The 82,685-nt window shown below is 71.8% G+C and carries 79 protein-coding genes (1 of these 79 cut by a window edge); 48 read left to right on the top strand and 31 right to left on the bottom strand.

The annotated features are described in order from the left end of the window. A partial coding sequence (locus ACFZCY_RS26660; RefSeq protein WP_391178275.1) for a glycoside hydrolase family 2 TIM barrel-domain containing protein occupies window positions 1–2,401 on the top strand: 2,401 nt, incomplete at its 5' end. Between the two features lie 54 nt (window positions 2,402–2,455). On the opposite strand, the gene ACFZCY_RS26655 is transcribed toward ACFZCY_RS26660, so the two are convergent. Both ACFZCY_RS26655 and ACFZCY_RS26650 read right to left on the bottom strand, forming a co-directional pair. Next, window positions 2,456–3,730, bottom strand: a complete 1,275-nt coding sequence (locus ACFZCY_RS26655; protein WP_391178333.1) for a trypsin-like serine protease — start codon at window positions 3,728–3,730, stop codon at window positions 2,456–2,458. Between the two features lie 213 nt (window positions 3,731–3,943). Next, window positions 3,944–4,513, bottom strand: coding sequence for a histidine phosphatase family protein (locus tag ACFZCY_RS26650; protein ID WP_391178272.1), 570 nt, complete (start codon window positions 4,511–4,513; stop codon window positions 3,944–3,946). Window positions 4,514–4,925: 412 nt separating this feature from the next. Here ACFZCY_RS26650 and ACFZCY_RS26645 point away from each other — a divergent pair, with 412 nt between their 5' ends. The 5 genes from ACFZCY_RS26645 (at window position 4,926) to ACFZCY_RS26625 (ending at window position 10,174) form a co-directional block, all read left to right on the top strand. Then, a complete protein-coding gene (locus ACFZCY_RS26645) occupies window positions 4,926–5,960 on the top strand; it encodes an ABC transporter substrate-binding protein (protein ID WP_391178270.1) in 1,035 nt (344 codons plus the stop codon). After that, window positions 5,957–7,021 (top strand): iron chelate uptake ABC transporter family permease subunit, encoded by a 1,065-nt coding sequence (locus ACFZCY_RS26640; RefSeq protein WP_391178267.1) that lies wholly within the window; start codon window positions 5,957–5,959, stop codon window positions 7,019–7,021. The genes ACFZCY_RS26645 and ACFZCY_RS26640 overlap by 4 nt, the downstream gene beginning before the upstream one ends. 11 nt (window positions 7,022–7,032) lie before the next feature. Continuing rightward, the gene (locus tag ACFZCY_RS26635; protein WP_391178265.1) at window positions 7,033–7,821 is read left to right on the top strand and encodes an ATP-binding cassette domain-containing protein; all 789 of its coding nucleotides are present in this window, start codon (window positions 7,033–7,035) and stop codon (window positions 7,819–7,821) included. Between the two features lie 109 nt (window positions 7,822–7,930). Next, window positions 7,931–9,475: a Rieske 2Fe-2S domain-containing protein gene (locus tag ACFZCY_RS26630; RefSeq protein WP_391178263.1), complete on the top strand. Its 1,545-nt coding sequence runs from the start codon at window positions 7,931–7,933 to the stop codon at window positions 9,473–9,475. 54 nt (window positions 9,476–9,529) lie between these two features. Continuing rightward, entirely contained in the window at window positions 9,530–10,174 is a 645-nt protein-coding gene (locus ACFZCY_RS26625; protein ID WP_391178260.1) for a hypothetical protein, read from the top strand. A gap of 66 nt (window positions 10,175–10,240) precedes the next feature. Here ACFZCY_RS26625 and ACFZCY_RS26620 read toward each other — a convergent pair whose 3' ends face one another. Then, window positions 10,241–11,086: an LLM class flavin-dependent oxidoreductase gene (locus ACFZCY_RS26620; RefSeq protein WP_391178258.1), complete on the bottom strand. Its 846-nt coding sequence runs from the start codon at window positions 11,084–11,086 to the stop codon at window positions 10,241–10,243. 87 nt (window positions 11,087–11,173) lie between these two features. Here ACFZCY_RS26620 and ACFZCY_RS26615 point away from each other — a divergent pair, with 87 nt between their 5' ends. From ACFZCY_RS26615 to ACFZCY_RS26580, 8 genes are all read left to right on the top strand, one after another. Next, window positions 11,174–11,620 carry a protein-tyrosine phosphatase family protein gene (locus ACFZCY_RS26615; RefSeq protein WP_391178255.1) on the top strand — a complete coding sequence of 149 codons (447 nt, stop codon included), beginning with the start codon at window positions 11,174–11,176 and terminating at the stop codon, window positions 11,618–11,620. A 68-nt stretch (window positions 11,621–11,688) separates the two neighbouring features. Beyond that, window positions 11,689–12,642 (top strand): EamA family transporter, encoded by a 954-nt coding sequence (locus tag ACFZCY_RS26610; RefSeq protein WP_391178252.1) that lies wholly within the window; start codon window positions 11,689–11,691, stop codon window positions 12,640–12,642. Between the two features lie 210 nt (window positions 12,643–12,852). Further along, window positions 12,853–13,032 carry a hypothetical protein gene (locus ACFZCY_RS26605; RefSeq protein ID WP_391178248.1) on the top strand — a complete coding sequence of 60 codons (180 nt, stop codon included), beginning with the start codon at window positions 12,853–12,855 and terminating at the stop codon, window positions 13,030–13,032. A gap of 28 nt (window positions 13,033–13,060) precedes the next feature. Further along, window positions 13,061–14,062, top strand: coding sequence for a Ppx/GppA phosphatase family protein (locus ACFZCY_RS26600; RefSeq protein ID WP_391178245.1), 1,002 nt, complete (start codon window positions 13,061–13,063; stop codon window positions 14,060–14,062). 100 nt (window positions 14,063–14,162) lie between these two features. Next, the gene (locus tag ACFZCY_RS26595) at window positions 14,163–14,609 is read left to right on the top strand and encodes a nitroreductase/quinone reductase family protein (protein WP_391178242.1); all 447 of its coding nucleotides are present in this window, start codon (window positions 14,163–14,165) and stop codon (window positions 14,607–14,609) included. A 200-nt stretch (window positions 14,610–14,809) separates the two neighbouring features. Beyond that, the gene (locus ACFZCY_RS26590) at window positions 14,810–14,992 is read left to right on the top strand and encodes a hypothetical protein (RefSeq protein WP_391178240.1); all 183 of its coding nucleotides are present in this window, start codon (window positions 14,810–14,812) and stop codon (window positions 14,990–14,992) included. Between the two features lie 201 nt (window positions 14,993–15,193). Then, complete coding sequence (gene htpG / locus ACFZCY_RS26585; protein ID WP_391178237.1) at window positions 15,194–17,131, top strand: molecular chaperone HtpG; 1,938 nt, start codon at window positions 15,194–15,196, stop codon at window positions 17,129–17,131. A gap of 145 nt (window positions 17,132–17,276) precedes the next feature. Next, window positions 17,277–18,233, top strand: coding sequence for an alpha/beta fold hydrolase (locus ACFZCY_RS26580; protein ID WP_391178233.1), 957 nt, complete (start codon window positions 17,277–17,279; stop codon window positions 18,231–18,233). Window positions 18,234–18,240: 7 nt separating this feature from the next. On the opposite strand, the gene ACFZCY_RS26575 is transcribed toward ACFZCY_RS26580, so the two are convergent. Beyond that, window positions 18,241–18,897 (bottom strand): TetR/AcrR family transcriptional regulator C-terminal domain-containing protein, encoded by a 657-nt coding sequence (locus ACFZCY_RS26575; protein WP_391178229.1) that lies wholly within the window; start codon window positions 18,895–18,897, stop codon window positions 18,241–18,243. Between the two features lie 100 nt (window positions 18,898–18,997). Between ACFZCY_RS26575 and ACFZCY_RS26570 the strand changes: the two genes are divergently transcribed. Then, window positions 18,998–19,942 carry a serine/threonine dehydratase gene (locus ACFZCY_RS26570; RefSeq protein WP_391178226.1) on the top strand — a complete coding sequence of 315 codons (945 nt, stop codon included), beginning with the start codon at window positions 18,998–19,000 and terminating at the stop codon, window positions 19,940–19,942. Between the two features lie 66 nt (window positions 19,943–20,008). Here the strand turns inward: ACFZCY_RS26570 and ACFZCY_RS26565 are convergent, their stop codons facing one another. Both ACFZCY_RS26565 and ACFZCY_RS26560 read right to left on the bottom strand, forming a co-directional pair. After that, window positions 20,009–20,491: a VOC family protein gene (locus ACFZCY_RS26565; protein ID WP_391178224.1), complete on the bottom strand. Its 483-nt coding sequence runs from the start codon at window positions 20,489–20,491 to the stop codon at window positions 20,009–20,011. A gap of 57 nt (window positions 20,492–20,548) precedes the next feature. Then, window positions 20,549–21,280, bottom strand: coding sequence for a MerR family transcriptional regulator (locus ACFZCY_RS26560; RefSeq protein ID WP_391178221.1), 732 nt, complete (start codon window positions 21,278–21,280; stop codon window positions 20,549–20,551). 122 nt (window positions 21,281–21,402) lie between these two features. Between ACFZCY_RS26560 and ACFZCY_RS26555 the strand changes: the two genes are divergently transcribed. Further along, window positions 21,403–23,694 (top strand): ATP-binding cassette domain-containing protein, encoded by a 2,292-nt coding sequence (locus tag ACFZCY_RS26555; RefSeq protein WP_391178219.1) that lies wholly within the window; start codon window positions 21,403–21,405, stop codon window positions 23,692–23,694. Between the two features lie 10 nt (window positions 23,695–23,704). Here ACFZCY_RS26555 and ACFZCY_RS26550 read toward each other — a convergent pair whose 3' ends face one another. The 5 genes from ACFZCY_RS26550 to ACFZCY_RS26530 all read right to left on the bottom strand — a co-directional run bounded on the left by ACFZCY_RS26550 (window position 23,705) and on the right by ACFZCY_RS26530 (window position 29,623). After that, the gene (locus ACFZCY_RS26550; protein WP_391178216.1) at window positions 23,705–25,273 is read right to left on the bottom strand and encodes a PTS ascorbate transporter subunit IIC; all 1,569 of its coding nucleotides are present in this window, start codon (window positions 25,271–25,273) and stop codon (window positions 23,705–23,707) included. A gap of 28 nt (window positions 25,274–25,301) precedes the next feature. Beyond that, window positions 25,302–26,084 (bottom strand): PTS sugar transporter subunit IIA, encoded by a 783-nt coding sequence (locus tag ACFZCY_RS26545; protein WP_391178212.1) that lies wholly within the window; start codon window positions 26,082–26,084, stop codon window positions 25,302–25,304. Then, on the bottom strand, window positions 26,014–27,675 hold the full coding sequence (locus tag ACFZCY_RS26540) for a cation acetate symporter (RefSeq protein ID WP_391178208.1): 1,662 nt from the start codon (window positions 27,673–27,675) through the stop codon (window positions 26,014–26,016). Before ACFZCY_RS26540 ends, ACFZCY_RS26545 begins: the two co-directional genes overlap by 71 nt. After that, window positions 27,672–28,106: a hypothetical protein gene (locus ACFZCY_RS26535; protein WP_391178206.1), complete on the bottom strand. Its 435-nt coding sequence runs from the start codon at window positions 28,104–28,106 to the stop codon at window positions 27,672–27,674. The genes ACFZCY_RS26540 and ACFZCY_RS26535 overlap by 4 nt, the downstream gene beginning before the upstream one ends. A 215-nt stretch (window positions 28,107–28,321) precedes the next feature. Continuing rightward, a complete protein-coding gene (locus ACFZCY_RS26530) occupies window positions 28,322–29,623 on the bottom strand; it encodes a helix-turn-helix domain-containing protein (protein ID WP_391178202.1) in 1,302 nt (433 codons plus the stop codon). Window positions 29,624–29,883: 260 nt separating this feature from the next. Here ACFZCY_RS26530 and ACFZCY_RS26525 point away from each other — a divergent pair, with 260 nt between their 5' ends. Next, the gene (locus ACFZCY_RS26525; protein WP_391178199.1) at window positions 29,884–30,645 is read left to right on the top strand and encodes a dienelactone hydrolase family protein; all 762 of its coding nucleotides are present in this window, start codon (window positions 29,884–29,886) and stop codon (window positions 30,643–30,645) included. Window positions 30,646–30,722: 77 nt separating this feature from the next. After that, entirely contained in the window at window positions 30,723–31,526 is an 804-nt protein-coding gene (locus tag ACFZCY_RS26520) for a lytic polysaccharide monooxygenase (protein WP_391178330.1), read from the top strand. A gap of 63 nt (window positions 31,527–31,589) precedes the next feature. Here the strand turns inward: ACFZCY_RS26520 and ACFZCY_RS26515 are convergent, their stop codons facing one another. Then, window positions 31,590–32,036, bottom strand: coding sequence for a spore-associated protein A (locus ACFZCY_RS26515; RefSeq protein ID WP_391178196.1), 447 nt, complete (start codon window positions 32,034–32,036; stop codon window positions 31,590–31,592). A 111-nt stretch (window positions 32,037–32,147) separates the two neighbouring features. Then, window positions 32,148–33,338 carry a substrate-binding domain-containing protein gene (locus ACFZCY_RS26510; protein WP_391178192.1) on the bottom strand — a complete coding sequence of 397 codons (1,191 nt, stop codon included), beginning with the start codon at window positions 33,336–33,338 and terminating at the stop codon, window positions 32,148–32,150. Between the two features lie 114 nt (window positions 33,339–33,452). Between ACFZCY_RS26510 and ACFZCY_RS26505 the strand changes: the two genes are divergently transcribed. Both ACFZCY_RS26505 and ACFZCY_RS26500 read left to right on the top strand, forming a co-directional pair. Next, on the top strand, window positions 33,453–33,620 hold the full coding sequence (locus ACFZCY_RS26505) for a hypothetical protein (RefSeq protein ID WP_391178189.1): 168 nt from the start codon (window positions 33,453–33,455) through the stop codon (window positions 33,618–33,620). Between the two features lie 167 nt (window positions 33,621–33,787). After that, on the top strand, window positions 33,788–35,530 hold the full coding sequence (locus tag ACFZCY_RS26500) for an alpha-amylase family glycosyl hydrolase (RefSeq protein ID WP_391178186.1): 1,743 nt from the start codon (window positions 33,788–33,790) through the stop codon (window positions 35,528–35,530). Window positions 35,531–35,694: 164 nt separating this feature from the next. Here ACFZCY_RS26500 and ACFZCY_RS26495 read toward each other — a convergent pair whose 3' ends face one another. Continuing rightward, window positions 35,695–36,876 (bottom strand): aminotransferase class I/II-fold pyridoxal phosphate-dependent enzyme, encoded by a 1,182-nt coding sequence (locus ACFZCY_RS26495; RefSeq protein ID WP_391178327.1) that lies wholly within the window; start codon window positions 36,874–36,876, stop codon window positions 35,695–35,697. Window positions 36,877–37,160: 284 nt separating this feature from the next. On the opposite strand from ACFZCY_RS26495, the gene ACFZCY_RS26490 reads away from it, so the two are divergent. Then, window positions 37,161–38,276 carry a mechanosensitive ion channel domain-containing protein gene (locus ACFZCY_RS26490; RefSeq protein WP_391178183.1) on the top strand — a complete coding sequence of 372 codons (1,116 nt, stop codon included), beginning with the start codon at window positions 37,161–37,163 and terminating at the stop codon, window positions 38,274–38,276. Here the strand turns inward: ACFZCY_RS26490 and ACFZCY_RS26485 are convergent. Together ACFZCY_RS26485 and ACFZCY_RS26480 are read right to left on the bottom strand one after the other, a co-directional pair. Continuing rightward, entirely contained in the window at window positions 38,273–38,896 is a 624-nt protein-coding gene (locus ACFZCY_RS26485; protein WP_391178180.1) for a hypothetical protein, read from the bottom strand. The genes ACFZCY_RS26490 and ACFZCY_RS26485 overlap by 4 nt on opposite strands. 61 nt (window positions 38,897–38,957) lie before the next feature. Beyond that, a complete protein-coding gene (locus ACFZCY_RS26480) occupies window positions 38,958–39,542 on the bottom strand; it encodes a hypothetical protein (RefSeq protein WP_391178177.1) in 585 nt (194 codons plus the stop codon). A 137-nt stretch (window positions 39,543–39,679) separates the two neighbouring features. On the opposite strand from ACFZCY_RS26480, the gene ACFZCY_RS26475 reads away from it, so the two are divergent. Continuing rightward, window positions 39,680–40,444: a DUF2071 domain-containing protein gene (locus ACFZCY_RS26475; RefSeq protein WP_391178174.1), complete on the top strand. Its 765-nt coding sequence runs from the start codon at window positions 39,680–39,682 to the stop codon at window positions 40,442–40,444. Window positions 40,445–40,454: 10 nt separating this feature from the next. Here ACFZCY_RS26475 and ACFZCY_RS26470 read toward each other — a convergent pair whose 3' ends face one another. After that, window positions 40,455–41,462, bottom strand: a complete 1,008-nt coding sequence (locus ACFZCY_RS26470; protein ID WP_391178170.1) for a substrate-binding domain-containing protein — start codon at window positions 41,460–41,462, stop codon at window positions 40,455–40,457. 152 nt (window positions 41,463–41,614) lie between these two features. Between ACFZCY_RS26470 and ACFZCY_RS26465 the strand changes: the two genes are divergently transcribed. Together ACFZCY_RS26465 and ACFZCY_RS26460 are read left to right on the top strand one after the other, a co-directional pair. Then, entirely contained in the window at window positions 41,615–43,261 is a 1,647-nt protein-coding gene (locus ACFZCY_RS26465) for a fucose isomerase (RefSeq protein WP_391178166.1), read from the top strand. Then, a complete protein-coding gene (locus ACFZCY_RS26460; protein WP_391178162.1) occupies window positions 43,258–44,745 on the top strand; it encodes an FGGY family carbohydrate kinase in 1,488 nt (495 codons plus the stop codon). The genes ACFZCY_RS26465 and ACFZCY_RS26460 overlap by 4 nt, the downstream gene beginning before the upstream one ends. 1 nt (window position 44,746) lies before the next feature. On the opposite strand, the gene ACFZCY_RS26455 is transcribed toward ACFZCY_RS26460, so the two are convergent. The 8 genes from ACFZCY_RS26455 to ACFZCY_RS26420 are packed head-to-tail and all read right to left on the bottom strand — an operon-like array spanning window position 44,747 to window position 52,084. Then, on the bottom strand, window positions 44,747–45,487 hold the full coding sequence (locus tag ACFZCY_RS26455) for an oxygenase MpaB family protein (protein ID WP_391178159.1): 741 nt from the start codon (window positions 45,485–45,487) through the stop codon (window positions 44,747–44,749). Beyond that, a complete protein-coding gene (locus ACFZCY_RS26450) occupies window positions 45,484–46,245 on the bottom strand; it encodes an FCD domain-containing protein (RefSeq protein ID WP_391178156.1) in 762 nt (253 codons plus the stop codon). Before ACFZCY_RS26450 ends, ACFZCY_RS26455 begins: the two co-directional genes overlap by 4 nt. 13 nt (window positions 46,246–46,258) lie before the next feature. Beyond that, on the bottom strand, window positions 46,259–47,218 hold the full coding sequence (locus ACFZCY_RS26445) for an ornithine cyclodeaminase family protein (RefSeq protein WP_391178153.1): 960 nt from the start codon (window positions 47,216–47,218) through the stop codon (window positions 46,259–46,261). Window positions 47,219–47,228: 10 nt separating this feature from the next. Continuing rightward, window positions 47,229–48,230, bottom strand: a complete 1,002-nt coding sequence (locus tag ACFZCY_RS26440) for a proline racemase family protein (protein ID WP_391178150.1) — start codon at window positions 48,228–48,230, stop codon at window positions 47,229–47,231. 3 nt (window positions 48,231–48,233) lie between these two features. Continuing rightward, window positions 48,234–49,142 carry a dihydrodipicolinate synthase family protein gene (locus ACFZCY_RS26435; RefSeq protein ID WP_391178147.1) on the bottom strand — a complete coding sequence of 303 codons (909 nt, stop codon included), beginning with the start codon at window positions 49,140–49,142 and terminating at the stop codon, window positions 48,234–48,236. Then, window positions 49,139–50,632, bottom strand: coding sequence for an FAD-dependent oxidoreductase (locus ACFZCY_RS26430; RefSeq protein WP_391178144.1), 1,494 nt, complete (start codon window positions 50,630–50,632; stop codon window positions 49,139–49,141). Before ACFZCY_RS26430 ends, ACFZCY_RS26435 begins: the two co-directional genes overlap by 4 nt. Beyond that, complete coding sequence (locus ACFZCY_RS26425) at window positions 50,613–50,894, bottom strand: 2Fe-2S iron-sulfur cluster-binding protein (protein ID WP_391178141.1); 282 nt, start codon at window positions 50,892–50,894, stop codon at window positions 50,613–50,615. The genes ACFZCY_RS26430 and ACFZCY_RS26425 overlap by 20 nt, the downstream gene beginning before the upstream one ends. Beyond that, the gene (locus ACFZCY_RS26420; RefSeq protein ID WP_391178138.1) at window positions 50,891–52,084 is read right to left on the bottom strand and encodes an FAD-dependent oxidoreductase; all 1,194 of its coding nucleotides are present in this window, start codon (window positions 52,082–52,084) and stop codon (window positions 50,891–50,893) included. Before ACFZCY_RS26420 ends, ACFZCY_RS26425 begins: the two co-directional genes overlap by 4 nt. A gap of 99 nt (window positions 52,085–52,183) precedes the next feature. On the opposite strand from ACFZCY_RS26420, the gene ACFZCY_RS26415 reads away from it, so the two are divergent. Continuing rightward, a complete protein-coding gene (locus ACFZCY_RS26415) occupies window positions 52,184–53,122 on the top strand; it encodes a hypothetical protein (RefSeq protein WP_391178135.1) in 939 nt (312 codons plus the stop codon). A 28-nt stretch (window positions 53,123–53,150) separates the two neighbouring features. Here ACFZCY_RS26415 and ACFZCY_RS26410 read toward each other — a convergent pair whose 3' ends face one another. Continuing rightward, window positions 53,151–53,834, bottom strand: coding sequence for a PAS domain-containing protein (locus ACFZCY_RS26410; RefSeq protein WP_391178132.1), 684 nt, complete (start codon window positions 53,832–53,834; stop codon window positions 53,151–53,153). A 166-nt stretch (window positions 53,835–54,000) separates the two neighbouring features. Here ACFZCY_RS26410 and ACFZCY_RS26405 point away from each other — a divergent pair, with 166 nt between their 5' ends. Then, complete coding sequence (locus ACFZCY_RS26405; RefSeq protein WP_391178129.1) at window positions 54,001–57,183, top strand: cytochrome P450; 3,183 nt, start codon at window positions 54,001–54,003, stop codon at window positions 57,181–57,183. Between the two features lie 12 nt (window positions 57,184–57,195). On the opposite strand, the gene ACFZCY_RS26400 is transcribed toward ACFZCY_RS26405, so the two are convergent. Both ACFZCY_RS26400 and ACFZCY_RS26395 read right to left on the bottom strand, forming a co-directional pair. Beyond that, the gene (locus ACFZCY_RS26400; RefSeq protein WP_391178124.1) at window positions 57,196–57,789 is read right to left on the bottom strand and encodes a cupin domain-containing protein; all 594 of its coding nucleotides are present in this window, start codon (window positions 57,787–57,789) and stop codon (window positions 57,196–57,198) included. 57 nt (window positions 57,790–57,846) lie between these two features. Beyond that, window positions 57,847–59,049: a cytochrome P450 gene (locus tag ACFZCY_RS26395; RefSeq protein WP_391178121.1), complete on the bottom strand. Its 1,203-nt coding sequence runs from the start codon at window positions 59,047–59,049 to the stop codon at window positions 57,847–57,849. 182 nt (window positions 59,050–59,231) lie between these two features. Between ACFZCY_RS26395 and ACFZCY_RS26390 the strand changes: the two genes are divergently transcribed. From ACFZCY_RS26390 to ACFZCY_RS26345, 10 genes are all read left to right on the top strand, one after another. Beyond that, the gene (locus tag ACFZCY_RS26390) at window positions 59,232–62,609 is read left to right on the top strand and encodes a pyruvate carboxylase (protein WP_391178117.1); all 3,378 of its coding nucleotides are present in this window, start codon (window positions 59,232–59,234) and stop codon (window positions 62,607–62,609) included. A gap of 155 nt (window positions 62,610–62,764) precedes the next feature. Continuing rightward, on the top strand, window positions 62,765–63,796 hold the full coding sequence (locus tag ACFZCY_RS26385; protein WP_391178114.1) for a substrate-binding domain-containing protein: 1,032 nt from the start codon (window positions 62,765–62,767) through the stop codon (window positions 63,794–63,796). Next, window positions 63,793–64,791, top strand: coding sequence for an NAD(P)-dependent oxidoreductase (locus tag ACFZCY_RS26380; RefSeq protein WP_391178110.1), 999 nt, complete (start codon window positions 63,793–63,795; stop codon window positions 64,789–64,791). The genes ACFZCY_RS26385 and ACFZCY_RS26380 overlap by 4 nt, the downstream gene beginning before the upstream one ends. Further along, complete coding sequence (gene manD / locus ACFZCY_RS26375; protein WP_391178106.1) at window positions 64,788–66,020, top strand: D-mannonate dehydratase ManD; 1,233 nt, start codon at window positions 64,788–64,790, stop codon at window positions 66,018–66,020. Before ACFZCY_RS26380 ends, manD begins: the two co-directional genes overlap by 4 nt. Window positions 66,021–66,031: 11 nt before the next feature. Next, window positions 66,032–67,564, top strand: coding sequence for a mannitol dehydrogenase family protein (locus ACFZCY_RS26370; RefSeq protein WP_391178103.1), 1,533 nt, complete (start codon window positions 66,032–66,034; stop codon window positions 67,562–67,564). A 109-nt stretch (window positions 67,565–67,673) separates the two neighbouring features. Then, window positions 67,674–69,059, top strand: a complete 1,386-nt coding sequence (locus ACFZCY_RS26365; RefSeq protein ID WP_391178100.1) for an MFS transporter — start codon at window positions 67,674–67,676, stop codon at window positions 69,057–69,059. Window positions 69,060–69,263: 204 nt separating this feature from the next. Beyond that, complete coding sequence (locus ACFZCY_RS26360; RefSeq protein ID WP_391178096.1) at window positions 69,264–70,304, top strand: alcohol dehydrogenase catalytic domain-containing protein; 1,041 nt, start codon at window positions 69,264–69,266, stop codon at window positions 70,302–70,304. Between the two features lie 277 nt (window positions 70,305–70,581). Continuing rightward, window positions 70,582–71,370, top strand: coding sequence for a hypothetical protein (locus ACFZCY_RS26355; protein ID WP_391178093.1), 789 nt, complete (start codon window positions 70,582–70,584; stop codon window positions 71,368–71,370). Window positions 71,371–71,530: 160 nt separating this feature from the next. Further along, window positions 71,531–71,929 carry an SseB family protein gene (locus ACFZCY_RS26350; RefSeq protein ID WP_391178090.1) on the top strand — a complete coding sequence of 133 codons (399 nt, stop codon included), beginning with the start codon at window positions 71,531–71,533 and terminating at the stop codon, window positions 71,927–71,929. A gap of 92 nt (window positions 71,930–72,021) precedes the next feature. Beyond that, window positions 72,022–72,423, top strand: a complete 402-nt coding sequence (locus ACFZCY_RS26345; RefSeq protein ID WP_391178087.1) for an FhaA domain-containing protein — start codon at window positions 72,022–72,024, stop codon at window positions 72,421–72,423. 18 nt (window positions 72,424–72,441) lie between these two features. On the opposite strand, the gene ACFZCY_RS26340 is transcribed toward ACFZCY_RS26345, so the two are convergent. Further along, on the bottom strand, window positions 72,442–72,876 hold the full coding sequence (locus ACFZCY_RS26340; RefSeq protein WP_391178084.1) for an SRPBCC family protein: 435 nt from the start codon (window positions 72,874–72,876) through the stop codon (window positions 72,442–72,444). 181 nt (window positions 72,877–73,057) lie between these two features. Here ACFZCY_RS26340 and ACFZCY_RS26335 point away from each other — a divergent pair, with 181 nt between their 5' ends. Next, on the top strand, window positions 73,058–73,912 hold the full coding sequence (locus ACFZCY_RS26335; RefSeq protein ID WP_391178079.1) for a DUF4142 domain-containing protein: 855 nt from the start codon (window positions 73,058–73,060) through the stop codon (window positions 73,910–73,912). 37 nt (window positions 73,913–73,949) lie between these two features. Here ACFZCY_RS26335 and ACFZCY_RS26330 read toward each other — a convergent pair whose 3' ends face one another. Together ACFZCY_RS26330 and ACFZCY_RS26325 are read right to left on the bottom strand one after the other, a co-directional pair. Next, the gene (locus tag ACFZCY_RS26330; RefSeq protein WP_039939993.1) at window positions 73,950–74,168 is read right to left on the bottom strand and encodes a ferredoxin; all 219 of its coding nucleotides are present in this window, start codon (window positions 74,166–74,168) and stop codon (window positions 73,950–73,952) included. 5 nt (window positions 74,169–74,173) lie between these two features. After that, on the bottom strand, window positions 74,174–75,364 hold the full coding sequence (locus tag ACFZCY_RS26325; RefSeq protein WP_391178076.1) for a cytochrome P450: 1,191 nt from the start codon (window positions 75,362–75,364) through the stop codon (window positions 74,174–74,176). Between the two features lie 150 nt (window positions 75,365–75,514). Between ACFZCY_RS26325 and ACFZCY_RS26320 the strand changes: the two genes are divergently transcribed. From ACFZCY_RS26320 to ACFZCY_RS26270, 11 genes are all read left to right on the top strand, one after another. Next, window positions 75,515–76,141 carry a TetR family transcriptional regulator gene (locus ACFZCY_RS26320; RefSeq protein ID WP_391178058.1) on the top strand — a complete coding sequence of 209 codons (627 nt, stop codon included), beginning with the start codon at window positions 75,515–75,517 and terminating at the stop codon, window positions 76,139–76,141. A gap of 4 nt (window positions 76,142–76,145) precedes the next feature. After that, window positions 76,146–76,454, top strand: coding sequence for a gas vesicle protein GvpO (locus ACFZCY_RS26315; protein WP_391178054.1), 309 nt, complete (start codon window positions 76,146–76,148; stop codon window positions 76,452–76,454). Between the two features lie 210 nt (window positions 76,455–76,664). Then, entirely contained in the window at window positions 76,665–77,045 is a 381-nt protein-coding gene (locus ACFZCY_RS26310) for a gas vesicle structural protein GvpA (RefSeq protein WP_361484216.1), read from the top strand. Between the two features lie 2 nt (window positions 77,046–77,047). After that, window positions 77,048–77,764: a GvpL/GvpF family gas vesicle protein gene (locus tag ACFZCY_RS26305; protein WP_391178049.1), complete on the top strand. Its 717-nt coding sequence runs from the start codon at window positions 77,048–77,050 to the stop codon at window positions 77,762–77,764. 13 nt (window positions 77,765–77,777) lie between these two features. Continuing rightward, window positions 77,778–78,032: a gas vesicle protein GvpG gene (locus tag ACFZCY_RS26300; protein WP_391178047.1), complete on the top strand. Its 255-nt coding sequence runs from the start codon at window positions 77,778–77,780 to the stop codon at window positions 78,030–78,032. 2 nt (window positions 78,033–78,034) lie between these two features. Beyond that, on the top strand, window positions 78,035–78,430 hold the full coding sequence (locus tag ACFZCY_RS26295) for a gas vesicle protein GvpJ (protein WP_391178044.1): 396 nt from the start codon (window positions 78,035–78,037) through the stop codon (window positions 78,428–78,430). Beyond that, the gene (locus tag ACFZCY_RS26290; protein WP_391178041.1) at window positions 78,427–79,284 is read left to right on the top strand and encodes a GvpL/GvpF family gas vesicle protein; all 858 of its coding nucleotides are present in this window, start codon (window positions 78,427–78,429) and stop codon (window positions 79,282–79,284) included. The genes ACFZCY_RS26295 and ACFZCY_RS26290 overlap by 4 nt, the downstream gene beginning before the upstream one ends. Further along, window positions 79,281–79,490: a gas vesicle protein GvpJ gene (locus tag ACFZCY_RS26285; RefSeq protein ID WP_391178039.1), complete on the top strand. Its 210-nt coding sequence runs from the start codon at window positions 79,281–79,283 to the stop codon at window positions 79,488–79,490. The genes ACFZCY_RS26290 and ACFZCY_RS26285 overlap by 4 nt, the downstream gene beginning before the upstream one ends. Next, the gene (locus ACFZCY_RS26280) at window positions 79,468–79,854 is read left to right on the top strand and encodes a gas vesicle protein GvpK (protein ID WP_391178324.1); all 387 of its coding nucleotides are present in this window, start codon (window positions 79,468–79,470) and stop codon (window positions 79,852–79,854) included. Before ACFZCY_RS26285 ends, ACFZCY_RS26280 begins: the two co-directional genes overlap by 23 nt. Window positions 79,855–79,992: 138 nt before the next feature. After that, window positions 79,993–81,753 carry an oxaloacetate-decarboxylating malate dehydrogenase gene (locus ACFZCY_RS26275; protein ID WP_391178037.1) on the top strand — a complete coding sequence of 587 codons (1,761 nt, stop codon included), beginning with the start codon at window positions 79,993–79,995 and terminating at the stop codon, window positions 81,751–81,753. 37 nt (window positions 81,754–81,790) lie between these two features. Then, window positions 81,791–82,685 carry the 5' portion of an AEC family transporter gene (locus ACFZCY_RS26270; protein ID WP_391178033.1) on the top strand. 161 nt of this gene lie beyond the right edge of the window, so only the first 895 of its 1,056 coding nucleotides appear in the window; its start codon is at window positions 81,791–81,793; its stop codon lies off the right edge, out of view.

The following is an 82,685-nucleotide window of genomic DNA, read 5'->3' as shown; positions in this document are numbered from 1 at the left end:
CGCGTCGGGCGACGAGAAGTCCATCACCGTCCTCTCCACGGTCAAGGACCCCGACGGCCGAACGGTCGCCCACACCCGCTCCACCCTCACCGTCGTCGCGGACACCACCCGCGACGCCACCCAGGAACTGACCGTCGAGAAGCCACGGCTGTGGTCCTTCGACACACCCCATCGGTACACCCTGGAGACCGAGCTACGGGTCGGGGACCAGACCACCGACCGCTACCGCACCCCCTTCGGCATCCGCCACGTCACCATCGACCCCGACCACGGCCTCACCCTCAACGGCGAATACGCCAAGCTCCAGGGCGTCGACCTCCACCATGACCTGGGAGCGCTCGGCGCCGCGTTCCACGCCGACGCCGCGCTGCGCCAGCTGACCATCATGAAGAGCATGGGCGTCAACGCCCTGCGCACCTCGCACAATCCGCCCGCCCCGGAGATGATCGAGATCTGCGAGCGGCTGGGCATCGTCATGCTGGTGGAGGCGTTCGACTGCTGGCGCACCGGCAAGAACCCGTACGACTACGGGCGCTTCTTCGACGAGCACTGTGAGGCGGACATCACCGAGATGGTGCGCGCCGCCCGCAACTCCCCCGCCGTCATCATGTGGTCCATCGGCAACGAGATCCCCGACTCCACCAGCACCGCCGGACTGGGCATGGCGGAGCGGCTGATCGACGCGGTCAGGAAGGCCGATGACACCCGGCCGGTCGTGATCGGCTCCGACAAGTACCGCTCCCTGCCCTCCCCCGGCTCCGCCGCCGACCGCATGCTCGCCAAGCTGGACGGGCTGGGCCTCAACTACAACACCGCGGCCTCGGTGGACGCCCTGCACGCCCGCTATCCGCACCTGTTCCTCTTCGAGTCCGAGTCCTCCTCCGAAACCTCTTCCCGCGGGGCCTATCAGGAGCCCGAACACCTCAACACCGGGGAGAACCACACCCCCGGCAAGCGCGAGCCGTCCAGCTACGACAACAACCTCGCCTCCTGGACCATGAGCGGCGAGTACGGGCTGAAGAAGGACCGCGACCGGAAGTTCTTCACCGGGCAGTTCCTGTGGTCGGGCATCGACTACATCGGTGAGCCCACCCCGTACGACGTGTTCCCGGTGAAGGCGTCCTTCTTCGGCGCGGTTGACACGGCCGGGTTCCCCAAGGACATGTACCACCTGTTCAGGAGCCAGTGGACGAGTGAGCCGATGGTGCATCTGGTGCCGATGAACTGGACCGATCACCGGCCGGGCGAGACCGTCGAGGTCTGGGCCTACGCCAACGTGGACACCGTGGAACTGTTCCTCAACGGCCACTCCCTCGGCGTACGCCACTTCGACACCAAGAAGACCACCGACGGCCGCACCTACCTGGAAACCACCGAAGCCACCGGCGACGACAAAACCGTCACCTCCGGCCCCTACCCCGGCAGCTACACCAGCCCCAACGGCAGCGCGGGCAAACTCCACCTCACCTGGAAAGTCCCCTTCGCACCCGGTGAGCTCAAAGCGGTGGCCCGCCGCGACGGCCGCGTCGTGGCCACCGATGTGCTGCGTACGGCAGGACGACCCGACGCACTCCGCCTCACCTCGGACCGCAAGACCATCAGCGCGGATGGCCGGTCACTGTGCTTCGTCACCGCCGAAGTGGTCGACGCACACGGCGTGGTCGTCCCCGACGCCGACCACCTCATCTCCTTCCAGGTGTCCGGCGGCGCGCTGGCAGGCGTCGACAACGGCCGCCAGGAGAGCGCCGAGCGCTACCAGGCCGGCACCCGCACCGCCTACCACGGCAAAGCCCTGGCCATCATCCGCACCGGCACCAAACCCGGACCCCTCACCCTCACCGCCCGCTCCACGGGACTGCGCAAAGCCACCACCACCATCCGCGCCACCGGTGGAACGTCCGCCCGGGTCACCCCTCCCCCGCCCTTCACCCCCGACCCGGGACCAGCCGCACCGACGTACCCGCTGGCCGACGCCGGCTACTCGGGCTCACCCGACACCCTGCCCGCCGCCATGCTGGACGGCGACCCGGCCACCGGCTGGTCCAACGCCTTCCACAAGCCCGCCACCGCGCTGCTGCCCGCCTTCGAAGGGGCCAGGAAGGCCGACTGGGTCTCGGTGACCTGGGCCAGGAAACGCCGAGTGCGCCGCGTCGAGGCGTCCTTCACCCTCGACGCGACGCACACCCTGCCCGCCTCGATCACCGTGTCGGCCTGGGACGGCCGCCGCTTCACCCCGGTCCGCGGGGCGGAGGTCACCTGGGCCGACGCCTCCGGCGAGCCGACCGTCGTCACCTTCGACCCGGTGCGCACCTCCCGTCTGCGCCTGGATCTGGTCAGTCGGTACCCCGGGGAGGCCAGGGGCGCCCAGCGGATCGTGCTGCTCGACGTCCCGGAAGGCTGAGGCGTGGGTCTCCAGGAAGCACCGGCCGAACGGCCCGTGCCGGCCGGTGCCCGGTCACCCCCAGCCGGCACGGTATCCGTTGTACCGCCGCCGGCGCGGGCGCAGGCTGATGGCGAAGCCGACGACGCCACCGGCGATGATCCACAGGCCGGGGCCGAACGCCCGCACCCGCTCCATGATGCCGTCGAACGACGTCGCGTCGTCCTGAGCGGTCTGCGCGCCCGAGGCGATGGCGGAATTGTCGGCCGAGCCGCCCGCCTCACCGATCCTGGTGCCCGGGATGGTCACGCCGAGCGCCGTCATCGCCTTGGTCACGGGCTGGAAGAAGGTCACCCCGCCCTTGGTGCAGTCGCCGCTGCCGCCCGAGGTCACGCCGAGCGCCGTGTTCCCGACGAAGAGCGGACCGCCGCTGTCCCCGGGCTCGGCGCACACGGTGGTCTGGATCAGCCCGCTGACGCTGCCCTCGGGGTAGTTCACCGTCGCGTTCAGCCCCGTCACCTTGCCGGAGCGCAGTCCGGAGGTGGCGCCGCTGCGGAAGACCTCCTGACCCACGGTCGGGTCGGCGGCGTTGGTGATCTTCACCTGCTGGCTGTTGCCCACGTCCAGGATGCTGTTCTGGACGAGCTTGGTGTTGTCGTAGCGCACCAGGGAGAAGTCGTTGCCGGGGAAGTTGGTCTGCACGGTGGTGCCGATGCTGGTCTTGCCCGAGCTGTCCTGGAACCAGGGCGTTCCGGGCGGGCCGCAGTGCCCGGCCGTCAGGATGAAGCCGGTCTGGCCGTTGGTGACGTTGAAACCGGCCGAGCAGCGGCTGCCGTTGGTGAAGATCGGGGCCGCGCCGTTGGTCTTGGTGGTGAACGTCCCCGTGGTGCGCCGCATGCTCACCTCGTCGCCCATCGGCGCGGCCATGTCCTTCATCCGTGACCAGTCGGAGGTGGAGACGGTGCTGTCGCCCAGCACCATCACCTTGTTGGACTTCGGGTCGACCATCCAGGCGGTGCCGGCCACCCGGGGCGCCGAGCGCAGCGTCTCTGTGGCGGATTTCAGCCGGTCCATGCTGTACCGCACCCGCTTGGGCCGTGCCCCGGCCCGGCTGACCTCGTCGGCCGCGTCCGCGTCGGTCACCGCGACCACCGGCTTCCCGTCCGCGGCCACCCAGTTCCCGGCCGTACGGGACGCGCCCAGCTCGGAAACCAGCCGGCTCCCGAGATCGGTTCTTCCGCCGCCCTGGGCGTTCTCCCCGTCCAGGACCTGCGAGGAGCCGCCGCTCTCCGCCCCGTGCGCCGATCCGCCCGGTGAGGTCTGGGCGACCAGCAGTCCGCCACAGACCATGGCACCGACGGCCGCGTACCGTACTGCATGGCGCACGCCTCGCCGCGTGTGCTTCACCACCACGTCTCCTTACGTCGATCCAGCGCGTCGCCGACAACCAGAGCCAGGGCTCGGCCGGCAAGGGCCCTCCCTCTTCATACGGGCGGGATCGGCGTCGCGCTCACCGCGGAGCGCGGCTGTTGTGACGCGGCCGGGAATCGCGGTGCGGCCCGCTCACTCCGGGGCGGTCAGCGGCTCGCCGCAGCGCAGGTTCCACCGGCAGGAGCGGCCGCTCAGCGCGGTCGCCGTGAGCGGGGCGACGTCCAGCCGCCAGAAGGTCAGCGGGGGCAGGTCCAGAGCGTGGACCAGGGCGGCGCGGATCACGGCGGGTTCGGCGACGGCGAGCACCCGTCCGTCCTGCCCGGCCCTCGACTCCAGCCAGGCACCGGTCCGTTCGATCAGCTCCAGCAGCGATTCACCGCCGTGCGGCGCCGCCGCCGGGTCGGCCAGCCAGGCGGCGACGTCCTCGGGCGCCTCCCGCCCCACCTCGTCCAGGGACCGGCCGCGCCAGCGGCCCACGTCGAGGTCGCGCAGTCCGGGCGCCACCGCCGGGTCCAGGGAGAGGGCTTCCGCGGTGCCACGGCAGCGCGCCGAGGGTGCGGTGAACGTCACGTCGTGATGCGGCAGGGCGCCCGCGGCGGACCGGGCCCGCCGCGCGGCGGCCGCGTCCGGCGGGGCATCGTCGAATCGCACCTGCCGCAGGGCCGCGTTGACCGCGGGCGCCAGCAGGGTGACATGCACCACCTTGTTCCCCTTTTCCATACCATTCGCCCACGTAGGGGCGCCGCTTCCGGCGACCGCGCCGTAGCGGCGGCCGGGTGTCGCGCGTTACGGTCTCATGGAAAACGACGGCGTGACGGAAGCCCGGTGAGAACCCGGCACGGTCGCGCCACTGTGTGTCCGGTGGAAAGCCTCCTGATGCGGGGCGTCCGGCGGGCGAGTCAGACCCGGCGCCGTCGTGCGAGTACCAACAACCGGGACGCGTGTTCCCAGGAGGTCGCCATGGCTCAGCCCGCCGTTCCGGCACCCAGCGCCCATGAGGGGCGGCATCCGCTCGGACTCCCCCGCCACTGACCCACCCGCCGCGCCGGCTTCGGCTCCGCCCCGGGGGAGCCGACCCAGCCATGAACGCCCTTCGCCAGAGGAACCACCACCAGTGCCGATAGCACGTCCCGCCCGACGCGCCACCCTGTTGCTGACCGGCGCCCTGCTGCTGACCGCGTGCGGCGGCGGCCCCAAGGCGTCCGCCGGACCTTCCGGGGACGCCCCCGGATACCCGCGCACCGTGAGCGACTGCGGACAGAAGGTGCGCATCGACGCACCGCCCCGGCGGGCGGTGTCGCTCAACCAGGGCTCGACGGAGATCCTGCTCTCCCTGGGGCTCGCCGACCGGATGTCGGCCACCGCCACCTGGACCGATCCCGTCCTGCCCGGGCTGCGCACGGCGAACGCCACCGTGCCCCGGCTCGCCGACAACGCGCCCTCCTTCGAGAAGGTGCTCGCCAAGGAGCCGGACTTCGTGTCCGCGTCCTTCGAGTCCACGCTGGGCAAGGGCGGGGTGGCCACCCGTGAGCAGTTCGAGAAGCTCGGTGTGCCGACGTACGTCTCCCCCGCCGACTGCGCCAAGGACAACAGCGGGGACGGCGACGGCAGCCGCACCACCCCGCTGACCATGGGCCACGTCTACGGTGAGATCCGCGACCTGGCCAAGGTCTTCGGCGTGGAGAAGCGCGGCGACGCGCTCGTCGGCAAGCTGAAGTCCCGGGTCGCCAAGGCCACCCGGGGCATCGACGCGTCCGGCGCCTCCCTGCTCTACTGGTTCGCCAACTCCGACTCCCCCTATATGGCGGGCTGTTGCGGCGCCCCCGGCATCATCACCGACGCGGTCGGCGCGAAGAACGCCTTCGACGACGCCCATGAGGAATGGCCGCAGATCAACTGGGAGACGGTGGCCGAGCGGAACCCCGACGTCCTGGTGCTCGGCGACCTCTCCCGGAAGCAGGAGTCGGCCGAGACCGCCGCGAAGAAGATCGCGTTCCTGGAGTCCAATCCGGTCACCCGCTCGATGGACGCCGTCCGCCACAAGCGGTACGTCCTGCTCAGCGGGCAGGCCATGAATCCGTCGATCCGTACGGTCGACGGCATCGAGAAGGTGGCCGCCGCGCTGCGCCGCTTCGGTCTCGACCGGTGACCGGTACGGCTGGTACGTCCGGTACGGCCGCTGTGCGCGTACGACGGCTGCGGTACCCGGCGCTGTGGGCGGCCGGGTCCGTGGCGCTGCCGCTGTCGATCGCCTTCGCCATCACGATCGGCCCGGCCGATATCCGGGTCGGCGATGTGTGGGCCACGGTCGCGTCCCATCTGGGCTGGGGCACCACCGGGCTGACGCCGATCCGGGACGGCATCGTGTGGGATCTGCGGCTGCCGCGGACGCTGCTCGCCGCGGTGTGCGGGGCCGGGCTCGCGGTGTGCGGGGCGGTGATGCAGTCGCTGCTGCGCAACCCGCTCGCGGACCCCTTCGTCCTGGGTGTCTCCTCGGGCGCGTCCACCGGCGCGGTCGCGGTGGTGGTGCTGGGGGCCGGGGGCGGGGCGGTGTCCGTCTCGGCCGGTGCCTTCGCGGGGGCGGTGGTGTCGTTCGCGCTGGTGCTGGTGCTCAGCCAGGTGCTGGGCGGCACGACGGACCGGGTGGTGCTGTCCGGGGTGGCCGCGATGCAGTTGTTCTCGGCGCTGACGTCGTTCGTCGTGATGACGACGGCGGACGCGGAGCAGACCCGCGGAGTGTTGTTCTGGCTGCTCGGCTCGCTGGCGAACGTGGGCTGGGCCGAGGTGTGGGTGGGGCTGGCGGTGCTGGCCGTGGCGCTGCTGGTGTGCGGTGTGCACGCCCACGCGCTGGACGCGTTCGCGTTCGGGCAGGACGCGGCGGCCACCCTGGGCGTACGGGTGGCCCGCACCCGGATCGTCCTGCTGACCGTCACCGCGCTGCTGACCGCGGCGCTGGTCAGCTCGGCGGGGGCGATCGGCTTCGTCGGGCTGGTGCTTCCGCACGCCGCCCGCGCCCTGGTGGGTTCCGGACACGCCCGGCTGCTGCCGGTGACGGCGCTGACCGGAGCGGTGTTCCTGGTGTGGGTCGACACCCTGGCCCGTACCGTGCTCGACCCGCAGGAGGTGCCGGTGGGCGTGGTCACCTCGCTGATCGGCGTACCGGCCTTCGTCCTGGTCCTGTACCGCACCCGGAAGGCCGGGACGGCATGAGCGGGGACGGCATGAGTGCGGACGCGGGCGCCGGAGTGGGCCTGCGCGCGGAGCGCGTGGCGCGCGCCGCGGGCGGACGGCTGATCGTGGACGGGGTGAGCCTCGCCCCGGCGCCGGGGTCGTGCGTCGGGCTGCTGGGGCCGAACGGCTCGGGCAAGTCGACGCTGCTGCGGCTGCTGGCCGGGGTGCTGGCCCCCGCCTCGGGCGTGGTCACGCTCGACGGCCGCCCGATGGCGGATCTGCGCCGCAGGGCGGTCGCTCGCCGGATCGCGGTGGTCGAGCAGAACGCCGTCACCCAGTCCGAGCTGACCGTGCGCGAGGTGGTGGGCCTCGGCCGCATCCCGCACCGCCGCCCCTGGTCGGGGACGTCGGCGGCGGACGAGGAAGCGGTACGCCACGCCCTGGAGCGCACCGGTCTCGCGGACCGGGCCGAGCAGTCGTGGCACACCCTCTCCGGCGGTGAGCGCCAGCGGGCCCAGATCGCCCGCGCCCTCGCGCAAGCGCCCCGGGAGCTGCTGCTGGACGAGCCGACCAACCACCTCGACATCCAGCACCAGCTCGATCTGCTGGCCCTCGTGGCGGACCTGCCGGTCACCACGGTGATCGCGCTGCACGATCTGAACCTGGCGGCGATGTACTGCGACGCGCTGCTGGTGTTGCGGGAGGGGCGGGTGGCGGCCGCGGGCGCCCCGGGGGACGTCCTCACCGAGGAGCTGATCGCCGAGGTCTACGGGGTGCGCACGGCCGTCACCCCGGACGGCCCGGACGGGCGCCCGCACATCCGCTTCCTCACCAGGTGATCGGGTACCGGGTCACCCGCCGAGCGCACCTGCGGATGCACACCACCCGAATCACCGGGAGAGTCGGACTTGTCCGACATACCTGACGAGCTGGTTGGGGTGCTGCGGTATGCGTATCACCGGACTTGGACATGCAGGACTCTTCATCGAAACCGCGGCGGGATCGGTTCTGTGCGATCCCTGGGTCAACCCCGCCTTCTTCGGCTCGTGGTTTCCGTTCCCGGACAACACGGACCTGGACTGGGCGCACTACGGGCGGGCCGCGGACTATCTGTACGTCTCCCATCTGCACCGGGACCACTTCGACGCACAGAACCTGCGCCGCAATGTGCGCAAGGACATCACCGTGCTGCTGCCCGCCTTCGCCACCGATGAGCTGGAACGCGAGCTGCGCGCGCTCGGATTCACCCGGTTCCTGCGCACCGAGAGCGGAAAGCCGGTCGAGCGCGACGGCCTGCGCATCATGATCACCGCCCTCACCGGCCCCGGCGACGGCCCGATCGGCGACTCCGCGCTCTCGCTGGACGACGGCAGGACCGTGCTCCTCAACCAGAACGACGCGCATCCGCTGGACATCCCGGCGATCCGTGCGTTCGGCGAGGTCGACGCGTACTTCGTGCAGTTCTCCGGGGCGATCTGGTACCCGATGGTCTACCAGCTGCCGGACTCCGCGAAGCGGGAGTTCGCCGCCCGCAAGCGGCAGGGCCAGTTCGACCGCGCGCTGCGTTACATCGACGCGGTCGAAGCGGCACACGTCTTCCCCAACGCCGGTCCGCCGTGCTTCCTCGACGACGCGCTCTTCGAGTTCAACGGCACCGGCCGCGACGGCGAGTCCATCTTCACCGACCAGCGGGAGTTCCTGACCCAGCTCGCGCAGGCGCGGCCGGATGTCCCGGCGCATCTGCTGCTGCCGGGCACGGTCGCGGAGCCGGAGGGCACCGCCTGCAAACTCACCCATCGCCACACCGACAAGGAGATCGACCGCATCTTCGGCGACAAGCGCGCCTATCTGCGCGACTTCGCCCGCCGCCAGCGCCCGGCCCTCGCCGCCGAACGCGCCTCGCGCACCCCCGCGCTGTCGCGGAAGCGGCTGCTGGCCGAGCTGAAGCAGTGGTGGGAGCCGCTGCTGGCGCGCGCGGACCACATCTGCGCGGGAGTCGGCGGTCCCGTCCGGCTGGACGTGGGCGAGATCCCGATCGTGGTCGACTTCCCGGCGCGGGAGGTACGGGAGTGGAACGGCGAGCGCTGCCGCTACACGCTGTCCACCACGGGCGACCTGGTGGCCACCAACGTCGTCAAGCGCGAGGTCGACTGGTCCAACAGCCTGCTGCTGTCGCTGCGGTTCACCGCAAGCCGCATCGGGCCGTACAACGAGTTCCTGTACGTGTTCTTCAAGTGCCTGTCCATGGAGCGCATCGAGTACGTCGAGAACTACTACGCCTCCGGCGAGGACGACGGCCAGGACATCGAACTCGACGGCTGGCGGATCCAGCGCCGCTGCCCCCATCTGCGCGCCGACCTCGGCCGGTTCGGGCAGATCGAGGGCGATGTGCTCACCTGCACCCTGCACGGCTGGCGCTACGACCTGACCACCGGGCGCTGTCTGACGGCCGACGGCCACGACCTGCGCGCCACGCGGTGTGAGAATCCGTGAGACGACCGGGGCTCCGGCGCGTATGGGTTCGTGAACCCAGCGAAGGAGTCACACATGGCGCGCAGAAGAGCCCTCGGTCGCCCGAAGAAGCTGATGCTGCTGGTCGGCGCGGTCGCGCTGGCCGGTACGGGAGCCGGAGTGATGGCGACCAGCGGTAACGCCGACACCGGACCGAGTTCGGTCAAGTCGGCGTCGACCGCATGCGACGGTTTGACTCAGGCCCTGGCCAACAACGAGAAGTTCATCGCCGGCCAGCGGGCGAATCCGGACGCCCAGTCGGACGCCCGGATCGCCAACCGGCAGGCGGTCATCGAGGAGATCAAGCGGAAGCAGCAGGCGTCCGGTTGCGCCGTGGACGCCCCCGCCGCCGTGTCCTCGCCGGGCGGCGGGGACGCGGCCGAGGACACGGCGACCTCCGACGGCACGGCGGCTTCCGGGGACGCCGACGGCGGCGACGTGGTCTGCGCGGGCTCGACGGTCACCCTGTCCGGCGAGGGCGGAACACCGGCCGCGTCCAGCAACCAGTTCCCGGCCGGCACCAAGCTCAAGGTGACCAATCTGGACAACGACAAGTCCACGACGGTCTCCGTCACCTCGACGTCGGGCAGCTGCGCGCTGCTCAACAACGCAGCCTTCGAGCAGGTCCGTGAGCCCGGAAAGAACCTGATCCGCAACGCACGCATCGAGCGCGTGGGTTAGCCGCGCCCGCCACGAGGGCCGGCGCGAGGCCATCGGCCATCGCTCCCCCGGCCCTCCAGCGGCTGATCAACTCACCTCGCCCCGGCGGGCGGCCACCGCGGCGAGCGCCTGCCAGGCCGCCTCCGGGTGGCAGGTCTCCTCCGGGTCGCCGTTGAACGGGTCGAGCAGGACCGACTCGGCGCCCAGCCGGCGCAGTTCCTCGATGTCGTCCATGACCTGGTCGATCGTGCCCTGCCCGGCCGGGCGTTCGGGGCCGGTGACCGGCTCGTCGGTGAGCTTCAGCACCACGCGCGGGGCGAGCCCCGGCACCGGCCGGCCCAGCTCGTCCGCGATGCCCTTCATCCGGTCCAGCGCCTCGCGCAGCCAGTCGATCGTGAACCAGATGGGGTGCCACGCCTGGCCGTGCCGTACCGCCCGGCGCAGCGCGGCGTCGCTGTTGCCGCCGACCCAGACCGGTATCTCCCCGCTGCGGTAGTCCGCGTCGTTCTCCCAGGCCGTGCGGATGGTCCGGAGGGCCTCGTCGGTCAGTTTTCCGCGCTGCCCGAACTCCACGCCCAGCGCCTCGTACTCCTGCTTCGCCCATCCCACGCCGACGCCGAGGACCAGGCGTCCCCCGCTGAGCTGGTTGAGGTTGGCGGCCATACGGGCGATGAGGAGCGGATGCCGGTACGGGACGACCAGCACGGTGGTGCCCAGCCGCACCCGGTCGGTGATCCCGGCCAGCCAGGAAAGGGTGGTGAAGGGCTCGTAGAACGGGGCGGGGTACTGCTCTGCCACATCGGGGGTGACCGCGACGTGGTCCGAGACCATCAGCAGGTCGAACCCCAGCCCCTCCACGGTTTTCGCCCACTGACGCAGCACATCCGGCCGGGTGCCCGGGCCGAAGTTCGGAACGTTGACTCCTATGTCCATGCGGTCACCCTAAGCAGTGATCATGATGTCGGGGACAGCGCCCCGTGCCCCCTGCCGCGCCGCCGTCCGCGCCGCTACTCTCCCTCCGTGAATGCCACTTGGAACCCTTCCGCGCCAGGCGTGCTGCGACTGCCCTCGGGGCGGCTCATCCGCGGCCGGGGGCTGCGCCATCCCCTTCCCGAGGGGCCCGCGCCCGCCTTCGCGCTGTATCTGCTGGGCCATCAGCCGCCGCCGGTCGACTGGGAGGCCCGCTGGCTGCGCTGGCCCGACTTCCGGTGCCCGTCGGACCGCGAGGAGGCCGCCGCCGCGCTGCGCGAGGTGTGGGAGCGGGCCGCGAGCGAGCGCGTCGAGGTGGCCTGCGGCGGCGGCCGGGGCCGCACCGGCACGGCGCTGGCGTGTGTCGCGGTGCTGGACGGTGTACCGCCCGGGGACGCGGTGCGGTACGTACGGGAGCACTACGCGGCGCGCGCCGTCGAAACGCCCTGGCAGCGCCGGTATGTCACCCGGTTCGGGCAGCCCGCGGCCAGCAGGTGACCTCCGCTCTCCGCCCGGCGCCGAAACTTCGTTGAGCGCCGAAATGAGCGCGGCATAGTGTCGGCGTCATGACCAAAGCGCCGGACACCGGTTACCCAAGGGAATGGCCCGCCGTGGCGGCGGCAGCCGTCACCGTCGTCTTGTGGGCCTCGGCCTTCGTTTCCATCCGCAGCGCGGGCTCGGCCTATTCGCCCGGCGCCCTGGCGCTGGGGAGACTGCTCGCCGGGTCGGTGGCGCTGAGCGCGATCAGCCTGATACGGCGGGTCGGGTGGCCGCCCCGCGCCGCCTGGCCGGGGATCGCCTGCTCGGGTTTCCTGTGGTTCGGCGTCTACATGATGGCGCTCAACTGGGGTGAGCGGCTGGTCGACGCGGGCACGGCGGCGATGGTGGTCAACATCGGCCCGATCCTCATCGCGCTGCTGAGCGCCAAGCTGCTGGGCGAGGGGCTGCCGCGGCCGCTGCTGTGGGGGATGGCGGTGTCCTTCTGCGGCGCGGTCGTCGTGGGGGTCTCGATGTCCGGTTCGGGCGGCGCGTCCGTCCTCGGTGTGCTGCTGTGCGTGGTGGCCGCGGTGTCGTACGCGAGCGGTGTCGTCTCCCAGAAGCCGGCGCTGCGGCACGGCGGGGCGCTCCAGGTGACCACGTTCGGCTGTCTGATCGGGACGGTGACCTGTCTGCCCTTCGCCGGGACGCTGGTGTCGGAGGCTGCGCGCGCCCCGCTGTCCGCGACGCTCAACATGGTCTATCTGGGGCTGTTCCCGACCGCGCTCGCCTTCACCACCTGGGCCTTCGCCCTGGCCCGCACGACCGCGGGCCGGATGGGCGCCACCACCTATGTGGTACCGGCCCTGGTGGTGCTGATGTCCTGGCTGGCGCTGGACGAGGTGCCGGGCGCGCTGACGCTCGCGGGCGGCGCCCTGTGCCTGGCCGGGGTCGGGGTCGCCCGCCGCCGTCCGCGCCCGGCGGGCTCGACGGTCGTTGCCACCGGCGGCCACACGGCCAGGGAGACGTCTCCGGCCGATTAGCCGGTGAGCCGCATACCGGCATCAGGCACCCGCTAGCAGCTTCGGGCTCAGCACCGGCGCGATCCGGCCGTTGTGCCCGGGCTGCTTGGCACACTTTTCTGCATGAAATCGATCACTTCCCGCTCGCTATAGTCCGAATGTGACCGGTATCGCAGAGAAGAATCCACTCCGCCGCGGATGAGCGCGATGCGCGGGGGTACCCATCGCTTCATGGACACAAACGAGCAAACCTTGCTCACGCCCGATCTGCCGCCCGTGGTCGACGTACCGGATCTGACGTTCTCCAGTGGACGTCGCAACACCACGTCCCCGGGTACGGCGGAGCGGAACGGCGAAAAGGAATCCCCCGCACCCTCCTCCACCCCCCAGCAGCGCCCCCTCGCGGCGTAAAGTCCCGCAACTCGGGCACTGAGCAGGCATGCGCCTTGCAGTGCTCGACATAGGTTCACGTGCCGTTCATCTGAAAATCGCCGACCTCGTTCCGGGCGGACCGCCCGAGCCGGTGACCACGCTCAAGCAGTCGGTCCATCTGGCCGAGGCGACCGACCACCAAGGCGTGATCAGCCAGGACGCCATCGGGCGTCTGGTCGGCGCCGTGACCGAGAGCGAAGCGGTCGCTGCGGCGTACCACGTCGACGACCTGGTTCCCTTGGCGACCTCCGCGGTGCGTGACGCGGCCAACCGGACGGCCGTTCTCGCCGCGATCGAGAACGCGACCGGAATCCGGGTGCGCTTCTTCAGCGGTGAGGAAGAGGCCCGCCTGACCTTCCTGGCCGCGCGCGGCTGGCACGGCTGGTCGGCCGGGCAGATGCTGCTGCTCGACATCGGCGGCGGCTCGATGGAGCTGGCCTGCGGCAGCCGTACGGAACCCGCCGTGGCGCTCTCGCTGCCGCTCGGGGCCGGCCGGCTCACCCGCCACCACCTGCCCGACGAGGCGCCGGTGCACAAGCGGGACGTGGCGCGGTTGCGCCAGTATGTGCGTGCCGTTCTCACGGAGGCCACGGTCGACCTGCGCGACCAGCCGGTCCCCACCTCCGCGATCGCCACGTCGAAGACCTTCGCCCAGCTCGCGCGGCTCGCCGGAGCCCCCAGGCCGACGGCCGGGGCACCCGGCCGCGCCACCCTGACCCGCTCCGATCTGCGGCAATGGATTCCCCGGCTGGCGGCCAGATCCGATGCCGAGCGCGCCCGGCTGCCGGGCATCTCCGCGTCCCGGGCCCATCAGTCGCTCGCCGGGGCGATCGTGGCCGAGGCCGCCATGGAGGTGCTGGACGTGCAACGGGTCACCATCTGTCCCTGGGCCCTGCGCGAGGGGATCCTGCTGGACCGGCTGGCCGCGCTCGGCGCGCAGCCGCTCCCCGCGGCGGCCGTGCCGAGGGCCCGTAACCACGCCCTCCACCGGCTGCACACCGTCTCGTGATCGCCCGCCCTGTTTCCGCCCGATCCCCCGGGATGATCGCGTGGGCCCGGGGCGTTATGCGGTGCGGACATCTTTGTCGACGACGATGGGGACGGATGACATGCCGATTCAAGGCGAGTACGAGCCGAGCCCGACCCAGTGGGTGCGCGATCAGGTCGAGCTGATCGAGAGTTCCGGTGGCACCCGGGGCACGACGATGCGGGACATGCCCGTCATCGTGCTGACCACGCGCGGAGCGAAGAGCGGGAAGATCCGCAAGACTCCGCTGATGCGGGTGGAGCACGAGGGCAGGTACGCGGCGGTGGCCTCGCTCGGCGGCGCCCCCAAGCACCCCGTCTGGTACCACAACGTGCTGGCCGACCCCCGCGTCGAGCTGCGCGACGGGCCGGCGGTGTGGGACATGATCGCCCGCGAGGTCACCGGCGAGGAGAAGGCGCTGTGGTGGCGGCGCGCGGTCGAGGCGTTCCCGGACTACGCCGACTACCAGGAGAAGACCACGCGCGAGATCCCCGTCTTCGTCCTGGAGCCCGCGGACACTCCGCACTGAGCCCTTGACGCTGGTGGGCGGGGGCACGGCCGCCGAGCCGTGCCCCCGCCCACCGCGTGACGGCCTCCGCCCGGCCATCACACAATATTCACGCAACCGGACCCGCGGGACGACGGTGATATGCGTCCTCGCGACAAGGGAAACCGGAGGTTAGGCTCGGGTGGCACACCTGCACCACGGCACGAAGGAAGTACCTCAGCATGACCACCGCGAACAAGGGCGACCTGTCCCCGATCTACGACAGTCTCATAGCGGAACAGGGCGACGTTCCCGCCGAGGCGCGGGAAGCGGCCGAGGAGATTCAGCGGGAGGCCGCCGAGGCCCTCGACTGGAGTCGGCTGCGTCCCGGCCAGGACTCCCACCCGCACCAGCAGAGCGAGTGACGAGGAGTCCGTACCGCCTCACCCCCAGCGGGTCTTCGGATACGACAACGACAACCGCGCGGCCCGGGGCTCCGGCCGTCGGGCCACGCAAACAGCGCGAAGGCACCGGACCACCACGCGCAGTGACCTCCCTCTTCGATAAGATCCGGGCGACGCACCGGACTTGAAGGCGTCGCACACTTATCGCATGAGGGGAATCTGGTGACTACAGGGGTAGAGACATTCGAGTTTCAGGTCGAGGCGCGCCAGCTCTTGCAGCTGATGATCCATTCGATCTACTCGAACAAGGATGTCTTTCTGCGGGAGCTCATCTCCAACGCCTCCGACGCCCTGGACAAGCTGCGGCTGGAATCCCTCCGGGACGGGGACCTGGAGGCGGACACCTCCGATCTGCATATCGCGCTGGAGGTCGACAAGGAGCAGCGCACGCTGACCGTGCGCGACAACGGCATCGGCATGTCGCACGATGACGTGGTGCAGCTCATCGGCACGATCGCGAACTCCGGCACCGCGAAATTCCTCAAGGAGCTGAAGGAGTCGCAGGACGCGGCGGCATCGCAGGACCTCATCGGGCAGTTCGGGGTGGGCTTCTACTCCAGCTTCATGGTCGCCGACGAGGTGACGCTGCTGTCCCGGCGCGCGGGCGAGAGCCAGGGCACCCGCTGGGTGTCCAGCGGCGAGGGCACGTACACCATCGAGCCGGTCGAGGACGCGCCCCAGGGCACCGCGGTCACGCTGCGGCTCAAGCCCGAGGACACCGAGGACCACCTCTACGACTACGCCTCCCCGTGGAAGATCCGGGAAATCGTCAAGCGGTACTCGGACTTCATCACCTGGCCGATCCGCATGGCCGGGGAAAGCGCCACCAGCACGTCCGAGGACGACAGCACCTCCGAAGACGACGGCACACCCGAACTCGAGACGATCAACTCGATGAAGGCGTTGTGGGCCCGCCCCCGGGGCGAGGTCACCGACGACGAATACAACGAGTTCTACAAGCACATCAGCCACGACTGGAACAACCCGCTCGAAACCATCCGCATGCAGGCGGAGGGCACCTTCGAATACCAGTCGCTGCTGTTCATTCCCTCCCGCGCACCGCAGGACCTGTATATGCAGGACCGTAAGCGGGGTGTGCAGCTCTACGTCAAGCGCGTCTTCATCATGGACGACTGCGAAGCGCTGATGCCGGAATATCTGCGCTTCGTCAAGGGTGTCGTCGACGCCGCGGACCTTTCACTGAATGTCTCGCGCGAGGCCCTCCAGCAGGACCGCCAGATTCAGCTGATGCGCCGCCGGCTGGTCAAGAAGGTGCTGTCGACGGTGAAGGACATGATGTCCGACAACGCCGAGCGGTACGCGACCTTCTGGAAGGAGTTCGGCCGCGTCCTCAAGGAAGGTCTGCTGGGCGATTTCGAGAACCGGGACGCGATCCTGGAGGTCTCCTCGTTCGGCTCGACGCATGACGCGGAGCAGCCGACCACGCTCCGGCAGTACGTGGAGCGCATGAAGGACGGGCAGGAGCACATCTACTACATGACGGGCGAGTCCCGCTCGATCGTGGAGAATTCGCCCCATATGGAGGCGTTCCAGGCCAAGGGGTACGAGGTACTGGTCCTCACCGACCCCATCGACGAGCTGTGGGTCGACGCCGTCCCCGAGTTCGAGGGCAAGCAGCTGCGGTCGGTCGCCAAGGGGCAGGTCGACCTCGACGACGAGGACGAGTCGAGCGAGGGCGGGCCCGAGCGCGAGCAGCAGAAGAAGGACTTCGCCGATCTGCTGTCCTGGATGACGACGACGCTGAGCGAGCAGGTCAAGGAGGTGCGGCTGTCCTCCCGCCTCACCACCTCCCCGGCCTGCATCGTCGGCGACACCCACGATGTCACTCCGGCCCTGGAGAACATCTACCGCGCGATGGGGCAGAACGTGCCCCAGATCAAGCGCATCCTGGAGCTGAACCCCACGCATCCGCTGGTCAGCGGGTTGCGCGCGGCCCACGGTGAGCGCCCGATGGACTCCGGCCTCGCGGAGACGGCCGAACTCCTCTACGGGATGGCCCTGCTCGCCGAGGGCGGGGAACTGAGCGACCCCTCGCGCTTCATCAAGCTGATGGCCGGCCGCCTGGAGCAGACGCTGTGACCCACGCCCTCCCGGTGGGCCGTGGCGACGGCCCACCGGGAGGGCTTTTTGCCGGACCGGCAATTTCCCTCCGCTTCTCCCCGGCCGCCATCGCATGATCGTGGCGTTGCGGGGCCGCCGGGCCCCGGCGGCTCAGGGAGGATCCATGCACCACCGGCTGGTCGACGTTCCGGATGCCCGTATCCATGTGGTGGAGGAGGGCTCCGGCCCCCTGGTCCTCCTGATCCACGGCTTCCCCGAGACGTGGCGCTCCTGGCGCCATCAGCTCCCCGCGCTCGCCGCGGCCGGGTATCGCGCGGTGGCCCTCGACGTACGCGGCTACGGCCGCTCCTCCAAGCCCCACGACGTGGCGGCGTACCGCATGCTCGCCCATGTCGCCGACAACGTCGGCGTGGTCCGCGCCCTCGGCGAGGAGACCGCCGTGGTCGTGGGCCACGACTGGGGCTCCCCCATCGCCGCGAACTCCGCGCTGCTCAGGCCCGATGTCTTCACCGCCGTGGGGCTGCTCGGCGTGCCGTACGCGCCCCGGGGCGGTCCACGGCCCAGCGAGATCTTCGCGCGGATCGGCGGGGACGAGGAGTTCTACGTCGGCTATTTCCAGCAGCCCGGGCGGGCCGAGGCGGAGATCGAGCCCGATGTGCGCGGCTGGCTCGCCGGGTTCTACGCCGCGCTCTCGGGCGACACGGCACCCTCCCCCGACGGCGGCAGCCCCTTCTTCATCCCGCGGGGCGGGCGGATGCGGGACCGCTTCCCGGACGGCCCGCGGCCCGCCTGGCTCACCGAGGCCGACCTCGACGCGTGCGCGGCGGAGTTCGAGCGGACCGGGCTGACCGGGGCGCTGAATCGCTACCGCAACGCCGACCGCGACTGGGAGGATCTCGCCGCGTGGGACGGGGCACCGCTCACCCAGCCCTCGCTGTTCCTGGCCGGGGAGCGGGACGCCTCGCTCGGCTGGCTGGCCGACGCCATCGCCGCCTACCCCACCACCCTCCCCGGCCTGGTGTCCTCGCATCTCCTCGACGGCTGCGGCCACTGGGTGCAGCAGGAGCGCGCGGAAGAGGTCAACCGGCTGCTGATCGCATGGCTGGGGGCGCTCGGCTGAGGACGTCTCAGCCGAGGTGTTCGGCGGGCGGAGCCGCGGCGCGGATCAGCTGGCGCAGCGCGTCGTAATAGACGCGGTGGTCGGTCATGGCGGGCAGCACCACGTCCAGCTGCCGCGTCAGCACCGGGAACTCCTCGGGATCCAGCGCGGCGAGCGCCGTACGCGCCGTGGCCAGGGCCCGCTTCTCGTCGCGGTGGTCGACGAAGGCGACGGCGCCGAGGGTGAGCAGATACAGCCGGCGGTATACCTGGACGGCCGCCGCCGGTGTCATCCCGGCGGCGATGCTCTGGGCGAGCTGTGGCTCCACCAGGCGGCTCAGCAGCTGTGGGTCGAACCAGGAGCGGCCCGCGCGCAGCGCCGCCAGCCCCGGGTGCCGGATCAGCACCTCGTAGAGCGCGGTGAAGCGGGCCTCGGTGGCGTCGGCCCAGTCGGTGTCCCGCGGTACGTGGGGCAGCAGCGTGGCCACGTGGTCGGCGCAGGCGTTCAGCAGTCCGTCGAAGTCGCCGCAGCGGCGGAAGACCGTGGCGTGCGAGACGTCGAGGCGCTGTGCCACCGCCCGGAAGCTCAGGGCCTCGGGGCCCTCCTCGTCGATGACCGACAGGGCCGCCACCGCGATGGTGTCCAGGGCGGGTGGCTCGGCCGCGGTGGTCCGCTTCTTCCTCACGGGCGCTTCTTCCTCACGGGCGCTTCTTTCCCACGGGCCTTTTTCCCCCGGTCTTCTTCTCAAGGATCAGGGTGTAACAGTGGTTGTTACAGTGTATCGCGTGGTTACTCATCAAGATGTACAGGCCGCGGGGCGGCGCGTCGCGGGGCACCTTCGGCCCATCGCGCTCGCCCCGGTGGACGAGGGAGCCTTCGGCGGCGCCGAGGGCTGGCTGGCACTGGAATTCCTGCAGCACACCGGATCCTTCAAGGCGCGCGGGGCGTTCAATTTCATCGGCAGCCACGTCGAGGCGGGCTCCGTTCCGGACGCGGGTGTCGTCATCGCCTCCGGCGGCAACGCCGGGCTGGCCTGCGCCTGGGCGGCGGCTCGGCACTCCGTGACAGCCACGGTGTTCGTGCCCGAGACGGCACCCGCGGTCAAGGTCGGCAGGCTGCGGGCACTCGGGGCGGATGTGCGCCAGGTCGGCCGGGAGTACGCCGAGGCGCTGGACGCCTCCCGCGCGTACGCCGCCGAGACCGGCGCGCTGGAGTCGCACGCCTACGACCATCCGCTGATCGCGGCCGGTGCGGGCACCGTGATGGAGGAGATTCTGCGGTGCCGCCCGGACCTGGACACGGTGGTCGTGTCGGTCGGGGGCGGCGGGCTGTTCACCGGGGTCGCGGCGTCCGCGCTGGAGCACGGCGTCCGGGTGGTGGCCGTGGAGCCGCGCGGCTCCCGCGCGCTCAACGCGGCGCTGGAGGCCGGGGAGGTGGTCGACGTGCCCGTGGATTCGGTCGCGGCGGACTCGCTGGGGGCGCGGCGCGCGGCGCCGATGGCGCTGGAGTGGGCGCGCGAGGACGGGGTGCGGTCGGTGCTCGTGTCCGATCAGGCGATCGTCTCGGCGCGGCAGGCGCTGTGGGACGACCGCCGGATCGCGGTGGAGCACGCCGCGGCGACGGCGCTGGCGGCGGTGCGGTCGAGGGCGTACGAGACCCGGCCGGGCGAGAAGGTGGCGGTGCTGCTGTGCGGGGCCAACACCGACCCGGGGGACCTGGCGCGCCCGTAGTCGCGAGGAGTCCGGCCCGCCCCTGTCCCGAGTGCGGGGGAAGGGGCGGGTGCGGCCGGTGGCCGTCTACTCCCCCGCGTACGCCTTCCGCAGTGCGGCGATGTCGAACTTGACCATCGACATCATGGCCTCCATGGCGCGCTTCGCCTTCGCCGGGTCGGAGTCGGCGATCATCTCCGTGAGGACCTCGGGGACGACCTGCCAGGACACCCCGAACTTGTCCTTCACCCAGCCACACGCGACCTCCTGGCCGCCGCCCTCCAGGAGCCGGTCCCAGTAGTAGTCGACCTCCTCCTGGTCGGCGCAGTGGATCTGGAAGGAGATGGCCTCGTTGAAGGTGAACTCCGGCCCGCCGTTGAGCCCGACGAACTTCTGGCCGTTGATCTCGAAGTCCACGGTCAGCACCGAGCCGGGGGTGCCGGGGCCGGCCTCGGTGTGGCGGACGGTCCGGCCGAGCTTGCCGTCCTTGAAGATCGAGACGTAGTGCTGCGCCGCCTCTTCGGCCCGGCCGTCGAACCACAGGCATGTGGTGAAACCGTCGCTGGCCATCGGTGCCTCCTGCTGGTGGGAGTGTTTACCTTTACCGACCGGCGGCGCGCGGCAAACTCATCGCTCCTCGGCGCACTGTTTTCCGGTGAGATACGCGTGCAGCCGGCCGGCGCCTTCGAGCATGGCCGTGGTGCGCCGGGTCAGCCCCTCCCGGCGCTCGGCGACGGCCTCGCGCAGGGCGGCGCTGCTGCCGGTGCGGCGCAGCCCCTCCAGGACGGGCCGGATCCGGTCCAGCGGGTAGCGGTCCTGCCGCAGCATATGGATCATCCGGGCGTCCCGGACGTCGGCCGGGCCGAAGGTGCGGTACCGGGTGCCGCGCTCCCGCTTCGGGACCAGCAGCCCGGCCGACTCCCACACCCTGAGCGCGGAGGTGCGGACGCCGAGGTACGCGGCCACTTCGCCGATGCGCAGGCCGCCCCGCGGTACGTCCAGGGCCTCGGGGGTCTGCCCGGCGACCGCTTCGAGCGCCTCGCCCGCGGCCCGCAGCGACAGTCGCTGGTCGTGCACGGCCGCGTGGGCGGCGTCCACGAGGCTGAGCGCCAGGGGTACGTCCCCGGCGTGCACCGCCCGCATGACCTCCCGGGCCGTCTGCTGTCCGTACCCCGGGACGAGCGCGTCGTAGGTGACCAGCGCCCGGCGGTGGCGGGTGTCGAGCCTGCGGTAGCCGGCCGGGGTGCGGGGCGCCGGGGGCAGGATCCCCGCGTCGACGTAGTTGCGGATCTGCTGGGTCGAGACTCCGGCCGAGCGCGCCAGATCGATGGGGCGCAGCGGTGTTTCAGTGCGGCTCATGGGGTGAGCCTACCCGCGCTTGTTTCAGGGCGAGTTGAGGGTTTTCCACCCTCACTGCCCGTCAAGGCGGCACCGGATGGTGAAAAGTCTCTACGCGACACTTCAATGAAACACTTGAAGGCATGGATGTCAGCGACAGCGACGATGTACGACACCACCACGCCGCGGACGGCCACGATGTGATCCAGGTCCGCGGGGCCAGGGAGAACAATCTGCGGGGCGTCTCCCTCGACATACCCAAGCGGCGGCTCACCGTCTTCACCGGAGTCTCCGGGTCCGGGAAGTCCTCGCTCGTCTTCGACACGGTCGCCGCGGAGTCACAGCGGCTGATCAACGAGACCTACACGGCGTTCGTGCAGAACTTCATGCCGACGCTCGGCCGCCCGGACGTCGACGCGCTGCGCAATCTCAGCGCCGCGATCGTCGTCGACCAGGAGCGGATGGGCACCAACTCCCGTTCCACCGTGGGCACCGCCACCGACGCCCACACCATGCTGCGGATCCTCTTCAGCCGGATCGGCACCCCGTATGTGGGCCCGCCGCTTGCCTTCAGCTTCAACACGGCCGAGGGCATGTGCCCGCGGTGTGAGGGGCTGGGCCGGGTATCGGAGATCGACATCGGCCAACTGGTCGACCGGGAGCGGTCGTTGAACCAGGGGGCGATCACCGTCCCCGGATTCGGGGTGGACTCGTGGTACTGGCAGCTCTTTGCGCACTCCGGCCTTTTCGACCCCGATGCCCGGCTCGGGGCCTACACCCCGGAGCAGTGGGAGGACTTCCTGCACAAGCCCGCCACCAAGATCAAGGTGGGGAAGAACAACCTGACCTACGAGGGGCTGGTCACCAAGGTCCGGCGGCTGTACCTGGCCAAGGACCGGGAGGCGATGCAGCCGCAGGCGCGCGCGTTCGCGGACCGGGCGGTCGCGCTCGCCCGCTGTCCCGAGTGTGACGGCTCCCGGCTGAACGAGGCCGCCCGGTCCTGCGCGGTCGGCGGCCGCACCCTGCCGGAGTGCTCAGCCATGCAGATCAGCGACTTGGCCGCGTTCGTCCGGGGCATCCGGGACGACGCGGTCGGGCCGGTCCTGGAAACCCTGCGCGGCACACTGGACTCGCTGGTGGAGATCGGTCTCGGATATCTGAGCCTGGACCGGGAGTCCGGCACGCTCTCCGGTGGCGAGGCGCAGCGGGTGCGGATGGTCCGCCACCTCGGTTCGAGTCTGTCGGACGTGACGTACGTCTTCGACGAGCCCACCGTCGGACTGCATCCGCATGACATCCGGCGGATGAACACCCTGCTGCTCCAGCTGCGCGACAAGGGCAACACGGTGCTGGTGGTGGAGCACAAGCCCGAGACGATCCAGATCGCCGACCATGTGGTGGATCTGGGCCCCGGGGCCGGTGCGGCGGGCGGGCAGATCACCTACGCGGGCGATCTGGCCGGCCTGCGGGCCTCGGGCACCCTGACGGGCGACTACCTCGGCCACCGGGTGAGCCCGCGCGACAAGGTGCGGAAGCCCCGCGGGCACCTGCCGATCACCGGTGCCCGGCTGCACAATCTGCGGGACGTCGATGTGGACATCCCCCTCGGGGTGCTCACCGTCGTCACCGGGGTCGCCGGGTCCGGCAAGAGTTCCCTGATCCATGGGTCGCTCGGCGGACGCGACGGGGTGATCGTCGCCGACCAGTCGGCGATCCGTGGCTCACGCCGCAGCAACCCTGCCACGTACACGGGGCTGCTGGACCCGATCCGGTCGGCGTTCGCCCGGGCCAACGGGGTGAAGCCGGGGCTGTTCAGCGCCAACTCAGAGGGGGCGTGCCCCCGTTGCAAGGGCATCGGCCTGACCTACACCGATCTCGCGATGATGGCCGAGGTGGCGTCGGTGTGCGAGGAGTGCGAGGGCAGGCGGTTCAAGGCGGAGGTGCTGGCGTACCGGCTGCGCGGGCGCAGCATCGGCGACGTGCTCGCCATGTCGGTGGCCGAGGCGCGGGAGTTCTTCACCACCGGGCAGCCGCGGGTGATCCTGGACCGGCTGATGGCGGTGGGTCTCGGCTATCTCGGGCTCGGCCAGCCGCTCACCACCCTGTCCGGTGGTGAGCGGCAGCGGCTCAAGCTCGCCATCCACATGGCGAGGAACGGCACGACGTACGTACTGGACGAGCCGACGACCGGGCTGCATCTGGCCGATGTGGACCAGTTGCTGGCGCTGCTCGACCGGCTGGTGGACGACGGCAACACGGTCGTCGTCATCGAGCATCACCAGGCGGTGATGGCGCACGCGGACTGGATCGTCGACCTGGGCCCGGGGGCGGGCCATGACGGCGGCCGGGTGGTGTTCACCGGGACGCCCGCCGACCTCGTGGCCTCCGGTACGTCGCTGACCGCCACGCATCTGCGGGAGTACGTCGGCGGGTAGCCGCCGGGTGTCACCGGGGCGGTGGCGGGGGTGCGGGGGCGCCCGCGGGCGGGGCGATCTTCGGGTACGACGCGCTCCGGCCCGGGGCGTCCGCCACCGCCCCCGCGTCCGCGGCCGCCGTGTCCCTGGGCATCAGGGCATCGCGGGCGGCGCCCGGGTCCCAGCCCGTGTCGACCACGCGCTTCTGCACCAGGACGGCGGCGCCCAGCACCGCCAGGCCGATGAGCAGGATGAGGGCGATCCCCACACCGCCACCGGCCTTGCCCGCGTTGCCGATGAGCGCGCCGAGCCAGCCGAAGTCGGCGTCGCCGAAGGTGGTGTTCTGCTGCCCGAACGCGCCGAGCACCTTGAGCAGCAGGGCGGGCAGGAAGGTGATGAGCACACCGTTGAGGAACGCCCCCACGGCGGCACCGCGCCGGCCGCCGGTGGCGTTGCCGTAGACGCCCGCCGCGCCGCCGGTGAAGAAGTGCGGCACCAGGCCCGGCAGGACCAGCGCGAGCCCGAACGCCGGGTTGAACACCCAGGTGAGCAGCGCCAGGCTGACCAGGCCGCCGGTGAAGCTGGAGAGGAAGCCGATGAGCACGGCGTTCTGCGCGTACGGGAAGACGATCGGGGCGTCCAGGGCGGGCAGCGCGCCCGGCACGACCTTGCTCGCGATGCCCTGGAAGGCGGGCACGAGTTCGCCGAGGATTGTCCGCACACCGAAGAGGATGACCGCGACGGCGATGCCGAACTGCAGGCCCTGCATCACCGACTGCATCACATAGTTGCCGGTGTCCGTGGCCGCTGTTCCGGTGCCGGTGGCGAACGCCTCGAAGGCCGTCTTCTGCCCCGCCTTGAGGAGGAAGAGCACCGCCATCACCACATAAATGAACAGCATGGACAGGGCGGTGGCCACCATCGAGTCGCGCAGGAAGCGCAGTCCCTCGGGGAGCTTCATCTCCTCGGTGCTGCGGCTGCGCTTGCCGACCACCTTCCCGGCCGCGCCCGCCACCACGTAACCGGCCGTGCCGAAGTGGCCGATGGCGACGGTGTCGTTCCCTGTGACCCGCTTGGTCCAGGGGTGGGCGAAGGCGGGCATGGCCACCAGCATGATGCCGAGCAGCACGCCGCCGACCGCCACCACGACGACGGTGGACTGGCCGGCGCCCGCCAGCACCACGGTCAGCAGGGTGGCCATGAACAGCATGTGGTGTCCGGTCAGGAATACATAGCGCAGCGGCGTGAACCGGGCCAGCAGCAGGCTGACCACGAAGCCCAGGATCATCAGCCAGGCGACGCGCGACCCGAACTGTGCCTGGGCGATGCCGACGATGGCCTCGTTGGTCGGGATCACGCCGTGCGCGCCGGTGACGCCCTGGATCATCGTGCCCAGCGGGGCGAGGGAGTTGGTGACCAGCCCCGCGCCCGCTCCGATGAGCAGAAAGCCGAGGGTCGCCTTGATGGCACCGCCGATGATCTGCCCGGTTGTCTTCTTCATCGCGATGAGCCCGATGGCGGTGATGATGCCGATCAGATACGCGGGTTCGCTCAGGATCTCGTTCACGAGAAACTTCGCGGGTGTTACGAGCCAGCCCATGATTCTTCCACTGTTCCCGTCAGCTCGGTCAGACGTCGTACGTGTCCCGGAGCACCGCGTCGACCTCCGCGGTGCTCGTGAAGTCCTGAACCACCTTCACCGGCCGTCCCACATCGCCCAGGGTCCGGGCGATCTCGCGGGAGGTGAGCAGGGCCACGGCCTCGGACGCCTTGCCCTTCGCGGAGATGGTGTCGGTGGCCTCCACGGTGACGTACGCCGACCACCCCCAGCGGTCCAGCACCTGCTCCAGGGTGTTCTTGAGGAAGAGGCTCGTGCCCACGCCGTTGCCGCACACCGTGAGGATCTTGTGCAGCGAGGGCCCGGCCGCCGTGGGCTTCCCGGCGGCGGGGGCGGGCCGTTCGTCGTCGCCGCCCAGTACGGCGCGCAGCGCCTCGGGGGTGGGCGCCGCGGCGAGGGCCGCCGTTGCGCCGGGGTCGCCGAGCAGCCGGGCCAGGCTCGCCATCGCGGAGGTGTGCGCGCCGGAGTCGGTGGCGGCGAGGGCCACGACCAGGGTGACCGGGTCGTTGGTCTCGTGGCCGAACGCGACGGGTTCGGCCAGGCGCACCCAGGACATGCCGGTCGCGTGTACGGCGGGAGAGGGCCGGGCGTGGGCGAACGCCACGCCGGGCGCGACGACGATGTACGGCCCGTTCTCCTCGACGCTCGCGATCATCTCGGCGGTGTACTCGGCGGTGGTGCGGCCCGCTTCCACCATGAGTCCGCCGGCGATCGCTATCGCCTCACGCCAGTCCGCCGCCCTCGCGTCGAGCCGCACGGACTCGACGGGGAGCAGATCTATCAGTTCGTCCATGGCGCGAAATCCTCGCATCCCCGCCCTGCGTCCCAGGTGGCGAGGGGTCCTCGAGGTGCGGCCGCCCGCCGAGGCGGGAGCCGGCCCAGCCCAGCAGGAAGCCCACCGGGATGGTGATCAGGCCCGGGTTGCGCAGCGGGAACCAGTGGAAGTCGCGGTCGGGGAAGACCGCGAGGGCGCCGCCCGAGACGGCCGGGGAGAACACGATCGTGAGGAGGGTCAGCCCGAGGCCGCCGTACATCGCCCAGCGCATTCCGGCCACCGTGAAACCGCGCCACATCGTCCCGTACAGCAGGACCGGCAGCAGCGCGGAGGCGGCGGCCGTGAAGGTGAAGGAGATCAGGACCTGGCGGTTCCAGTGCTGCGTCACGAGCGCGAGGGCGACGGCCACCACGCCGACGCACACGATCGCCGCGCGGGCCGCGGCGAGTTCACGGACCGGGGAGAGCCGTTCCGGGAGCACGACCTTGGCCAGCACATCGTGGGCGAGGGAGGCCGCGGCGGCGAGGGTGAGCCCCGCGACGGCCGCGAGTGTGGTGATGACGACCGCGCAGGCGATGAGGGTGAACAGCAGGCTGCGGTGGGCCGCGGCGTCGGGGTCGAGCGCGCGGGTGAGCAGCAGCAGGGAGTTGGTGCCGGTGGGGTCGGCGGCGCGCAGCGCCGGGAGCCCGACGATGGCCGTGGCGCCGGCGCCGACGACGACGATCAGCGCGCCCAGCGCGGCGACGGCGCCGACGGCCCAGGTCGTGGCGGCGCGGGCGGCGCGGGCGCCGCGGATCGGGTGGAGCCGCATGGTGATGTGCGGCAGGCAGGCCGCGCCGACGGCCAGGGTGAGCTGGACGCTGATGACGTCCAGCTTGCCGGTGAAGGAGTCGCCGAACTGGCGGCCGGACTCCCAGAAGGCGTCGCCGTAGCCGCTCTTGTCGGCCGCAGCGCCGAAGAGGCTCGCCGGGTTCCAGTCGAAGCGCTTGACGACCAGCACGGCGAGCAGGATGAACGCGCCCAGCAGGATGACGGTCTTGAGGATCTGGATGAAGCCGGTGCCCTTCATCCCGCCGAGGGCGGCGTAGCAGACCATGAGGGAGCCGATGAAGATGGTGCAGCCGGTGACCGACGCGGTGCCGGGGATGCCGATCAGCAGGGACATCATGTCGCCCGCGCCGTTGAGCTGGACGGTGAGCAGCGGCATGGTGACCGCCAGCACCAGGACGGCGGTGCCGATACGGGCCGGGCGCTCGCTCAGCCGCTCGGACAGCACATCGCCCAGGGTGTACCGGTCGCGTCCGCACAGGGGCCCGGCCATCACCAGCATGAACAGCAGGATCGAGACCACGGTGGACATGGTGATGAGGACGCCGTCGAATCCGGCGATGGCGATGGTGCCGGTGGTGCTGAGGACGGTGGCGGCCGAGATGTAGTCGCCCGCGATGGCCAGGCCGTTCTGCATGGGGCCGAGCGCGCCGGTGCCGACGTAGAACTCGGAGGGGTCGTCGCTGTCGGTGGCCGCCAGGATGCAGAGCAGGAACGATACGGCGACAAAGCAGGCGAACAGCACGAACGCCAGGGTTCTGGGCTCGAAGTCGCCGCTCATCGCTCCCTCTCGTAGGTGTCCTCGGCGGGGGCGCGTCGCTCGGCCCGGACGAGAACGGTGACCAGGACCGCCGCGTCGGCGCCTACCAGCAGGGCGCCCACCGTGAAACCGCCGCCCGCTCCGACGTCGATCCCCCCGCCCGCGGTGCAGTTGACCACCACGGCGGCCAGATGGCAGGCCAGCGCGGCGCACGCGGCCCGCGCCGTCCACGGCCACGGCCGCCGCCACCGTGGGGAGCGCCGCGCCCGGCGCTCGCCACGGTGGCCGGAGCGGGAGTCGGGGTGGTCCGGATGGAAACCGGGGTGGTCCGGACGGGAGTCGGGGTGCGGGCCGGGGCGGGGACCCATCGCCTCCGGCGGCCGCGGTGGCATGACCTCGGCGGTGCGCACCGGGCGCGGTTGTGTGGCCTGCCCCCATGCGTGATCGGACATGTCGTGCTCCTCGTGGCGGATCCGTCCGGTACGGGTGGACGGGACCGCCACGACAGCAGCTCACCGGGACCGCCGTACAGCCCGTCGAGGGACCGCGTGGCAGAGGCACATGATCCACTTGCGGCCGTTGTGCACGCCCACACTCATCCTGGTCATGCGAAGCCGTTACCGGCTTTCCGGCCGCAAAGGTCTGTACCGGAGCCTCACGCCCCCGGTCAGGGCGACAGCAGTCCGTGTGCCGCGAGGGCGAGCGACAACTCGACGACGTCGCGCGGGCGGTGCAGCGTACGCCCGGTCAGTTGCTCGTAGCGGCGCAGCCGGTTGAGCACCGTGTTGCGGTGGCAGAACAGGGCCCGCCCCGCCTCGCGCGCCGACCCGTCGGCGTCCAGCCAGGCCGTCAGGGTCTTCAGCAGGACGTCCCGGTCGGCGGGTTCGAGCGCCAGGACGGGCCCGAGCATGCGGTCGGCGAGCGCGGTGGCCAGGTCCGGGGAGGACACCACCAGGGCCTCCGGGTAGTGCTCCGCCAGCAGCGCCACCTCGCCGGTGGCGGGGCATGCGCGCAGCGCCGTATCGGCGAGCAGGCGGGCCGCGTTCACGGAGGCCAGGCCCGTGACGGCGGGGCTGACCCCGGCCCGGGCGCCGGTCGGGACGGTGAGGGAGCGGGCCACCTCCCGGGGGTGGACGTCCCCGAGGAGGACGATCGCGTGGGCGGTGGACTCACCCGTGTGCCACACCGTACGGCCGCCGCCGTGGACCTCCGGCGGGCGCGGCGCGGCGGGGCCGGAGCCCGAGTGGTCCATCGCCACGACCGCGTAACGCCCCTGCTCGGGCAGGCCCAGCACCTCCTCCGCCTCCGGGAAGTCGCTCACCCGGGCGGTGCCGTCCAGCAGCGCCTCGACGATGATGCGGAACCGGTTCTCGCGGTGCCAGGCGAGCTGCCGTCCGACCTCGTGGTACGCCTCGGCGACGAGCGTGCAGTGCTCGTCGACGAAGTTCCAGATGTCGGCCGCCACATGCACCAGCCCCCGGGCGCCCACCGGGTCCTCCCGCGAGGCCGTCTCCACCAGCTCGTCCCAGACGACGGTGCACCCGATGCGGAAGCCGTGCAGCAGCGCGTCCAGCGGGAGGCCCTGGGCCGCGCGGTCGGCGCCGATCCGCCAGGAGACGGAGCGGGCCGTCTCCCGGGTCTCCTTGGGGTACAGCAGGGAGCGCACATTGTTGGACAGCGAGTCGTTGACGTCCCGCCACAGCTCGTGCGGATCGAGGGAACCGGCGCGGTAGACGGGTTCTCGCTCCCGCATCAGGGCGACCACCTCGTCGGTCAGCCGGGGCAGTTCGTCGATCAGGACACGGGCGGTCCGGTGCAGCAGCGCGATGGCCTCGGGGTCGGCCCGCGAGCGTATCGGCGGACGGGCGGCGGGCATCCGGGGCAGCGCCCGGGCCCTGTCGGCAGACAGTCGGCTGGCAGAGCGCCCGGCGGCGGGGCCGACGGTGCGGGAGCCGGTGACTGGGTGCATGACGTTCCTCCACCTCTGACGTGCGATGTGCCGCTCGACGCGGCATCATGAGGCCCGCTCCGCTCCGGGGCCGGGCCTCCCCCGCTATTGCATCATCGGCATACCGCCTGGTCGGTGCCTTCGGTCAATTCCCTTCCGCGCCGTCGTACCGTCAGGCCGCTGGAGCCGGTCCACGGGGCCCCGAAGCCGCGGCGGTACGGTGGGGCCGCGCCGGCCATGGTGACCGGCGCTGCCCCACGACGTGAGAGAAGGTTGCGGCAATGGCTTCCGCGCACGGCGCCTCCCTTGACATCCCCACCCCCGACGGGATTGCCGACGCCTACCTGGCCCATCCCGACGACGGGAATCCGCATCCCGGCGTCCTGATGTACCCGGACGCGTTCGGGCCGCGCGCCTCGGTCGAGGAGGCGGCGAAGCGCCTCGCCGGGCACGGCTACACCGTGCTGGTGCCCAACGTCCTCTACCGCGCGGGGCGGGCGCCCGTGGTGGAGCTGCCGGAGTTCATCGACCCCTCGCGGCGGTCGGACCTCTTCGACCGGCTCGGCCCGCTGATGAAGGCGCACACGCCCGAACTGGCGATGCGGGACGCCGGGGCGTACCTCGACTGGCTGGCCGCCTCTCCTCTGGTCACGGACGGGCCCGTGGGCAGCGTCGGCTACTGCATGGGCGGTGTGCTGGCGGTACGCACCGCGGCGGCCCACCCCGAGCGGGTCGCGGCCGCGGCCAGCTTCCACGGCGGCCATCTGGTCACGGACGCCCCGGACAGCCCGCACCGGCTCGTCGACCGGATCTCGGCGGAGCTGTACTTCGGCCACGCCGACCAGGACCCGTCGATCCCGGCGGACCAGATCGCCGTGCTGGAGCAGGCGATGGACGCGGCCGGGGTGCGCTACCGCAGCGAGGTGTACGAGGGCGCCCACCACGGGTTCACGCAGGTCGACACCGCCATGTACGACGCCGCCGCGGAGGACCGGCACTGGCGGGAGCTGCTGGCGCTCTTCGAGCGCGCGCTGGGCAAGTAGCCGAGCACGCGCTGGGCGAGTAACGCGCCACCGTCGGCCCGTTGAACGCACCGCCCCTCCCCCTCGTACTCCCCGGCATGACCGCGCATCGCATCGCCGCCTCGGCCGCCGTCGCCGGAACCGCCTCGCTCCTGCTCACCGTGGTGGGCGCCGGGCCCGCCCTGGCCCACGGGGCGCCGGTGGATCCGGTCAGCCGGACGGTGGCCTGCTCGCCGGAGGGCGGGCGGGAGGCGCGGTCGGCGGCCTGCACGGCGGCGAAGGCGGCCGGGGGCGCGGCGTTCGGCGAGTGGGACAATCTGCGCGTCGCCGGGGTGAACGGCAGGGACCGGCAGCTGATCCCGGACGGCAAGCTGTGCAGCGCGGGCCTCGACGGATACCGGGGGCTGGATCTGCCGCGCGCGGACTGGCCCTCGACGCGGCTCGCCCCCGGGGCCGCTCTCACGCTCGGCTACAGCTCCACGATTCCGCACACCGGGACCTTCGAGCTGTATCTGACCAAGCGGGGCTACGATCCGACGCGCCCGCTGAAGTGGTCCGATCTCGACGCCAAGCCGTTCGCGAAGGTGAAGGACCCGGAGCTGACCGACGGGGCGTACCACATCAAGGCGAAGCTGCCGTCGGACCGCCGTGGCCGTCAGCTCCTGTACACGATCTGGCGCAACTCCAGTACGCCGGACACGTATTACTCCTGCTCGGACGTGGTGCTCTCCGCCGGGGCGAGGAACGGCGGCGCGCTGGTGCCCGCCGACGGCACCGCCGAGCGCGCCGATGACAGCGGCAGCAGTGGCGGCAGCACCGCGATGCCGCTGGTCGCGGGTGGCTCGGCCGCCGCCGTACTGACGGCCGCCGGGGTGTTCGTGACACGGCGTCGCCGCCGCTGAGTGGCAGCGGCGGCGACCCGTCGGGCGGTGCGTCAGGTGGTGCGGTGTGCGGGGCCGCGCGGATTACCAGCCCTTGGTCACCCGGTGCGCGGTGAGGGATCCGCAGTTCGATCCGTAGGTGTAGGTCGCCTGGTTGTCGATGCCCCCGGCCCAGTCGATGCACTTCCCGCGCCCGGTGTCGTAGATCGGACCGGCGTAGGACTTGTACAGGCCGCTGTCCTGCTGCGGCTCGTCCGAGCCGTTCACGTAGAGGTACGCGAACATGTTCTTCGCGGCCCCCGCCGAGTTCCGGACGGTGACGACACAGTTCTTGCCCTTGGCGGAGTTGTACGTCAGGAAGACGGTGCCCTGGGAGCCGACCGGCGCCGAGTTCACCACCTTGTACCCGCTGCCGCAGGCCCCGTTGTACGCGGCCCTGGCCGCCGCCGAGGCGGACGGGGCCAGGACCACGGTGCCCGCGACGGCCGAAGCCAGGACCGCGGTCGCGGCAACATAGCGCGAAATCTTCATATTTCCCCCTTGTAACCCTAGGACGCTTTTTGCGTCGTCTAGGTGACATGTGGGTGCCAAGGATGGTTGTACGGAATCCGCTGGGATCGATCCGAACAGCAGTGCTCCGGATCAGGCCGGTGTGCTGGCGCGGATGACGAGACGGGTGGGGAGTTCCGGCGGCGCCGCACCGGCCACGGGGGCGGGCGGGACGGGGGACGCCCCATGGTCGGCGCGGGGATCGGGGCGGTGCTCGCTGTAGTGGTCGGTGTGGTCGAGGAGCAGCCGGGCCGCCGACTCGCCCTTCTCCACGGTCGGCTGATGGACCGTGGTGAGCGGCACGGCGGCGGTGGCGGCCGCGGGAATGTCGTCGTAGCCGATGACGGCCAGGTCGCCCGGCACGGCGAGGCCGTGATCCCGGGCGGCAGCGCACGCGCCGAGCGCGAGGGTGTCGGAGACGGCGAGCAGCGCGGTGGGGCGCGGACCCGGCGCGGTGAGCAGGGTGTGGACGGCCGTGCGGATCGCCGCGATGTCGTTCCTGCCGCATTCGATGACGGTGAGGTCCGCGAACGGCAGCCCCGCCTCGGCCCACGCGTCGCGGTAGCCCAGCAGCCGACGGCGCAGGATCGCGCTGGTGGTGGAGAGCGCCTCGGGCCAGGTCGCCGGGCCGAGCCGCGGCTGCACGGCGAGCTTGTCGACCAGGATCACGGCCCGCCGGTGGCCGAGGCCGACCAGATGGCGGGCGGCGCGCCGGGCGCCGCCGAAGTCGTCGACGGTGACGAATCCGGCCCAGGCGCCGCCGAAACGGTCCCGTCCGGTGTCATGGCCGGGCGAATCCACGGCCAGCACCGGCAGTTCGCGCTTGACCAGGATGTCGAGACCGGGGTGATCCTCCTCCACGCTGTACAGGAGCGCGGCGTCGATCACCGCCTTCTCCAGCGCCGCGAGCGGCGCGTCGGCCACCTGCTGGACGGGGGCCGCGGCATGCCGGGCGAGCGGTCCCACGGCGGGCGGCAGGGCGAGCAGGGTCATCGTGGTGCGGCGCCGCTGGAACTCGCGGGCCACGCCCTCCAGGAACGCGGTGGCGGCCGGATCGGCGAACGCCGTCTCCAGCGGGAGGGGCAGCACCACCCCGACGGTACCGGTGCGTCCGCGCCGGAGCGACGCGGCGGCCGGGTCGGGGCCCGCGTAACCGACCTCCTCGGCGGCCCGCAGGACCCGTTCGCGCATGGTGGCGGAGAAACGGCCGGTGTCGTTGAGGACGTTGGAGACGCTCATCACCGAGACCCCCGCCGTGCGGGCCACATCCTTCAGCGTCGCCATCCGCTCTCCCGGTTTGCTCCGGCTTCTCGTGATCGCTTGCCGCTCACCCCCATCCTATGACACTGTGCTTTATCGATACATCAACGGTGATGTGCCGCACGAGAGGGCCTGTCCGTGAGCAGTCAGAGGCACCACATGCTCGCCGGGGTACCGTACGCCGCCCCCGCCCCGGCCGCCGACGCGCCGCGTCCGGCCGCGCCCCTGAGCCGCAAGGCCCTCAGCCGCCGGATCCCCGGCCGCCCGGCCGCTCACCACAAGGCCCCCGCCCCGCGCGGCATCTGAGACCCGGCCCGGGGCCTGACGAGCGCCGTCCGCACCGCACCTGACCGGCCATCGCGCCGATCCGCGACAACCTGCCACATGGCGCCGGACCGCCCCTGCCCTGCCGACTCCCCACGTCGGCGATCGCACCAGCAAGAGCCAGCACGAACCAGTAATGGGATGGACGCATGACAGCCCCGGATGAGCGCCGGACGACCTCGATACCGGCGAGTGACGAGGCATCGGGCCTCGCCACGGCCACCACGGCGCCCCGCCCCTCCACGCATCGCACGGAGGGCTCACCGCGCGCCTGGTGGCGCGACGCGGTGATCTACCAGATCTACCTCCGCAGCTTCCTCGACAGCACCGGGGACGGCATCGGCGACCTCGCCGGGGCCCGGCTGGGGCTGCCGTACCTCAAGAAGCTGGGCGTGGACGGGATCTGGCTCAGCCCGTTCTACCCGTCGCCGCAGCACGACCACGGGTACGACGTCGCCGACTACCTCGACGTCGACCCGATCTTCGGCGATCTGGACGAGTTCGACCGGCTGGTGCACGATGCCCACCGGCTCGGGCTGAAGGTCCTCATGGACATCGTCCCCAACCACTGCTCCAGCGAACACGCCTGGTTCCGCGCCGCCCTGGCCGAGGGACCCGGCGGACCCGCCCGGGCACGCTTCCACTTCGCCGACGGCCGCGGCGCGGACGGCGAACTGCCGCCCAACAACTGGCACGCCATGTTCGGCGGCCCCGCCTGGAGCCGGGTCACCGAACCCGACGGCACCCCCGGCCAGTGGTACCTCCACCTCTTCACCCCCGAGCAGCCCGACCTCAACTGGCGCGAGCCGTCGGTCGGCGAGCACTTCCACGAGGTGCTGCGGTTCTGGCTCGACCGGGGCGTCGACGGGTTCCGTATCGATGTGGCCGCGGGCCTGTTCAAACACCCCGACCTGCCCGACTCCGACGACCCCACCATCGACGAACGCACCCGCGACTCCGTCAATCCCCTCGCCTGGAACCAGCCGGAGATCCACGAGGAGTGGCGCCGCTGGCGCGCCATCTGCGACGAGTACGCGGCCCGCGACGGGAACGACCGGCTCCTGGTCGGCGAGGTCTCCGTGCCGACGCCGCTTGAGCAGGCCAAGTACGTGCGTTCCGACGAACTCCACCAGGCCTTCTTCTTCCACCTGCTCACCGCGCCCTGGAACCCGGACGTCTTCCGCAAGGTGATCAGCGAGGCGATGCGGGACATCGCCGACACCGGCTCCACCGTCACCTGGGTCCTCAACAACCACGACCAGGTCCGCACCGTCACCCGGTACGCGGGCGAACCGGCGACCGGCGAGGTGGAGTGCCTCGGCCCGGCCCGGGCCCGCGCCGCCGCCCTGCTGATGCTGGCCCTGCCCGGCGCCGCGTACGTCTACCAGGGCGAGGAGCTGGGCCTGCCCGAGGTGGTCGACCTGCCGGACGAGGTGCTGACCGATCCCATCTTCCACCGCACCGGCAGCCGTCAGCACATCCGCGACGGCTGCCGGGTGCCGCTGCCGTGGTCGGGGCTCGCCTCGCCGTTCGGCTTCACCACCGGCGAGGCGGTGGCCCAGCCGTGGCTGCCGCAGCCCGAGTGGTTCGCCGAACACGCCACCGACCGGGCCCTGGCCGACACCGACTCGTTCTGGCATCTGTACCGCGAGGGGCTGTATCTGCGGCGCAGCCTTCCGCAGATGGGCGAGGGCCCACTGGTGTGGATGGAGTCGCCGCCCGAGGTGCTGGCGTTCATGCGGGGCGACGGGCTGGTGTGCGCGATCAACTTCAGCGACCACCCGGTCCCGGCTCCGGTCCCCGGCGCGCCGATTCTGGCCAGCACCTCCTGCCCGCCGGGGACGCTGCCGGGCAGCGCCGCGGCCTGGTGGATCACCGATGTGACCGGCTGACGCCGACGGGTCCCCGGACCGGCCGTACAGCACGGCGTGCTGACGGCCGGTCCGGGCGTGGCTCGGGCCCAGGCGTGGCTCGGGCCCAGGCGTGGCTCGGGCCCAGGCGGGGCTCGGGCCCAGGCGGGGCTCGGGCCCAGGCGGGGCTCAGGGGCGGGCGGGGCTCAGGCGAGGGCGGCGGCCATCCGCCGTACCGCCTCGGCGAGCAGCTCCGGCGAGGTGGCCAGGTTGAGCCGGACATGCCCCGCCCCGCCCGTACCGAACGGCAGTCCGGAGTTGAGGGCCACCCGGCCGCGGTCGAGGAAGACGGCGGCGGGGTCGTCCCCCAGGCCCAGGGCGCGGCAGTCGAGCCAGGCGAGGAAGGTCGCCGGGCCCGGCCGGTAGCGGACCCCGGGCAGGTCCCGGGCCAGCAGAGCGGTGAGCAGCCCGCGGTTGTGGTCGAGCCCGCCCAGCAGGGCGTCCAGCCAGTCCCCGCCTTCGCGCAGCGCGGCGGTGTGGGCGATGACGCCGATGTGGCTGGGGCCGTGGCCGACCTCTTCGGGGAGGCGCGCCAGGTCCTCGGCGGCGGCGGGCCCGGCGATGGCCAGCGCGGCCTTGAGCCCGGCGAGGTTCCACCCCTTGGAGGCCGACATCAGCGACAGCCCGCTCTCCGCGCCGGGCACGCTCAGATACGGGGTGAAGGTGGTCCCCGGCGCGACCAGGGGAGCGTGGATCTCGTCGGCCACGACCCGTACGCCATGGCGGCCGGCGAGCGCGGCGACGGCGGCCAGCTCCTCGGCGGTGTGCACGGTTCCGGTCGGATTGTGCGGGCTGCACAGCAGATAGGCGGCCCGCCGGCCGCCCGCGACGGCCCGCCGGAAGGCGTCCTCCAGCGCGGCGAGGTCGAGCCGCAGGTCCGCGCCCAGCGGCGCCTCCACGACCCGGCGGTCCATATGCTCCACGAACGGGTAGAAGGGCGGATAGACGGGACAGTTGACCACCACCGCGTCCCCCGGGCCGCTGATCAGCTTGAGCGCCTCGACGACGCCCAGCATCACATCGGGCACGATCGCCGTGCGCTCCACGGCGAGCCCGTCCCAGCCCCAGCGCTCCCGGGCGAAACCCGCCAGCGCCTCGGCGTACGCCGTACCGGCCGGATAGCCGGTGTCGCCGAGGGTCATCGCGTCGGTGACCGCCCGCACCACCGGCTCGGCGAGCGGGACGTCCATCTCGGCCACCCACAGCGGCAGCACGTCGTCCGGGTAGGTGCGCCACTTCATACTGGTGCGGAGACGCAGCCGGCCGAGGGAGAGCCGGTTCAGCGGATTGGGGTCGTCGTCGGCCGGGCCGCGCGGAATGAGATCCATGTCATCCATGTCGTCCATGCTTCCCACGCTGCCCATGTTGTTCATGTGCCCCATGCTGTGACGATGGGCCAATTCCGTCATGACGGTCATGGCCGGGCGGTCATCGGGAGGTTGACGGGATACGGCAATATGGCAGGTCACGTCGAGGCCGTGTGTACGTGCCGCGACGGAATCGGCACATCCTCCGCACGAACAGGTGACCAGGTGAGCAGCAGACAGAACTCCGGGCCGGTGACGACACGGTCCGCCGCCCCGAGGGCGGCGGCCACTTCGGGAGGTGAGCGGTGAACCGGGCACTCACGCTGCACGACATCATCGTGGTCGGCGCCGCGCTCATCGCCGCCGCGGCGGCCGGAGTGCTGCTGCGGATGGGGCTGCGCTGGCTGGGCGAGCGGGCCCGCAGGACGCGGTGGAGCGGGGACGACATCATCGTCGACACCCTGCGCACCCTGGCCCCTTGGGCGTCCATGGCGGTCGGCGTGTCGTCGGCGGCCGCGGCGCTGCCGCTGACCCGTACGCTCGGTCACACCGTCAACCAGGTGGTGATAGCGGCGCTGATCCTGGCCACCACGGTCACGGCGGCGCGGGTCGTCGCCGGCCTGGTGCAGACGCTGGCGCTGTCCCGGTCCGGGGTCGCGGGCACGGCCACGATCTTCGTCAACATCACCCGTATCGCGGTGCTGATGATGGGCGTGCTGATCCTGCTGCAGACGCTGGGCATCTCGATCGCGCCGCTGCTCACCGCGCTGGGCGTGGGCGGTCTGGCGGTCGCGCTGGCCCTGCAGGACACCCTGGCCAACCTGTTCGCGGGCGTGCACATCCTGGCGTCCAAGACGGTGCAGCCCGGTCACTACATCCGGCTCAGCAGCGGGGAGGAGGGGTACGTCGTGGACATCAACTGGCGTAACACCACGATCCGTCAGCTGTCCGACAACCTCGTCATCATCCCCAACGCCAAGCTGGCGGGCACGATCACCACCAACTACCACCAGCCGGGGCAGGAGATGTCGGTGATGGTGCAGGTGCGGGTCGCGTACCGGAGTGATCTCGAACATGTCGAGCGGGTGACGGCCGAGGTGGGCGCGAAGGTGATGGCCGATGTTTCCGGCGGCGTGGTCGATTTCGAGCCGAGTATCCGCTTTCACACGTTCGGCGAGTCCGGCATCGACTTCTCGGTCTTCCTGGGGGCGCTGGAGTTCAGCGACCAGTACCTGATCAAGCACGAGTTCATGAAGCGGCTGCACCGGCGCTACCAGGCCGAGGGCATCGAGATCCCGCTGCCGATGCGTACGGTCGTCCTCCACCAGCCGGGCCAGGTGCCGCTGCCCGCCCAGCGCACCGGCGAGCCGGACCTGACCCCGGGCCCGGGGGCCGTCACGAGCCCGGGGAGCACCGCCTAGCCGCAGTGTTCGGCCTTCTCCTGGTCGGTCATGGGACGGGTGTGCTGGGTCTTGGTGCTGGGCGCGTCCGGCTTGGGGCCGGTCGCGTCGAACGGCACGTACCAGATGTAGTGGCCGTAGAACTTGTCCTCGAAGTGCAGTTCGTAGGTTCCTGACACGCGCTGCGTCCGGGGCGCTCGGGTCACCCAGCCGACCTCACCGGGGCGGACGTCCACATTGGTGGTGTCGGTCTCGGTGTGCGAGCTTTCCCAGGTGTGTCCGTACGACGTCTCGACGCTCACCTTGAAGACCTCCGAGAAGCCGTACTCGGCGCTGAGCGAGACCCCGAGACTGTTGGTCTCCCCGGTCGTGTCGGCCCAGGCGATGCTGGAGCGCTGGAGGTCCTGGGTGCAGTTGTAGGCGCTGTCGCCCACCTGGTGCGACTCGCCCACGGCGTCCGTGGGCGCGCCGTCGGGGTGGAAGACGCAGGAGTCGGTGCCGTTGTCGCACTTGTCGAGCAGTTCGCGGTTGGTGGGGGTCTCCTCGGCTTGCGCGGGGGCGGCGAGCGCCATGCCGCCCACGGTGGCCATCGCGGCCAGCACGAGGGTGATACGGGTCCGGGACGTGCGGATGCGGCTCACTGTTGGGTGCTCCCTGTGGGGGGATTTCGGCGGTCCGTGCGGGACCGCGACGGATGAGGGATCAGCTGAAGCCGATCGACTGGGCGCGGTCGTTCATCATCTGGCCGACGTCGGGGGCGTTCTCGTCGAACGGTCCGTCGCGGTCGCCGCCGAGGTTCGGCTCCGGATAGAGCCAGATCGCGCAGTTGCCCCAGGGCTGCACGGAGGAGACGCGGTTCTTCCAGTCGTCGCCGAGGTCGTACTGCCAGTTGACCCAGCCGTCCTTCTCGCACAGCCCGGGTCCGCTGACGGTGAGCGAGGCGCCGGTGAAGTCCTTGTCGTCGAAGAACGTCCCCAGGATGACGTCCCCCCGCGCTCCGACGTCGGCCTGCGCCGCCTCCGCCCGGAAGGACTTCGACGCGGCGGCGGCCCCTGTGGTGGTGGGCGCGTCGGCGATCCGGCCGCCGGTCGCCCTCTCGATCGCCTCGGTGAACGTGCGGAAGCAACTCTGCTGCCCCGAGCGCGCGTCGACCACGCAGTGGCGTGCGGCGGCCGACGGCGCGGGGTCGGCGGCCGACGCGGACTGCGCCCAGGGGGCGCAGACGAGTCCGGTGGCCACGGCGACGGCGGCGCCGGCGAATCGACGGGGTGTGGTCCGTAAGGGCATTACGGACACCTCCTTGGTGTGGTGGGCCCGATGCGGCCCGTGCTTGGGCACCGCCTGCTCGGTTTGGTCCGGACCAAAACTGGCGGAACCACTAGTTCCGGCCTGAGGGGTGCGCCGGGGCATGCGATGCTGGCGCCGTGCCGTACCACGTCGCGACGCCCGAGCCCGTCACCCCCGACGCCCCCGCGGGCATACGGAACCCCCTGCTCACCCAGGGATGGCTCGACCTCGCCTTCCTCCACTGGGCCATGGACCCGTCCGAGGTGGCGGGGCTGGTGCCGGCCGGGACGGTGCCGGACACGCTCGACGGGGTCACCTATGTCGGTCTGGTGGCGTTCCGGATGCATCGGGTGGGCTGGCTGCGGCTGCCCGGGGTCCCGTATCTCGGGACGTTCCCGGAGACCAATGTGCGGCTGTACACGGTGGACGCGCACGGGCGGCGCGGGGTGGCGTTCCGCTCGCTGGACGCCTCCCGGCTGGTGCCGGTGGTCATGGGGCGGGCCGCCTTCCGGCTGCCCTACGTGTGGTCGAAGATGGCCGTCCGCGCCGAGGGCGACACCCTCACGTACACCAGCTCACGGCGGTGGCCGGGGCCGCGCGGCGCGCGCTGCCGCATCACCCTGCGGCCCGGGGAACGCGTCGGGGAGCCGACCGATCCCGAGAACTTCCTGACCGCCCGGTGGGGCATGCACAACGCCTTCTTCGGCGGGGTGGCGTACCTGCCGAACCATCACCCCCGGTGGCCGCTCCACCGGGCGCGGCTGGTCTCCTGCGAGGAGGACCTCATCGCCGCGGCCGGACTGCCCGCCCCGGCCGGGGACCCGGTCAGTGTGCTGTACTCGCCGGGCGTTCCGGTCCGGCTCGGCCGCCCGGCCCGCCCCGCCGGGATCCCCACCCCCTGACGCCCGCGGCTCAGCTCCGCGGCGGGCGCAGCGAGCTGGCGCGCACGATGAGGGTGGGCGACAGCGTGATGCGGCGCGGGCGCCGTTCCGCGGGGGCGTGAAGCGCCTCCAGCAGCAGCCGCGCCGAGCGCTCCCCCAGCGGGTGGGCGGGCTGGGCGACCACCGAGATGGGCGGCGTCATGTACGGCGCCCAGGGGGCGTCGTCGAAGGAGACGAAGCCGACGTCGGAGCCGACGCGCAAGTTCCGTTCGGCGAGCGCGGCCAGCGTGCCGAGCGCCATCGGGGCGTTGGCGACGAAGAACGCGTCGGGCGGATCGGCGCGGGCCAGCAGCTCCCGGGCGGCGAGCATCGCACCGTCCTGCCGGAAGTCGGCGTGCGCGACGATCTCCGGCATGCCGTGGTGCTCCCGGAGGGCGGCGCGGTAGCCGCGCAGCCGGGCCCGGGCGGTGTCGGCGGACGCCGGGCCGGTGACACAGGCCGGGCGCGACCAGCCCTGCTCGATGAGATGGCTGGTGGCGGCCCGTGCGCCCGCGAAGGAGCGCACCACGATGGCGTCGGTCTTCTCGCGCAGCGGGCGGTCGATCACCACGACCGGGATACGGCTCTGGCGCAGCCGTGAGATGTCGGTGTCCCGGCCCTGCGGGGACAGCACGACCCCGGCCACCCGGGCCTGCTCGGCCACGGCGAGGTGGCGGCGCTCCTTCTCGGGGTCCTCGTCGGTGTTGCAGAGCAGGACCGTATAGCCCTCCGCCTCGGCGGCGTCGGTGACGCCGCGCGCGACGGCGGTGAAGAACGGGTTGCCGATGTCGGGGATGAGCAGCGCGATGACCTTGGTGGTGCGGGTGCGCAGGCTCCGGGCGATCCCGTTCGGCCGGTATCCGACCGCGTCGGCGGCCCGCATCACCCGCTCGACGATCTCCGGCGCGATGGACGGATTGCCGTTGAGGGCCCGGGATACGGAGGCCGGGGAGACCCCCGCCGCCTCGGCAACGGTTTTGATCGTCGGCGTTGGTGTCACCTCACCCACGGTAGCCACCCGGCGCGGCGGCATCACCACCGGAGCCGGTCCGGCGCCCCGGCCCTTGCCCGAGAAATCGATTTCTGAGAGCCTGCGGACACCCGCGGCGGCCGTCGCGGTGCCCATCGAGGACGCAGGGAATGGGTGGCGCCATGCCGTACACCGTGCCGGTCAGTACGCCGAGGCCGACCGTGGAGCCCGCCACGGTCTGGCTGGTGGCCAGCGGCGATCTGCGCCCCTCCGCCAATACCGCGGGGTGGCCCGTTCAGGAGGCGATGGAAGCCGCGCTGGGCGACGCCTTCGGGAAGCTCGGCTGGACGGTGCGCCGGGCGCATGAGGTCGATCCGGCCAAGGGCCATGGCTTCATCGACAGCCAGCGCATGGGGCTGACCGTCTTCCGCTCGATCCCCTCCGACGCGCCCTTGGTGGTCGCCGAGGCGGTGTGGCAGTACAGCCACCATGTGCTGGCCGGGCTGCGCACCCACCGTGGGCCCATCCTGACCGTGGCCAACTTCGACGGCACCTGGCCGGGCCTGGTGGGGCTGCTCGGGGTGAACGCGGGCCTGACCAAGATGGGCAAGGAGTACTCCACGCTGTGGAGCGAGGACTTCACCGACGACTGGTTCCTGGAGGGCCTGCGGAGCTGGGTGGACACCGGCACCGTTCCCCATGACGCCTCGCACGTACGGCCGTTGCCGCCGCTCCCGGCCACGCCCGAACGCGAGCTGGGGCACGCGGTCGCCGACCAGCTGATGGCGGACAAGGCCATCATCGGGGTCTTCGACGAGGGCTGCATGGGCATGTACAACGCCATCATCGACGACGAACTCCTCAACCCGCTCGGCATCTACAAGGAGCGCCTGTCGCAGAGCGCCCTGTTCGCCGAGATGGCCACGGTGCCGGAGGCGGAGACCACCGCCGTACGCCGGTGGCTCACCGAACGCGGCATGCGCTTCGAGACCGGTACGGACGAGGCCACCGAGCTGACCGACGAACAGCTGCGCCAGCAGTTCGCGATGTACATCGCCGCGCTGCGCATCAGCGACGACTTCGGTCTCGACGCGGTCGGTATCCAGTACCAGCAGGGCCTGAAGGACCTGGTGGCCGCGTCCGACCTCGCCGAGGGGCTGCTGAACAACGCCGAGCGTCCCCCGGTGCGCAGCCGCGACGGCTCCCGGGTGCTGTGGGAGGACCGGCCCCTCCCCCACTTCAACGAGGTGGACGAGGGCGTGGCGGTGGACGCGCTGCTCAGCAACCGCCTCTGGACGGCGATGGGGCTCGACCCTGCCACCACCCTGCACGACGTCCGCTGGGGCGGGAGTTACGACGGCCGGTTCGTCTGGGTCTTCGAGATCTCCGGTTCCATCCCGGCCTCCCACCTCGCCGGGGGCTACGCCGAGGCCGTGTCCCTGCGGCAGAACCCGGTGTACTTCCCGGCCGGTGGCGGCACCCTGTCCGGGGTGTCCCGGCCCGGCGAGATCGTATGGTCCCGGCTGTACATCGCCGACGGCGCGCTGCAGCTGGACCTCGGCCGCGGCCGGGCGGTGGAGCTGCCCGAGGAGGAGACGCGGCGGCGCCGGAAGGCCACCAACCCGGAGTGGCCGATCATGCACGCGGTCCTCGACGGGGTGAGCCGCGACCAGTTCATGGCCCGTCACAAGGCCAACCACATCCAGGTGGTGTACGCGCCCGACGCCACCACCGCCGACCGGGCGCTGACCGCCAAGGCGGCGGCCTTCGAACGACTGGGCGTGGCCGTGCACCTGTGCGGCGACGTGACGATCGAGGCCGGGCGATGACGCCACCGAACGCGACGCGGCGCGCCGTGGTGGGCGTGGACATCGGGACCTCCAGCTCCAAGGGTGTGCTGGTGGCGCCCGATGGCACGGTCCTCGGCCAGTCCGTCGTGCGCCACTCCGTGGACCGGCCGCATCCGGGCTGGGTGGAGATGGACCCGGAGGTGTGGTGGCGGGAGTTCATCACCCTCGTCCGGGATCTGCTCGCCGGATCCGCCGAGGTGACGGTGGAGGCGGTCGGCGTCAGCGGGATGGGTCCGTGTGTCGCCGTCACGGACGACTCCGGTGTGCCGCTGCGCCCGGCCCTGCTGTACGGCATCGACACCCGCGCCACCGAGCAGATCCGCGCGCTGGAGGACGAGCTGGGCCGCGAGGAGATCCTGCGCCGCTGCGGTTCCGTGCTCTCCACGCAGGCCGTCGGCCCCAAGCTCGCCTGGCTCGCGCGGCACGAGCCCGGCGTCTTCGCCCGCGCCCGGCGGCTGTTCATGCCCAGCTCCTGGCTGGTGCACCGGCTCACCGGGGAGTACGTACTGGACCACCACTCGGCCAGCCAGTGCACCCCGCTGTACGACACCGGTGCCCTCGACTGGTACCGCCCCTGGTCGGACGGGCTGGCCGGGCGTATCGAACTGCCCCGGCTCGCCTGGTCCGGGGACACCGCGGGCCGGGTGTCGCCGCGGGCCGCTGAGGCGACGGGTCTGCCGGCGGGCACCCCGGTGACGGTCGGCACCATCGACGCCTGGGCGGAGGCGGTCAGCGGCGACGCGCACAACGCCGGTGATCTGATGCTGATGTACGGCTCGACCATGTTCCTGATCAACACGGTCCGGGAGCGCGTCACCTTCCCCGCCCTGTGGGGCACCGTCGGGGCGCTCCCGGGAACCCGCAACCTGGCCGGCGGCATGGCGTCCTCGGGGGCCATCACCGACTGGCTGCGCTCGCTGTTCGGCGACCCGTCGATCCCCGAACTGCTGGCCGAGGCGGAGACCTCGGGCCCGGGTGCGCGCGGGCTGCTGATGCTGCCGTACTTCGACGGGGAACGCACCCCCGTGGCCGACCCGGCGGCCCGCGGGGTCCTCGCGGGCCTCACCCTCGCGCACACCCGCGGCGATATCTACCGCGCGGCGCTGGAGGCCACCGGTTTCGGCGTCCGTCACAACGTGGAGGCGATCCGCGCCGCGGGTGGCCGCATCGACCGGGTGGTGGCCGTGGGCGGTGGCGCCCAGGGCCATCTGTGGACGCAGATCGTCTCCGACATCACCGGGCTGACCCAGGACATCCCCACGCACACCATCGGCGCGAGCCTCGGCTCGGCGTTCCTCGCCGCCTCGGCCGTCGGAGACGCCGACATCGCCCGCTGGAATCCCCCCGCCACCCGCTGCCACCCCGACCCGGCCACCACGGCACGCTACGACGAGCTGTACACCCGCTACCGCGAGCTGTACCCGGCGACCGCGGACATCGTCCACGGCCTGGCCGCGGGCTGAGTCACAGAGCCTCCCGGGCCCGCGTCCGCCGCCCGCGCCACGCCCGCGCCCGCAGCGCGGCCCGGGTGGCGCCGCGGACCAGGGCCGGGGGCCGACGGGCGCTGAAGGCGTCCCGCGCCCGGTCGTCGAACAGACTGTCCGCGGCCGCGCCCGCGAGCGGGCCGAGCACCCGGGGCACCCGGGGCACCCGGTCGGCCAGCATGCCGCGGGTGGCCTGCCACAGCTCCCGGCCCTGCGGGGTGGCGGCGAAGTGTGCGCGCTCGTAAGTCCTCATCCAGGTCTCGAACTCCCGCCAGGTGGCAGGCACTTCGGGTATGCCCAGGCGGTCGGCGAGGCCGAGGTAGAAGGTGTGCGAGGCGGTTCGCTCGGCGTCGGTGGGAGCGCGCCAGGCGTGGGCCGCGCACCAGCTCATCGGGGCGAGGTCGAAGCAGGCCAGGACATAGCGGAACGCGTCGTCGCCGATGGCGAACGGGGCGTGGAGGCGGTCCAGCGCCGCGATCGTCCCGGCGCCCTGCTCGCTGTCCAGCCCGTGCTCGAAGAGCCCGTACATCATCGCGCCGGTGGCCTTGGCGCGTACCCGGGTGTGCTGGGTCATGCGACCCGTGGCGGCGAGCACCCGGGCGATCTCGGGAACCGCGAACGTACGGCAGAAGCCCAGGTTGAACCCCATCTTGAGGTCCTGGGCGAAAGTGTCGTACGCCATTCGCCGGTAGGTCTCCTCGGCCTCGCGCAACGCGCTCACCGGGGCGGCTCCCCGGGCGGGCGGCTGTCGTGACCGGGATCGGGGTCGGGGCCGGGATCGGGGCCGGGGCCGGGGGCAGGGGGCTTCTCGGCCCAGATACCGCGGACGTGGCCGAGGTGGCGGCGCATCAGGGCCTCGGCGCCGTCCGCGTCGCCCGCCTCGATGAGGTCGAGGAGTTCGGCGTGTTCGTGGGAGGAGTCGAACAACGCGCTGCCTTCGGTCAGCGTGCGCAGGCCGTAGAGCCGGGAGCTGGTGCGCAGGGAGCGCACGATCTCCACCAGCCTGCTGTTCCCGGCCTGTTCCAGCAGGGTGAGGTGGAATTCCATGTCGATGGTGACGTGGGCGATGAAGTCGCGGCGGTTCGCGGCGTCCTCGATGCCCGCCGCCAGCGGCCGCAGCCGCGCGATGACCTCGGGGGCGACGCCCGCCTCGGTGATCTGCCGGATCACCGGGATCTCGATGAGGGCGCGCAGGTGGGTGATGTCGTCCAGTTCGGCCGCGGAGAGGTGGGTGACCCGGAAGCCCTTGTTGCGGGCGATCTCGACCAGCCCCTCCTTGGTGAGGTCGAGCATGGCCTCGCGTACCGGTGTGGCGGACACCCCGAAGTGTTCGGCCAGGCTCGGGGCGGAGTACACGACGCCGGGCTTCAGTTCGCCGGAGATCACCGCGCCCCGGAGGGTTTCGGCGATCTCCTCGCGGAGGCTGCGGCGGCCGCGGAGCGAGGGCAGGCGGGTGGTGGCCCCGTCGTCCACGGTCATGCGGTGGTCTCCTTCATCTGTCGCCCTCGTCGGCCGGTAGGGACTCAAGGGCCTCATGCACGGCACCGGCGATCACGAGATCTTCCCATGCCATTCCCACGCTCTTGAACAGCCGGGGGCGCCCCGGGACCACTGCCGGGGCGGCGCGTACCAGGTCGGCGAGGGGCAGCAGTTGGGCGGGGTCGAGCAGACCGCGGTCGATGACCTGGACGAGGTCGCCCGCCTCCCGGGTGGCGGCGGCGCGGGACTCGACCACCACGGTGGCGTGGCGGACGGTGTGGTCGTCGACCTCCCTGGCGCCGGGTTCATGCGAGCCCACGGCCATCACGGTGGCGTGCGGCGGCAGCAGGGTCCCGTCGAACAGCGGGGTGCGGGCCGTGGTGCAGCAGGCGATCAGATCGGCGTCCGCGACCGCTTCCGGATCCCCGGCCGTGAGGCGGACTCCGGCGGTTTCCGGGAAGCCGCCGGCCAGTTGGCGTGACCGCTCCGGGGTGCGGCCGACGACGGTGACCTGGGTGACCGGGCGGATCGCGCGCAGCGCGGCCAGGTGGCTGTGTGCCTGCGGGCCGCCGCCGAAGAGCACCAGCCGGGACGCATCCGGCGGGGCGAGCAGGTCGGCGGCCGCGGCGGACACCGCGGCGGTACGGAGGTTGGTGAGCGCGACCCCGTCCAGCAGGGCGAGCGGGGTGAGGGTTTCGGCCTCCAGCAGCAGATACTGCCCCTGGATCCGGGGAAGCCCGCGTCCAGGGTTGTCCGGTGCGACGGTGGCGATCTTGACGCCCGCGTAGCCGCGCCCCCGGGCGCTACGGCCCTCGGCGGGCATCAGCAGCAGCTGGCCGTGGGCCACCGGCACCACGCCGCGGGGCGGGTCGGCCTCGGGGTCGAGCCCGTCCCGCAGCGCCTGCTGGAGGGCCCGTATCGCGGTGTGCGGGGGCAGGGCGGCGGCGATCGCGGCCGCGTCGGTGGTCTTCATGGTCGGCTCTTCACAGCTCGAAGCCTTCGGGGAACGGGTCGTCGGGGTCGCGCAGATACTGGGCGGTGCCGGTGATCCAGGCGCGCCCGGTGACGGTGGGCACCACCGCGGGCCGTCCGCCGACCGTGGTCTCCTCGACCAGGCGGCCGGTGAAGTGGGTACCGAGATACGACTCGTTGCGGAAGTCGGTGTGCAGCGGCAGCAGTCCGCGGGTGTGCAGCTGGGCCATGCGGGCGCTGGTGCCGGTGCCGCAGGGCGAGCGGTCGAACATGCCCGGGTGGATGACCATGGCGTGCCGGGAGTGCCGGGCGGTCGATCCGGGGGCGGCCAGATACACATGGTGGCAGCCGCTGATCTCGGGGTTGCCGGGATGCACCGGGCGGGCCTGCTCGTTGATGGCGGCCATGATGGTCAGCCCGGCCTCCATGATGCGGTTCTTGTGGGCCCGGTCGAAGGGGATCCCGAGGTCGTCCAGGTCGACGATGGCGTAGAAGTTGCCGCCGAAGGCCATGTCGTAGCGGATGTCGCCGTACGGCACGGTCTTCACGGTGCGGTCCAGGGCGAGGGTGAACGCGGGCACGTTGCGCAGCGTCACACCGCGCGCCGCGCCCCGCTCGACGGCCACGTCCACCACGACCAGCCCGGCGGGGGTGTCGAGACGGATGGTGGTGACGGGCTCCTCGACCGCCACCATGCCGGTTTCCACCAGGACGGTGGCAACGCCGATGGTGCCGTGTCCGCACATCGGCAGACATCCGGAGGTCTCGATGAAGAGCACGCCCCAGTCGGCGTCGGGGCGGGTTGGCGGCTGGAGGATCGCCCCGCTCATCGCCGAGTGGCCGCGCGGCTCGTTCATGAGGAACGTGCGGATGTGGTCGAGGTGTTCCATGAAGTACCGGCGCCGGTCGAACATGGTGGCGCCGGGAATCACCCCGGCGCCGCCGGTGATGACGCGGGTCGGCATCCCTTCGGTGTGCGAGTCCACGGCGTGGAAGACCCGGTCGCTGCGCATGGTTCAGACGAGCCCTTCCGCGAGGGCCTTCTCGGTGGCCTTGCGCACCGTGTCGGCGTGTTCGGGGGTGAGCGGTACGCGCGGGTGGCGGCAGGGTCCGCCGTAGCGCCCGGCGATGTCCATGCTGAGCTTGATCGCCTGGACGAACTCGGTCCTGGCGTCCCAGCGCAACAGCGGGTGCAGGGTGCGGTAGAGCGGCAGCGCGGACGTCAGGTCGCCCGCGGTGGCGGCCCGCCACAGCTCGGCGCAGGCGCGCGGGAACGCGTTGGGGTAGCCCGCGATCCAGCCGGGCGACCCGGCCACGGCCAGTTCCAGGGACACGTCGTCGCTGCCGCACAGCACATCGAGCCCGGGGGCCAGCTCATGGATCCGGTAGCCGCGGCGGACATCGCCGGTGAACTCCTTCACCGCCACGATCAGCCCCTCGTGGTACAGCTCCGCCAGCAGCTCGGGCACCAGGTCGACCTTGGTGTCGATGGGGTTGTTGTACGCCACGACCGGCACCCCGGCCCTGGCCACCTCCCGGTAGTGGTCCAGCACCGCGCGCTCGTCGGCACGGTAGGCGTTGGGCGGCAGCAGCATCACGGCCGGGGCGCCCGCCTCGGCCGCCTGCTCGGCCCAGCGCCTCGCCTCGTCCGCGCCGTAGGCCGCCACTCCGGGCATCACCGTGAAGCCCTCGGGGGCGGCCTCGATCGCGGTGGTGACCACGCGGGCCCGCTCCTCGGCGGTCAGGGTCTGGTACTCGCCCAGGGAGCCGTTGGGGACGACGCCGTGACATCCCGCGTCCGCGAGCCAGGTGAGGTGTTCGGCGTAGCCGTCGAAGTCGACCGCGAGCCTTCCGGCCGTGTCCTCGCGCAGCGGCAACGCCGTCGCGACGAGCACCCCGTGCCATGACTTGGCCTGTGCGTTCATGCGCCCTCCTCGTCGTGGTGTGGCATGGTTCCGCTCCTCGGATCCCTCAGCAGTCCGAGCGGCACCGGCTGGGCAATGGGCCTGCTCGCCAGCCCGCGCAGGTCCTCCTCGGTGACCTCGCGCCCGGCGTGGGCGGCGGTCAGGGCGGCGGTGGCATAGCCGCACACCCGGCCCTGGCACAGGCCCATGCCGGGGCGCGCGCACAGCTTCACCGCCCGTGGATCGGTGGCCCCCAGCTCCCTCACCGCATGTCGGATGGCACCGGCGGTCACCTCCTCGCAGCGGCAGACGACGGTGTCCCCGGCCAGCCACTCCCGCCAGCCGGGCCGGACCGGGTACGCCGCGTGCAGCGCGGCGGCGAAGCCGCGCCGGGCGGCCCGGAGCCGCAGCAGCCGGGCGACCCCGCGCGGGTCGGGGCGGGCGCCGGTGGTGGCGTACGCCGCGTGCAGGCCCGCCAGTTCCCCCTCGGTGCAGGCGAGCCCGGCGCCACCGACCCCGCATGCCTCGCCCGCCACGTAGACCCCGGGCACGGTGGAGCGCTGCCGGGTGTCCACGCGGGCGATCAGGCTGCCGTCGGCGTCGCGGTCCATCGCGCAGCCGAGCTGCGTCGGGATCTCGGTCTGCGGGGTGAAGCCGTAGCCCACGGCCACCGTGTCGCACTCCAGCCGCCGCCGGGTGCCGGGCACGATCCGCCACCGGTCGTCCAGCCGCGCCACCACGGCCCCGGTGACGCTGTCGGCCCCGTGGGCCTCGACCACGGTGGTGCGGGTGCGGTACGGGACGCGGTGGCGCCGCAGCGTCCGCAAGTAGTGGGCGGCCTCGGCGAGTTTGGCGGTGGCGCGCAGCGTGGTGATCGGGTGGCGGGCGAAGGCGGTGGGCCGTCCGGCCTCGAAGACTCCGAGGACCGTGGCCCCCGCCTCGGCCATCCCTGAGGCCACCGGCAGCAGGAAGGGCCCGGTCCCGGCGACGACGATGCGGCGGCCCGCGACGACGCCGTGCCCCTTGAGCAGCGCCTGCGCCCCACCGGCGGTGTAGACACCCGGCAGGGTCCAGCCGGGGAACGGCAGCTGGCGGTCGTAGGCGCCGGTGGCCACGACGACCGTACGGCTGAGGACTTCGCGGGGTGCGCCGTCGCTCAGGGCGTGGGTGACGAAACCGGTGGCGGTGCGCTCGATGTGCCAGACGGCGTGGCCGGGCAGGTGGTCGAGCCGGGCGCGGTGGGTGTGCGCGGCCCGGCGCAGCCGCTGGAAGAGGGGCCAGTCGTGGTGTGCGGCGCCGTCGTCGGCGGGGCGGTGGCGCCAGTACTGGCCGCCGGGGCGGGGGCTCGCGTCCAGCAGCGCGACCCGGGCGCCGTGGGCCGCCGCCGCGGTCGCCGCGGACAGCCCGGCGGGCCCGGCGCCGAGCACCGCGATGTCGTACGCAACGGCCGCCGGTTCGGCGGGGCCAGCAGACTCAGCGGGCTCAGCGGGCTCAGCAGGCGAGGTCGGCACGGCCCGCTCCCTCCTGGGTCTCCACCACATCCCCGGGTGCGGCCTCGACCAGGCACGCCCGGTGGTTGGGGCGCCCGTTGACGGTCACCAGGCAGTCGAAGCACACGCCGATGCCGCAGAACATCCCGCGCGGACGGCCGCCTTCGCGGGTGCGGCGCCAGGAGCGCTGTCCGTCGGCGATGAGCGCGGCCGCGATGCTCTGGCCGGGCTCGGCCTGAATCGTCCGGCCGTCGAAGCGGAAGGTGAACGGGATCCGGTTCACGCGGCGGCCTCCTCGAATCGCTGCGGGCGAAACGGTGTCAGGGGCAGATCCGGCACCCGGCCGGTGAGCGCTTGCGCGAGCAGATGCCCGGTGGCGGGGGCGAGGCCGATCCCGGCGCCCTCGTGGCCGCAGGCGTGGACGAGGCCCGGGGCGCGCGGGTCGGGCCCGATCACCGGCAGATGGTCGGGGCAGTAGGGGCGGAAGCCCAGATAGCTGCGGAGCAGCGCGACATCGGCGAGGAACGGGAAGAGCCCGATGGCCTGGTCCGCCAGCCTCCGCAGCACCGGCAGCGCCACCGTACGGTCGAACCCCACCCGCTCCCGGCTGGCGCCGATCAGGACGGTGCCCGCCCGGGTGCCCTCGACCACCACCGAGGTCTCCAGACCGGCGTCGTCGCTGGCCACGTTGGCCACGTACTCGGCGGTGTACACCTTGTGCCGTACGACGCGTGGCAGCGGTTCGGTGACCAGGATGAACCCCTTGCGGGGCAGCACCGGTACCGGCGCCCCGGCGAGGCCGGCGAGCTGCCCGGCCCAGGTGCCCGCGGCGTTGACGACCCATCGGGCGTGCAGCGCGGGCAGGGCGGCCGCGTCGGTGCGCACCCCGGTGACGGCGCCGTGCCGGTCCCGGAGGAAGCCGGTGACGTTGACACCGCTGTGGACGGTCGCGCCCCGGGCGCGCGCGTGGCGCAGCAGATGCGCGGCGGCCAGCACGGGCTGGACCTGCGCGTCCTGGGGGTAGTGGGCGCCGCCCGCCACCTCGCGGGTCAGATTCGGCTCCAGCTCGGACAGTTCGTCCGGGCCGACGTCCACCGCCTCCACCCCGGCCGCGCGCTGCTCCGCGGTCAGCTGCCGCAGCCCCGCCGCGGTGACGTCCGAACCGGCCACCACCACACCGCCCTTGGTGTGGAACTCCACGGCGGCGGCCCCCAGGTCGTCGCGGATCTCCCGCCATAACCGGGAGGAGAGCAGTGCCAGATCCAGTTCGGGGCCGGTCTCCTTGTCGGACACCAGGATGTTGCCCTCGCACGCGCCGGTGGTTCCGCCGCCGATCGCGCCACGCTCCACCACGGTGACGCGCAGCCCCGCTGACGTGCAGTAATACGCGCAGGCCGCGCCGATGATGCCTGCCCCGACGACGAGCACATCCGGGAGGCGGGGAATGCCGGGTCGGTAACTCGTACCGGTCATGGCCGGTAGCATGTCATATGGCACTACCCCTGGCCAGGGTGCGGCGACAGCGTATGGCTAGAATTCGCCGCCACGGCACCGTTCGAGGGAGGAGTGCACGTGGCTACGGGGGGATGGCAGCCGCCGAACAGTCCTGGGCAGGGAACCCCACCATGGGGGCCACCGCCCACACCCGATCCCTACGGGCCGCCACCGCAGAGCCCGTACTACGGCCCGCCGCCGCCCGCCCCGTACGGTGTGCCACCGCGGCCGCCCGGCCCGTATCCGCCGGTCCCGGTGCGCCGGCGCCGCCGGCTGTGGCTGTTCTCCCCGCTCATCCCGCTGGTCCGCTCGGCGAACCGGGTGGCGAAGCGGCTGTTCGACCAGGAGGGCGGCGGGCGGGTCCGTGACCAGCTCGTCGACAAGGTCCAGTTCACCCGCTCCGTCCTCGGCATCCTCGCGACGCTGGCGCTCGTCTATGCGTACGGGGCGGACGGCGGCTGGAGCGGTGCGGCGACCGACGGTGTCGGCAATCTCTTCGCGACCCCGCTCCTGCTCCTGCTCACCGGGCCGCTGGTCGTGTTCGGCTTCATCTGGTACGCGCCCGCGCACCGGCGCCCGGAGCTGCGCTCCCGGCTGCGCGGCCCGCTCAAGACGGTGGGCTGGTATGTGCTGATCCTGGTGGCCTTCGGTGTCTTCGTCTATGTGGCGGGTCAGACGACGCTGCTGCACGGACTGCACGGCTGGACGCTGTGGGTGGTCGGCCTCTCGCTGATGGCGGGGCTGCCGTGGGCGCTGGTGTTCTTCTTCCTGGCCTCCGCGTACGTCGCGCGCAGCGCCTTCAACACCGCCTATGTGCACGCCGCGCTGCCGCCCGTGCTCACCGGGGTGCTGGTGTGGCTGATCGCGGGCTTCAACCTGCTGTCGGACGGGATGCCCAACGGGCCGCTGCCCGCCCAGCTGTGTGCCGCGTTCGGCGGGCCGCTGTCGGTGACCGCGCTGTCGCTGTGGGAGCTGCGGCGGCTGCGTACCCGCCACGGCGTGACGATACGGGGCTGAGCCGCCGTCAGCGTCCGGCGAGTGGCCGTCAGGAAGGTTCCGGCGGCCAGACGCCCGGGGCCAGTACGCCGAGCACATACGCCCGGGCCACCAGCTCCGCGCGGTTGCCGACGCCCCAGCGCCGGGAGAGCCGGGTGAGGTGGTAGTTGACGCCGTCCACGGTGAGGCCGGTCTGCCGGGCCATCTGCGCGGTGGTGTGGCCGCCCGCGGCGAGCGCCAGGATCCGGGCCTCGACGGGGCCGGGCCGCTCCGACTCGCCCGGCGCGGTGTCCACCGCGCCGTGGGCCTGCGGCCGGGGTTCCTCGCCGAGCACCCGCAGCAGCACCAGCAGCCACATCGGGCTGTCGGTGTCGCTCACGGTGTCGGCGGTCAGTTCGCCGTACCGCCGCGTCCCGTCCGGCGACTGCCACCGCACCTCGATCGGATAGCGGGAGCGGCGGCCGAGCCGGACCGCCTCCACGATGCGATACACCTGGCCGGCCGCGTTGGGGTGGAACAGCTCCAGCACATTGCGCCCCGCCAGCTGCCCGGGGGCGGCGCCCCATTCGGCCGCCATCGCCGGATTGGCCATCAGGATCCCGCCGTCCGTGCGGCACACCGCGCACGGCACCGGGACCCGGTCGAAGAGCAGCAGGGATCGGTTGCGCCAGACCACCCAGTCCTCCCCGCCGAGGATCCTCCTCACCTCTTCCAGCACCTCGTCGTCGTTCATGCCGGGCCTCGCTCTCGTCGGTACCGCCTCTTGACACCACGGACGGTGCGTGCGCAAGTCCGTCGCACCGTCCGGCACTACAAAATCATGTAGTGCGACGTGCGAACCGCGTGGTCCACCGGGGCGAGGCTGGAGACATCCCCCGCATGGAAGGCATCGCATCGTCATGACAGAAACCCCCCTCCTTCCGGCCGAGACCGCCGAGGGCGGCGCCGCCGACGGCGTCCCGCTCATCGACGTCTCCGAGCAGACGAGCAACACCCCGATCCAGCAGGCCATGGAGCTGACCCGGCGCCATGGCCCGGTGGTGCGGCGCCGGCTGCACGGGACCGACATCCTGTTCGTCAGCGATCCCGAAATGGTCGCGGAACTCTGTGACGACGAGCGGTTCGCCAAGTACGTCAACCAGTCGCTGGAGAACGTCCGGGAGTTCACCCACGACGGGCTGTTCACCGCGTACAACGACGAGCCGAACTGGGCGAAGGCGCATGACATCCTGATGCCCGCCTTCGCGCTCGGCTCGATGCGCACGTACCACCCGGTGATGCTCCAGGTGGCGCGGCGGGTGATCGACGCCTGGGACGCCCGCGCGGCGAGCGGCGAGCCGGTCGCGGTGACCGACGACATGACGCGGATGACGCTGGACACCATCGGACTGGCCGGGTTCGGCTACGACTTCGGCTCGTTCGAGCGCGCGCAACCGCATCCCTTCGTGCAGGCCATGGTGCGCTGCCTGGAGTGGAGCATGCGCAAGGTGGCGCGGCGCCCGGACGTGGACTACAGCGAGCAGGACGAGGCGTTCCGCGCCGATACGGCCTATCTCGCCTCCGTCGTCGACGAGGTGATCCAGGCCCGGGTCGCCGCGGGCGAGACGGACACGGACGATCTGCTGGGGCTGATGCTCAGTGCCACGCATCCGTCCGACGGCACCCCGCTGGACCACGCCAACATCCGCAACCAGGTGATCACCTTCCTGATCGCGGGTCATGAGACCACCTCGGGCGCGCTGTCCTTCGCCCTGCACTACCTCGCCAAGAACCCGGGCGAACTGCGCCGGGTGCAGCGGGAGGCGGACGCGCTGTTCGGCGCCGACGGGGACCCGGAGCCGACGTTCGAGCAGGTGGGGCTGTTGCGCTACACCCGACAGGTGCTGAACGAGGCGCTGCGGCTGTGGCCGACCGCGGCCGCCTTCTCCCGGCAGGCGCGCGCGGACACGATGCTCAGCGGGCGCGTTCCGATGCGGGCCGGGCAGCCCGCCATCGTGCTCACCCCGATGCTGCACCGCGCCGCGGTGTGGGGCGACAACCCGGAGCTGTTCGACCCCTCGCGCTTCGACCCGGAGGCCGAGGCGGCGCGTCCGGTGCACGCGTACAAGCCGTTCGGCACCGGTGAACGGGCCTGCATCGGGCGGCAGTTCGCGCTGCACGAGGCCACCATGCTGCTGGCGATGCTGGTGCACCGCTACCGGCTGATCGACCACGCGGACTACCGGCTGCACATCAAGGAGTCGCTCACCCTCAAGCCCGAGGGCCTCACCCTGCGGCTCGTCCCCCGCACCCCGCGCGAGCGGGCGGTGGCGGTGGCCGACGCGGTGGCGACAAGCGCGCCCGTACGGGACGCCTCGCTGCCCACCCGGGTCCGCCAGGACACCGGTGCGCTGCTGCTGTACGGAACCAACTTCGGCACCTGCCGCTCCTTCGCCGAGGACCTGGCCGCCGACGCCGACGGGCTGGGCTGCGCCACCCAGGTCGCCCCGCTCGACGCCTACGCAGGCGGGCTGCCCACCGACCGCCCGGTGGTCATCACCGCCGCCTCGTACAACGGGCAGCCCACCGATGACGCCGCCGCCTTCCTGGCCTGGCTGGAGACGGCCGAACCGGGCGCGGCGGACGGCGTGAGCTACGCGGTGCTCGGCGTCGGCGACCGCAACTGGGCCGCCACCTACCAGCGCGTGCCGACCCTGATCGACGAGCGGCTGGCCGCCCTCGGCGCAACCCGGCTCATCGACCGGGCCGCGGCCGACGCCTCGGGTGATCTGAGCGGCACCGTGCGGGACTTCACCGCACGGCTGCGCACCGCGCTGCTGGAGCGCCACGGCGACCCGGCCACCGTGGGCGCGGCCCCGGGCGACGCCGTGGACGACGGCCCGGCGTACACCGTCACCGAGGTCACCGGCGGGCCGCTGGACGGTCTGGCGCGGCAGCACGGGATGGTGGCGATGGAGGTCACCGAGACCGGCAGCCTCAGCGATCCGTCGTACCCGCGGGTCAAGCGGTTCGTCCGGCTGGCCCTGCCCGAGGGGGTCGCGTACCGCACCGCCGACCATCTCACCGTGCTCCCGGCCAACGACCCCGCGCTGGTCACGCGGGCCGCCAAGTTGCTCCACGCCGATCCGGAGACGGTGCTCAGCATCGTGCCCGCCCGCCCGGCCCGCCGTGGCGGTCTGGCGGTGGACCGGCCGGTCGGCGTGCGGGAGCTGCTGACGCACCACGTGGAGCTGAACCACCGTCCGGACGCCGAGCAGCTGGCCCTGCTCGCCGAGCTGAACCCGTGCCCGCCGGAGAAGGCGGCGCTCGCCGCGCAGGCCCCCGGGGAGCGCACCCTGCTGGATCTGATCGAGGCCAACCCGGCGCTGCGCGAGACGCTGACCTGGCCGGTGCTGCTGGAGCTGCTGCCGCCGCTGCGGCCGCGCCACTACTCGATCTCCTCCTCCCCCGCCGTCTCGCCGCGCCACGTCGATCTGATGGTGTCGCTGCTGCGCGACGAGGCGAGCGGTTTCCAGGGCACCGGCTCCGGCCATCTGAACGCGGTGCGGCCCGGGGACACCGTGCTCGCCCGGGTGCAGCCCTGCCGTGACGCGTTCCGCGTCGGCCACACGCCGGACCGGCCGGTCATCATGGTGTCCGCCGGTACCGGACTCGCCCCCTTCCGCGGCACCATCGCCGACCGGCGGGCGCTCGTGGAGTCCGGGACCCCGCTCGCCCCCGCGCTGTGCTACTTCGGCTGTGACGCACCGGACGCCGACTATCTGCACGCCGCGGAGCTGCGCGCCGCCGAGGCCGCCGGTGCCGTGTCCATGCGCCCGGCGTTCAGCCGCGCTCCCGTCGACGGCCATCGCTTCGTCCAGCACCGCATCGCCGCCGACGCCGACGAGATCTGGCGGCTGCTGGCGGAGGGCGCCGAGGTGTACGTGTGCGGCGACGGCGCCCGGATGGCCCCCGGCGTGCGGGAGGCCTTCCGGTCGGTGTACGTGGCCCACACCCCCGGCGCCGACGACGCGGCGGCACAGCGCTGGCTGGACGGCCTGATGGCCGAGGGCCGCTTCGTGGAGGACGTCTACGCCGGGTGACCTCGGAAGGGGTCAGTCGCCGGACGGGCGGGCGCGCACATGCATGCGCTCGCCCTGGGCGCCGAAGAGGCTGAGGAATTCGACGGGCTGTGCGCTCGCGCTGGCGAAGCCGTGGGGCGTACGGGTGTCGAACTCGGCCGCCTCGCCCGCGGTGAGCGTCAGATCGTGCTCGCCGAGGGCGAGGCGCAGTTTGCCCGAGAGCACGTACAGCCATTCGTAGCCCTCGTGCACCGACTGCGAAGGCCGGACGTCGGTGTCCGACGCCCGGCCGGGCAGGATCTGCTTGTAGGCGTGCAGCCCGCCGAGATAGCGCGTCAGCGGCACGAACGTCTGCCCGTGCCGGGTGAAGGGGCGCGGGTAGATGCGGGGGTCGCCGGTGGGCGGCGCGCCGACCAGCTCGTCCAGCTGGACGCCGTGGGCCTTGGCCAGGGGCAGCAGCAGCTCCAACGTGGGCTTGCGCTGCCCCGACTCCAGCCGCGAGAGGGTGGAGAGCGAGATCCCGGTGGTCTCGCTCAGCTGGGCCAGGGTGGCCCCGCGGTCCCGCCGCAGCGCCCGCAGCCGCGGGCCGACCGCGTTCAGCACCTCGGGAATGTCATGATCCGCCATGGGCCCTATGTGCCGGTACGGCAAGAACATTGTCAAGCGCGCCCGGGCACCAGGTGCTCACCAGGTGACGGGCAGTTCATGGGCACCGTAGATGACCATGTCGCTGCGCATCGGCACCTCCTCCGGCGCCACCGCGAGCGCGAGGTCCGGGAACCGGCCGAGCAGTCCGCGGTAGCCCGCCGCCAGCTCGATCCGGGCCAGGTTCTGGCCGAGGCACTGGTGGATGCCGTATCCGAACGCGAGGTGGCTGCTGCGGGGGCGGGCGACGTCGAGCGTGTGGGGCTCGTCCACGAGTGCGGGGTCCCGGTTCGCGGCCGGGACGGACACCGCCACGCTCTGGCCCGCCGCGATGGTGACGCCACCGACCTCGACGTCCTCCAGCGCGATACGGACCGGGAAGGCGTTGACGATGCTCAGGTAGCGCAGCAGCTCCTCGACCGCGCCGGGCACCAGCGCGTCGTCCTCGCGCAGCCGCCGCATCTGCTCGGGGTTCTGCAGCAGGGTGAAGGTGCCGAGGCTGAGCATGTTGGTGGTGGTCTCGTGCCCGGCGATCAGCAGCAGCGCCGCCATGTTGACGATCTCGACGTCGGACAGCTCGCCGACGGAGGTGAGATACGAGATCAGATCGTCCTGGGGGGCGCGCCGCTTGTCGGCGGTCAGTTCGCCGAGGAATCGGGTGATCGTACGCATCCCCTGGTCGAACTGGCCGCCGGTCTGGTCCTGGACCAGGATCTGCGCGCTGGCCCGCTGGAATGTCGCGCGCTCCGCGTAGGGCACGCCGAGCATTTCGCAGATCACCAGCGAGGGGACCGGCAGCGCGAAGTGTTCCACCAGGTCGGCCGGTTTTCCCGCCGCCTCCAGGGCGTCGAGGCAATCGGTGACGATGCCGTCGATCCGGGGTTCGAGGGCGCGCATCCGCCGTACCGTGAAGTAGCGGGTGAGTAACCCGCGATAGTGACTGTGTTCGGGAGCGTCCATGGCCAGAAACGACCCCGGACCGTTGCCGTGGTTCTCCCGGACGGTCTGCGAGATGGGCCGCACCGTGTCGTCACCGCGCCACCGCTCGGCGCTGAAGCGCGGGTCCCGCAGCACCTCGCGGGCCTCGTGGTATCCGGTGACCAGCCATCCCGTACTGCCGCCGACGAACCGGAGCGGGCTGACGGCGGGGCCGGTGACGAGTGCGGGCGGGGGATCGACGTAGTTGGCGCGCTGCCGGGGGTACGGCGGGGCCTGGTGGGGCGCGGACGACGGGGCACTCACGGTGGTCCTCCTCGGAGCGGCCTGCGGACTTTCCGGGGAACGCCGTTCGGTCCCCCTGGGCACCATGCCCGAGGTGCGAACTGGATCACAAGGGTGCCCTCTGGCGTGCGGGGCAGCAGTAGTGTCGCGAGCAGGCTGTGTTCGTACCGGGCAGTAGGACGGGCAGTAGGAAGGGATGGGACATGTTCCGCAAGGTGCTGGTCGCCAACCGTGGAGAAATCGCCATTCGGGCGTTCCGGGCCGGCTATGAGCTGGGAGCGAGAACCGTCGCGGTGTTCCCCCACGAGGACCGCAACTCGCTGCACCGGCTCAAGGCCGATGAGGCGTATGAGATCGGTGAGCCGGGCCATCCCGTGCGGGCCTATCTGTCCGTCGAGGAGATCGTCGGCGCGGCGCGGCAGGCTGGTGCCGACGCCGTGTACCCCGGATACGGGTTCCTGTCCGAGAACCCCGACCTCGCACGGGCGTGCGAGGAGGCGGGGATCACCTTCGTCGGCCCGAGCGCGGAGATCCTGGAGCTGACCGGCAACAAGGCGCGGGCGGTGGCCGCGGCCCGGGCGGCGGGGGTGCCGGTGCTCGGCTCCTCGGAGCCCTCCTCGGATGTGGACGAGCTGGTGCGGGCGGCGGAGGAGCTGGGCTTCCCGGTGTTCGTCAAGGCCGTCGCGGGCGGTGGCGGGCGCGGAATGCGGCGGGTCGAGGAGCCCCGGCTGCTGCGCGAGTCGATCGAGGCGGCGGCCCGCGAGGCCGAGTCGGCGTTCGGGGACCCGACGGTCTTCCTGGAGAAGGCGGTCGTCGAGCCCCGCCATATCGAGGTGCAGATCCTCGCCGATGCCGACGGTAATGTCATGCACCTGTTCGAACGGGACTGTTCGGTGCAGCGCCGCCACCAGAAGGTCATCGAGATGGCGCCCGCACCCCACCTCGGCCCGGAGCTGCGGACACGGATCTGCGAGGACGCGGTGAAGTTCGCCCGGCAGATCGGCTACCGCAACGCGGGCACCGTGGAATTCCTGCTGGACCGCGACGGCAACCATGTCTTCATCGAGATGAACCCGCGGATCCAGGTCGAGCACACGGTGACCGAGGAGATCACCGATGTCGACCTCGTCCAGTCGCAGATGCGGATCGCGAGCGGGGAGACCCTGGCGGACCTCGGCCTGTCGCAGGACACCGTCTATCTGCGCGGCGCCGCCCTGCAGTGCCGGATCACCACCGAGGACCCGGCCAACGGCTTCCGCCCGGACATCGGCATGATCAGTGCCTACCGCTCCCCGGGCGGCTCGGGCATCCGACTCGACGGCGGCACCACCCACGCCGGCGCCGAGATCAGCGCACACTTCGACTCGATGCTGGTGAAGCTGACCTGCCGGGGCCGCGACTTCGGCCATGCCATCGGGCGGGCCCGGCGCGCGGTGGCCGAGTTCCGTATCCGCGGGGTGTCCACCAACGTTCCGTTCCTCCAGGCCGTGCTGGACGATCCGGACTTCCAGGCCGGGAGGGTCACCACCTCGTTCATCGAGCAGCGGCCGCATCTGCTGACCGCGCGCCACTCCGCCGACCGCGGCACCAAGCTGCTCACCTATCTCGCCGACATCACGGTCAACAAGCCGCACGGCCCGCGGCCCCAGCTGATCGACGCGGCCGGGAAGCTGCCGCCGGTGCCCGCCGGGGCGCCGCCCGCCGGGTCCAAGCAGACCCTCACCGAGCTGGGCCCGGAGGGGTTCGCGCGATGGCTGCGCGAATCGCCGCGGATCGGGGTCACCGACACCACCTTCCGCGACGCCCACCAGTCGCTGCTGGCCACCCGCGTACGCACCAAGGACCTCCTCGCCGTGGCCCCGGCGGTGGCGCACACCGTGCCGGAGCTGCTGTCGCTGGAGTGCTGGGGCGGCGCCACCTACGACGTGGCGCTGCGGTTCCTCGCCGAGGACCCCTGGGAGCGGCTGGCCGCGCTGCGCGAGGCGGTGCCCAACATCTGCCTCCAGATGCTGCTGCGCGGCCGCAACACCGTCGGGTACACCCCGTACCCGACCGAGGTGACGGACGCCTTCGTCCACGAGGCCACCGCCACCGGCATCGACATCTTCCGGATCTTCGACGCGCTCAACGACATCGGGCAGATGCGCCCCGCCATCGAGGCGGTACGGGACACCGGCACCGCGGTCGCCGAAGTGGCGCTGTGCTACACCAGCGACCTGTCCGATCCGTCGGAGAAGCTCTACACCCTGGACTACTATCTGCGGCTCGCCGAGCAGATCGTGGACGCGGGCGCGCATGTGCTGGCCATCAAGGACATGGCGGGGCTGCTGCGCGCCCCGGCCGCCGCGAAGCTGGTGTCCGCCCTGCGCCGGGAGTTCGACCTGCCGGTGCACATCCACACCCATGACACCGCCGGCGGCCAGCTCGCCACGTATCTGGCCGCGATCCAGGCCGGTGCGGACGCGGTGGACGGGGCGGTGGCGTCCATGGCGGGCACCACCTCGCAGCCCTCGCTGTCGGCGATCGTGGCCGCCACCGACCACTCCGAGCGGCCCACCGGCCTCGACCTGGAGGCGATCGGCGGGCTGGAGCCGTACTGGGAGAGCGTGCGCAAGGTCTACGCGCCGTTCGAGGCGGGCCTCGCCTCGCCGACCGGGCGCGTCTACCACCACGAGATCCCCGGCGGCCAGCTGTCCAACCTGCGCACCCAGGCCATCGCGCTCGGCCTCGGCGACCGCTTCGAGGACATCGAGGCGATGTACGCCGCCGCCGACCGCATGCTCGGCCACCTGGTCAAGGTCACCCCGTCCTCGAAGGTCGTCGGCGACCTCGCGCTGCACCTGGTGGGGGCCGGGGTGTCGCCGGAGGACTTCAAGGCCGAGCCCAACAAGTTCGACATCCCGGACTCGGTCATCGGCTTCCTGCGCGGCGAGCTGGGCAGCCCGCCCGGCGGCTGGCCGGAGCCCTTCCGCAGCAAGGCGCTGGAGGGCCGCGCGGAGGCCAAGCCGACGACGGAGGAGCTGTCCGCCGAGGACCGGCAGCAGCTCGCCGACGACCGCCGCGCCACCCTGAACCGACTGCTGTTCCCCGGTCCGACGAAGGAGTTCGAGACCCACCGGGAGACGTTCGGCGACACCAGCGTGCTGGACAGCAAGGACTTCTTCTACGGGATTCGCCCGGGGAAGGAGTACGCGGTGGACCTGGAGCCCGGGGTGCGGCTGCTCATCGAGCTGGAGGCCATCGGCGAGGCCGACGAGCGCGGCATGCGTACGGTGATGTCCACCCTGAACGGCCAACTGCGCCCGATCCAGGTCCGGGACACCTCGGCGGCCTCCGACATCCCGGCCACCGAGAAGGCCGACAAGGGCAACCCGGGCCATGTGGCCGCGCCGTTCGCCGGGGTGGTGACGCTGACCGTCGCCGAGGGCGATCAGGTCGAGGCGGGTGCCACCGTGGCGACCATCGAGGCGATGAAGATGGAGGCCACCATCGCCGCGCCGAAGTCCGGCCGGGTCTCCCGGGTGGCCATCAACGCCATCCAGCAGGTGGAGGGCGGTGACCTGCTGGTCGACCTCGGCTGACGGCCACGCCTCTCGGGCCCGGTCCGGTGCGCTTCGGCCCACCGGACCGGGGCCTTGCCAATATTTCGGCAAGCGTTGACAAGGTTGCCGGGCGGTGAACACCATGCACTATGTCGTTCACCCGCACCCCCTCCTCACACCGGTAGCGGGCCGCCATGGCCCCCACCCTCACCGACGTCGCCAAAAGCGCCAATGTGGCGCTCTCCACGGCCTCCCGGGCCTTCAGCAACCCGGACCGGCTCGGACCGCGAACCTTGCGCAAGGTCCTGACGGTTGCGCAAGAGCTGGGATACGAACCACCGGTGGCCCGTGCCACCGAGGCCCCCACCGGCGCGGAGACCGCCACCGTCGCCGTCGTCGTCCCCGACATCGCCAACCCGGTCTTCGGGTCGTTCGTGAAGGCCGCGCAGGGCGAGGGCTGGCGCCGCCGGCAGACCGTCGTCCTCGCCGACACCGATCTCGACCCGGGCCGTGAGCGCGAGGTGATCGCACACCTGAAGGGGCAGGTCGACGGCCTGATCGTGTGCTCGCCCCGGCTGGACGCGGACGAAGTCCTCGACCTGTGCGGACGGACACCCGTCGTCCTGGTCAACCGTGAGACGGCCGGCGCCGACTGCGTGATCGCCGATGCCGCCCACGGGCTGCGCCAGGCCGTGGATTACCTGGCCGCGCTCGGCCACCGGCGGATCGCCTATGTCCAGGGCATGCAGCGCTCCTGGTCCAACTCCCACCGGGTCGCGCTGATCCGCGCCGAGACCGAACGGGCCGGGCTGGAGCTGGAGTTGCTGGGCTGGCAGGCCGAGACGGCGGCCGGTGGGAAAGCCGCCGCGGCGAGTGTCATGGCATCGGGAGCGTCCGCCGTGATCGCGCACAACGACCTGATGGCCCTGGGCGTGATCTCCGGGGCGCGGGCGCTGGGGCTGAGCGTGCCCGAGCGGCTGAGCGTCGTCGGGGTCGACGACATCCCGTTCGCCGAAGTGGCGCAGCCGTCCCTGACCAGCATCGCGGTGCCGATGGCCCGGGCCGGTGCGCTCGGCCACGAGCTGCTGGGACAGATCCTCGGCGGCGAACGGCAGACCCCGCGCACCCTGCGGCTGCCCACCCAGCTCATCGTGCGCGGGTCCACCGGCCCGGCGCACTCCGTCCCGGAGAGGGCCGCGGTGGCGGCGGGGAAGGAGACCCCATGACGGCCGAGCCGCTGACCGTGGTGGTCGCCGACGCCAATCTGCGTCCGCTGCGCGACGAGTTCGAGGCCGCCCTTCCGGCGGGCACGGTCACCCACTGGCCCGACCCCCGGGACGCGGAGGCGGTCGAGGCCGCGGTGGGCCACGCGGACGTGCTGGTGGCGGGGCAGTGCACCGCCCGGACGGCCTCGCTCGCCACCCGGCTCCGGCTGGTCCACACGGCCGGTGCGGGGACGGACAAGATCGACCTGACCGCGCTGCCGCCCGGCACCCAGGTGGCCAACACCTTCCACCACGAGGACTCGATCGCCGAGTACGCCGTATCGTCCGCGATCCTGCTGCGCCGTGGCTTTCTGCGCCAGCACCGGGCGCTGCGCCGCGCGGTGTGGGACTCCCCCGCACACGATCCGCGCTCCCCCTGGATGGACTCGCTGTCCGCGGCCACCGTCGGCTTCGTCGGCTTCGGCCACATCGGCGCCCGCTGCTGGCAGCGGTTCCGGGCATTCGGCGCACGCGGGGTGGCGGTCACCCGGCGCGGCGAGGTGGACGCGGCGGCCGAGGGGCTGGTGTGGGCCGGGCCCAACGACGACCTCGGCGCGCTGCTGGACGCCTCCGACGTGGTCGTGGTGTCGGCACCGCTCACACCGGAGACCACCGGGCTCATCGGCGAGGCCGAACTGTCCCGGATGGGCCCGTCCTCGGTGCTGGTCCATGTCGGACGCGGGCCCGTCGTGGACGAGGACGCGCTGTACCGGGGCCTGTGCGCGCACACCATCGGGGCCGCGGCGCTCGACGTCTGGTATCGGTATCCGACGAGCGGACACACCGGCGCCCCGAGCAAGCATCCCTTCGAGACGCTGGACAACGTACTGATGACGCCCCATTCCTCCGGCCTCACCCGCCAGACCTTCATCGGCCGCGCCGCCGACATCGCCGCCAACATCGGCCGGCTGGCCGCGGGCGAGCCGCTGCACAACGTGGTGGCGGTGGCCCGATGAACGCGACGCCCCGACAGGACACCATCGCCACCGCCGAAGTGCTGGTGACCAGCCCCGGCCGTAACTTCGTCACGCTCAAGATCACCACCGCCGAAGGCCTCGTCGGCTGGGGCGATGCCACGCTCAACGGCCGTGAGCTGGCCGTGGCCTCGTATCTCCGGGACCATGTGGCGCCGCTGCTCATCGGCCGCGACCCGGCGCGGATCGAGGACACCTGGCAGTACCTCTACCGTGGGGTCTACTGGCGGCGCGGCCCGGTGACCATGACGTCCATCGGAGCGGTGGACATGGCGCTGTGGGACATCAAGGGCAAGACCACCGGCCAGCCCGTCTACCAGCTGCTGGGCGGCGCGGTCCGCGACCGGATCCTCACGTACACCCATGCCACCGGCTGGGACGTCCCGCAGCTGCTGGACTCGGTCGACGCCCGGCGCGCGGAGGGGTTCCGCGCGGTGCGGGCGCAGAGCGGTGTCCCCGGCCTGGACACGGTGTACGGGGTGAGCCGGAGCGGCCGGGGTTACGAACCGGCCGACCGGGGCGCGGCCCCGGTGGAGGAGGTGTGGGACACCGACGCCTACCTCCGGCACGCGCCGAAGGTCCTCGGCGCGGTGCGGGAGCATGTGGGGCCCGAGCTGAAAGTGCTGCACGATGTGCACCACCGCCTCACCCCCGGCCAGGCCGCCCGGCTCGGCCGCGCGCTGGAAGAGGTGGACCTGTTCTGGCTGGAGGACGTCACCCCCGCGGAGAACCAGCAGGTGCTGCGGCATGTGCGGCAGCACACCACCGTGCCGCTGGCGATCGGCGAGGTGTTCAACACCGTCTGGGAATGCCAGTCGCTGATCACCGAGCAGCTGATCGACTTCGTACGGACCTGTGTGAGCCACGCGGGCGGGATCAGCCATCTGCGGCGGATCGCGGCCCTCGCGGAGATCTGGCAGATACGGCTCGGCCCGCACGGCCCCTCGGACGTGTCCCCGGTGGCGCTGGCCGCGTCGCTGCACGTGGGCCTGGCCACACCGAACTTCGCCATCCAGGAGTACATGGGCTACGAGCCGGTCGTGCACGAGGTGTTCCGGCACGCGTGGTCCTACGCCGACGGACATCTGCACCCCGGCGACCGGCCCGGCCTCGGAGTCGAGGTGGACGAATCGCTCGCCGCCGGTTTCCCGTACGAACCCGCCTACCTGCCGGTCGCGCGACGACGCGACGGCTCGATGACGGATTGGTGAGGACTTCCCCCATGACCGGGACCCCCACGACCGCCCCGCCCACCGCCCCGGCGCGACTGCCGCGCCTGAACCGCACCACCACCGCCGCGTCCGTGCTCACCCCGGCGCGGCCGCCCGCCGAGACCGGCATCGTGCATCTGGGGCTCGGCAACTTCCACCGCGCCCATCAGGCCGTGCACACCGCCGCCGCGCTGGACCACACCGAGGGCCCCTGGGGCATTCTCGGGGTCGCCGGGCGCTCGGCCACGGTGGCCCGGGCGCTGCGCGAGCAGCAACTGCGCTACGCGGTGGTGGAGATCTCCCCCTCCGGCACCGGGGTCACCGTGCCCGCGGTGCACACCGGGGCGCTGGTGGCCGCGGAGCAGCCGGACGAGGTCCTGGACGCGCTGGCGGCGCCCGGCACCGCCATCGTCACCCTCACGGTCACCGAACACGGCTACACCTTCTCCCCGCGCACCCACGGACTCGACCTGGACTCCCCCGCGGTACGGGCCGATCTGCGCGGTGACGCCCCGCCCCGGACCACCATCGGGCGGATCGTGCGCGGGCTGCAGCGCCGCGTACGCACCCATGCCCGGCCACTGACGGTGCTCAGCTGCGACAACCTGGTGGGCAACGGCTCCCAGACGCGGCGGCTGGTGCACGAGTTCACCGAGGCGCTTCCGGCGGCGGAGCGCGAGGAGCTGCTGCCGTGGCTGACGCGTGCGGTGACGTTCCCCAGCTCCATGGTCGACCGGATCGTGCCCGCCACCACCGAGGTGTATCGCGCGGCGGTCGCCGACCGCCTCGGGGTGCGCGACGCCGTCCCCGTGCCGGCCGAACCGTTCTCCATGTGGGTCATGGAGGACCGCTTCGCCGCGGGCCGCCCGCGCTGGGAACACGGCGGGGCCCTGTTCACCGACGATGTGGAACCGTACGAGCTGCTGAAGCTGCGGCTGCTCAACGGCACCCATTCGCTCATCGCCTATCTCGGCGCGCTGGACGGGCGGGAGACCATCCCTGACGCCATCGCCCGGCCGTTCATCGCCGAGGCCGCGCGCCATGTGCTCCACGACGACTATCTGCCGAGCCTCACCGTGCCCGCCGACATCCAACTGGAGGACTACATACGGCAGTTGTTCGACCGCTGGGCCAACACCGCGCTGGGCCACCGCACCCGGCAGGTCGGCTCGGACGGCTCGGTCAAGCTCCGCCAGCGGGTGCCGGAGCCCGCCCTGCTCCATCTGCGGGCCGGGAGGATGCCCCACCACCTGGCGCTGACCGTGGCCGCCTATCTGTGCTGTGTGGCGCCGCCGTCCGGCTTCTCCCCCGGGCCCCAGGCGGCCGCGATGGCCGACCCGGCCCGCGAACCGCTCGCCGGCCTCGCCCGGCGGGCACCCGCCGCGCCGCGTACCGCGTTCGTCGAGGCCGTCCTGGAGAGCGGGCTGCTCGGCGACGGCCTGACGGACCACCCGGCCTTCACCGCCCGGATCGCCGAACTCATCGACATCATCGTCCGGCACGGCCCCGGCGCGGCGGCGGCCGACGCCTGCGGCCCCCGATAAGAGCCCCGTCCCATCCCCCCTCCCCGCCCTTTCCTTCCCTCCCGCCACTCCCCTGCTTCGCCCTGCCCGATTCCGCTCCGGAACCGATCCGTTCAAGGAGGCATGGATCATGGAGAGCAACACCACCACTCCCCCGCCACCCGCCACCGCCCCGCCCGGCGAGCCGCCTGCCGACCCCCGGGCGGTACGCCGCGCGGCCTGGGCCGGTCTGGTCGGCACCGCGCTCGAACAGTACGACTTCGTCATCTACGGCACCGCATCGGCGCTGATCTTCAGCGATCTGTTCTTCCCCAACGTGTCGGCATCGGTGGGCATTCTCGCCAGCTTCAGCACCTATGCGGTCGGCTTCGCCGCCCGGCCGCTCGGCGGGCTCTTCTTCTCCCGTTTCGGGGACCGCCTCGGCCGCAAGTGGGTGCTGATCGCGACCCTGCTGCTGATGGGCGGCTCCACCCTCGCCATCGGTCTGCTCCCGACGTACGGGGCGGTGGGCATCCTCGCCCCGATCCTGCTGCTGATCTGCCGCATGGCGCAGGGCTTCGGCGCGGGCGCCGAGCAGGCCGGAGGCGCCACCTTGCTCACCGAGACGGCCGCGCCGGGGCGGCGCGGCAGGCTGTCCTCCCTGGTCATGACGGGGGCGGCGCTCGGTACCGCGCTGGGCGCGGTGGCCTGGATGCTCGCCCAGCGACTGCCCGAAGACGCCCTGATGTCCTGGGGCTGGCGACTGGTCTTCGTCAGCAGCCTCCTGGTGACCGTGGCCGCCATGATCATGCGCCGCAAGCTGAACGAGAGCCCGGTCTTCCAGGAGCTGAAGGCACAGCACGAACGGCCCGCCTCACCGGTCAAGGAGGTCTTCCGGCACGGCCGCAAGCCGCTGCTCCTGGTGATCCTGATGAACTTCGGGGTCAGCACCCAGTCGTACACCTACCAGGTGTTCATGGCGTCCTACCTGGTCTCCAGCGTGGGCGTCGACAAGGACTTCGTGCCCGAGGTGCTGCTGCTCGGCTCGCTGTGCGGCGGCGTGGCGGCCATCGCGTTCGGCGCCCTCTCGGACCGTCTGGGACGGCGTCCGGTGTGCTCGCTGATCCTCACCGCCATGGTGCTGCTGCCCGCCCCGACGTTCATCGCGCTGAACTCCGGCTCGGAGGTGGCCATCGCGGTGGCGATCGCGGTCGGTTTCATCCTGGCCTGCCAGGGCCTGGTCGGCGTGCACATGAGCTACTTCCCCGAGCTGTTCGGAAACCGCTACCGCTACGCCGGGGTCGCCCTGGGCCGGGAGTTCTCCTCGGTGATCGGCGGTGGTGTCGCACCGCTGATCTGCAGCGCGCTGCTCACCGCGTTCACCGGCTCCTGGATACCGGTCGCGGTCTACATGACGGTGGTCGCGGCGGTGAGTCTCATCACGACCCGGATGACTCCGGAAACCCTGAACCGCGATCTGAACGCCGCGGTCGACGCCACCGATCCGATGGACACGAGTCCGCGCCAAGCCGTGTGACCGGGGGCGTTTCCCCGCGTATGGGGCGGGTCGCCGGCGCCACCGGCGGCCCGCACGGGGCCTGTCTCCCCCACTAGCCACCATCCTCGCAGGTTGATCCATTTTTGGCCACTCCTGCCTCACCTTGGCACCCTTGCCATCGTGTTCGGCCATGGATTCAAAGGCAGCCGGACACGGAACCACCTGCAAGGAGTGAATCGCCATATGAGTACCGTTGCCGCCTACGCCGCACCTGCCGCCAAGGCCCCGCTGGAGCGCACCTCGATCGAGCGCCGCCCGGCCGGCGAGTTCGACGTGGTGATCGACATCAAGTACTCGGGCATCTGCCACTCGGACATCCACCAGGTCCGCGAGGGCTGGAGCGAGGTGCCGTTCCCGCTGGTGCCGGGTCATGAGATCGCCGGTGTCGTCACCGAGGTCGGATCCGGTGTCACCAAGTACGCCGTCGGCGACCGGGTCGGCGTCGGCTGCTTCGTGGACTCCTGCCGGGCTTGCGAGAACTGCCGCAAGGGCCTGGAGCAGTACTGCGCCGAGGGCCACACCGCCACGTACGCCGCCACCGACAAGTACGGCGAGACCACCTACGGCGGCTACTCCACCGGCATCGTCGTCGACGAGAACTACGTCGTGCGCATCCCGGACGCCCTGCCGCTGGACGTAGCCGCCCCGCTGCTGTGCGCGGGCATCACCACGTACTCCCCGCTGCGCCACTGGAAGACCGGGCCGGGCAGCAAGGTCGCCGTCCTCGGCATGGGCGGCCTCGGCCACGTGGCCGTCAAGCTCGCCCACGCGATGGGCGCGGAGGTCACCGTGCTCAGCCAGTCGCTGCGCAAGAAGGACGACGGGCTGCGGCTCGGCGCGGACCGCTACTACGCGACCAGCGACCCGCGCACCTTCGAGGAGCTGGCCGAGTCCTTCGACGTCATCCTGTCCACGGTGTCCGCGCCGCTGGACTTCGGCGCGTACCTGAAGCTGCTCAAGACGGACGGCGCGCTGGTGAACGTGGGTCTCCCGGAGGAGCCCATCTCGCTCAACCTCTTCTCGGTGGTCATGGGCCGCCGGACCCTCGCCGGTTCGTTCATCGGCGGCATCGCCGAGACGCAGGAGATGCTCGACTTCTGCGCCGAGCACGGGGTGGGCGCCGAGATCGAGACCATTCGCGCGGAGGAGATCAACACCGCGTTCGAGCGGGTGCTCTCCAGCGATGTCCGCTACCGGTTCGTCATCGACGCCGCCACGATCTGACATCCGCTCAGTTCTCCGTGGACAGAGCGCACTTCCCTCCTCGGCGGCCGCTCCCCTCCCGGGAGCGGCCGCCGATCTCGTTTGAGCAGACATGGGATGAATAACCGTGTCGCGAGCCTTGACGGCCCCAATGGTCCAGTCCATCGTATGTACGCGCCACACCCGCGCATCCGCGCAGGATCAACTCTTTCCCAACCCCCGACCTCCTCCACAGGGACCCAACATGGCAGAAGACTCTGCTCCACGCGGTTTCAGTCGTCGGACGTTACTCGGCTCCATGACCGCCACGGCCGTCGGTGTGCCCCTCCTCGGGCAGCTGACGTCGGGCGCCTCCCCGGCCGCCGCGGCCGCCCTGGCGCCGCAACTGGTCTGGAACCCCAGCCCGTCCGGCGTCGGACTCAAGGCCTTCGAGGGCATCGAGGCCGACCGCGGCAATGAGCACCCCGACCGGGACTATGTCGTGGTCGAAGGCGGCGACCACTACCGCTTCAACATCTGGAAGGACGACCGGGACACCACCGGCGGCGGCGACCGCCAGCGCACCGAGTCCAAGGGCATGGTGCAGGACGGTACGACGCTGAAGATGCGGGACGGGGAGACCTGGACCCTCTCGTACGAGATGTACATGCCGTCCTCGCTGCACGGCACCAGCAAGTTCACGCACATCTTCCAGACGAAGACACCGGTCGACAACGGCGGCCCGTACATCACGCTGGACCTCGGCCGCAGCGGCAGCAAGGAGACGCTGCGGGCCCGGGCCTACGCCAACTCCGGCTCACCGGACATTGCCTCGACCGACCTCTCGCCGCTGCGCAACAAGTGGATCACCATCGAGTGGAAGCTGACCATCGGGTCCAGCGGAAAGGCCACGTTCACGGCCCGGAACGGCACCGGTTCCGGCGCCCCGGTCGCGGTGCAGGGCAGCATGTCGAACGTGAAGATGCCGGACCAGGGCGACTACCAGCGGCCCAAGTGGGGCATCTACCGGTCGGTCGAGAGCGCGTCCTCCGACATCCTCGACACCTATCTGCTCTTCCGGAACTACAAGGCGTACCGCGGCACCTGACCTGCGCCTGAGCAGTCCCCTCGGCGGCAGCCGGGCAGAAAACGAAAACACTCCGCCATGGGATGTGTGAGCGCCGCACAACCGGGTATTCGAGCCAGCCGTGGCCAGGAAGCCCGCTCCCGGGCACGGCCACTCGCATATCCCGATCTTGGACGGAATCATGACTGCTCTTCCCGATGACAACGCCGTTACCGCCACCCAGCACGCCCTCGGCGAGCTGGCCGCGGACCGTGCGGACGAGTCCGCGCTGAACACTCTCGCCGACAGCGAGGTGCTGCTTCCCGCCGCCGAGAGTGCCGAAAACACCGATCCGCAGGCGGTGACCCTGCCGGTGTTCCAGCAGGAGGACGGCGCCCAGTTGGTGCCGGTCTTCACCACTCCGGAGCGCATGCACCAGGCGCTGCCGCAGATCGAGCGTTACCACCAGGTGCCGCTGGGGGCGCTGGCTCAGGGCTGGCCCTCCGAGGAGCTTTCGCTGACCATCGACGCGGGCGCCCCGGAAGCCGTCACGCTGACGGCCACCGGAGTCAAGACGCTGCTCAGCCGCGCCGCCGGCTGAGCACGTCCCCCCATGTTCACCCAGGGCGCGGATGTATGTGCCGACCGTAGTCGCGCACATACATCCGCTGCTTTTTGGGCACCCGCGTGCGCATGGACACGCTGACCCGCATCGAACGAGCGATAGAGCGCTTCGAGGACGCACTGCTCTCCAAGATGTTCCCCAGCGAGCCGGTGGAACTGCTCGGCGCCTTGCGACAGGAATGCGACAGCCAGGCGGTGGTGTGCAGTTCCAGTCGGGTACTCGTGCCCAACGCCTACGATGTCGAACTGTCCGACGAGGTGTACGAGGAGCTGTCCCGGCACGGCAAGCAGGCGGGCCAGACGCTCACGGACAGCCTCATGCGGCATGCGGAGAAGCAGGGGTACGAGTGGGCGGGCCCGCTCACCGTCCACGTCACCAAGTCGAGCCGGGTGCCCAACGGGCGGTACCAGGTGGCCGCCACCCCACTGACCCACATCCACGCGGACGCCTTCGCCGACGGTCCCCAGTAGCCGGCCGGCCGCCGGGGGCTACTCCTCCAGCAGTCCGCGCAGCACCCGGCCGAAGACCAGTCGCCCGGCCCAGGCCGTCGGCGCGTCGAACACCCGCGGCAGCCGCGCGACCCGCGCCTCCTCCCGCCAGACCACCCGCGACCGCTGCCCGCTGGGCCATACCTCGATCTCGGCCCAGCCCAGCACCACCGAGCCGCGCTTCTCCAGCCTGCAGAGCCCCGGCCGTCCGCCGCCCGGTGGCTCCCAGCGCACCACCTCCATGGGGTCGTCGAACCCGGCCCGTCCCAGCCCGGTGCGTGCCACCACCACCGACCCGACCCGCGTCGGTCCCCCGGTCCGCACGGCGATTTCACTCAACGGCACGTGGGCGCCGTGCCGCTGCCACTGGGTCAGCCGCCGCCATGTCTCGTCGACGGGGTGGGGCGAGGAACGCTCGATCGTGAAGAGGGCCACAACGGGATCGTAGCGATCGCACAGGTCACGACGCGTCCACCCAAGAGCGGGTAAAAAACGGCAGGATGTTTGAGCGCCGGAAGTGAAGGATCCGTATGCATGGGTGTCAGCCATCGCCTGACATCAGCACGACGCGACAACGGCTCCGTACAACGACAAGCGGTCCCCGCCAGGAGGCTCCATGCGATCACGGTACTTTGTGACAGGCACCTCACTGCTCATCGGCTCGGTAGTGGTCACCCTCGCCGTGATCGTCTCCCCCGTGATGACCGGGTTGACGCAGGAATCCGCCACGAACCTCTCGAAGATGACGAACAACCAGTTCGGGCCGCTCAGCGGGGCCGACAAGGACTTCGTGGTCAAGGTGCGGCTGGCCGGGCTGTGGGAGTACCCGGCCGGGAAGATCGGACTCCAGAAGGGGACGACGGAGCAGGTCAAGACCGCCGGTAAGCACCTGCTGGACGGCCATCAGCTGCTGGACGCCATCAGCCGGGACGTCGCGCCCCAACTCGGCATCACCCTGCCCAACAAGCCCACACCGCAGCAGCAGGGCTTCCTGGACACGATGAACGCGAAGACGGGCAAGGACTTCGACACGTACTACGCGAACATCCTGCGCGTCACCCACGGCCAGATCTTCAGCTCCATCGCCAAGATCCGGCAGACCACCAAGAACTCGCTGGTGCGCAGGCTCGCGGTCCAGGCCAACAACACCGTGCTCGACCACATCACCCAGATGGAGAAGACGGGGATGGTCAACTTCGACTCCGCCGTCTCGCAGATCACCACCACCCCGACCCAGGGCCCGGAGTTCACCACGCCGCCCAAGCCCGCCCCGGGCGAGCCCACGTTCATCGTCGGCACGTCCAAGCCCACGCCGCCGCCCAACTCCGTCAGCACGGCGGACAACGGGGGCGAGCAGACCCTCGACCCGAACGTGGTGAACGGTGCCGGGCTGGGGGCGGGAGCGGCGAGCGGGGCCGGCGGGATCACCACTCCGCCCGCCGTGTCCTCCGCGCCGCCGGCCGTTCCGTAATCGGCACCGGCCGGTCGGGGCCGGTCGCGGACACTGGTCAGGGACGCGGCCCGACCACCGTCGCACCCCCGTCGACGATGGTGATGGCCATGGCCGGACAGGAGTCCGCCACGTCCAGCACCCGCTCCTCCTCCGGCACCTCCTCGCTCAGCGGACGCGCCCGCTCGTCGTCAAGGACGAACAGATCGGGCGCGATCCCGGCGCACATGCCGGACGCCATGCACCGGCCACCGTCGACCTCGGCCTTCCAGGTCATGCGGCTCACCACCCCACCGGCATGACACGCGGCCCCCGAACCAGCATCTGGTCCTTCCACACCACGTCCCCGGCCAGGTGCAGGTTCGGGAAACGGCCGACGAGGGCGCCGAGCGCCTCCTGCAGCTCCAGGCGGGCCAGCGGCGCGCCCAGGCAGTGGTGCACCCCGTGGCCGAAACCCAGGTGCTGGGTGGCGGGGCGGGCGACGTTCAGCCTGCCCGGTTCGTCGAAGCGCAGCGCGTCGCGGTTGGCCGAGCCGACGGCCACCAGGACGGGTTCCCCGGCCCGCACCAGGGTGCCGCCCACCTCGACGTCCTCGGTGGCGTAGCGGGCCTGGGAGGCGCCGACGCCGAGCGGGACGAACCGCATCAGCTCCTCGACGGTGCCCTTGATCAGCTCGGGCTCCTCGCGCAGCCGCCGCAGCTCATCGGGGTGGTCGAGCAGCGCCATCACGAAGTTGGGGATCTGGGTGGCCGTGGTCTCGTGCCCGGCGACGAGGATGCCGACGCACAGGTCGACGAGTTCCAGCTCGGAGAGCCGGTCACCCTGGTCCCGCGCCTCGATCAGGGACGTCATGATGTCGTCGCGCGGGGCCTCCCGGTGTTCCCGCACCAACCGGGCCATGTACGCGCGCAGTTCCTCGCGGTTGTGCTCCCACTCCTCCGCCGTCAGGGAGCTGGTGGACAGCGCGGCGTCGCTCCACACCCGGAACTTCGGCCGGTCCTCCTCCGGCACCCCCAGCAGCCGGCAGATGACGGCCACCGGGATGGGCAGGGCGTAGCGGTCCACGAGGTCGGCGGGTGGCCCGGCCGCTTCCAGCTCGTCCAGTAACTGGTGCGTCAACTCCCTTACGTACGGCCGGAGTTTCTCCACCTGGTGGACGGTGAACGCCTTGGCCACGAGGGTGCGCAGCCGGGTGTGGTCGGGCGGGTCCATGCTCAGGATGCCGCCGTCCATGCGTCCCTCGCCCTGCCGTGGCACGTCCCGGTTCAGGGCCTCCGCGCGGCTGAAGCGCCGGTCGCCGAGGACGAGCCGGGCGTCGGCGTACCGCGTGGCCAGCCAGGCGGGTTCGCCGTAGGGCAGGCGCACCTGGAGCAGTCCGGGGCGCTCGCGCGCTTCTTCGTAGGCCTCGGACAGCTCCAGACCCTCGTGGTGGTTGAAGGGATAGGCGACGGGTGTCGTCTCCGCTGTGGTCAACGTGACCTCCCTGGCGTAAGCACGTGCTTACAAAGCTAGGCCGGTCCCCTTGATACGGTCAACGGCGCCTATCGGCCGCTGTTCTGACTGCTCGACAGGTTGGTCGCGGCGGAGAGCGGTGGGGCGGACAGCCGACGACAGGAGTGGATGATGGGTGGAACCACACCGGAAGCACATCGGCGGGACGCGCAGGGCACGCGCCGGATGCTGCTGGAAGCGGCGTCGGCGCTGTTCGCCGAGCGGGGGTACGAACGGGCCACGGTACGCGACATCGCGGAGCGTGCCGGGGTGAACCAAGCGCTGCTGTTCCGCTACTTCGGCTCGAAGAAAGCCCTGTTCGGGGAGGTGGTGGCGCACGATGGCCAGGAACAGCTGCACACCACCCCGCCGGGAGAGCTGTTCGAGACCGCGCTGCGCGGGATGCTCGGACACGGTGACCGGGCCCGGGAGGACCGGGCGCTGGCCACTTTGCTGCGTTCCGTCGGCAGCGGCGACGAGATCGGCACCGCGGCGCGCGAGATAGGGGACGACTATGCCCGGGTGCTGGCCTCCCTGAGCGGCGCCGAGGACCGCGGGCTGCGCGCGGACCTGGCGCTTTCCTGGCTGCTGGGCATCGGCCTGATGCGGGTGGTCGTGGGCAAGGAATCGCTCGCCGAGGCCGATCCGGACGAGGTGTGCGCGCTCGTCATCGGCGCGCTCGCCACCTTGCTGGAGGATCTGCCGGTCACATGCTTTGGCGATCCGCACACCACACACGCCGCCGACTTGGCACGGTAGGACCATGACGAGCAATGATCCGGACACCCCGGAGACGAACGACCGGCCGCGCCGCGTTCCCGCGGCCCAGGCCATGCGTGGCGCGGCCCAGCAGCTCGGCGAGTTGCTGGGCATCGCGCCGGAGTCCGTCTCCGCGCTGCAGCCGACGGAGGACGGATGGCTGGCCGATGTGGAGGTGGTGGAGCTGGAGCGGGTGCCGGACACCATGACCATCATGGCCTCTTACCGGGTGACCCTCGATACCCAGGGCATGCTCCTGGGCTATGAACGGCTGCGCCGGTACGCACGCGGCCAGCTCGACCGCGGCCGCTAGCCCCGGCCCTTCCTTGTCCTGATCCATTCCCCTCGCGCCCCGCGCCGCCGAGTCCCGGTGGCGCGGGGCGCTCGTCGTCGTACGTCGCGGTCGCCGTATGTCGCGTCGGTGTACGTCACACATGTCTCACCCGCATCAAGAGTGAACACGGGTGTCGTCCCGCCCGTACAAGCCGACGGGCAGACCGAGCGAGCGAGAGGACGACCACACGTGACCGTCATGACGCAGACCGGCGGACTACCAGCCACACCTTCGACCGGTTCAGGGACCGGAAGCCTCTTCGACATTCTCGAACTCATTCTGGACCGCGGCCTGGTCATCGACGTCTTCATCCGGGTCTCCCTCGTGGGCATCGAGATCCTGAAGATCGACATACGGATCGTGATCGCCAGCGTGGACACGTATCTGCGGTTCGCCGAGGCGTGCAACCGCCTCGACCTGGAATCCGGCCGCAAGGCCCCGGACAAGCTCAGCGACATCGTCGGCACCATCGTCGAGGGCGGCGCCCGGGGCAAGACCGAGGGCGCGCTGAGCGGCGCGATCGACGCCATCGGCAATGTCTTCGGCGGCGACGACGACAAGGACAAGTGACCGTGCATCTCTATCTCTACGCGATCACCCGCTCCGACCATCCGCTGCGGCTGGAGGAGCTGCACGCGGTGGGCGGCGTGCCCGCCGCGCCACGCGCGGTGACCAGCGGTCCGCTGGCGGGCGTGGTGAGCCCGGCGCCGGAGACCCTGCGCCCCAAGCGCCGCGACCTCGCCGCCCATCAGGCGGTCCAGGAGCGGCTGATGGCGGACGGGGCGGTGCTGCCGATGCGGTTCGGGCTGCTCGCCCCCGACGAGGCCGCGGTCAGGTCGGCGCTGGACGCCAAGCGCACCGAGTACGTCCGGGGCCTCGATGAGCTGGACGCCACCGCGGAGTTCAACCTGAAGGCAGCGCGCTCCCAGGACGACCTGCTGCGGGAGGTGCTGACCGAGTCCGACGACGCCCGCCGCCTCAACGAGCGCACCCGCGACGGCCGGGGTTCGTACGAGGACCGGGTGGCCCTCGGCGAGCTGGTCGCCCGGCAGCTGGGGGTACGGCAGCAAAGACTCGCCGAGCAGGTCGTCGGCCGGCTGGCGGGGATGGCCCGCGGCAAGGTGGTGTCGTCCCCGGCCGGGGACGACTTCCTCAACGTCTCGTTCCTGGTGGAGCGGGGCCGCGCCGAGGAGTTCTCGCGGGCCGCGCGGCAGGTGGCACAGGGCTACGGGGACGGCTACGACTTCCGGCTGCGCGGCCCGCTGCCCCCGTACAGCTTCGTGGCCTGAGGGGCGGGGCGCCGTGGGACTGCTGACCGGGCTCCTCACCTTTCCGCTCGCGCCGGTGCGCGCGACCGCCTGGGTCGCCGAACAGGTCCTGGTGGCCGCCGAGCGCGAGTACTACGACCCGGCGCCGGTCCGGCGCGCCCTGACCGAACTGGAACAGGAACTGCTGGCCGGGCGGATCGACGAGGACGCGTACGACCGCCGCGAGAACGAGTTGCTGGACCGGCTGGAAGAGCTGGAACGGCGCGATACGCAGAGACGAGCCCCGTGACGATGACAGAACCGGTTGCGGGCAGGCTGGGCCCGCCGCGCCTGCCCGCCTCGTACGACCAGCAGGGCGCCCCGTCCCTCGCCGACATCCTGGAACGGGTGCTGGACAAGGGCGTGGTGATCGCGGGCGACATCCGGATCAACCTGCTCGACATCGAACTGCTCACCATCAAACTCCGGCTGCTCGTCGCCTCCGTCGACAAGGCGAAGGAGATGGGCATCGACTGGTGGGAGCACGATCCGTCGCTGTCCTCGCGCGCCCGGCCCCGGGCCGTGGACGACGAGGGGGCGGAACGGTCCCTCGGCGAGGAGAACGCACGGCTGCGCGCCGAGATCGCGGCGCTGCGGGCACAACCCCATGACCGGAGCGACAGGAGCGACAGGAGCGTGAACGGGTGACCGACATCGCACAGCACATGGTGTACGCCTACGCGGTGCTGCGCCCCACCCCCGAGGCCGCGCGGGCGGTCGCGGCGCTGCGCGGGGTGGCCGACGAGCAGGTGGGGCTCGTGGAGACCGGGGACCTGGCCGCGGCCGTCGGCCCGGTGCCGCCCGAGGAGTTCGGGGAGGGGCCGCTCACGGCGCGCCTGGAGGAGCTGCCCCGGCTCGAATCCCTGGCCCGGGGGCACCACGGGGTGGTGGCGGCGCTGGCCCCGCTGGGCGCCGTACTGCCGCTGCGGCTGGCCACCGTGTACCGGGACGAGGACCGGGTGCGGCAGACGCTCCAGGAGCGCCGGGACGAGTTCCTGCCGCTGCTGGAGCGGCTCACCGGGCGCGTCGAATGGGGCGTCAAGGTCTATACGACCGCGAGCGAGGAGACGGCGGGCGCGCCGGAGAGCGGTGCGGAGAGCGACGCGGGGGACGCCGGGCTCAGCCCGGGCCGGGCCTATCTCGCCGCCCGCCGCAGGCGTCGGCGCGGCGCCGAGGACGCCTGGCAGGCCGCGGTGCGGACGGCTTCGCGCATCGCCGACGAGGCCGGGGAGATCGCCGTGGAGCGGGTCGCCCACCGGCCGCAGCGCGGCGAGCTGGCCAGGGCGGGCGGCGGCGGGGGGACCGGGAACGACGGGGAGTACGGGGAGAACATCGCCAACGACGCGTATCTGGTGCCCGTCGACCGCGCCGAGGACTTCCGCGCCCGCGTCCTGGCCGCCGCCGAGGGCCGGCAGGGGGTGCGGGTCGAGGTGACCGGCCCGTGGGCGCCGTACTCCTTCGCCCTCCCGCCCGCACCGGCCGCCCAGCGGGAGACCGCATGAGCACCGCGCTGGACGAGGAGGACGCCCGGGCGCTCGCGGGCCGCGATGTCGCCCTGATCGACATCCTCGACCGGCTGCTCCAGGGCGGGGTCGTGCTGGCCGGGGACCTCGTGCTGTCCATCGCGGACGTCGATCTCGTACGGATCGACCTGCGCGCGGTCATCGCCCCCGTCGACGCCGCGCATCCGGCTCCGCCGCTTCTCTGACCGGAAAGGTTTCCCCCGTCGTATGTCAGCCACTCCCGACCGCGCCGTCCCCGACCGCGCCGCCCCCGGCCGTCCCGCCCAGCGTCTGCGCACCGATCCGGACTCGGTCGAACGCGATCTGGCCAAGCTCGTGCTGACCGTGGTCGAGCTGCTGCGTCAGCTGATGGAGCGCCAGGCGCTGCACCGGGTCGACAAGGGGGACCTGACCGAGGAGCAGGAGGAGCGGATCGGGATGACGCTGATGATCCTCCAGCGGCGCATGGAGGAGATGTGCGACCGGCACGGCCTGCGCATGGCGGACCTCAACCTCGACCTCGGCCCGCTGGGCACTCTGCTGTCCCCGGCGGGCGAGGCTCGCCGGTAGCCGTTGAGGGCGTATTTTACGCCCCTGACCAGCGCGCATGACCCGCACCCCCCAAAGGTCCGCTTTTCAACCTCTTGGTAACGTGATTTTTAGCGGTGTCACCCACCGCGAAGCACAACCAGTGAGGAAGCAGTACCCATGAAGAGCGATCTCACCGAAGCGGAGGCATCCGAACCTGCCTCTTCCGCAGGCGCGGCCACCCGGTGGAACCCGACCGGCCACACCTGGGAAACCACCTCGCGGGGACGCGCCATCCTCAGCGACCCCCGGCTCAACCGGGGCACCGCGTTCACCGAGTCCGAGCGCGACGACCTTGGACTCACCGGCCTGATCCCGGCCCAGGTCATGACCCTGGAGCAGCAGGCCACCCGCGCCTACGCCCAGTACCGGGCCAAGGCCACCGACCTGGACAAGAACGTGTATCTGCGCTCCCTCCAGGACCGCAACGAGGTGCTGTTCTACCACCTGCTCGGCGAGCATCTCAGCGAGATGCTGCCGATCGTGTACACCCCCACCGTCGGCACCGCGATCCAGCGCTACAGCCATGAGTACCGCCGCTCCCGCGGCGTCTACCTCTCGGTGGACGCCCCGCAGGACATCGAGCGCTCGCTGCGCGCCAGCGGCCTCGGGCCCGAGGACGTGGACCTGCTCGTCGCCACCGACGGCGAGGCCATCCTCGGCATCGGCGACTGGGGTGTGGGCGGCATGGACATCTGCATCGGCAAGCTCGCCGTGTACACCGCCGCCGCCGGCATCGACCCCGCCCGCGCGCTCCCGGTCGTACTCGACGCGGGCACCAACCGCCAGGAACTCCTGGACGACCCGCTGTACCTGGGCAACCGTCATCCGCGGGTGGACCGCGAGAAGTACGACGCGTTCATCGCCGAGTACATCGCCGCCGTCGGCCGCGTCTTCCCCGACGCGCTGCTGCACTGGGAGGACTTCGGGTCCGGCAACGCCCGGCGCATCATCGACACCTACGGCGACAAGGCGCTCACCTTCAACGACGACATCCAGGGCACCGGCGCCGTCAACCTGGCCGCCGTGCTGTCCGGCGCCCGGGTCACCGGTGCGCCGCTGCGCGACCACCGCATCGTCATCTTCGGCGCGGGTTCGGCCGGTCTCGGCATCGCCGACCAGCTGCGCGACGCCCTGATCGCCGACGGGCTCGACCCGCAGGAGGCGTCCGACCGCTTCTGGTGCGTCGACCGGTACGGCCTGATCACCGATGACGCCGAGGGCCTCGACCACCACCGGCGGCGGTACGCCCGGCGGGCGGCCGACGTCACCGACTGGCACCGGGACGAGCAGGTCGGCGGCATCGCGCTCGCCGAGGTGGTCCGCCGCGCCCGGCCGACCATCCTCATCGGCACCTCGGGCCAGGGCGGCGCCTTCACCGAGGAGATCGTGCGGGAGATGGCCGCCCACACCGAGCGGCCCGTCATCCTCCCGATGTCCAACCCGACCCCGCTGGCCGAGGCCAAGCCCGAGGACCTGGTCCGGTGGACCGGCGGGCGGGCCCTGATCGCCACCGGGAGCCCCTTCCCGCCGGTGGACCACGAGGGGGTCACCTACGTGATCGGGCAGGCCAACAACGCCTTGGTCTTCCCGGGTCTCGGCCTCGGCGCGATCGTGTCCCGCGCCACCCGGATCACCGACGGCATGCTGCTCGCCGCCGCCGAGCGGATCGCCGAGATGATCGACTCCGGCACCCCCGGCGCCCCGATCCTCCCGCTGGTCGACCAGCTGCGCGAGACCTCCGCCGCGGTCGCCGCGGCCGTCGCCCGCGCCGCCGCGCACGACGGGGTGGCCCGTACGCCCATCGCCGACGATCAGCTCGACCGCACGGTCCGCGAGGCCATGTGGAGCCCGGTCTACCGCCCGATTCAGCCGGTCTGACGACTCGTACACACCGGCTGAATCAGGGAGCAAGACCATGACCTTTTCGCACATCTTCACCATCGTCGTGCCCGTGTTCCTCGTCATCGCCCTGGGCTACGGGGCCGGGCGGGGCACGTCGTTCGACGGACAGCGCGCGGACGCGCTCCGCGTGCTCACGATGGAGTTCGCCCTCCCGGCGTCCCTCTTCCTGGGCATCGCGAACACCCCGCGCCACATCCTGCTCAGCCAGGGCCCCCTGGTGGGGATGCTCGCCCTCGGGCTGCTCGGCCTGTTCGGGCTGATCCTGCTGGGGCTGAGCCTCATCGGCCGGCTGCCGCTGCAGCGGGCGTCGATCCTGGCGCTGGCCTCCGTCCAGCCGCAGTACGCCTTCATGGGCGTCACGATCCTGGGCAATCTGTTCGGCGAGGCCAAGGCCGCGCTTCCGATCGCCATCGCGGGCATCCTCGTCAACGTCATCCTGGATCCCCTCGTGCTGATCCTGCTCAACCTCGGCCGCACGCATGTCGCGGAAGCCACCGCGTCGGCGTCCGTGCCCTCCCGCGTCCTGGTGTCCGCGGGCGGCGGGCCGGCCGCGGCAGAGGAGGAGCGGGACGGCGGCGCCGGGACCGCGGCACCCGCGGCGGCCAAGCCCGTGCCGACCTGGATGAAGGTCCTGCAACCGCTGCGCAAGCCGTTCGCCTGGGCCCCGCTGCTCGGACTGGTCGTCGCGCTGGTCGGGGTGCGTCCGCCCGAGATGATCGAGAGCTCGCTGTCGCTGGTGGGCCAGGCCGCCTCGGGTGTGGCGCTGCTCTCGGTGGGCGTCACCCTCGCCCGCGTCGGCAAGCCCCAGCTGGGCCCGGGGGCCATCGCGATCGCGCTGACCAGCGTGGTCGTGCTGCCGCTGAGCACCTACGGCATCGGCCTGCTGCTGACCGGCCACGAGGTCGCCG

Source organism: Streptomyces sp. NPDC007983, from assembly GCF_042958345.1.
Lineage (GTDB): Bacteria > Actinomycetota > Actinomycetes > Streptomycetales > Streptomycetaceae > Streptomyces.
This window is presented reverse-complemented; position numbering and strand designations above follow the sequence as displayed.

Coding starts and splice junctions, on each gene's coding strand:
- ACFZCY_RS26655 (WP_391178333.1), bottom strand. CDS start 3,730: ATGGTCTGTGGCGGACTGCTGGTCGCCCAGACCTCACCGGGCGGATCG.
- ACFZCY_RS26635 (WP_391178265.1), top strand. CDS start 7,033: ATGAGTGCGGACGCGGGCGCCGGAGTGGGCCTGCGCGCGGAGCGCGTG.
- ACFZCY_RS26630 (WP_391178263.1), top strand. CDS start 7,931: ATGCGTATCACCGGACTTGGACATGCAGGACTCTTCATCGAAACCGCG.
- ACFZCY_RS26625 (WP_391178260.1), top strand. CDS start 9,530: ATGGCGCGCAGAAGAGCCCTCGGTCGCCCGAAGAAGCTGATGCTGCTG.
- ACFZCY_RS26620 (WP_391178258.1), bottom strand. CDS start 11,086: ATGGACATAGGAGTCAACGTTCCGAACTTCGGCCCGGGCACCCGGCCG.
- ACFZCY_RS26610 (WP_391178252.1), top strand. CDS start 11,689: ATGACCAAAGCGCCGGACACCGGTTACCCAAGGGAATGGCCCGCCGTG.
- ACFZCY_RS26605 (WP_391178248.1), top strand. CDS start 12,853: ATGGACACAAACGAGCAAACCTTGCTCACGCCCGATCTGCCGCCCGTG.
- ACFZCY_RS26600 (WP_391178245.1), top strand. CDS start 13,061: ATGCGCCTTGCAGTGCTCGACATAGGTTCACGTGCCGTTCATCTGAAA.
- ACFZCY_RS26595 (WP_391178242.1), top strand. CDS start 14,163: ATGCCGATTCAAGGCGAGTACGAGCCGAGCCCGACCCAGTGGGTGCGC.
- ACFZCY_RS26590 (WP_391178240.1), top strand. CDS start 14,810: ATGACCACCGCGAACAAGGGCGACCTGTCCCCGATCTACGACAGTCTC.
- ACFZCY_RS26580 (WP_391178233.1), top strand. CDS start 17,277: ATGCACCACCGGCTGGTCGACGTTCCGGATGCCCGTATCCATGTGGTG.
- ACFZCY_RS26565 (WP_391178224.1), bottom strand. CDS start 20,491: ATGGCCAGCGACGGTTTCACCACATGCCTGTGGTTCGACGGCCGGGCC.
- ACFZCY_RS26560 (WP_391178221.1), bottom strand. CDS start 21,280: ATGAGCCGCACTGAAACACCGCTGCGCCCCATCGATCTGGCGCGCTCG.
- ACFZCY_RS26555 (WP_391178219.1), top strand. CDS start 21,403: ATGGATGTCAGCGACAGCGACGATGTACGACACCACCACGCCGCGGAC.
- ACFZCY_RS26550 (WP_391178216.1), bottom strand. CDS start 25,273: ATGGGCTGGCTCGTAACACCCGCGAAGTTTCTCGTGAACGAGATCCTG.
- ACFZCY_RS26545 (WP_391178212.1), bottom strand. CDS start 26,084: ATGGACGAACTGATAGATCTGCTCCCCGTCGAGTCCGTGCGGCTCGAC.
- ACFZCY_RS26540 (WP_391178208.1), bottom strand. CDS start 27,675: ATGAGCGGCGACTTCGAGCCCAGAACCCTGGCGTTCGTGCTGTTCGCC.
- ACFZCY_RS26535 (WP_391178206.1), bottom strand. CDS start 28,106: ATGTCCGATCACGCATGGGGGCAGGCCACACAACCGCGCCCGGTGCGC.
- ACFZCY_RS26530 (WP_391178202.1), bottom strand. CDS start 29,623: ATGCACCCAGTCACCGGCTCCCGCACCGTCGGCCCCGCCGCCGGGCGC.
- ACFZCY_RS26525 (WP_391178199.1), top strand. CDS start 29,884: ATGGCTTCCGCGCACGGCGCCTCCCTTGACATCCCCACCCCCGACGGG.
- ACFZCY_RS26520 (WP_391178330.1), top strand. CDS start 30,723: ATGACCGCGCATCGCATCGCCGCCTCGGCCGCCGTCGCCGGAACCGCC.
- ACFZCY_RS26515 (WP_391178196.1), bottom strand. CDS start 32,036: ATGAAGATTTCGCGCTATGTTGCCGCGACCGCGGTCCTGGCTTCGGCC.
- ACFZCY_RS26510 (WP_391178192.1), bottom strand. CDS start 33,338: ATGGCGACGCTGAAGGATGTGGCCCGCACGGCGGGGGTCTCGGTGATG.
- ACFZCY_RS26500 (WP_391178186.1), top strand. CDS start 33,788: ATGACAGCCCCGGATGAGCGCCGGACGACCTCGATACCGGCGAGTGAC.
- ACFZCY_RS26495 (WP_391178327.1), bottom strand. CDS start 36,876: ATGGATCTCATTCCGCGCGGCCCGGCCGACGACGACCCCAATCCGCTG.
- ACFZCY_RS26480 (WP_391178177.1), bottom strand. CDS start 39,542: ATGCCCTTACGGACCACACCCCGTCGATTCGCCGGCGCCGCCGTCGCC.
- ACFZCY_RS26465 (WP_391178166.1), top strand. CDS start 41,615: ATGCCGTACACCGTGCCGGTCAGTACGCCGAGGCCGACCGTGGAGCCC.
- ACFZCY_RS26460 (WP_391178162.1), top strand. CDS start 43,258: ATGACGCCACCGAACGCGACGCGGCGCGCCGTGGTGGGCGTGGACATC.
- ACFZCY_RS26450 (WP_391178156.1), bottom strand. CDS start 46,245: ATGACCGTGGACGACGGGGCCACCACCCGCCTGCCCTCGCTCCGCGGC.
- ACFZCY_RS26445 (WP_391178153.1), bottom strand. CDS start 47,218: ATGAAGACCACCGACGCGGCCGCGATCGCCGCCGCCCTGCCCCCGCAC.
- ACFZCY_RS26440 (WP_391178150.1), bottom strand. CDS start 48,230: ATGCGCAGCGACCGGGTCTTCCACGCCGTGGACTCGCACACCGAAGGG.
- ACFZCY_RS26435 (WP_391178147.1), bottom strand. CDS start 49,142: ATGAACGCACAGGCCAAGTCATGGCACGGGGTGCTCGTCGCGACGGCG.
- ACFZCY_RS26420 (WP_391178138.1), bottom strand. CDS start 52,084: ATGACCGGTACGAGTTACCGACCCGGCATTCCCCGCCTCCCGGATGTG.
- ACFZCY_RS26410 (WP_391178132.1), bottom strand. CDS start 53,834: ATGAACGACGACGAGGTGCTGGAAGAGGTGAGGAGGATCCTCGGCGGG.
- ACFZCY_RS26405 (WP_391178129.1), top strand. CDS start 54,001: ATGACAGAAACCCCCCTCCTTCCGGCCGAGACCGCCGAGGGCGGCGCC.
- ACFZCY_RS26400 (WP_391178124.1), bottom strand. CDS start 57,789: ATGGCGGATCATGACATTCCCGAGGTGCTGAACGCGGTCGGCCCGCGG.
- ACFZCY_RS26390 (WP_391178117.1), top strand. CDS start 59,232: ATGTTCCGCAAGGTGCTGGTCGCCAACCGTGGAGAAATCGCCATTCGG.
- ACFZCY_RS26385 (WP_391178114.1), top strand. CDS start 62,765: ATGGCCCCCACCCTCACCGACGTCGCCAAAAGCGCCAATGTGGCGCTC.
- ACFZCY_RS26380 (WP_391178110.1), top strand. CDS start 63,793: ATGACGGCCGAGCCGCTGACCGTGGTGGTCGCCGACGCCAATCTGCGT.
- manD (WP_391178106.1), top strand. CDS start 64,788: ATGAACGCGACGCCCCGACAGGACACCATCGCCACCGCCGAAGTGCTG.
- ACFZCY_RS26370 (WP_391178103.1), top strand. CDS start 66,032: ATGACCGGGACCCCCACGACCGCCCCGCCCACCGCCCCGGCGCGACTG.
- ACFZCY_RS26365 (WP_391178100.1), top strand. CDS start 67,674: ATGGAGAGCAACACCACCACTCCCCCGCCACCCGCCACCGCCCCGCCC.
- ACFZCY_RS26360 (WP_391178096.1), top strand. CDS start 69,264: ATGAGTACCGTTGCCGCCTACGCCGCACCTGCCGCCAAGGCCCCGCTG.
- ACFZCY_RS26355 (WP_391178093.1), top strand. CDS start 70,582: ATGACCGCCACGGCCGTCGGTGTGCCCCTCCTCGGGCAGCTGACGTCG.
- ACFZCY_RS26350 (WP_391178090.1), top strand. CDS start 71,531: ATGACTGCTCTTCCCGATGACAACGCCGTTACCGCCACCCAGCACGCC.
- ACFZCY_RS26345 (WP_391178087.1), top strand. CDS start 72,022: ATGGACACGCTGACCCGCATCGAACGAGCGATAGAGCGCTTCGAGGAC.
- ACFZCY_RS26335 (WP_391178079.1), top strand. CDS start 73,058: ATGCGATCACGGTACTTTGTGACAGGCACCTCACTGCTCATCGGCTCG.
- ACFZCY_RS26330 (WP_039939993.1), bottom strand. CDS start 74,168: ATGACCTGGAAGGCCGAGGTCGACGGTGGCCGGTGCATGGCGTCCGGC.
- ACFZCY_RS26320 (WP_391178058.1), top strand. CDS start 75,515: ATGGGTGGAACCACACCGGAAGCACATCGGCGGGACGCGCAGGGCACG.
- ACFZCY_RS26315 (WP_391178054.1), top strand. CDS start 76,146: ATGACGAGCAATGATCCGGACACCCCGGAGACGAACGACCGGCCGCGC.
- ACFZCY_RS26295 (WP_391178044.1), top strand. CDS start 78,035: ATGACAGAACCGGTTGCGGGCAGGCTGGGCCCGCCGCGCCTGCCCGCC.
- ACFZCY_RS26285 (WP_391178039.1), top strand. CDS start 79,281: ATGAGCACCGCGCTGGACGAGGAGGACGCCCGGGCGCTCGCGGGCCGC.
- ACFZCY_RS26275 (WP_391178037.1), top strand. CDS start 79,993: ATGAAGAGCGATCTCACCGAAGCGGAGGCATCCGAACCTGCCTCTTCC.